The organism is Streptomyces sp. NPDC107538 (assembly GCF_055657445.1).
Genome location: NZ_JBVKAY010000015.1, coordinates 112,605 through 205,257, shown reverse-complemented (window position 1 = coordinate 205,257; position 92,653 = coordinate 112,605). Strand labels below are relative to the sequence as shown.

General features: G+C 71.9%; 76 protein-coding genes, 2 pseudogenes and 1 riboswitch (1 of these 79 running past the window's edge). Of the genes and pseudogenes, 33 read left to right on the top strand and 45 right to left on the bottom strand.

What is annotated here, in order from left to right:
• Positions 1 to 529: 529 nt before the first annotated feature.
• Positions 530 to 979 carry a PTS sugar transporter subunit IIA gene (locus ACZ7MG_RS36475; RefSeq protein ID WP_471396243.1) on the top strand — a complete coding sequence of 150 codons (450 nt, stop codon included), beginning with the start codon at positions 530 to 532 and terminating at the stop codon, positions 977 to 979.
• A 76-nt stretch (positions 980 to 1,055) separates the two neighbouring features.
• A complete protein-coding gene (gene ptsP, locus ACZ7MG_RS36470) occupies positions 1,056 to 2,726 on the top strand; it encodes a phosphoenolpyruvate--protein phosphotransferase (RefSeq protein WP_471396245.1) in 1,671 nt (556 codons plus the stop codon).
• 77 nt (positions 2,727 to 2,803) lie between these two features.
• On the opposite strand, the gene ACZ7MG_RS36465 is transcribed toward ptsP, so the two are convergent.
• The gene (locus tag ACZ7MG_RS36465) at positions 2,804 to 3,712 is read right to left on the bottom strand and encodes a hypothetical protein (protein ID WP_471396246.1); all 909 of its coding nucleotides are present in this window, start codon (positions 3,710 to 3,712) and stop codon (positions 2,804 to 2,806) included.
• A gap of 81 nt (positions 3,713 to 3,793) precedes the next feature.
• Positions 3,794 to 5,761, bottom strand: coding sequence for an acetoacetate--CoA ligase (locus ACZ7MG_RS36460; protein WP_471396249.1), 1,968 nt, complete (start codon positions 5,759 to 5,761; stop codon positions 3,794 to 3,796).
• 214 nt (positions 5,762 to 5,975) lie between these two features.
• On the opposite strand from ACZ7MG_RS36460, the gene ACZ7MG_RS36455 reads away from it, so the two are divergent.
• Positions 5,976 to 8,342 (top strand): glycoside hydrolase family 31 protein, encoded by a 2,367-nt coding sequence (locus ACZ7MG_RS36455; protein WP_471396252.1) that lies wholly within the window; start codon positions 5,976 to 5,978, stop codon positions 8,340 to 8,342.
• A gap of 28 nt (positions 8,343 to 8,370) precedes the next feature.
• Here ACZ7MG_RS36455 and ACZ7MG_RS36450 read toward each other — a convergent pair whose 3' ends face one another.
• Entirely contained in the window at positions 8,371 to 8,907 is a 537-nt protein-coding gene (locus ACZ7MG_RS36450) for an NUDIX domain-containing protein (RefSeq protein ID WP_471396253.1), read from the bottom strand.
• Between the two features lie 270 nt (positions 8,908 to 9,177).
• Here ACZ7MG_RS36450 and ACZ7MG_RS36445 point away from each other — a divergent pair, with 270 nt between their 5' ends.
• The 5 genes from ACZ7MG_RS36445 (at position 9,178) to glpK (ending at position 15,502) form a co-directional block, all read left to right on the top strand.
• Positions 9,178 to 9,603: a Zn-ribbon domain-containing OB-fold protein gene (locus ACZ7MG_RS36445; protein ID WP_471396315.1), complete on the top strand. Its 426-nt coding sequence runs from the start codon at positions 9,178 to 9,180 to the stop codon at positions 9,601 to 9,603.
• Positions 9,600 to 10,790, top strand: a complete 1,191-nt coding sequence (locus ACZ7MG_RS36440) for a lipid-transfer protein (RefSeq protein ID WP_471396255.1) — start codon at positions 9,600 to 9,602, stop codon at positions 10,788 to 10,790. Before ACZ7MG_RS36445 ends, ACZ7MG_RS36440 begins: the two co-directional genes overlap by 4 nt.
• A 203-nt stretch (positions 10,791 to 10,993) precedes the next feature.
• The gene (locus ACZ7MG_RS36435) at positions 10,994 to 12,610 is read left to right on the top strand and encodes an EAL domain-containing protein (RefSeq protein ID WP_471396257.1); all 1,617 of its coding nucleotides are present in this window, start codon (positions 10,994 to 10,996) and stop codon (positions 12,608 to 12,610) included.
• A gap of 477 nt (positions 12,611 to 13,087) precedes the next feature.
• Positions 13,088 to 13,894: an MIP/aquaporin family protein gene (locus ACZ7MG_RS36430; protein ID WP_471396258.1), complete on the top strand. Its 807-nt coding sequence runs from the start codon at positions 13,088 to 13,090 to the stop codon at positions 13,892 to 13,894.
• Positions 13,895 to 13,975: 81 nt separating this feature from the next.
• Complete coding sequence (glpK, locus tag ACZ7MG_RS36425) at positions 13,976 to 15,502, top strand: glycerol kinase GlpK (RefSeq protein WP_471396260.1); 1,527 nt, start codon at positions 13,976 to 13,978, stop codon at positions 15,500 to 15,502.
• A gap of 47 nt (positions 15,503 to 15,549) precedes the next feature.
• Here the strand turns inward: glpK and ACZ7MG_RS36420 are convergent, their stop codons facing one another.
• The 4 genes from ACZ7MG_RS36420 to ACZ7MG_RS36405 all read right to left on the bottom strand — a co-directional run bounded on the left by ACZ7MG_RS36420 (position 15,550) and on the right by ACZ7MG_RS36405 (position 19,932).
• Positions 15,550 to 16,155 (bottom strand): GTP-binding protein, encoded by a 606-nt coding sequence (locus ACZ7MG_RS36420; protein WP_471396261.1) that lies wholly within the window; start codon positions 16,153 to 16,155, stop codon positions 15,550 to 15,552.
• 67 nt (positions 16,156 to 16,222) lie between these two features.
• A complete protein-coding gene (locus ACZ7MG_RS36415; protein WP_471396262.1) occupies positions 16,223 to 16,618 on the bottom strand; it encodes a DUF742 domain-containing protein in 396 nt (131 codons plus the stop codon).
• Between the two features lie 9 nt (positions 16,619 to 16,627).
• Positions 16,628 to 17,065 carry a roadblock/LC7 domain-containing protein gene (locus ACZ7MG_RS36410; protein WP_471396264.1) on the bottom strand — a complete coding sequence of 146 codons (438 nt, stop codon included), beginning with the start codon at positions 17,063 to 17,065 and terminating at the stop codon, positions 16,628 to 16,630.
• Positions 17,062 to 19,932, bottom strand: a complete 2,871-nt coding sequence (locus ACZ7MG_RS36405; protein ID WP_471396265.1) for a nitrate- and nitrite sensing domain-containing protein — start codon at positions 19,930 to 19,932, stop codon at positions 17,062 to 17,064. Before ACZ7MG_RS36405 ends, ACZ7MG_RS36410 begins: the two co-directional genes overlap by 4 nt.
• Before the next feature lie 419 nt (positions 19,933 to 20,351).
• On the opposite strand from ACZ7MG_RS36405, the gene ACZ7MG_RS36400 reads away from it, so the two are divergent.
• The 4 genes from ACZ7MG_RS36400 to ACZ7MG_RS36385 all read left to right on the top strand — a co-directional run bounded on the left by ACZ7MG_RS36400 (position 20,352) and on the right by ACZ7MG_RS36385 (position 26,043).
• Positions 20,352 to 20,903 (top strand): hypothetical protein, encoded by a 552-nt coding sequence (locus ACZ7MG_RS36400; protein WP_471396267.1) that lies wholly within the window; start codon positions 20,352 to 20,354, stop codon positions 20,901 to 20,903.
• A gap of 272 nt (positions 20,904 to 21,175) precedes the next feature.
• Complete coding sequence (locus ACZ7MG_RS36395) at positions 21,176 to 22,642, top strand: aldehyde dehydrogenase family protein (protein WP_471396269.1); 1,467 nt, start codon at positions 21,176 to 21,178, stop codon at positions 22,640 to 22,642.
• A 170-nt stretch (positions 22,643 to 22,812) separates the two neighbouring features.
• Complete coding sequence (locus ACZ7MG_RS36390; RefSeq protein WP_471396270.1) at positions 22,813 to 24,405, top strand: APC family permease; 1,593 nt, start codon at positions 22,813 to 22,815, stop codon at positions 24,403 to 24,405.
• 87 nt (positions 24,406 to 24,492) lie between these two features.
• Positions 24,493 to 26,043: a GMC family oxidoreductase gene (locus ACZ7MG_RS36385; RefSeq protein WP_471396272.1), complete on the top strand. Its 1,551-nt coding sequence runs from the start codon at positions 24,493 to 24,495 to the stop codon at positions 26,041 to 26,043.
• A 116-nt stretch (positions 26,044 to 26,159) separates the two neighbouring features.
• On the opposite strand, the gene ACZ7MG_RS36380 is transcribed toward ACZ7MG_RS36385, so the two are convergent.
• From ACZ7MG_RS36380 to ACZ7MG_RS36365, 4 genes are all read right to left on the bottom strand, one after another.
• Positions 26,160 to 31,022, bottom strand: coding sequence for a hypothetical protein (locus ACZ7MG_RS36380; protein ID WP_471396274.1), 4,863 nt, complete (start codon positions 31,020 to 31,022; stop codon positions 26,160 to 26,162).
• Positions 31,023 to 31,175: 153 nt separating this feature from the next.
• Positions 31,176 to 32,054 (bottom strand): hypothetical protein, encoded by an 879-nt coding sequence (locus ACZ7MG_RS36375; RefSeq protein ID WP_471396276.1) that lies wholly within the window; start codon positions 32,052 to 32,054, stop codon positions 31,176 to 31,178.
• A 136-nt stretch (positions 32,055 to 32,190) separates the two neighbouring features.
• The gene (locus ACZ7MG_RS36370; RefSeq protein WP_471396278.1) at positions 32,191 to 33,714 is read right to left on the bottom strand and encodes a hypothetical protein; all 1,524 of its coding nucleotides are present in this window, start codon (positions 33,712 to 33,714) and stop codon (positions 32,191 to 32,193) included.
• Positions 33,715 to 33,825: 111 nt separating this feature from the next.
• Positions 33,826 to 34,521 (bottom strand): GntR family transcriptional regulator, encoded by a 696-nt coding sequence (locus ACZ7MG_RS36365; protein WP_471396280.1) that lies wholly within the window; start codon positions 34,519 to 34,521, stop codon positions 33,826 to 33,828.
• A 130-nt stretch (positions 34,522 to 34,651) separates the two neighbouring features.
• Between ACZ7MG_RS36365 and ACZ7MG_RS36360 the strand changes: the two genes are divergently transcribed.
• The 5 genes from ACZ7MG_RS36360 (at position 34,652) to ACZ7MG_RS36340 (ending at position 39,167) form a co-directional block, all read left to right on the top strand.
• Positions 34,652 to 35,971 carry an MFS transporter gene (locus tag ACZ7MG_RS36360; RefSeq protein WP_471396282.1) on the top strand — a complete coding sequence of 440 codons (1,320 nt, stop codon included), beginning with the start codon at positions 34,652 to 34,654 and terminating at the stop codon, positions 35,969 to 35,971.
• A gap of 95 nt (positions 35,972 to 36,066) precedes the next feature.
• The gene (locus ACZ7MG_RS36355) at positions 36,067 to 36,864 is read left to right on the top strand and encodes a putative hydro-lyase (protein WP_471396318.1); all 798 of its coding nucleotides are present in this window, start codon (positions 36,067 to 36,069) and stop codon (positions 36,862 to 36,864) included.
• Between the two features lie 67 nt (positions 36,865 to 36,931).
• A complete protein-coding gene (locus ACZ7MG_RS36350) occupies positions 36,932 to 37,690 on the top strand; it encodes a LamB/YcsF family protein (protein ID WP_471396284.1) in 759 nt (252 codons plus the stop codon).
• Positions 37,687 to 38,298 carry a 5-oxoprolinase subunit B family protein gene (locus tag ACZ7MG_RS36345; protein WP_471396287.1) on the top strand — a complete coding sequence of 204 codons (612 nt, stop codon included), beginning with the start codon at positions 37,687 to 37,689 and terminating at the stop codon, positions 38,296 to 38,298. Before ACZ7MG_RS36350 ends, ACZ7MG_RS36345 begins: the two co-directional genes overlap by 4 nt.
• Entirely contained in the window at positions 38,295 to 39,167 is an 873-nt protein-coding gene (locus tag ACZ7MG_RS36340; RefSeq protein WP_471396289.1) for a 5-oxoprolinase subunit C family protein, read from the top strand. The genes ACZ7MG_RS36345 and ACZ7MG_RS36340 overlap by 4 nt, the downstream gene beginning before the upstream one ends.
• A 22-nt stretch (positions 39,168 to 39,189) precedes the next feature.
• Here ACZ7MG_RS36340 and ACZ7MG_RS36335 read toward each other — a convergent pair whose 3' ends face one another.
• The 5 genes from ACZ7MG_RS36335 to ACZ7MG_RS36315 form a co-directional block, all read right to left on the bottom strand.
• The gene (locus tag ACZ7MG_RS36335) at positions 39,190 to 40,062 is read right to left on the bottom strand and encodes an SGNH/GDSL hydrolase family protein (RefSeq protein ID WP_471396292.1); all 873 of its coding nucleotides are present in this window, start codon (positions 40,060 to 40,062) and stop codon (positions 39,190 to 39,192) included.
• Positions 40,059 to 41,219 (bottom strand): glycosyltransferase, encoded by a 1,161-nt coding sequence (locus ACZ7MG_RS36330; RefSeq protein ID WP_471396294.1) that lies wholly within the window; start codon positions 41,217 to 41,219, stop codon positions 40,059 to 40,061. The genes ACZ7MG_RS36335 and ACZ7MG_RS36330 overlap by 4 nt, the downstream gene beginning before the upstream one ends.
• Positions 41,216 to 42,346 carry a glycosyltransferase family 4 protein gene (locus ACZ7MG_RS36325; protein ID WP_471396296.1) on the bottom strand — a complete coding sequence of 377 codons (1,131 nt, stop codon included), beginning with the start codon at positions 42,344 to 42,346 and terminating at the stop codon, positions 41,216 to 41,218. Before ACZ7MG_RS36325 ends, ACZ7MG_RS36330 begins: the two co-directional genes overlap by 4 nt.
• A gap of 139 nt (positions 42,347 to 42,485) precedes the next feature.
• Complete coding sequence (locus tag ACZ7MG_RS36320; RefSeq protein WP_471396299.1) at positions 42,486 to 43,904, bottom strand: HEAT repeat domain-containing protein; 1,419 nt, start codon at positions 43,902 to 43,904, stop codon at positions 42,486 to 42,488.
• Between the two features lie 302 nt (positions 43,905 to 44,206).
• Positions 44,207 to 44,599, bottom strand: coding sequence for an ankyrin repeat domain-containing protein (locus ACZ7MG_RS36315; RefSeq protein WP_471396300.1), 393 nt, complete (start codon positions 44,597 to 44,599; stop codon positions 44,207 to 44,209).
• Positions 44,600 to 44,870: 271 nt separating this feature from the next.
• Here ACZ7MG_RS36315 and ACZ7MG_RS36310 point away from each other — a divergent pair, with 271 nt between their 5' ends.
• Together ACZ7MG_RS36310 and ACZ7MG_RS36305 are read left to right on the top strand one after the other, a co-directional pair.
• Entirely contained in the window at positions 44,871 to 45,065 is a 195-nt protein-coding gene (locus ACZ7MG_RS36310) for a hypothetical protein (protein ID WP_005485586.1), read from the top strand.
• A gap of 37 nt (positions 45,066 to 45,102) precedes the next feature.
• Positions 45,103 to 46,653, top strand: coding sequence for a hypothetical protein (locus ACZ7MG_RS36305; RefSeq protein WP_471396303.1), 1,551 nt, complete (start codon positions 45,103 to 45,105; stop codon positions 46,651 to 46,653).
• A gap of 96 nt (positions 46,654 to 46,749) precedes the next feature.
• On the opposite strand, the gene ACZ7MG_RS36300 is transcribed toward ACZ7MG_RS36305, so the two are convergent.
• On the bottom strand, positions 46,750 to 48,249 hold the full coding sequence (locus ACZ7MG_RS36300) for an SCO1417 family PLP biosynthesis transcription factor (protein WP_471396305.1): 1,500 nt from the start codon (positions 48,247 to 48,249) through the stop codon (positions 46,750 to 46,752).
• A gap of 98 nt (positions 48,250 to 48,347) precedes the next feature.
• Between ACZ7MG_RS36300 and yczE the strand changes: the two genes are divergently transcribed.
• The 4 genes from yczE to ACZ7MG_RS36280 all read left to right on the top strand — a co-directional run bounded on the left by yczE (position 48,348) and on the right by ACZ7MG_RS36280 (position 51,836).
• Positions 48,348 to 49,022: a membrane protein YczE gene (gene yczE, locus ACZ7MG_RS36295; RefSeq protein ID WP_471396307.1), complete on the top strand. Its 675-nt coding sequence runs from the start codon at positions 48,348 to 48,350 to the stop codon at positions 49,020 to 49,022.
• Positions 49,019 to 49,786, top strand: coding sequence for a glycerophosphodiester phosphodiesterase (locus ACZ7MG_RS36290; RefSeq protein ID WP_471396310.1), 768 nt, complete (start codon positions 49,019 to 49,021; stop codon positions 49,784 to 49,786). Before yczE ends, ACZ7MG_RS36290 begins: the two co-directional genes overlap by 4 nt.
• A gap of 41 nt (positions 49,787 to 49,827) precedes the next feature.
• On the top strand, positions 49,828 to 51,195 hold the full coding sequence (locus ACZ7MG_RS36285; RefSeq protein ID WP_471396313.1) for an MFS transporter: 1,368 nt from the start codon (positions 49,828 to 49,830) through the stop codon (positions 51,193 to 51,195).
• A gap of 266 nt (positions 51,196 to 51,461) precedes the next feature.
• Positions 51,462 to 51,836: an RNA polymerase-binding protein RbpA gene (locus ACZ7MG_RS36280; RefSeq protein ID WP_003977404.1), complete on the top strand. Its 375-nt coding sequence runs from the start codon at positions 51,462 to 51,464 to the stop codon at positions 51,834 to 51,836.
• Positions 51,837 to 52,197: 361 nt separating this feature from the next.
• Here the strand turns inward: ACZ7MG_RS36280 and fxsA are convergent, their stop codons facing one another.
• The 4 genes from fxsA to ACZ7MG_RS36260 form a co-directional block, all read right to left on the bottom strand.
• Positions 52,198 to 52,776: an FxsA family membrane protein gene (gene fxsA / locus ACZ7MG_RS36275; protein WP_471389976.1), complete on the bottom strand. Its 579-nt coding sequence runs from the start codon at positions 52,774 to 52,776 to the stop codon at positions 52,198 to 52,200.
• Positions 52,777 to 52,828: 52 nt separating this feature from the next.
• Positions 52,829 to 53,626, bottom strand: coding sequence for a polyprenol monophosphomannose synthase (locus ACZ7MG_RS36270; RefSeq protein ID WP_471389973.1), 798 nt, complete (start codon positions 53,624 to 53,626; stop codon positions 52,829 to 52,831).
• A gap of 602 nt (positions 53,627 to 54,228) precedes the next feature.
• A complete protein-coding gene (locus ACZ7MG_RS36265) occupies positions 54,229 to 55,833 on the bottom strand; it encodes an amidohydrolase (protein ID WP_471389970.1) in 1,605 nt (534 codons plus the stop codon).
• Between the two features lie 107 nt (positions 55,834 to 55,940).
• A complete protein-coding gene (locus tag ACZ7MG_RS36260; RefSeq protein ID WP_033532524.1) occupies positions 55,941 to 56,381 on the bottom strand; it encodes an Lrp/AsnC family transcriptional regulator in 441 nt (146 codons plus the stop codon).
• A 267-nt stretch (positions 56,382 to 56,648) separates the two neighbouring features.
• On the opposite strand from ACZ7MG_RS36260, the gene ACZ7MG_RS36255 reads away from it, so the two are divergent.
• Positions 56,649 to 57,092, top strand: a complete 444-nt coding sequence (locus tag ACZ7MG_RS36255; protein WP_471389967.1) for a hypothetical protein — start codon at positions 56,649 to 56,651, stop codon at positions 57,090 to 57,092.
• Positions 57,093 to 57,496: 404 nt separating this feature from the next.
• Here ACZ7MG_RS36255 and ACZ7MG_RS36250 read toward each other — a convergent pair whose 3' ends face one another.
• Complete coding sequence (locus ACZ7MG_RS36250) at positions 57,497 to 58,675, bottom strand: acyl-CoA dehydrogenase family protein (protein ID WP_471390005.1); 1,179 nt, start codon at positions 58,673 to 58,675, stop codon at positions 57,497 to 57,499.
• Between the two features lie 380 nt (positions 58,676 to 59,055).
• Here ACZ7MG_RS36250 and ACZ7MG_RS36245 point away from each other — a divergent pair, with 380 nt between their 5' ends.
• Entirely contained in the window at positions 59,056 to 60,303 is a 1,248-nt protein-coding gene (locus ACZ7MG_RS36245) for a glycoside hydrolase family 18 protein (protein ID WP_471389965.1), read from the top strand.
• A 52-nt stretch (positions 60,304 to 60,355) separates the two neighbouring features.
• Here the strand turns inward: ACZ7MG_RS36245 and ACZ7MG_RS36240 are convergent, their stop codons facing one another.
• The 3 genes from ACZ7MG_RS36240 to ACZ7MG_RS36230 all read right to left on the bottom strand — a co-directional run bounded on the left by ACZ7MG_RS36240 (position 60,356) and on the right by ACZ7MG_RS36230 (position 62,737).
• A complete protein-coding gene (locus tag ACZ7MG_RS36240; protein WP_471389962.1) occupies positions 60,356 to 61,015 on the bottom strand; it encodes a TetR/AcrR family transcriptional regulator in 660 nt (219 codons plus the stop codon).
• Positions 61,016 to 61,118: 103 nt separating this feature from the next.
• The gene (locus ACZ7MG_RS36235) at positions 61,119 to 61,265 is read right to left on the bottom strand and encodes an SCO1431 family membrane protein (RefSeq protein ID WP_471389959.1); all 147 of its coding nucleotides are present in this window, start codon (positions 61,263 to 61,265) and stop codon (positions 61,119 to 61,121) included.
• 89 nt (positions 61,266 to 61,354) lie between these two features.
• Entirely contained in the window at positions 61,355 to 62,737 is a 1,383-nt protein-coding gene (locus ACZ7MG_RS36230; protein WP_471389957.1) for a peptidase C39 family protein, read from the bottom strand.
• A 173-nt stretch (positions 62,738 to 62,910) separates the two neighbouring features.
• On the opposite strand from ACZ7MG_RS36230, the gene ACZ7MG_RS36225 reads away from it, so the two are divergent.
• Together ACZ7MG_RS36225 and ACZ7MG_RS36220 are read left to right on the top strand one after the other, a co-directional pair.
• The gene (locus ACZ7MG_RS36225; RefSeq protein WP_471389954.1) at positions 62,911 to 63,564 is read left to right on the top strand and encodes a uridine kinase family protein; all 654 of its coding nucleotides are present in this window, start codon (positions 62,911 to 62,913) and stop codon (positions 63,562 to 63,564) included.
• 434 nt (positions 63,565 to 63,998) lie between these two features.
• Positions 63,999 to 65,873, top strand: coding sequence for an AAA family ATPase (locus ACZ7MG_RS36220; RefSeq protein ID WP_471389952.1), 1,875 nt, complete (start codon positions 63,999 to 64,001; stop codon positions 65,871 to 65,873).
• Between the two features lie 200 nt (positions 65,874 to 66,073).
• Here the strand turns inward: ACZ7MG_RS36220 and ACZ7MG_RS36215 are convergent, their stop codons facing one another.
• The 9 genes from ACZ7MG_RS36215 to ACZ7MG_RS36175 all read right to left on the bottom strand — a co-directional run bounded on the left by ACZ7MG_RS36215 (position 66,074) and on the right by ACZ7MG_RS36175 (position 73,522).
• Positions 66,074 to 67,162 carry a hemolysin family protein gene (locus ACZ7MG_RS36215; RefSeq protein WP_471389949.1) on the bottom strand — a complete coding sequence of 363 codons (1,089 nt, stop codon included), beginning with the start codon at positions 67,160 to 67,162 and terminating at the stop codon, positions 66,074 to 66,076.
• Positions 67,159 to 68,490, bottom strand: a complete 1,332-nt coding sequence (locus ACZ7MG_RS36210) for a hemolysin family protein (RefSeq protein WP_471389946.1) — start codon at positions 68,488 to 68,490, stop codon at positions 67,159 to 67,161. Before ACZ7MG_RS36210 ends, ACZ7MG_RS36215 begins: the two co-directional genes overlap by 4 nt.
• A 227-nt stretch (positions 68,491 to 68,717) precedes the next feature.
• A complete protein-coding gene (locus tag ACZ7MG_RS36205; RefSeq protein WP_471389943.1) occupies positions 68,718 to 69,200 on the bottom strand; it encodes a PH domain-containing protein in 483 nt (160 codons plus the stop codon).
• A gap of 20 nt (positions 69,201 to 69,220) precedes the next feature.
• On the bottom strand, positions 69,221 to 70,078 hold the full coding sequence (gene hisG, locus ACZ7MG_RS36200; protein ID WP_471389940.1) for an ATP phosphoribosyltransferase: 858 nt from the start codon (positions 70,076 to 70,078) through the stop codon (positions 69,221 to 69,223).
• 48 nt (positions 70,079 to 70,126) lie between these two features.
• The gene (locus ACZ7MG_RS36195; RefSeq protein ID WP_086760055.1) at positions 70,127 to 70,399 is read right to left on the bottom strand and encodes a phosphoribosyl-ATP diphosphatase; all 273 of its coding nucleotides are present in this window, start codon (positions 70,397 to 70,399) and stop codon (positions 70,127 to 70,129) included.
• A gap of 34 nt (positions 70,400 to 70,433) precedes the next feature.
• Entirely contained in the window at positions 70,434 to 70,919 is a 486-nt protein-coding gene (gene ribH / locus ACZ7MG_RS36190) for a 6,7-dimethyl-8-ribityllumazine synthase (RefSeq protein ID WP_471389936.1), read from the bottom strand.
• A gap of 67 nt (positions 70,920 to 70,986) precedes the next feature.
• The gene (locus ACZ7MG_RS36185) at positions 70,987 to 72,276 is read right to left on the bottom strand and encodes a bifunctional 3,4-dihydroxy-2-butanone-4-phosphate synthase/GTP cyclohydrolase II (protein ID WP_471389933.1); all 1,290 of its coding nucleotides are present in this window, start codon (positions 72,274 to 72,276) and stop codon (positions 70,987 to 70,989) included.
• The gene (locus ACZ7MG_RS36180; RefSeq protein WP_471389930.1) at positions 72,273 to 72,905 is read right to left on the bottom strand and encodes a nicotinamide mononucleotide transporter family protein; all 633 of its coding nucleotides are present in this window, start codon (positions 72,903 to 72,905) and stop codon (positions 72,273 to 72,275) included. The genes ACZ7MG_RS36185 and ACZ7MG_RS36180 overlap by 4 nt, the downstream gene beginning before the upstream one ends.
• The gene (locus ACZ7MG_RS36175; RefSeq protein WP_471389928.1) at positions 72,902 to 73,522 is read right to left on the bottom strand and encodes a riboflavin synthase; all 621 of its coding nucleotides are present in this window, start codon (positions 73,520 to 73,522) and stop codon (positions 72,902 to 72,904) included. The genes ACZ7MG_RS36180 and ACZ7MG_RS36175 overlap by 4 nt, the downstream gene beginning before the upstream one ends.
• Positions 73,523 to 73,677: 155 nt before the next feature.
• Positions 73,678 to 73,808, bottom strand: a riboswitch (FMN riboswitch).
• A gap of 340 nt (positions 73,809 to 74,148) precedes the next feature.
• Between ACZ7MG_RS36175 and ACZ7MG_RS36170 the strand changes: the two genes are divergently transcribed.
• Both ACZ7MG_RS36170 and ACZ7MG_RS36165 read left to right on the top strand, forming a co-directional pair.
• Positions 74,149 to 75,036: an RNA polymerase sigma-70 factor gene (locus ACZ7MG_RS36170; protein ID WP_471389925.1), complete on the top strand. Its 888-nt coding sequence runs from the start codon at positions 74,149 to 74,151 to the stop codon at positions 75,034 to 75,036.
• Between the two features lie 146 nt (positions 75,037 to 75,182).
• Entirely contained in the window at positions 75,183 to 75,944 is a 762-nt protein-coding gene (locus tag ACZ7MG_RS36165) for an SDR family oxidoreductase (RefSeq protein WP_471389922.1), read from the top strand.
• Positions 75,945 to 76,097: 153 nt separating this feature from the next.
• Here the strand turns inward: ACZ7MG_RS36165 and ACZ7MG_RS36160 are convergent, their stop codons facing one another.
• Positions 76,098 to 77,444 carry an ROK family transcriptional regulator gene (locus tag ACZ7MG_RS36160; RefSeq protein WP_471389919.1) on the bottom strand — a complete coding sequence of 449 codons (1,347 nt, stop codon included), beginning with the start codon at positions 77,442 to 77,444 and terminating at the stop codon, positions 76,098 to 76,100.
• Between the two features lie 195 nt (positions 77,445 to 77,639).
• Between ACZ7MG_RS36160 and ACZ7MG_RS36155 the strand changes: the two genes are divergently transcribed.
• Positions 77,640 to 78,851, top strand: a complete 1,212-nt coding sequence (locus ACZ7MG_RS36155; RefSeq protein ID WP_471389915.1) for an MFS transporter — start codon at positions 77,640 to 77,642, stop codon at positions 78,849 to 78,851.
• 133 nt (positions 78,852 to 78,984) lie between these two features.
• On the opposite strand, the pseudogene ACZ7MG_RS36150 reads toward ACZ7MG_RS36155, so the two are convergent.
• Positions 78,985 to 80,150: pseudogene (locus tag ACZ7MG_RS36150) on the bottom strand (glycoside hydrolase family 6 protein).
• A gap of 208 nt (positions 80,151 to 80,358) precedes the next feature.
• Between ACZ7MG_RS36150 and ACZ7MG_RS36145 the strand changes: the two are divergent.
• On the top strand, positions 80,359 to 81,054 hold the full coding sequence (locus tag ACZ7MG_RS36145; protein WP_471389912.1) for a DUF5995 family protein: 696 nt from the start codon (positions 80,359 to 80,361) through the stop codon (positions 81,052 to 81,054).
• 138 nt (positions 81,055 to 81,192) lie between these two features.
• Positions 81,193 to 81,816, top strand: a pseudogene (locus ACZ7MG_RS36140) (LLM class flavin-dependent oxidoreductase); the annotation flags it as partial.
• Between the two features lie 43 nt (positions 81,817 to 81,859).
• Here the strand turns inward: ACZ7MG_RS36140 and ACZ7MG_RS36135 are convergent.
• The 9 genes from ACZ7MG_RS36135 to rpe form a co-directional block, all read right to left on the bottom strand.
• Positions 81,860 to 83,557, bottom strand: coding sequence for a flavin monoamine oxidase family protein (locus ACZ7MG_RS36135; protein ID WP_471389909.1), 1,698 nt, complete (start codon positions 83,555 to 83,557; stop codon positions 81,860 to 81,862).
• 48 nt (positions 83,558 to 83,605) lie between these two features.
• The gene (locus tag ACZ7MG_RS36130) at positions 83,606 to 84,394 is read right to left on the bottom strand and encodes a carbon-nitrogen hydrolase family protein (RefSeq protein WP_471389907.1); all 789 of its coding nucleotides are present in this window, start codon (positions 84,392 to 84,394) and stop codon (positions 83,606 to 83,608) included.
• 245 nt (positions 84,395 to 84,639) lie between these two features.
• Complete coding sequence (locus ACZ7MG_RS36125; protein ID WP_471389904.1) at positions 84,640 to 85,845, bottom strand: MFS transporter; 1,206 nt, start codon at positions 85,843 to 85,845, stop codon at positions 84,640 to 84,642.
• Positions 85,846 to 86,089: 244 nt separating this feature from the next.
• Positions 86,090 to 86,542, bottom strand: a complete 453-nt coding sequence (locus tag ACZ7MG_RS36120; protein ID WP_045557267.1) for an Lrp/AsnC family transcriptional regulator — start codon at positions 86,540 to 86,542, stop codon at positions 86,090 to 86,092.
• Positions 86,543 to 86,552: 10 nt separating this feature from the next.
• A complete protein-coding gene (locus ACZ7MG_RS36115) occupies positions 86,553 to 88,019 on the bottom strand; it encodes an amino acid permease (protein WP_471389901.1) in 1,467 nt (488 codons plus the stop codon).
• A gap of 380 nt (positions 88,020 to 88,399) precedes the next feature.
• Positions 88,400 to 89,842: a GuaB1 family IMP dehydrogenase-related protein gene (locus ACZ7MG_RS36110; RefSeq protein ID WP_471389898.1), complete on the bottom strand. Its 1,443-nt coding sequence runs from the start codon at positions 89,840 to 89,842 to the stop codon at positions 88,400 to 88,402.
• A gap of 131 nt (positions 89,843 to 89,973) precedes the next feature.
• The gene (locus tag ACZ7MG_RS36105; protein WP_471389895.1) at positions 89,974 to 90,327 is read right to left on the bottom strand and encodes a barstar family protein; all 354 of its coding nucleotides are present in this window, start codon (positions 90,325 to 90,327) and stop codon (positions 89,974 to 89,976) included.
• Between the two features lie 92 nt (positions 90,328 to 90,419).
• On the bottom strand, positions 90,420 to 91,463 hold the full coding sequence (locus ACZ7MG_RS36100) for a sugar-binding transcriptional regulator (protein ID WP_471389892.1): 1,044 nt from the start codon (positions 91,461 to 91,463) through the stop codon (positions 90,420 to 90,422).
• Between the two features lie 137 nt (positions 91,464 to 91,600).
• Positions 91,601 to 92,287, bottom strand: coding sequence for a ribulose-phosphate 3-epimerase (gene rpe / locus ACZ7MG_RS36095; RefSeq protein WP_471389890.1), 687 nt, complete (start codon positions 92,285 to 92,287; stop codon positions 91,601 to 91,603).
• A gap of 161 nt (positions 92,288 to 92,448) precedes the next feature.
• Here rpe and ACZ7MG_RS36090 point away from each other — a divergent pair, with 161 nt between their 5' ends.
• On the top strand, positions 92,449 to 92,653 hold the 5' end (the start) of the coding sequence (locus ACZ7MG_RS36090) for an MMPL family transporter (RefSeq protein WP_471389887.1). The gene runs 1,943 nt beyond the window's last position; 205 of the gene's 2,148 nt are visible here — the first part of the coding sequence; its start codon is at positions 92,449 to 92,451; its stop codon lies beyond the right edge, outside the window.

Sequence of the window (92,653 nt, the reverse complement as noted above, 5' to 3'; positions counted from 1 at the left end):
TCGGCCAGTAAATTAATACAGCCGGTGCACACACACGAGAGCGGAACAGTCAGGCGGAATAAGCCCGACCGTTCACAGCGTCCTCGCTGTGTTTTTTCAAAGGAACCTCGCCCCAACCGTTGACCGGCCGGGAACGGGGTATCAACATATCTGGCGTTGATTTTTGGCACGCTGTTGAGTTCTCAAGGAACGGACGCTTCCTTTGTACTCACCCGAATTTCTTTCGGGCTTTCCTCTGGGCGCTTCCCTTCGGTGTTCCAAACTCTATCAGTGTTTTTCCGGCCCCCTGACCACCCCCCTGCAGGCATGCAGAAGGAGACCCCGGGATAGGATCTGAACGAGTTTGGTGCTGCCGGGCACAGACACAAGGTGTCGTTCGCCCCCAGGCAGGTCTACGACTGTACATGGGGCCGCAGAGCGCGTGCAAATCACTTAGCGGGGTGGTCTAGACCTCTAATCCGGAGCTATCGTGCGGAACAGGTACTTCACCCGACCTACCCTGCTCACATCCCCATCCGGGAGGCTTCCCATGACCACCGTGACGTCCCCTCTTGCAGGTCGTGCCATCGGACTGGCCGCCGTACCGGACCCCGTCTTCTCGGGAGCGATGGTCGGCCCCGGCACGGCGATCGACCCCGTGCGTGAGGCGGGAGAGGCTGTCGCCCCCGTCGACGGAGTCGTCGTCTCCCTGCACCCGCACGCGTTCGTCGTGGTCGACAGCGAGGGACACGGGGTGCTGACGCACCTCGGTATCGACACCGTGCAGCTGAACGGTGAGGGCTTCGAGGTGCTCGTCAACAAGGGGGACACCGTGCAGCGGGGGCAGGCCGTGGTGCGCTGGAACCCCGCCGCCGTCGAGGCCGCGGGCAAGTCCCCGGTCTGCCCCGTCGTGGCACTGGAGGCCACGGCCGACTCCCTCTCCGAACTTCGTGAGGACGGCGAAGTGAAGGCCGGCGACACGCTCTTCGGCTGGCAGTGACGTCGGGGCCGTAGCGCCCCCAAGTTCCACAACCACCGCGGCGGCGGGACCCGCCGCACTATCGGAGACAGGTGAGATGGAGACAACACTGCGAGGCGTCGGTGTGAGCCACGGTGTGGCGATCGGCGAGGTTCGGCATATGGGGACGGCGGTGCTGGAGCCGCCCGCCAAGCAGATCCCGGCGGAGGACGCGGAGCGTGAGCAGGGACGCGCCCGTAAGGCGGTGGACGCGGTGGCCGCCGATCTGATCGCGCGCGGCAATCTGGCCGGGGGCGAGGCGCAGGCCGTGCTGGAGGCCCAGGCCCTGATGGCCCAGGACCCCGAGCTGATGGCGGATGTGGAGCGTCGGGTCGCCGTGGGGAGCACGGCGGAGCGGGCTGTCTACGACGCCTTCGCCGCGTACCGTGCGCTGCTGGCCGGAGCCGGTGAGTACCTCGCGGGTCGCGTGGCCGACCTCGACGATGTGCGGAATCGTATCGTCGCCCGGCTGCTCGGGGTTCCGATGCCGGGTGTGCCGGACAGCGACGAGCCGTACGTGCTCATCGCGCGTGACCTGGCGCCCGCGGATACGGCACTGCTCGATCCGACGCTCGTGCTCGGTTTCGTCACCGAGGAGGGTGGGCCCACCAGTCACAGCGCGATTCTGGCGCGGGCACTCGGGGTGCCGGCCGTGGTGGCGCTGCCGGGAGCCGGGGAGCTGGCCGAGGGCACGGTGATCGCCGTGGACGGCAGTACCGGTGAGATCTTCGTGGACCCGAGTGCGGAGAAGAAGGCCGAGCTGGAGGCCGCGGCGGCGGCGCGGAAGGCCGCGCTGGCCGCGTCCAGCGGGCCGGGGACGACCTCGGACGGTCACCGGGTTCCGCTGCTGGCCAATGTGGGCGGTCCCGCCGATGTGCCGGCGGCCGTGGAGGCCGGGGCCGAGGGTGTCGGGCTGTTCCGTACCGAGTTTCTGTTCCTCGACGACAGCAAGACGGCGCCGTCCGAGGAGAAGCAGGTCGAGGCGTACCGACAGGTGCTGGAGGCCTTCCCCGAGGGGCGTGTGGTCGTACGGGTGCTCGACGCCGGTGCCGACAAGCCGCTGGAGTTCCTGACGCCGGCCGACGAGCCGAACCCGGCGCTCGGTGTGCGCGGGCTGCGGACGCTGCTCGACCACCCCGAGGTGCTGCGGACGCAGCTGACCGCGCTGGCGAAGGCCGCCGAGGGGCTGCCGGTCCACCTTGAGGTCATGGCGCCGATGGTCGCGGACCGCACGGACGCCAAGGCGTTCGCCGACGCCTGTCGAGAGGCGGGGCTGCGGGCCAAGTTCGGTGCCATGGTGGAGATTCCGTCGGCGGCGCTGCGGGCGCGGTCGATCCTGCAGGAGGTCGAGTTCCTGTCGCTGGGGACGAATGACCTCGCGCAGTACACGTTCGCGGCCGACCGGCAGGTGGGTGCGGTGTCGCGGTTGCAGGATCCGTGGCAGCCCGCGCTGCTCGACCTGGTCGCGCTGTCCGCGGACGCGGCGAAGGCCGAGGGCAAGAGCTGTGGGGTGTGCGGTGAGGCGGCGTCGGACCCGCTGCTCGCGTGTGTGCTGACCGGTCTGGGGGTCACCTCCTTGTCCATGGGTGCGGCGTCGATTCCGTATGTGCGGGGGACGTTGGCGAAGTACACGCTGGCGCAGTGCGAGCGGGCCGCGGCCGCGGCGCGTGCGGCGGACACGGCCGAGGAGGCACGCGGTGCCGCGCAGGCGGTGCTGTCGGGCGAGTAGGTCGTGATGGGCGGGCGCTTGACGTCCAGTCGGTGTCGAGGGGCGCTCCACCTGTGGGTGGGGCGCCCCTCGCCCGTTCAGTGGGTGTGTCCGTCCGTGGCCGGGCCTCCCCCGGCGAGGTCGTCCCCGAGGTCGGGTGGGGTGCTGTAGTCGACGCCGGACTCCGGGGAGACGAGGTCGCCGGAATCCATGTCGGTGCAGTAGGCGTCGAAGACCTCTCCGGCGGTGAGGGGGGCGAGGCCGTCGCCGCGCAGGCGCCAGCCGTAGACGCGGTCGGTGTGGTCCGGGGCGGTGGTGCGCATGACGAGTCCGCCGGGGCTGCGGGTGGCGATGCCTACGGCCAGGACGGTGGCGAACTCCAGGGCCTCGGCTTCGTCGAGGCGGGTGGCGCCTTCGTCGTCCTGGTCGGCGTGGAGGGCGGCGGCCAGTGCCTGGGGCCTGGCCGAGACGCTGCAGACGAGGTGGCGTTCGCCGGGGCCCGCGGTGTCGAGGACGCGCTTGAGCAGGTGCATGGCGCGGGAGAAGGCGGCGCGGCCGATGTCCTCGCCGCAGGAGGCGCACTCGCCGATCTGGGCGAGGAGTGTGGTGGCGTACTCCCAGGTGGCGAGGCGGACGGCTTCGTCGATCAGGTCGGGGACGAGTTCGGCGAGGGGCTGGCCCTCGTAGGGGACGGCGGCGCCGGTCGCGGCCAGTTCGGCGGTGAAGCGGGTGCGGCTTGAGGGGGTGTCGGGTTCGAGGCCGGTGTCGGCGCAGAACTCGGCGTACTCGTCGGGGTCGAAGAGGGCGACCGTGGTGTGGTTGCCCTGCGCGGCGAGGGTCCGGAGCAGGGCTTCCACTTGGCGGAGGTAGGTCGGGTGGTCGTCGAAGGTGAAGCTGCGGTAGCGCCGCATGGCGGTGAAGTCGTGTTCGTCGGCCAGCAGGCCGATGGTGCCGGCGATCTCGCGGCGCAGGACGCGTCGCATGGTCTGGTGGCGGGTGTCAGGCATGGCTTCCCCCTGTGCGAGCGGTCGATCAATGCTCACTCACAGTAATCGGCGCCACTGACAATGCCCGTCGGCCGAGGGTGATCAGGCGCGTTTGCGGGCCAGGTCCTCATAGAAGCGCAGGAGGTCGAGGTTGTCGATGGAGCCGGGGTTGACCGCCTTTTCCAGGGGGGTGCCCTGGAGGAGTCGTTTGACGGGGACCTCGATGCGTTTGCCGGTGAGGGTGTGCGGGACTCCGGGGACTTCGATGACCTCGTCGGGGACGTGTCGGGGGGAGAGGTTCTCGCGGATGGTGCGTTTGATGCGGTCGAGGAGGGTGTCGTCGAGGGTGGCGCCCGGGGCGAGTTGGACGAAGAGGGGCATCCAGTAGCCGCCGTCGGGTTGTTCGATGCCGATGACGAGGGATTCCTTGATCTCGGGGAGGCGTTCGACGGCTTCGTAGATGTCGGCCGACCCCATGCGGACGCCCTGGCGGTTGAGGGTGGAGTCGGAGCGGCCGTGGATCACGACGGAGCCGCGGGAGGTGAGGGTGATCCAGTCGCCGTGGCGCCAGACTCCGGGATAGGTGTCGAAGTAGCTGTCGTGGTAGCGGGTGCCGTCGGGGTCGTTCCAGAAGTGGATCGGCATGGACGGCATGGGGTTGGTGACGACGAGTTCGCCGACCTCGTCGACGAGGGGCTTGCCGCTGGGGTCCCAGGACTGGAGGTCGGTGCCGAGGCTGGGTGCCTGGAGTTCGCCGATGTGGACGGGGAGGGTGGGGACGGCACCGGCGAAGCAGGAGCAGACGTCGGTGCCGCCGCTGACGGAGGCGATCCAGAGGTCCTCGCGGACCTCGTCGTGGAGCCAGCGGAAGCCGTCGGGCGGGAGCGGGGAGCCGGTGGTGCCGACGCACTGGACGCGGGAGAGGTCGTAGTCGCGTCCCGGGTGGACGTCGGCCTTCCGGCAGGCCATGACGTAGGCGGCGGAGGTGCCGAAGAGGGTGGCGCCGGTGCGTTCGGCGACGCTCCACTGGGCGCCGGTGTCGGGGTACCCGGGGCTGCCGTCGTACAGGACGACGGTGGTGCCGGTGAGGAGGCCGGAGACGAGGAAGTTCCACATCATCCAGCCGGTGGAGGTGTACCAGAAGAAGCGGTCCTCGGGGCCGAGGTCGCAGTGCAGGCCGAGCTGTTTGAGGTGTTCGACCAGGATGCCGCCCTGGGACTGGACGATGGCCTTGGGGAGGCCGGTGGTGCCGGAGGAGTAGAGCACCCACAACGGGTGGGCGAAGGGGACCTGTTCGAAAGTGGGGGTGACGTCCGCCGAGGTCAGGGACGACCATTCCAGGGCGCCTTCGGGGGCTTCGGTGCCGAGGACGGGGATGTGGACGACGGCGCGCAGGGTGGGCAGTTCGCGGCGGAGTTCGGCGACGGTGTCGCGGCGGTCGTGTTCCTTGCCGCCGTAGCGGTAGCCGTCGACGGTGAACAGGACGACGGGTTCGACCTGTTGGAAGCGGTCGAGGACGCTGCGGGCGCCGAAGTCCGGGGCGCAGGAGGTCCAGACGGCGCCGACTGCGGCCGTGGCGAGGAGGGCGACGACGGCCTCGGGGATGTTGGGGAGGTAGCCGCTGACGCGGTCGCCGGGGCGTACGCCGAGGGCGCGCAGTTCGGCGGCGAGGGAGCCGACCTGGCGGCGCAGCTGGGACCAGGTCACCGGGCGGGGTTCGTGGGTCTCGTCGACGTGCAGCAGGGCCGGTTCGTCGGCGCGGGCGTCGGCCGCGCGGAGGGCGTGTTCGGCGTAGTTGAGGGTGGCGCCGGGGAACCATTGGGCGCCGGGCATGGCGCGATCGCCGAGCACGCGCGCGTAGGGGGTGGCGAACCGTACGTCGAACCACTCGGTGACGGCCTTCCAGAACGTCTCGAGTTCGTCGACGGACCAGCGGTGCAGGGCCGGGTAGCCGCCCTCGGAAGGGGCTCCGTGGTGTGCGGCGGCCCAGGACTGGAACGCGGTGATCCGGGCTCGGGCGACGCGTTCGGCGTCGGGCTGCCAGAGCGGCGAGGGGTTCGCTGAGGTCATGGGGCGGCTCCCGGGACGGTGCGCGTGGTGTGCGTCGGGCGCGCACGGGCAGGGGTGTGCGCGTGACGCGGCTGTCACGGACGATGCCATGTGATCGACTTCCGCACCAGGGTGAGCCGTAGGTGAACGGCCAGATGAAGATGTGCCACCACCACGGGTGAACGGAAGTTGAACGGCTCACACGATTAGCCGGGTCAGTGGCAGGGTGAACGGCATGGACGGTCGTGACCTGGTGCGTTCGGTGAAATTGATCGGTTCGGCGGGGGCGGCCCAGGGGCTGCGCACGGTGCGGGCCGCGTGGCGCAGGAGGCGGGCCGACGCCGTCGGGTTGCCGGCGCGGGGCGCGGAACGGGCCCGGGTGCCGGGGCCGGTGGTGGACGTGGAGCCGGGTCCTGGCGGTGGGGTCGTGCGGTTCGGACGGTCGGCGCTGCGGGTCACCGTCGATGTGAACGGCGCAGTCTTCTGGGGCTGGGACGGGGCTGAGCCGGAGCCGTCGTACGCGCTCGCGGGGCGGTGTCCCGAGCCGGATCCGCGGGCCGTTCTGGAGCCGGACAAGGACGGCGGCTGGCGGGTCGTGGCCGAGCGGGTGACGGTCATGGTGTCGCGGCACGGGGCCGTGGAGGTGCGTACGCCCGGTGGGGTGACGCTGCGGCGTGATCTGCCGCCCCGGTGGTGGGAGCCGGTCGGCGGGGGCCAGGCGCGGTGGGTGCAGCGCTCGGAGGTGGCGGCCGACGCGCGGTTCTTCGGTCTGGGCGGGCGTGCGGCCGGGCCCCGGCTGCGTGGCGGAACGTATCGGCTGTGGAACACCGACCCCGGACACACGTTCGCACCCGGTGACGATCCGCTGTACATCACGATGCCGGTGCAACTGGTGGTGGCCGACGCGGCGACGCATCTGGTGTTCCACGACAGCACGTGGGACGGGACGGTGACGCTGCGCGAGGGCGAGGAGGGGGCCGGGTCGGGGCACGACCGGGCGGGGACGTCCGAGGTGCGGATGGACGGCGGGCCGCTGCGCTGCTGGGTGATCGTGGGCACCCCCGCGCGCGTGCTGCACGCCTGGGCGGCTCTGACGGGTGCTCCGGCGCTGCCGCCCGCGTGGGCGCTGGGGCACCATCACGCGCGGTGGGGCTTCGGGAGCGAGCAGGAGGTGCGGCGGATCGTCGCGGGCTACCAGGAGCACGGTCTGCCGCTGGACGCGGTCCATCTGGACATCGACCACTACGACGCGCACCGGGTGTTCACGGTGGACACGGAGAACTTCCCGAAACTGCCGGATCTCGCCGACGAGTTGCGGCGGGACGGGATCCGGCTGGTGTCGATCGTCGACGCGGCGGTCAAGGCGGAGCCGGGCGACGCGGTGTTCGACGGCGGGACGGCCGAGGACGCGTTCGTGCGGGACGCGGCCGGCGAGGTCGTGGAGGGCCTGGTGTGGCCCGGGGAGTCGGTCTACCCGGACTTCACGCGTGCGCGTACGCGTGCGTGGTGGGGTGGTCTCTACGAGGAGCGGCTGGCGCAGGGGTTCGCCGGGTTCTGGCACGACATGAACGAGCCGACGTCGTTCACGGCGTTCGGCGAGAACACGTTGCCGCGGTCGGTGCGGCACGATCTGGAGGGCCGGGGCGGCGACCATCGCGAGGCCCACAACGTGTACGCGCTCTGCATGGCCCGCGCCGGGTACGAGGGGCTGCGCGAGCTGGTGCCCGGGGAGCGGCCGTTCGTGTTCTCGCGGTCCGGGTGGGCCGGTATGCAGCGCTACGGGGGCACGTGGTCGGGGGACGTGGCGACGGGCTGGCCGGGGCTGCGGGCGTCGCTCTCGCTGGTGCTGGGGCTGGGGTTGTGCGGGGTGCCGTACTCGGGGCCGGATGTGGGCGGGTTCGACGGGAGCCCTTCGCCGGAGCTGTATCTGCGGTGGTTCCAGCTGGGCGCGTATCTGCCGCTGTTCCGTACGCACGCGAGTCTGCGGGCGGGGCGCCGGGAGCCGTGGGAGTTCGGGGAGGAGACGCTCGGGCACGCGCGCGTGGCGCTCGTGGAGCGGCGGCGGCTGCTGCCGTACTTCATGACGCTGGCTCATCTGGCGCGCCGTACGGGGGCGCCCTATGCGCGTCCGTTGTGGTGGGGGGCGCCCGAGGACCGGACGTTGCGGGACTGTGAGGACGCGTTCCTGCTGGGTGACTGTCTGCTGGTGGCGCCGGTGCTGGATCCGGGTGCGGACCGGCGTGCGGTGCAGCTGCCGCGGGGGCGCTGGTACGACACGGTGACCGGGCAGGCGTACGAGGGGCCGGGGCAGGTGCTGCTGGACGCGCCGCTGTCGCGGATCCCGGTACTCGCGCGCGCGGGTGCCGTGCTGCCGGTCCGGGGCGCCGACGGCGGCCTGGAGCTGGAGGTGTGGGCACCCGCGCGCGGGCGGACGGGGGGCGGGCTCGTGGTGCCGGACGCGGGCGACGGCTGGGACGAGCCGGAGGTCGAGCGGTACACGGCGCGCTGGGAGGGGCCGCGGGTGGTCGTGGAGCGGGACGGGGACGAGGGTCCGGTCGAGCCTTCGTATCCCGTGCGGGTACGCGGGCTCGACCGGGAGTGAGCCGGGTCGGCTCTGCGGTGGGTTCGGCTCAGATGTAGCGGCCGTCGAAGAAGGCCCGGACGGCCAGGGTGTGCAGGGGGAAGGCGAGTTCGGTGGGTCTGCGCAGCAGGTGCCAGCCCTCCGTCTCGTCCGTGGGGACGGGCGACGGCAGCGTGGCGGCCGGGCGCTCCGGGAGGAGCCCGAACAGCAGCAGATGACCGTCGGGTGAGCTCATGGCGTCGGCGAGGCGCACGTCGCGGTCGGCCGCGCAGATGCCCGTCTCCTCCTTGAGTTCACGGACGACGGCGTGCCGCCAGTCCTCCCGGTGGTCGATGAAGCCGCCGGGCAGGGCGGTGCCCCCGCGCGCGGGGGCGATGGTCCGTGTGATCACGACGAGGGCTGTGCCCTTGGTGTCGTACACGGGCTGGAGGGCCACCGCAACGGGGAGCGGATTGCGGTAGGCCACGGTGTGGCAGGCCTCGCAGGTGCGGGGCCAGCCGGAAACGCCCTCTCCGTAGGGCGCTCCGCAGCTCGAACAGTGCGAGTCGCGTGCGGAGTTGGCGGGTGGGTGTTGATTCGCGGACACGCGGCGGACTGTATCCGATCATCTGCTGGTCGTCTTACCGGGGCGGCGCAATGCGCCATGCCGGAGAGTCCGCGGACAGGGGTGAGGGCCGGCCGGAACCACCCCCGTGGGCCCCGGCCGGCCCTCCCGATACTCCGACGCCGCCCGGGGCCCGTTGGTTCTCCGGGGGCCTGCCCAATTCGGGATGCGCGTGCCAGACTCCTGATGAATTCTGACGGCCCATCAGATCCGCTCGCACGGGGAGGGATTTTGTCGCGAAGTCGTACACCGGTGGTCGCCGGCTGGTTCACCGGGGAGGGCGAGGCGTTCCGGTTGCTCGGTACGCGCTGTTCGGCGTGTGCCTCGGTGTTCTTCCCGCGTGAGGACGTCCTGTGCCGCAATCCGGGCTGTCCGGGCGGTGAGCTGCGCCAGGTGCCGTTGTCGCGCCGGGGGCGCGTGTGGTCGTACACCGACGGCCGGTACCGGCCTCCGTCACCCTACGTGTCCGATCCGGAACTTCCGTGGGAGCCGTACGCGTTGATCGCTGTGGAGCTGGCCGAAGAACGTCTCGTGGTGCTGGGACAGGCGGTTCCCGGGGTCACCGTCGCCGATCTGGCGGTGGGCATGGAGGTGGAGGTCGTCCCCGGTGTGCTGAACGAGGACGCGGAGACGACCTGGACGACCTGGCACTGGCGGCCGACGGGGGTGGGGGCGTGACGGGTGAGGTGGCGGTGCTGGGTGCGGGCATGCACGCGTGGGGCAAGTGGGGAAGGAGTTTCGTCGAGTACGGGACGGCGGCGGCGCGTGCGGCGCTGAGCGACGCGGGGGTCGACTGGCGGGACGTCGGCTCGGTCGTCGGGGCGGACACGGTGCGTGGCGGTTATCCGGGCTATGTGGCGGGGGCGACCTTCGCCAAGGCGCTGGGCTGGCAGGGGGCCCGGGTGACGAGCGTGTACGCGGCCTGTGCGTCCGGGGCACAGGCGGTGGGCACCGCGCGGGCCCAGATCCTGGCGGGCCTCGCGGACGTGGTGCTCGTCGTGGGCGCGGACTCGGCCCCGAAGGGGTTCTTCCGGCCCGCCGGAGGGGACCGGGCGGACGATCCGGACTGGCTGCGGTTCCGGGTGCTCGGGGCCACCAATCCGACGTACTTCGGGCTGTACGCGCGACGGCGGATGGCGGTGCACGGGGACACACAGGAGGACTTCGCGCGGGTCAAGGTGAAGAACTCCGCGCCGGGGGCGCTCAATCCGTACGCGCGCTATCGCAAGCGGGTCACCGTCGAGGAGGTCGCGGCCTCTCCCGTGGTCGCCGATCCGCTGCGGCTGCTGGACATCTGCGCGACCTCGGACGGGGGTGCGGCACTGGTGCTGTCCAGCATGGAGTTCGCGCGGCGGCACGGGGTGGCCGAGCCGGTGCGGATACGGGCGGTGTCCACGGTGACGCCCCGCTATCCCCACACGGTGCTGGATCTGCCGGACATCGCCACGGACTCGGCGGTCGCGGTGGCGCCGCCGGACGAGACGTTCCGGGCGTCGATCGCGCGGGCGGCGTACGAGGAGGCGGGCGTCGGGCCCGAGGATCTGTCGTGCGCCGAGGTGTACGACCTGTCTACGGCGCTGGAGTTGCAGTGGTACGAGGATCTCGGGCTGTGCGGCGAGGGTGGGGCCGCGAAGCTGCTGCGGGACGGTGTGACGGCGCTGGGCGGGCGCATACCGGTGAACGCCAGCGGCGGGCTGGCCTCCTTCGGCGAGGCGGTTCCGGCGCAGGCGATCGCCCAGGTGTGCGAGTTGGTCTGGCAGCTGCGGGGACAGGCGACCGATCGGCAGGTCGAGGGGGCGCGGGTGGGGATCAGCGCCAATCAGGGGTTGTTCGGGCATGGGTCGGCGGTGGTGGCCGTTCGGTGACGGTGACTTGGTGCGGGTGCTTGGGAGCGGGTGTCTGGGGCGGGTGATGGGGCAGGTGGGTGTCTCGGCGCGGGTGATGGGGAGGGGACGGGTCATCGGCTGTCTCAGACAGGTGTGCGCATGTGCTGTGACGGGCCGGGAAAGCCGCGTGAACAGCGCATGAACCGCGTCCCGGGCGGCGGTGGTGGCGTCATCATGCTCCCGTGCACTCCTGGTCGGACACGCTTCGCTTCGCCTTCCAGCCGGTCGTCAACCTGGCGACCGGAGGCGTCGCCGCGCTGGAGATACTCGCGCGTCCGGAGGCCGGTGACGTCCTCGCCGAGGCCCGCCGGAACCCGGAACTCGACGGCAGGCTGGCCGCGTCGGCGATCCGGGCGGCGGCACGCCGGGAGACCCTGCTGCCGCTGCATGTGAACGTCTTCGCCGCGACCCTGGCCGACCTGGGCGGACTGGCCGCGCTGCGGGACGCCGTACGGGAGGCCGGGCGGCTGCCGTGGGAGGTGACCGTCGACGTCGTGCCGCCGTACACGCATGTGCCGCGGCCGGCGCTGCTGGAGGCGGTCGCCGTGCTGCGGGGCGAGGGCTTCCGGATCTGTGCGGACGGGGTCGGCGACGGTGACGTACCGCTGCGGTTGCTCGTGGATGTGGAGCCCGACCTGGTCAAGCTGGACGCGTCGCTGCTGACGCGGCCGGCGGCCGTACGGGCGATGCGGACGCTGTGCGACCAGGTGGGCGCGCTGCTGTCGGTCGAGGGGGTCGAGACGGAGGCGCAGTGCGCGGTCGCGGTGGCGGCGGGCGCGCAGTGGGCGCAGGGCGAGTTGTTCGCGCCGCCCGCGCGCCTGCCCGCCGCCGAGGTGTACGTCCCGGCGCTCTCTCCCGGGATGTCCGCGCCGGTCTCGGAGCCTTCGGTGCGGCAGTTCCTGCGGCCGGCCGCGCTGCTGCCCGCGACGGCTTCGGCGGGCGAGGTCCGGGCCCTGCTCACCGGCGCGCCCGAGGTGTCCGGGGTGCTGCTCGTGGACGGTGCCGGGAGGCCGGTGCGGTCGGTGCACCGGTCGCGGTTCCTGCTGTCGCTGTCGGCCCGGTACGGGCACGCGCTGTACGCCGACCGGCCGGCGGCCCGGCTGGGTGATGCGCCGCGGACGGTCGAGGTGGACGCAACGGCGTGGGAGGTGCTCGACGTGGCGGCGGTCGGGGACCGGGACCGTACGTCCGACGATGTCGCGGTGGTGGACCGGTGCGGACGGTGTGTGGGCGTCGTACGGCTGGCGGATCTGCTGCGGGCGCTCGCGGAGAGCCGGGTCGAGGAGGCGGCGGGGCTCAATCCGCTGACGCGGCTGCCCGGTTCGGACGCGGTCACGGGTGAGGTGGACCGGTGGATCGCGGACGGGCGGGCGTTCGCGTTGAGCTGGCTGGACGTCGACCACTTCAAGCAGGTCAACGACGGGGCGGGGTTCGCGGCCGGGGACGAGTTGATCCGTTCGGTGGGGCGGACGTTGCAGCGGGCCGCGTCGGGGGCGGTCCGGGTGGGGCACATCGGGGGTGACGACTTCTTGTTCCTCGCCGAACCGGACGGGCTCGATCCGCTCGCCGAGGCGATGCTCGACACGCCCTGGTCCGCCGCCGGACACGCCGTGACGCTGTCGCTGGCCACGGTCGTGTGCGCGCCGGGCAGCGTCGCCGACCACCGCCAGGCCGCCGCGTGCCTGGCCCCGCTGAAGAAGGCGGCCAAGGCGCTGGGCGGGGCCAGTTGGGTACTGGGGCGGGCCGGGATGCCGGGACACGAGGTTCGGCGGGGGGCCGAGGTGGTGGCGACGGGCTAGGGCGGGGGCTTGGGGGCCGGGGCTGGGGGGAAGGGGAGGAGCTGGGCGACTGGGGGCGTTGCAGGGTACGAGCGGGCCGAGGGGTGTGGTCGGGGCGGGGAAGCCGCGAGGGCGCCGGGCGGCTGGGGCGGGAGAGGGCGGCAGAGCCACGCGGGCGCGGACGGGCGAGGCGTCGGCGCGCCGATATGCGCGCCCCGTAGCCGCCTTCAACCGTTGCTGTTCCTGTTCTTGACGCCCCCTGGGTGCCGGTGAACACTTCCGGTGTCGGTCGGCATCGCCGGATTCGGGCCTCTTTGTGCACCGCGCCGCTCGGGCAACGGGCCGTGGACCACGGGCGATTCGACCGCGACGGCACGCTCGTCACGGACGCCGGGCGGGGCGCGGGATCCTCCCTGCCCACGGCTGAGGTGGCCATGGGAACGCACCCTGCACGGAAGGTCCGGGGTCGATCACTCCGGGCCGGGCCAAGGAGCCGCCATGAGCAACGGAGACATATTCGTCGGTGAGGTCATCGGTACGGCGATCCTGATTCTCTTCGGCGCCGGTGTGTGCGCCGCCGTCACCCTCAGGTTCTCGAAGGCGAGGGCGTCGGGCTGGATCGTCATCGCGTTCGGCTGGGGCTTCGCCGTACTGGCGGGCGCCTACACCGCCGCTCCCCTGTCGGGCGGCCACCTCAACCCGGCGGTGACGATAGGGATCGCGGTCGACACGGAGACCTGGGACAAGGTCTGGGTGTATCTGCTCGGGCAGCTGGTCGGCGCGATGCTCGGGGCGGTGCTTGCCTACCTCGTCTATCTCGCGCATTTCCAGGCGAACGTCCGCAAGGAGAGCACCACGGGCACCACGGCGGGCACCACCGAAGGTACCGCGGACGAACCGACGCCGACCCTAGGGATCTTCTCCACCATCCCGGAGATCCGGAACCCCGCCGCCAACCTGATCACGGAGATCGTCGCGACGATCGCCCTGGTCCTGCCGATCCTCGCCTTCGGCCGGAACACGGGTATCGGCATCGGCCAGATCCCCGGCGAGGAGGCCGGGATCTACGGCTCCGGCATCTCGGTGCTGCTGGTGTCGTTCCTCGTCGTCGGCATCGGTCTCTCCCTCGGCGGGCCCACCGGCTACGCCATCAACCCGGCCCGTGACCTCGGACCGCGCATCGTGCACACCTTCCTGCCGATCCCGAACAAGGGCACCTCGGACTGGGGTTACGCCTGGATCCCGGTCGTCGGGCCCCTGGTCGGCGGTGCGCTCGCGGGTCTCCTCTACAACGCAGCCTTCTGATACGACCCAGCGTTCCGACGCAACCGACGCAGGACGTGAACGCACAAGTCACACGTCACACGTCACACGTGAGGGGATGTCATGCCGGACAACGCCAACGCCCAGAAGTACGTCGCCGCCATCGATCAGGGCACCACGTCGAGCCGCTGCATCGTCTTCGACCACGGCGGTGCCATCGTCGCCGTCGACCAGCGCGAGCACCGTCAGATCTTCCCCAAGCCGGGATGGGTGGAGCACGACGCCACCGAGATCTGGTCGAAGGTGCAGGCGGTGGTCGCCGGGGCCCTCGCGAAGGCGGGCCTGCGCGCGGACCAGGTCAGTGCACTCGGCATCACCAACCAGCGCGAGACGACGGTCCTGTGGGACCGGCGGACGGGCAAGCCCGTGCACAACGCGATCGTCTGGCAGGACACCCGTACCTCGGCGCTCTGCAACGAACTCGGCGGCACGGACGGACAGGATCGCTTCCGTGAGCGGACCGGGCTCCCGCTGGCCAGCTACTTCTCCGGCCCGAAGGCCGCCTGGCTGCTCGACAACGTGCCGGGGCTGAGGGCCCGTGCCGAGCGCGGCGAGATCGCGTTCGGCACCGTCGACTCCTGGCTGATCTGGAACCTGACCGGCGGCACCGACGGCGGCCGGCACGTCACCGACGTCACCAACGCCGGGCGGACCATGCTGATGAACCTGGAGACCCTCCAGTGGGACGCCTCGATCCTCTCCGCGATGAACGTCCCGGAGGCGATCCTCCCGGAGATCAGGTCCTCCGCCGAGGTGTACGGCACCGCCGTGGGCCCCCTGGCCGGCGTACCCGTCGCGTCGGCGCTCGGCGACCAGCAGGCCGCGGTGTTCGGGCAGGCCTGCTACGACGTGGGCACGGCGAAGAACACGTACGGCACCGGGAGCTTCCTGCTGCTCAACACAGGGAACCGGCCCGTGCCGTCGAAGAACGGGCTGCTCACGACCATGGGGTACAAGATCGGCGGGGAGGCGCCGGTGTACTGCCTGGAGGGGTCGATCGCGATCACGGGGGCCCTGGTGCAGTGGTTCCGCGACCAGCTCGGCATCATCCGTACCGCCGACGAGATCGAGTCCCTGGCGGCGAGCGTCGACGACAACGGCGGGGCGTACATCGTGCCCGCGTTCTCCGGTCTGTTCGCGCCCTACTGGCGGTCGGACGCGCGCGGGGTCGTGACCGGGCTGACGAGGTACGTCACGAAGGCCCATCTCGCGCGCGCGGTGCTGGAGGCGACGAGCTGGCAGACGCGGGAGGTCGTGGACGCCATGTTCCAGGACTCCGGGGTGCACATCACGACCCTCAAGGTCGACGGGGGCATGACCAAGAACAATCTGCTGATGCAGCATCAGGCGGACGTCCTGGGCGTGCCGGTGATCCGGCCCCGGGTCTCGGAGACGACCTGTCTGGGTGCCGCGTACGCGGCCGGGCTGGCGACCGGGGTGTGGAACGACCTGGACGAGCTGAAGTCGCACTGGCGCAAGGACGTCGAGTGGACGCCGGGCATGGAGGCGTCCGTCCGTGACCGCGAGTACCACAACTGGCGCAAGGCGGTCGAGAAGAGCCTCGGCTGGCACGAGGACGAGGCCGGCTGAGAGAAGCCGCGGCCCGTACCCCTGTCGGCGGGGGTACGGGTCGTGCCTCAGGTGGCGGCGGGCTGGCGGTGCTCGGTGGCGAACGTCATCGCGTGCCGGACGACGGAGACCAGGACGTCCTTGACCGAGTCCCGGCTGCGGGCGTCGCACAGCACGATCGGCACCTCGGGGTCGAGGTCGAGGGCCTGGCGGACGGTCTCGGCCGGGTAGCGCGCGGCGTCGTCGAAGCAGTTGACGCCGATCACGAAGGGGATGGAGCGGCGCTCGAAGTAGTCGACGGCGGCGAAGCAGTCCTCCAGCCGGCGGGTGTCGACGAGCACGACCGCGCCGAGCGCGCCGAGGGCGAGTTCGTCCCAGAGGAACCAGAAGCGGTCCTGGCCGGGGGTGCCGAACAGGTACAGGACCAGGTCCTCGCGGAGCGTGATGCGCCCGAAGTCCATGGCGACGGTGGTGGTGGTCTTGTTCTCCACACCGCTGGTGTCGTCGACCGGGCGGCCGGCCTCGGTGAGCACCTCCTCGGTGCGCAGTGGCTTGATCTCGCTGACCGCGCCGACGCAGGTCGTCTTGCCCACGCCGAAGCCGCCGGCCACGAGGATCTTGAGCGTGACGGGCTCGACCGGAGGTGTGCCGCGCTCAGAGCGCCCGAGGATCATCGGTCTTTCTCCTGCTGGATGGTTGTCTGTCACGGATCCGCCCCGCCCCGCTCCGATTCCGTGCTGGTCAGAGCGCCCTCAGGCCGTTGATGACATCGCGCAGGATGCTCTCGTCGACCAGCTCGGCGGGTGGGACGGGACGGGTCACATGGACGAGTTCCTCGTCCACGAGGTCTCCGACGAGGACGCGGACGACTCCGACGGGCAGGTCCAGGTCGGCGGCCAGTTCGGCCACCGACTGGGGGGTGTCACGGCAGAGTTCGACGATGCGGACGTGCTCAGGGGAGAGGGAGTGGTCCTCCTCCGGGTCGCCGACGTGCGGTTCCGTGACGACCACGGCGATCAGGTCGAGGCGGTGCTGGATCGCGTGATTGGTCCGGCCGCGTGTCATCGCGTACGGACGCACCACTGGTCCGGCCTCGTCGTCGAACCAGTGGCTTCTTCCCTGACCGTCTCGGCTCATGCCGTCCCACTACCCGCCGAGGGGGCCGTCGGCGCGCGGGGCGGAGCCCAGATGTACGCCGACCCGCTTGACGAGGAGGGTCATCTCGTAGGCGACCTGGCCGATGTCCGCCTCGGCGTCGGCGAGGACGGCGAGGCAGCTGCCGTCACCGGCGGCCGTGACGAAGAGGAAGGCCTCGTCGAGTTCGACGACGGTCTGCCGGACGCTGCCCGCCTCGAAGTGGTGGCCGACGCCCTTGGCGAGGCTGTGGAAGCCGGAGGAGACGGCGGCCAGATGCTCGCTGTCCTCTCTGGTGAGGTCCGCGGAGACGCCCGTGGGCAGTCCGTCGCTGGAGAGCACGAGCGCCTTGCGGATGCTGGCGACGCGCTGCACCAGATCGTCCAGGAGCCAGTTCAGCTCGCCGGACATGCCGGTCGCGGTGTGCCCTTCGGCCTTCGGTGCGGTCATCGACCGTCCCCCTTAGTCGTTCCTCGTGGTGCTGAGACGTCCTGGGCGTCGTCGCCCTCGGCGTTCTCCTCGCGGCCGCGCCGCCAGCCTCGTTGGAGCGAGGCCATACGGCTGCGTACCTCGTCGGCGTCCCGTTCGGTCGGCTCCGGGCGCCGCTCCGGGCGGGACCTCTCGCGCTCGGCACGCCGGTCGGGCCCGTCCTTCAACTGCGGTGCCAGACTGGCCTGTCGGACGCGTCGGGGCAACAGGCCCGGAGTTGATTCTGCCTGGTCGGTCGGTGTGTCCGCGCGCGGGGTGGGCTCGCCCGGGCCGTACGGCGCCGTGGTCGGGGCCGCGCCGCCCGCAGGAGTCGTACGGCGGCGCTGGGGCAGGGCCGGGCCCTCGTGTCCGCCGGGGGGCAGGGCGCCGGCGCGGTGCGACCCGGGCAGGGCGCCGGGTGCGGTGCGGTCGGCTCCGGGGGCGCCCGGCGGCTGGGGCCGGTCGCCGCGCAGGGCGCTGAGCGGCCGGGTGTCGGCGATCCCCTCGGGGCCGGCCGTACGGCCCTGTCCGGGCTCGTCCTCCGGCTGCCGTGCCCTGGCCCCGGTCACCGAACGGCCGTGCGAGCTGACGAGATGGGGGGTGCGCCGCTGCGGCAGCGGTACGGGGCCGAGCGTCGGGTCGGGGTCGGTGAGGGGGGCCCGGTGTTCGCCCTCACGCACCGGCTGCTGGTGCTCGTCGGCGACGCCGGTGAGGGAGCGGCGGGGTCCGAACAGCCCACCGCGCTCGGTGTCCTCCTCGCCGAGGGCGCCCGGGTAGCCGAGGGGCTCCGGGTCGACCGGGGCCTCCAGTTCCACGGGGCCGTCGAGGATGGCGGCGGAGAGCCCCGGGAGGCGGACCGGGACCTGGGAGAGCGCGGCGTTGCGCTCGTCCTCCAGCTCGGCCTCCCGGGTGGGGTGGGCGCGGTCGAGGCGGAAGCCGATGCCGTTGGTGTCGGGGACGTCGTCGGTGAGGAGGGCGTCGGGGATGAACAGCACGGCCGTGGTGCCGCCGTACGGGGACGGCTGGAGGGAGACGCGGACCTTCTGGCGCTGGGCGAGACGGCTGACCACGAAGAGTCCGAGCCGGTCGGTGTCGGAGAGTTCGAAGTCGGGGGTCTCGGCCAGCTTGAGGTTGGCGTCGAGGAGGGCCTCGGCGGACATGCCGAGGCCGCGGTCGTGGATCTCCAGGGTGAAGCCGTTGGCGACGCGCTCGCCGAGCACCTGTACGGCGGTGTGCGGCGGCGAGAACACCGTGGCATTCTCCAGGAGTTCGGCCACGAGGTGGGTGATGTCGGCGACCGCGGGGCCGGTCACGGCGACCCGGGGCAGCCGGCGGACCTCGATCCGCTCGTAGTCCTCGACCTCGGCGACCGCCGCGCGGACCACGTCCATGAGCTGGATGGGCTTGCGCCACTGCCGGGAGGGGGCGGCGCCGGAGAGGATGACGAGGCCCTCGGCGTGCCGGCGCATACGGGTCGTCAGGTGGTCCAGGCGGAACAGGTCGGCGAGTTCGTCGGTGTCCTCGGTCCGGCGTTCCATGGTGTCGAGCAGGGTGAGCTGCTTGTGCAGCAGGACCTGGCTGCGGCGGGCGAGGTTGACGAAGACCTCGGAGATGCCGCTGCGGAGTTCGGACTGCTTGACGGCGGCCTCGACGGCCGCCCGCTGCAGGGTGTTGAGGGCCTGGCTGACCTCGCCGATCTCGTTCCTGTCGTACTCCAGGCGCGGTACCTCGGTCTCCACGTCGACCTGTTCGCCCGCGGCGAGGCGGCGCATCACGCTGGGCAGTCGCACCCCGGCGGTCTCGTGGGCCTCCTGGCGGAGCCTGCGCAGGTCGCGGATGAGGACACGGCCGATGCGGACGGACATGAAGAGCGAGACGAGCAGGGCGATGAGGCCGAGGACGCCGGCGACGGCGGCCTTGAGGATGACGGTGGTGGCCAGCGGGCTGACGCGGTCCTGATAGCGGTCGCCCGCCTCGACGCTGAGGTTGCGGAGGTCGGCGAGGACAGGCTCGACGGAGGTGTCCCAGCGCTTCGCGGTGACGCCGGCGGGCCGGCCCGGGTCGGAGGCGATGACGGCCTGCTCGACCGAGCGCAGGGGGGCGGAACTGGCGTTCTTCCAGTAGCCCTCGAAGCGCTCGCGCTCGGCGTCGGGCAGCTGCGGCAGGCTGATCTCGTACAGCAGGGTGCGCTGGGCGACGAGGTCGGAGAAGTCGCGGATCTCCTCCTGGGTGATCCGGCCCGCGACGAGCACGGAGCTGAGCAGCGCGTCCTCGCGGGAGAGGAGTTCGCGGGCGCGGCCGACGTTGACCAGGGCGCGGCCCTGCTTGTCCATCTCCACGTTGTCGAGCGCGGGGAGGTTGGACAGCAGGGTGAAGCAGGGGTCGACGAGTTCGTTGTAGTGGCCGAGGGCCTGGGGGACGGTGACGGTGCCGCTCTCGACGGTGGTCCGCAGCGAGGGCAGGGTGTCGAGGGCGTCCAGGATCGTCGTCAGCCGGAGCGAGGTGGCCTCGCCCATCTCGTCCCGCAGTTCGCCGTCACGGGCGTGCTCCCGGAACTCCTCGACGGCTTTGTCCGTGGCGGCCCGGCTGCGGTCGAGTGCCGTGACCGCCTCGGCGGAGCGGGGGTCGGCGAGGTAGACGAGGGTCTGGCGGCGCTCCTGCTGGAGCACCCGGACGGTGTCCTCGGTGGGGAAGCCGACTTCCTCGACGATGTCCGCGACCCTGAAGAGATCGCTCGCCTCACGGCCCGTCAGCACCGTGGCGAACGTCCAGACACCGGTCAGTGCCACGAGGGGCACGAGCAGCAGCGCCACGATCTTCCGGCGGATCGATTTCCCGCGAAAGCGCATGGCCTCCCCCAGCTTGACCCCCGCCAGGCCCGGGGGCACACATGTGCGTCAACAAACGGCGTGAGCCTACTACCGACTCACACGTATCTCGAAGAGCAGGAAGGACGCACTCCGGACCCGAGGCGAACCGGACATGGGGAGTTGGCGGCCCTTTGGGAGAGATTGCCTCCCTCCGTCAGGCACTTGAACCCGTGGCATCTCGTCGGGAAAGTCCACCAGTTGGCCGGATTTTTTCGTTCCGCGGGAATCTTCCGTGCACGTCGATCGTCTTTCTGTACGGGAATTGGGGGCGGAATCGGCCACAGGTCCCGCAAGCCGCTTCCAGGCGGCGTGAACCGGAGGAAGTCGGGCACCAGTGGGGGGCCGGGTCTCGGGACCCGGTGACTGTTGGTCCACCGGCGGTGGGGAGTGACAAGTTGATGGGCACGGCGGAGCGGCGCGTAGCGCCCGGTGACGGAGCGGTGACGCCCGAGAGGGCGGAGCGAGGCGCTCAGGAACCGGATCGCGGCCTCCTGACGGGGGAAAGCGTCGCGGTGGAAGAACGAAGGATCCTGCCCCGGGGCGACGAAGAACGGGTGCATTACCGGCCGTTGTGGATCGAGGAGCCGGCGCGCAGGCGACGGCTGCCCGACCCGGTGCGGACGGCGGCGGTGCGCGCGGTCCTCATCATCGCGGTGACACTGCTTCAGGCGATGGTGGCGTTCCTGTCCACCCTCGCGGGTTCGTGGCTGGCGTTCCCGATGGTCCTGAGCAGCGTGGCGAGCACCATCGCGGCGACCTGGGGCGTCCTGGACGTCTGGGTGACCCGCCAGGTGTGGAACCAGCGCAACGGCGTGGTCTCGGCCCCCAGCAGCACGGCGCGCTCGTTGCGTCGTGAGCGGCGCCGGGTCCGCCGCGAGACACGGGCGGCGGAGCGCACGCAGGAGCGGATACGCCGGCGCGGTGGCGCCGGGCAGCTGTCGCACCCGTAGAACACCTGGGGCGGGCCCTCGTGACACAGGGCCCGCCCCCTCGCGGGTGCGCGCGAAGAGTGGTGTGCTGGTGTCCACCGGCCACCACATCGGAGCCCGCGCGAGTGGCTGCCGCAGCAGGTGAGAGGCGGTTCCCTCGGGTGTCCAGGCCTCCGACCAGGCGTGTCGACCGTCACATTTGACCCCCTCTTGGGCATAGAACGCGGCCGTCCGGTTAGGCGCCAGCCGCGAGGGCGCCGGCCGTACGGCGCTGACCAGGAGGAACGAGAGACATGCCCGAACTTTTCATCGGCGGAGCATGGCGATCCGCGCTCGACAACCGGACGCGCGAGATCCGCTGCCCCGCCGACGGCAGCCTGGTCGCGGTCGTCGACGAGGCCGGCGGCAAGGACACCGTGGAGGCGATCACGGCCGCCCGCCGCGCCTTCGACGAGGGCCCCTGGCCCACCACCTCGCCCGCCGACCGCGGTGACCTGCTGCTTCGGGTGGCCGACCTCCTCGTACGCGACAAGGACGCGCTCGCCCGCGCCGAGTCCCTCGACACCGGCAAACGGCTGGTGGAGAGCGAGTACGACATCGACGACATCGCGAACTGCTTCCGCTACTTCGGGCGGGCGGCCACCGCCGAGACGGGCCGGGTCGTCGACACCGGTCAGCCGAGTGTGGACAGCCGGGTCGTGTACGAGCCGGTCGGGGTGTGCGCGCTGATCACCCCCTGGAACTACCCCCTCCTCCAGACGGCCTGGAAGGTCGCCCCGGCGCTCGCGGCCGGCAACACATTCGTGCTGAAGCCGAGCGAGCTGACCCCGCACACCGCGATCCATCTGATGCGGCTGCTGGAGGAGGCCGGGCTGCCCGAGGGGGTGGCCAATCTGGTCCTCGGCGCAGGACCCGAGGCGGGCGCCCCGCTCTCCGACCACCCGGACGTGGACCTGGTCTCCTTCACCGGTGGCCTGCAGACCGGGCGGCGGCTCATGGCCAACGCCGCCGCGAGCGTCAAGAAGGTCGCCCTGGAGCTCGGCGGCAAGAACCCGAACATCGTCTTCGCCGACGCCGACTTCGACACGGCCGTCGACATGGCCCTGACCGCGGTCTTCCTGCATTCGGGCCAGGTCTGCTCGGCCGGCGCCCGGCTGCTGGTGGAGGACTCCCTGCACGACCGCTTCGTCGACGAGGTCGTCCGCCGGGCACGGGAGATCCGGCTCGGCGGCCCGTTCGACGAGCACGCGCAGACCGGCCCGCTGATCTCGGCCGCGCATCGCGCGAAGGTCGAGGAGTACGTGGCCCGGGGCCTCGCCGAGGGCGCGGTGCTGCGCTGCGGCGGCGAGCGGCCGAGCGGCGACGCGTACGAGCGGGGCTTCTACTATCTGCCGACCGTCCTGGACGAGTGCGCGAGCACGATGTCCGTGGTCCAGGACGAGTCCTTCGGGCCGGTACTGACGGTGGAACGGTTCAGCACCGAGGACGAGGCGGTGCGGCTGGCCAACGACACGATCTACGGTCTGGCCGGCGCCGTATGGACGACGGACGAGGCCAGGGCGCAGCGGGTCGCGGCCCGGCTGCGGATCGGCACGGTGTGGATCAACGACTACCACCCGTATGTGCCGCAGGCCGAGTGGGGCGGGGTCAAGCAGTCCGGCTTCGGCCGCGAACTCGGACCCGCGGGACTGGCCGAGTACCGCGAGGCGAAGCACATCTGGCGGAACACGGACCCCTCGCCGCAGGGTTGGTTCGACTAAGTCCCTTGTGACGCGGGCCACTTGAGGCGTAGTCCTATCGCCCTCACCGTTCTCGGCACCGCGTTCCGCGCGCGCCCCGGCACCCGCAGCCCGGCACCCGTATCCCGGTGTCCCGGCGCACCCGCAAGAGCCGCTCCCCCTCCTCCCCCAGGCCCACCAGGAGTCCGCTCATGACGACCATCGAGCAACCACCCACCGGACCGAAGCACACCTCCGACGACACCGAACTCACCGAGTTCGGCTACAAGCCCGAACTCAAGCGCACCCTGGGCAACTTCCACACCTTCGCCGCCGGGATCAGCTACATCTCGATCCTGACCGGCACCTTCCAGCTGTTCTACTTCGGTTTCGCCAGCGGCGGCCCCGCCTACTGGTGGTCGTGGCCGATGGTGTTCGTCGGCCAGTTCATGGTCGCGCTCTGTTTCGCCGAGCTGGCGGCCCGCTACCCGGTCGCGGGCTCGGTCTACAACTGGTCGAAGAAGATAGGCAATCCGCATCTGGGCTGGCTCGCCGGCTGGATGATGCTGATCGCCTCCATCGTGTCGATCGCGGCGGTCGCGCTGGCGTACCAGCTGACGCTCCCCCAGATCTCCGACGTGTTCCAGATCGTCGGGGACGGCACCGGCAAGTACGACGTGGCGACCAACGCGGTCGTCCTGGCCGCGGTGTTGATCCTGTTCACCACCGTGGTGAACGCGTTCGGCGTCAAGCTGATGGCCCGGATCAACACGGCGGGCGTGTTCATCGAGCTGATCGCCACCGTCGTCCTGATCGTGCTGTTCGCCGTCCACATCACCCGTGGCCCCCAGGTGGTCATGGACACGAACGGCACCGGCGACGCCTACGGCAACGGATACCTGGGCGCCTTCCTCGTGGCCTCGCTGGCGTCCGCGTACGTCATGTACGGCTTCGACACGGCCGCCTCGCTCGGTGAGGAGTCGCTGGACCCGACCCGGAACGCCCCGCGCGCCATCATCCGGGCGATCATCGCCTCCTTCGTTCTCGGCGGTCTGATCCTGCTGCTGGCGCTGATGAGCGTCTCCAGCCTGAAGGGTGAGCAGCTGTCCACGGACGGTCTGCAGTACGTGGTGCTCAACGTGCTCGGTCCGACGGCCGGCAAGGCGATGCTGTGGTGCGTGCTGATCGCGGTCACCGTGTGCGCCCTGGCCGTGCACACCGCCGCCGTCCGGCTGACCTTCGCCATGGCCCGGGACAACAACCTGCCCGCCTCCTCGAAGCTCGCCAAGATCCACCCGCGCTTCCAGACGCCGGTGCTGCCGACCGTGATCATCGGTGTGCTGGCGCTGGGCATCCTCGTGGTCAACATCCGTCAGCCGCAGATCTTCACCGTGGTGACCAGCATCGGCATCATCATGATCTACCTGGCCTACCTGGGCGTCACCGTGCCGATGCTGGTGGCACGGCTGCGCGGCACGTGGCAGCCCGCCGGGGACGGCCGGTTCTCGCTGGGCCGCTGGGGCCTGCCCGTGAACATCCTCGCCGTGCTCTGGGGCGGGGGCATGACCCTCAACCTGATCTGGCCGCGGGCCGCGGTCTACAACGCCGCCGCCCCCTTCCACTGGTATCTGCAGTGGGGCGCCGTCCTCTTCGTCGGGATCATCGCCGGCGGCGGCTTCGCCTACTACTGGTTCATCCAGCGGCACAGGACGGGCGTGCTCGCCGAGCACCGCGTGGCCGTCGAGGACGGGGCCGTACCGCCCGCGCCGCCCGCCGCTCCCCTCGTCTCCCCGGCGGCCGACTGAGAGCCGGCTCCCCGCAATCCCCCACAGCACCGCAGCACAGTGGCTCGGCAGCACAGCCGCCACAGCACAACAGGAGGTCAACTCCCCATGCAGATAGATGAGTTCGACTATGTCGTGGTCGGCGGCGGCACCGCGGGAAACGTGGTCGCGGCCAGACTCTCCGAGGACCCGTCGGTCACGGTGTGCGTTCTGGAGGCGGGCCCCAGCGACGTCGGCGACGACGACGTGCTGAAGCTGGAGCGCTGGATGGGTCTGCTGGAGTCCGGCTACGACTGGGACTACCCGGTCGAACCGCAGGAGAGCGGCAACAGCTTCATGCGGCACGCGCGGGCGAAGGTCCTCGGCGGCTGTTCGTCCCACAACTCCTGCATCGCCTTCTGGGCACCGGCGGAGGACCTCGACGACTGGGCGGCCGCGGGCTGTACGGGCTGGTCCGCGGCCGACCTCTTCCCGCTCTACCAACGCCTGGAGACCAACGACGCGCCCGGCGACCACCACGGCCGGACCGGCCCGGTGAAGCTGCGCACCATCAAGAGCGAGGACCCGTGCGGCCACGCCCTGCTGGAGGCGTGCGTCCAGGCGGGCATCCCGACGACGCCGTTCAACACGGGCACGACGGTGGTGCGGGGCGCCAACTGGTTCCAGATCAACTCCGACGAGAACAACATCCGGCAGTCCTCCTCGGTGGCGTATCTCCACCCGATCATGGGCCGGCGGCCCAACCTGGAGGTACGCACCGGGGTCCGCGCCAAGAAGCTGGTGCTGGAGGGGCGGCGCTGTGTCGGCGCCGAGTATCTGGACCCCGACCTCATCCACACCCGGACGGTGCGCGCCCGGCGTGAGGTCGTCGTCTCCTGCGGTGCCATCGACACACCGAAGCTCCTGATGCTCTCCGGCATCGGCCCCGCCGAACAGCTGCGCGAGGTCGGCGTGGACGTGGTCGTGGATTCGGCGGGCGTCGGCGAGAACCTCCAGGACCACCCCGAGGGCGTCATCATGTGGGAGGCCGCCCAGCCGATGCCCACCGCCTCCAACCAGTGGTGGGAGGCGGGCATCTTCTACGACACCGAGCCGGGCCTCGACCGGCCGGACCTGATGTTCCACTACGGGTCCGTGCCGTTCGACATGAACACGGCCCGGCACGGCTACCCCACCTCCGAGAACGCGTTCTGTCTCACGCCGAACGTCACGCGCGCGAAGTCCCGGGGGACCGTGCGGCTGCGCACCCGTGACTACCGGGACAAGCCGAAGGTCGACCCGCGCTACTTCACGCACGAGCACGACGTACGCGTGATGACGTACGGCTTGCGGCTGGCCCGGCAGATCGCGGCGCAGCCGGCGCTCAGCGGCTGGGTGGGGGCCGAGCTGGCGCCCGGGCCGGACGTGCACACCAACGAGGAGCTGCTCGACTACATCCAGAAGACCCACAACACCGTCTACCACCCGGCCTGCACGGTGAAGATGGGTGCGGACGACGACGCCTCCGCTCCGCTGGACGCGCGGCTCCGGGTGAAGGGGATCGAGGGGTTGCGGGTGGCGGACGGGTCGGTGATGCCGGAGCTGGTGACCGTGAATCCGTGCATCACGACGATGATGATCGGCGAGAAGTGTGCGGATCTCTTGAAAGCCGACGCCTAAGGGGTGGGGTGGCTTGGGGCGTGGGGCGGCTGCGGGTCCGTTGTGGCTGGTCGCGCCCACGCGGCGGAGCCGCAGATTGACACAGCCCCGCGCCCCTTTCAGGGGCGGAGCCCCTCCTACGAGGCGCTGTTGGTCGTCGGCCTCCGGTACATCCTCGTCGCCGTGATCTCCGTGTGTGCCGTCTCTCCCGGCTGGGGCTGCTGGGGCAGGCCCGGGCGGAGGTGTTCCTCCACGCTGATGTATTTGAGGCCGGCGCGTAGGTCGGCGTCGTTGCGGAGGCGGATGACGAGGGGGAACTCCGCCAGTGCGGTGGTGTCGAACAGGCCGGTGGTGTAGAGGAGTTGGACGCCGAGGGCGTCCGACACCGCGCGCTGGAGCTCCAGCAGGTAGGTCGCGTTGGCGCGGCCGATGGGGTTGTCGAGGAACAGGGTGCCGGCGTGACGGTGCCTGTCCCGGCCCCGGTCGTTGCTGCGGAGCGCGGCCATCGTGCAGTAGAGGGCGATGGCCGCGGTGAGCAGCTGGCCGCCGGAGAAGACGTCGCCCATCTGTCCGACGGGGACCCGCTCGGCCCTGAGCACCGCGTCCGGCTTGAGGATCTCCACGGCGACGCCCTTGGGCTGGAGCGCGGCGCCGACGCCCCTGAGCAGCAGGGACATTCCGTCGCGGCGCATGTCGGAGTTCTTCTTCACCGCGGCGCGGGTCGCCTCGTCCACGACCTCGCCGAGCCGCTCGACGAGGGTGGCCTGGTCGGGCTCCTCGAAGCGGATGCGCAGGAACTCCTGGCCGGACCACTCCCCGAGGCCCTCGGGGAGCCGGGAGAGCCGCTGGGCGGAGCGGAGGGTGGCCAGGGCGGATTCCACCAGGCCCCGCAGCCGGTCGACGATCGAGTCCCGGTTGCGTTCCAGCTGGGCCAGTTCGTCGGTGAGGACCCGGAGGCGGGGCGCGAACGCGTCGGCCCACTTCTGGGCGTGCTCGGGCAGCGAGGCCGCGGGCAGCTCGCGGATCTGCTGCCGGGCGGGCGTGCGGACCTGCTCGTAGCGGGTGGAGTTGGCGTGGCGTACGAGGACGTCACTGGCCTCGCGTACGGCGGCCTCGGCCGTGGAGAGGTCGGCGGCGCAGCCGCGCAGGGAGCGGCGGGCCTCGGCGGCGGCTCTGCGGGCCTCGTCGAGGTCGCCGGGGTAGGGCTCGGGCGCTTCCTGCTCGTCGTCCGTGGAGTGGTCCCGCAGGAGGTCGCGGAGCAGGGCGGCGGTCTCGTCGAAGCCGCCGGCCGCGTCCTCGGCGGCGCGGTGGGACTCCAGCAGCTCGGCGTGGGCCTCGCGGGCCTGGGTCAACGCCTCGGCGCGGGAGGCGAGTTCGGCGGTGGCCGTGCGCAGCAGGGCCTGGGCGTGCTCGGCGTCGCGCGGCAGCATTTCCTCGGGCAGCTCGGTGTGCGTCTCGCCGTCCTCGGGCGCGTGCCGCTCGGCCTCGCCGCGCAGCCGGCCCAGCTGCTCGCTCGCGGTGGACATCCGGGTTTCGAGGAGCTGGACGAGTTCCTCGGCACGGGCCGCCGCGGCCTGCCGGGAGGGCCCGTCGGAGCCGTCGGGCGACTGGAGGAGCTGCTCGGCGCGATTGCGGACCTTGTTGGTCAACCGGTCCAGCTCGGCGATCGCGGCGCTCTCGTCGCTCTCGGCCCGCGCCTGCTCGGCCCGCAGATCGGCGCCGACACCGACCTTCTCGTACACCTGGGAGGCAGCTCGGTAGGCCTCCCGGAGGGCCGCGAGGGGCTGCTTGGGCGCGTCGGAGTCCGTGTCGGGTACGTCGTCGGGGGCGCCCGCGATCTCCGCGCGCTCGGCGCGCAGCGCACGCGCCGTGCGGCGGGCGTCGTCGGCGCCGCGCTGGGTGGCGCGGCGGTCCTCGTCTGCGGCACGGGCCCGCTCCAGGCAGGACTGGGCGCGGGCCTCCGACTCGGCCGCCTCGTCGGCGAGTTCGCGGAGCTTGACCTGCCAGCCGGCGCGTTCCCGCAGCCGGAAGGCGAGTCCGGCGAGGGCGTCGGCGGCGCGGCGGGCCTTCTGCGCGGCCTCCTGCCGCTCGTCCCGCACCTGGGCCGCCTCGGCCGCCGCCTCCTCGGCCTCGGCCCGTACGGCCCGCGCCTCCGCCAGCTCCGCCTCGGACTCCTCGGCGAACGCGCGCGCCTCCCGCGCGGTGTCGGCCAGCTCGGTGAGCCTGCCCGTCGGGCAGCCCGTGCGCCACGAGGAGAGCCGGGCGGCCAGCTCGCGGTCCTTGCCGAGCCGGGCGGCCAGCTGCCGGATCTCCTCGTCCCGCTCGGTGGCCCGCGCGCGCAGTGCCTGCCGTTCCTCGTCGGCGGCGTGCTCGTCGTGCATGGCCGGGTTCGGCGGTACGAGGAACACGTCGCCGTCACCGGAGTCCGCGGGCGGTGTCGGTGCCAGCAGGGCGGCGGCCGTGCCGACGGCCACGGCGGAGCGGGGCAGCAGGGCGGCCTCGCTCAGCGCCTCGCGGGCCCGGGCGTGCGAGGCCGGGTCGGTGATGATCACACCGTCGACCAGTTCGGGGCGTGCGGCCAGTACGCGCGCGTGGTCGGTGGGGTCGACGGCCTGGGCGAGGTAGCGCCAGCCGGGGAGGGCCGGGATGCCGTGCTCGCCGAGGAACTCGACGGTCGCCAGGACGTCCGGACCGGGCGGCAGCAGCCCGCCGTCGCCGAGGGCGCCCAGGATGCGGGAGTCGTCGGCCGCGGCGGTCCGCAGCTCGAAGAGATGCCGCTCGGCGGACGACACGTTCTCGTCGAGCAGCTCGCGCAGCTCGTCGGCGAAGCGGTCGAGTTCTTCGGGGGTGAGGGGGCCGTCGGCGGGGTCGAGCGAGGAGTCGTCGGCTCCGGCGCCCCGGGCACGGGCGAGGTCGTGAGCGCCTCGCCTGCCGCCACCGGTCGCGGAGCCGCCCGGGCCGACGGCCACGGAGTCACCCGCTCGGCCCGGGCCACCCGCACCGCCCGAGGCACCGGTTCCGCCTGCTCCACCGGCTCCGCCCGGTCCGCCGCCGTGATCGGAAGCCCCTCGCGAGTCGTCCCCGGACCCGCTTCCGCCATCGGCCCCGCCCCGACGCGGCCCCGGCACTCCGCCCGGCGTCACCTTGCCGGAGGCACCCGGCAGGCTCAGCAGCTCCGCGAGCCGCTCCTCCCCCGCCAGGCCCTCCGCCGTACGGCGTTCGCCGTCGTGGGCGCGCTCGGCGGCGAGCGCCGCGTCCGCCGCGCGGGCGGCCGTCAGCTCCGCCCGGGACTCGGCGGAGGCCGCCTCCCGGGCGTGCTCGGAGGCGCGGCGCGAGGCCTCGCGCGCGGTGTCCCAGGCGGCGACGGCCGTCTTCTCGGCGTCGCTGGCGGCGAGGGCGGCCCGGGCCGGGTCGGCGTCGGGCGCGCTGTCGTCGAGCCATCCCGCGCGGACCGCCTCGGCGGTCTCCTGCTCGACCTCGCCGAGCCGCTGCTTCAGGTGCCCGACCTCGCTGCGGGCCCGCTGCGCCTCGGTGGCGGCGGCCGTCGCGTCCCGGTGGGCGGTCTCGCCGACCTCCTGCAGCGCGGCCGACTTCTCCTCGCCTTCGTTCGCCAGCTCCTCGGCGCTCCCGGCGGCGGCGGCCAGGGCGCGTACGAGGTCGACGGCGGCCTTGGCGCGGGCGGCGAGCGCCGGGGCGGCGTCCCGCTCGGCCTCCTGGATGGCGGCGGCCACGCGGGCGACCCGGTCGGCGGCGGCCCGGTGCCGGAGCACGGCCTCGGCGGCCTGCCAGGCGGAGTGCAGGGTGCGCGCGTCGGCCAGCTCCCGCTTCTGCGCGGCGGCCGACTTCTCGGCGGCGGCCAGCGCCAGCGAGGCGTGCCGATAAGCCAGTTCGGCCGCGATCAGCGCGCTGCGGTCGCGGGCGGCCTCGGAGTGCGTGACCGCGTACGCGGCGGCGGTGACCCGCTGGGCGAGATCGGTGCCCCGCAGCCGCTCCCGCGCGGCCCGCGCCGTCAGCCGCCGGGCGAGGGTGCGGGTGCGCCGCTCGGCGCCCGTGTGGATGTCCCGGGCGCGCGACCTGCTCTCGGCGGCCTCGACGATCCGGCCCAGCAGGTCCACGGAGCCGGCCGTGAAGTCCCGCTCGGCGATCAGCTCGGCGCGCCGCCCGAGCTTGTTCCCGAACCCGCCGACCAGGTCGGCCAGCCCGTCCGTGTCACGGGTGTCGGTGACGGCCCGCAGCAGCAGGTCGGTGAAGTCGGAGTCCTTCTTCACCGCGAACAGGCCGGCGGCCTCGCCCTCGTCGGCGTTCATCTCCCGCTGGTAGCGGAAGAGTTCCGGGTCGAGGCCGAGGTCCGTCAGATGCTCGTTCCACCGGTCGTGGATCTCCTCCCAGTGCACTTCGAGGTGCGGATACGCCTTGCCCGCCTCGGTGAGGGCGTCCCGGAAGCCCTTCATGGTCCGGCGGCGCCCCTGCGCCCCGGACGCGCCCTCGACGGGCGGCCGTACGGCGGTGGCCTCGGCGACGGGCAGGTTGTCCAGGCTCAGTCCCGGGCCGGGCCGGAAGGAGTACCAGGCCTCGGCGAACTTCCGCGGGTCGTTGGAGACCTGCCGTCCCCGCCACTCGCTCACCTTGCCCACGACGACGCACTCGCCGGTCAGCGTGTGCTGCCACTCCAGCGCGACATGCCCGCAGTCGTCGGCCAGCAGGAACTTCCGCAGCACACCCGAACTGGCGCCGCCCAGGGTGTTCCGGTGGCCCGGCAGCATCACCGAGAAGATCAGCTTGAGCAGCACGGACTTGCCGCCGCCGTTCTCCAGGAACAGCACACCCGCCGGGGCCGGCCGGCGCGGCGGCCCGGTCGGCTCCTCCTCGAAGAACTCCGCCTGCTGCGGCGCGGGATCGGGCACGTACGCGCCCACACCCCTGAGGTCCAGCACGGTGTCGGCGTAGCGCGCACCGGCCGGCCCGATGGAGTAGAGGCGGACCCGGGACAGCTCGTACATGGCGGGGGACTTTCGCGGTCGTGAGCGTGCGGTGCGGTGGTGAGCGTGCTTCGTGCGGTGCGGTGCGGTGGTGAGCGTGGTGCGTGCGGTGCGGTCGTGACGGCGGGGCGTCGGATGCGGTCGTAGGGGCGGGCGTACGCAGGGTCGTGGCGGTCAGGAGTGGAACGGCAGGCCCGCGTCGGCCACCAGCTCCAGGTCGTCGGTGTCCTCGGCGGGCAGCAGCGAGGCCGAGCCGTCGGTGACCGGCACGATGCCCAGCTCCAGCAGCTCGGCCATCGCGGCGCTGCCCGCCATGTCCCGCACCTGGAGCTGATAACGCGCGGTCGTGCGATACGTACCGCCGTTGTCGTCCCCGGTGCGCTGGAGGAAGCCCGAGTCGGTCAGGAAGCCCACCGCCTTGCCGATGATGCCGGTGGTGGACCCGGCCAGCCGGCGCGCGTCCTTGGTGGCCCCGGTGGAGCTGCGTCTCGCCCAGATCCGCCAGGCGGACTCCAGGCCCGGCGCGTCGGTCGCGGGGTCGGTGTTCTCCCCCTGCTCCTCGGCCCGCTCCTCCAGCCGCCGGCAGGCCTGCCGTACGAAGGCGTCGACGCCGTTGACCGAGACCCGGCCGATGTACCCGTCGTCCGCGAGGTCCTCGGGTCGCGGGAACGCCATCGCGGCCACCGCGAGATGCGCCAGCCCGTGCAGGAACCGGTCCACCGAGTCCGCCGCCGTCCGCCGCGCGTAGTCCCCCATCCGCACCGCGAACACCGAGTCCTCGGCCGCCGTCACCGCCATCCCGGCCCGCGGCGACACCTCCAGCACGACCAGCCCCAGCCCCGCGGCCACGGCATCGGCGAGCCGCGCGAACCCCGGGTCCTCCCGGTACCGCCGCAACAACTCCCCGTACTCCTGATCCCGGGCAGGCTGAAGCTTCGGCTGCAACCCGAACGCGACAAGCCGAGCGGCATCGGCGGCGTCGGCGGGGGTGAGGACAGCGGCAGTCGGCGCGGCGACACCTTCCGGCTCACTCCACTCGACGGTCTCGCTCACGACGAACACTCCTCGATCTCATGACAAAGGGGGAACCGCAGCGCCCCTCCAGGGGCGCGGGGAACTGCGCGACCAGCCACGACCCACCCGCACCCGACACACAACCGACGGTTTCTCGGCTCTCCCAGCGGAGCGTTCACGCCGCCCCCCTGTCCGCGGACATCCCCGCCGAGTCCAACAGAGCCATCCCCACGATCAGATCGGCCCCACCGAACTCGGGATCATCCAGCTCCACCCCGTCGTCCACGGCGAACAGCAGCTTCTCCTCCCCCTGCCGATACGCCGTACCGACCGGCGGACTCGCCGCGTGCACGGCCAACAGGGCGACCAGATAAGGCAGTTCGGGATCCTGCACCCGCGCCTCGGCCAACAGCCCGGACAACCGCCGGGGCGCGTCCGCCGGCAGATCCAGCAGCACCTTCGCCGCCGCCAGCTGCTCCTCGCTGAACCGGCTGTCGTCGGGCGTGGCGATCAGATCCGGCTCCGGCATCTCGGCCCCGAGATGCTCCCGCTCCACCGGCGGTGTGAAGAGCAGCTCGACGAGGTCCCCGACCCGCACGGACCCGGGCGTACGCAGCCCCGTCCCCCGCGCGAAGAACGCGTCGGTCACCCGCCGGGCCTGCTCCACGGGCAGCGGCAGCAGAGGGGCGACGAGATGCCCGTAGAGGTCTGTCCCGGAGGTCGTCATCGGCGTCGCGAAGGCCTGCCGGTCCTGCTCGGCGCGGAACAGCGGCCCGGCCTCCAGCAGCCGGGACTGCAGCTGTGTGTGCCGCCGGATGCAGTCCTTGACGATGTCGACCAGCTCGGCGGCGCGCCGCTTGTGCTCGGGCTCCTCGGACTCGTCCCGGGCCTTGCGGATGTTGGTGAGGATCGCGTTCTCGTGGCGGTAGCGGTCGGCGACGTGGTCGAGGGCCTCGGCGATCATGTCGGGCACGGCTTGGAGCCAGTCGACCGCGCGGACGTTGCGCCGGGTCGCGTCCAGGGCCTTCCGCAACGTCTCGGAGTACTGCACGGTCCGGTACCGCGCCTGTTCGGCGGCGAGCTGAGCGTCGGCGAGCCTGCCCCGGCTGATCAGGACCTCCAGCTTGACCTCGGCGGCGATCTGGGCGCTGGTGACATCGGTGTCGAGGGCGCCCACGAGGACGTTGACGGCCTCGTCGGTCGTGCGGAGGTAGACCCCGCCGCCGTAGCCGGGGACCTCCTCGATCAGCTTGAAGTCGTAGTCGCGGCGGACATAGGTGCCGTCGGGGGCGAAGGTCCCGTACACGGCCCGGAAGCCGCGGTCGACGCTGCCGACGTTGATCAGGTTCTCCAGGACCCAGCGGGCCACCCGCTCGTGCTCCTCGACGGGCCGCCGTGGGGCCTGGGCGGCGATGCGCGGGATGAGGCGGGCGACGATCTGGTCGTGGTCGGCGCCCGTGTCGAAGTCCATGTTCAGCGTGACCAGGTCGATGGCGGCGAGGGCGACCTCGGCCATGCCGTACACCGAGTACTCACCCGCGAGGTTCGCCTTGCGCGCGTCCAGGTCGTGCAGCGGCGCGGTGCAGGCGAGCGCGCGCAGCCGCCGCGCCAGTCCCTCGTCGGCGGCCGGGCCCAACGCGGGGCGCGGCCCCGCGCTGAACTGGGGCGGAACGCTGTCCGTCGATGCGGGTGAAGTCACGGTGCACAGACTAGGTCCTGGGTCTGACAACGACCCAAATCGCTCCGCCGGGCGGGGCCGGGTACGGCGCCCCCGGTACCCCTCCGACGCACCGCACCACCACCGCCGCGCTCAGACGACGTCGGCGACCCTGCGCCCGTAGACCTCCACCAGGTTCCTCAACGAGTCGTCGAGATACTCCGCCAGCATCCGCTCGGCCTCGTCGCGCTCCCCCCGCTGCAGCGTCCGCAGGATGAGGAGATTTCGCGCCAGATACGGCTCGTACAACTTGCGCGGATTGTCCACCACGTGGAAGGCGAGCCGGAGTTCGGCGAAGACGCTGCGCATCAGCTCGTCGGTGCGGGCGCTGCCGGCGAGGGCGACCAGTTCGCGGTGGAAGTGGATGTTGGCGGTGGACACTCCTTTCCAGTCACCTTCCCCGGCCTCCCGCTGCCCCTCCGCGACGGCCTCGGCGAGCCCGTCGAGGCCGTACGGCGGGGCCCCGAGCCCGCGGACGACGGCGCACTCGACGAGGCGGCGGGTGCGGTAGATGTCCTCGACGTCCTCGACGGTCAGCACCCGTACGAAGACACCGCGGTTGAGTTCGTGGACGAGCAGCCGTTCGTGGGTGAGCAGGCGGAACGCCTCGCGGAGGGTGTTGCGGGAGACGCCGAGGGCGCCGCCGATGCTGTCCTCGGACAGCCGTGTCCCCGGTGGGAAGAAGCCCTCGGCGATCCGGCTCCGGAGGATGTCCGAAACCCGCTCGGCGGTGCTGGTGCGCCCCAGGAGCGCGCGGTCGTCGGCAAGTCCGGTCAGTTCGGCGGCCATGCCGGAATTCAATCGCAGACACAAGAACGAAACAACATGGGTATTGAAGGATCGTTCAACGATCCTCTACCTTGCTGAACACGGCACGGCTCAGTCCTCACGCACCCTCCCCCCTCACCGCGAGGTGCCCATGAGTACGAATCCTCCCTCCCCGGCCTCGATCTCCATGACCAAGCCCGCCCCGGGCGGACCCGCCCCCGACGACGGCCCGTTCGGCTGGCTGCGCGCCCTCGGTCCGCGCGGCCGACGCGCCTTCGGCGGCGCGTTCGGCGGCTACGCCCTCGACTCGTACGACTACTTCACCCTGCCGCTGAGCATGGTCGCGCTCACGGCCTACTTCGGCCTGGACAACGGCCAGACCGGGCTGTTCACCACGGTCACCCTGGTCGTCTCGGCGATCGGCGGCGCCGCCGCGGGTGTGCTCGCGGACCGGATCGGCCGGGTGAAGGCGCTGATGATCACCGTGATCACCTACGCGGTGTTCACCGTGGCCTGCGGCTTCGCGCCCAACTACGAGACCCTGCTGGTCTTCCGCGCCCTCCAGGGGCTCGGCTTCGGCGGCGAGTGGGCGGTCGGCGCGATCCTGGTCGCCGAGTACGCGAGCGCCAAGCACCGGGGGCGTACGCTCGGCGCGATCCAGAGTTCCTGGGCCGTGGGCTGGGGACTGGCCGTGATCGTCTACACGATGGTCTTCTCCTTCCTCGACGACGATCTGGCCTGGCGCGTGATGTTCTGGACCGGTGCGCTGCCCGCGCTGCTCGTGATCTGGGTACGCCGCTCCGTCGAGGACGCCCCGCAGGCCGCCGCCGCGCGCGAGAAGAGCGCCGAGAAGGGCTCGTTCGCCGCGATCTTCCGGCCGGGTACGGCCACCGCGCCGGGCCTGCTGCGCACCACGGGCTTCGCGGTGCTGCTCTCCACCGGTGTCCAGGGCGGCTACTACACGCTGGCGACCTGGGTGCCCACGTACCTCAAGACCGAGCGCGGGCTGTCGGTCGTCGGCACCGGCGGCTACCTCACGTTCCTGATCTCCGGCGCCTTCGCCGGCTATCTGACCGGCGGCTATCTCACCGACCGGCTGGGCCGCCGACGGAACATCTGGCTCTTCGCCGTGCTCTCGGCGCTGTGCATCCTGGCGTACGCGAACATCCCGAGCGGCGCCGGCACCCTGCTCCTCGTGCTGGGCTTCCCGCTCGGGTTCTGCATGTCGGCGATCTTCAGCGGCTTCGGCTCGTTCCTGAGCGAGCTGTACCCGTCGGCGATCCGGGGCACCGGCCAGGGCTTCACGTACAACACCGGGCGCGCGGTGGGCGCCGTCTTCCCCACCACGGTGGGCTTTTTGGCCGACAGCTGGGGTGTGGGCGGCGCGCTGGTCTTCGGCGCGCTCGGCTACGGCCTGGCGGCGGTGGCCCTGCTCGGCCTCCCGGAGACGCGCGGAAAGGAACTCGTGTGAACCACGTGACCACCCGGAACCGGCCCTCGGCCCCCACCGACCCCGACCGCGGCCGCCCGGCTGCCACCCGGGCCGCCGCCCCGTCCGACCGCCCGGTGACCCTCGTCGACCCGCACGCGCGCGCGTGGACCCCCGGCAAGGCCCGCGCCCGGTTCCGTTCGGGCCTCGTGGGACCCACCGCCGGGGTCGCGGCCGGGCACACCCAGGCGAACCTGATCGCGGTGCCCGCCGACTGGGCCTACGACATGCTGCTGTTCTGCCAGCGCAACCCCAAGCCGTGTCCGGTGCTGGACGTCACGGACGCCGGCGTGTGGACGACCCCGCTCGCGGAGGGTGCGGACCTGCGCACCGATCTGCCGCGCTACCGGGTCTGGGAGCACGGGGAGTTGACGTCCGAGCCGACGGACGTGGTCGACGTCTGGCGGGACGATCTGGTGTCGTTCCTGATCGGGTGCAGCTTCACCTTCGAGTGGGCGCTGACCGAGGCAGGCGTCCCGATGCGCCACATCGAGCAGGGCCGCAACGTCTCCATGTACGTCACCGCCCGCCAGTGCCGGCCCGCCGGGCGGATGCGCGGCCCGATGGTGGTGTCGATGCGTCCGGTGCCGCCCGAGCATCTGGCCGCCGCGATCCGGGAGAGCAGCCTGCTCCCGGCCGTGCACGGCGGCCCGGTGCACTGCGGCGAGGCGGCGGGCCTCGGCATCGCGGACCTGTCCCGCCCCGACTTCGGCGATCCGGTGGCCGCCGAGCCGGACGACATCCCGGTGTTCTGGGCCTGCGGGGTGACACCCCAGGCCGCGGTGACGGCCTCCAGCCCGCCGTTCGCGATCACCCACGCACCGGGGCAGATGTTCCTGACCGACGCCCGCGACGAGCAATACCGCGTGCTCTGACGCACACACGCGCGCGGGCGATACGGGCAGTGCGGGCAGTGACGAAACAAGCAGGAGAATGGGATTCATGAGCTCCATCGATCTCAACGCCGACCTCGGCGAGGGCTTCGGCCGCTGGACGCTGACCGACGACGAGCGGCTGCTGTCCGTCGTCACCAGCGCGAACGTGGCCTGTGGCTTCCACGCCGGGGACCCGGCCACCATGCGGCGCGTCTGCGCGCTGGCGGCCGAGCGCGGGGTGCGGATCGGGGCCCAGGTCTCCTATCGCGACCTGGCGGGCTTCGGGCGGCGCGCGATGGACGTGCCACCCGCCGAACTGGCGGCCGAGGTGGCCTACCAGATCGGTGCCCTGGAGGTCTTCGCCCGCGCCGCGGGCACGCGCGTGTCGTACGTGAAGCCGCACGGCGCGCTCTACAACCGGGTCGTGCACGACGAGGAACAGGCGGCGGCGGTGGTCGAGGGGGTGCTCCTCGCGGACGCCACGCTGCCCGTCCTCGGCCTGCCCGGCTCGCGGTTCCTGAAGACGGCCGAGGGCGCCGGACTGCCCGCCGTCACCGAGGCGTTCGCGGACCGGGCCTACACGGACGGGGGCACCCTGGTGCCGCGCGGTCAGGAGGGCGCCGTGATCACGGACGCCGACGCGGTGGTGGCCCGCTCGGTGGGCCTCGCGGGCGACGGCGCGGTCACGTCCCACTCCGGGGCGCGCATTCCCGTCCGGGCCCGCTCCCTCTGTCTGCACGGCGACACCCCGGGCGCGGTGGAGCTGGCCCGGCGGGTGCGGGACGGGCTGACGGCGGCGGGCGTACGCGTGGAGGCGTTCTCATGAGGGCGCTGCCGGTCGGCGACCGCGCCCTGCTGATCGAGGTGGGCACGGGCGAGGAGGCCGAGGCCCTGCACGCCGAACTGCTGCGCCGCCGGACCACGGGCGAGCTGGCGGCGGCCGAGATCGTCCCCGCCGCCCGTACGGTCCTGCTGGACGGCCTCGACGCCCCGTCCCGCCTCGCCGAGCGCCTCGCCCACTGGGACATCCCGCCCGTCCCCCCGCGCGCGGAGGACGTCGTCGAGATCGCCGTACGGTACGACGGCCCCGACCTCCCGGACGTCGCCGCCCACTGGGGTGTCGACGAGGCGGAGGTGGCCCGGATCCACGCGGCGGCCGAGTACCGCGTGGCCTTCTGCGGCTTCGCCCCCGGCTTCGGCTACCTCACCGGACTGCCCCGCGAGGTCCCGCGCCGGGCGACCCCGCGTACGGCCGTCCCGGCGGGTTCGGTCGCCCTGGCCGGCCCCTACACCGGGGTGTATCCCCGCTCCTCCCCGGGCGGCTGGCAGCTGATCGGTACGACCGACGCCGTCCTGTGGGACCACGCGCGCGTGCCGGCCGCTCTACTGGCGCCGGGCACCCGGGTCCGCTTCAAGCCCCTGGAGACCCCGTGACGGACCGTGCCCTCGTGGTGGTGCGCGCCGGAGCCCTGACCACCGTCCAGGACCGGGGCCGCCCCGGCCACGCCCACCTGGGTGTGCCGCGCTCGGGGGCGCTGGACCTGCCGGCGGCGGATTTGACCAATCGTTTGGTAGGCAACCCCCCGCAGGCCGCCGTCCTGGAGACCACCCTCGACGGTTGCTCGGTCCGGCCCCGTTCGACGGTCACCGTGGCGGTCGGGGGCGCCCCTTGCCCGGTCACCGTGGACGGCCGTCCGGCGGCCTGGGGCGCGCCGGTGAGGGTGCCCGGCGGGGCCCTCCTGGACGTGGGCGCGGCCCGCTCCGGCGTACGCGGCTATGTGGCCTTCTCCGGCGGGGTGGCCGTGGAACCGGTGCTCGGCAGCCGCTCCACCGACCTGCTGTCGGGCCTGGGCCCGCCACCGCTGACGAACGGCACGGTGCTCCCGCTCGGCCGCCCCGGTGTGCTCCCCGCGCGCGTGGACGTCGTCCCGCACCCGGCGCCGCCCTCGGAGCTGGTGCTGCGCGTCACCCTGGGCCCGCGCGACGACTGGTTCACGGACGCGGCGCTGCGCACCCTCACCCGGCACCCCTATGCCGTCTCCTCGGCGAGCAACCGCATCGGGCTGCGTACGGAGGGGCCCGCCCTGGAGCGGTCCCGGGCGGGCGAACTCCCCAGCGAGGGCATGGTGCTGGGTGCCGTCCAGGTGCCTCCGGACGGCCGCCCGGTCGTCTTCCTCTCCGACCATCCCACCACCGGCGGCTACCCGGTGATCGCGGTGGTCCACCCGGTGGACCTGCCCGGCGCCGCCCAGGCGGTACCGGGCACACCGGTGCGGTTCGTGGCCGTACGGCACCGCCGCTGACAGGCGCCCCGGTCCCGGCGCCTCACGCCACCTCCGGCCGCTGCTCGGGGACGGACAGGGCCGCCAGGGCCGCCGCCACCGCGTGGGAGGCGGACAGGTCGAGGCGGGCGCTGGTGCCGCGCGCCTTGTGGCGGACCTCGGCGGCGGCGAGGGTGAGGAGCTGCGGCAGCAGATCGGTGCAGCGCCGGGCCACCCAGCCCGTCCCCGCGGTGGCCAGCCACCAGACGCCGGCGCCGCGCGTGGGCGCCGCGAACCCGGGCTCGGCGGACGGCGCGGGGCCCGTGGCGATCCCGGCCTCCGTGAGCAGGGCGTGGAAGCGGAGGGCGAGCTGCCGGTGCCCCCGCTCGCCGGGGTGCAGCCGGTCCGCGCTCCACATCGCGCGGTCCGTGAGCCAGGCGCCCTCCGAGGCGTGCAGATGCACCGCCCCATGGCGTTCGGACAGGGCGTGCACGACGGTGTTGACGGCCCGCTGCCGCCGGGCGAGGGGCCGGGCGAGCGCCCCGGGCAGACCGAGCATCGCCCCGGGGTCGGGCAGGCACGCGGTGAGCAGGACCACGCCGCGCTCCCGGAAGGCGCCGTAGATCGTGTCGAGGCGGGCGGCGACGGCGTGGATGTCGAAGGTGCAGCGCAGGGTGTCGTTGACGCCGATGACGACGGAGGCGATGTCCGGGCCGAGCGCGAGCGCGGCGGACAGCTGCCGGTCCAGCACGTCGCGCGTCTGGGAGCCACTGACGGCCAGGTTGGTGAACTCCACGCCCAGCCCCACACCCGACCCCACGTCCGGTCCGAGCCCCTCGGCGAGCAGCGCGGCCCAGCCCCGCCAACCGCCTTCGACGGGGTCGCCCACGCCCTCGGTCAGGGAGTCGCCGAGGGCCACGAACCGTGCGGCTCTCATCCCACGCCCTCCCGCACCGTGCGCCCGACGGTCGCGTCGTGCGCGGCGAGGAACGCGTCCACCGCGGTCTGCCAGCCGAAGCACTCGGCACGCGCGCGTGCCGCGTCCCGGCGGTCGTCCCCGGGCAGGTCCAGCAGCAGTTCGACGGCGTCCGCGAAGGCCTCCCCGTTGTCGGCCGCCGTGGCCCCGGCCGACCCGATGACCTCCGGCAGCGCGGACGAGGAGCTGGCCACCACGGGGGTACCGCAGGCCATGGCCTCCAGCGCGGCCAGCCCGAACGTTTCAGCAGGTCCGGGGGCGAGGGCCACATCGGCGGAGGCCTGCAGGGCGCCCAGCATGTCGCGGTCGCCGACATGCCCGAGGAAGGCGACCGGCAGCCCCTCGGCCCGCTGTTCGAGCCTGCCGCGCAGCGGCCCGTCGCCGGCGACGACCAAGCGGACCCGCCGCCCGCGCCGTACCAGGGCCTCCAGCGCGTCGACGGCCGTGCCGGGCCGCTTCTCGACCGACAGCCGGGAGCACATCACCAGCAGGACTTCGTCCTCGCGCGCGTACCGCTCGCGCAGCGCCTTGTCCCGCAGCTCCGGGTGGCGTCCCACGAGGTCGACGCCCAGCGGTGCCCGGACGACGTTCCGGGCACCGATCCGCACGAACTCCCGTTCGGCGAACTCGGTGGTGCACACCACCTTCGAATAGGTGTGGGCCGTGCGGACGTTGAGGGCGTCGGAGGTCCGCCGGGCCATCGACTCGGAGAGGCCCCAGGTCCGCAGGACGCCGTCGGCGGTCTCGTGCGAGACCATCACGGCGCGCACCCGGGCCCGCCGGGCCCATTTGCCCGTCCAGCGCAGCGTGGTCCGGTCGGAGACCTCCAGCCGGTCGGGCGCCAGCGATTCCAGCAGGCCGGCCACCCGCCGCTTGTCGACGAGGACCCGGTAGCCGCCGGTCCCCGGCAGCAGCGGTCCGGGGAGGGTGATGACCCGCCCCTGTTCGGTGGCGCTGTCGGTGTACCGCTCGCCGGGGACGACGAGCACGGCCTCGTGCCCGGCCGCCTCGAACCCCTTGCCCAGCTCCCGCAGCGCGGTCCGCAGACCGCCCGAGGAGGGCGCGACGAAGTTGGCGAGCCGCACGATCCGCAGTTTCTGGGAGCCGGTCCCGCTCATGCGGCCACCACCGTCCGCGCCGTCAGCACATCGGCGTAGTGCCCGATGAGCTGATCGCCGACGGCCGTCCAGGTGCGCCCCTCGACCATGGCGCGTCCGGCCGCCCCGTACGCGGCCCGCAGCGCCGGATCGGCGACCAGCGCCCCCACGGCGGCGCGTACGGCGGTCGCGTCGCGCGGCGGGACCAGGAGCCCCGTGCGCCCGTGGACGACGAGGTCCAGCGGGCCTCCGGCGGCGGGCGCCACGACGGGCACCCCGCTGGCCATGGCCTCCTGCACGGTCTGGCAGAAGGTCTCGAAGGGCCCGGTGTGGGCGAAGACGTCGAACGAGGCGAAGATCCGGGCGAGTTCGTCACCGGTGCGGCGGCCGAGGAAGACGGCGCCGGGCAGGGTCTCGCGCAGTCCGGGCTCGCTGGGCCCGTCGCCCACGACGACGACCTTCACGCCGTCCAGGCCGCAGACCCCGGCGAGCAGTTCGATCTGTTTCTCGGGGGCGAGGCGGCCGACGTAGCCGACGATCACCTCGCCGTTCGGCGCCAGTTCGCGGCGCAGTGCCTGGTCGCGCAGTTCGGGGCGGAACCGGACGGTGTCGACGCCGCGCGGCCACAGGCTGACCCGGGGCACTCCGTGTGCCTCCAGGTCGCGCAGGGCCGCGCTGGACGGGGCGAGGGTGCGGTCGGCGGCGGCGTGCACGGAGCGGATGCGCCGCCAGGCCGCCGCCTCACCGGCGTGGACGTAGGTACGGGCGTACCCGGCGAGGTCGGTCTGGTAGATGGCGACGGCGGGGACACCGAGGCGGGCGGCGGCGGCCATGCCGCGCACACCGAGGACGAAGGGGCTGGCCAGGTGGACGATGTCGGCCCGGTGCTCGACGATCGCCGCGGCGACCCGGCGGCTGGGCAGGGCGACCCGGACCTGGGGGTAGCCGGGGAGCGGTAGGGAGGGGACGCGGACGACGGGGCACGGCGCCTGGAGATCGGCTCCGGCTCCGGTTCCCTGGGCGGTGGCCGGGGCCACGACGAGCGGGGCGTGCCCCCGCGCGACAAGGTGGCGCGCGGTCTGCAGGGCGCAGTGGGCCACGCCGTTCACATCGGGGGGAAAGGACTCGGTCACTATGACGACACGCATACCCGTGTTGTCGTCGGGCTGGACGTGGCCGCGTCAACGTGGATCTTTCCGGTCGGGAAACGTCCCATGAGCGTTGCGCTGCACACATGTCCAGGTCAGACCACGTCCATGCCCTTCTGACTTCCGAGTCACCCGATGTTCACACTGCGGGCATGTCAGGACCGATTCGGCTGCGTACGGCTGTCTGGACCTCGGCCTCCTCGGCCGGGTCGGCGGCCAGCCGGCGGAGTTGGTCGACCACGCGCGTGTCACCGGTCTCGGCGTGCCGGGCGGCGATCTCCCGGGTGGTCTCCTCGCAGTCCCAGAGGCACTCGACGGCGAAGCCCGCCGGGAAGGAGGGGTCGGTGGCGGCGAGTGCGCGGGCGGCCCGGCCCCGGAGATGGGACGAGGCGGTCTCGCGGTAGATATGGCGCAGGACGGGGGCGGCGCAGACGATGCCGAGGCGGCCGGTGCCGTCGACGAGCGTCCACAGGGTCGGCGCGTCGGGCCCTTCGCCCCGTACGGCCTCGCGCAGCGCGCCCAGCACCAGGTCGCTGTCCTTGGTTCCGCCGAGACAGGCGAGCATGCGTCCGGCGGCGGCGCCCAGGGGGTCGGGCCGGTGGACCCAGCCTCGGGCCCGGTCGACGGCGGCCATACTGCGCATCCGTTCGAAGGCGTCGACGGCGGCCTCCACGACCATGGTCGTCCCGTCGGTCACGGCGCCCTCGATCAGTTCGAGGGCGTCGGGATCGTTGCCGTCGGCGAGGTAGCGCAGAGCGGTGCAGCGGGCGCCGTCGTCCCCGGACCGGGCGGCGGCGAGGATCTCGGGCCGGTCCTCGGGTCCGGCGACCGCGGTGAGGCACCGGGCGGCCGGCACATGGAGGACGGCTCCGCGTTCGATGCCCTGCTGGGCCCACTCGAACACGGCCTGGACGCTCCACCCCGGGCGGGGCCCGCTGGGTCGCATCTGCCGCTGCCAGCGGTCGAAGCAGCCGGTCTCCTGCGCGGCACGCACGCGGGTGGCGACGGCTTCGCGGGGATCGTCGGCCCACAGCCGCCAGGGCCGGGGCTCGAAGGCGTCACGGACGGCGGCGGCCAGCTCGGCCTCGCCCTCCGGATCGGTGGTGAAACGGGCCAGGACGGGTTCGGCGAGGGCGCGCAGCCCCTCGTCGTCGTCCCGGAGGGCCAGCTCGTCCAGGGCCCAGGCCCAGCTGGTGCCCACGGCGGCGTACCTGCGCAGCAGGTCGAGCGCGTCCCGCCTGCCGTACGAGGCGAGGTGCCCGAGGACCGCGAGGGCGAGTCCGGTGCGTGACTCGCAGGTGTCGAGCACGTCCTCGGCGTCGAAGAGGTGCCGCTCGATCTCGTCGAGCTCGCCGCTCAGGTCGAGGTAGAGACGGGCGTAGTACAGGGAGCGGTTCTCCACCTGCCAGTCGTGGCGGGGGTCGCTCAGCACACAGTGGTTGAGTGCCGCGAGCGCCTCGGCCCGCGGGGCGGTGAGCGCGTGCAGGGTGCCGTCGCCGCGGCCCCGCTGCAGCAGGCCGAGCAGCGTACCGCTGGGCGCTATGACCGGTTCGAACATGGGAAACAGCCTCACATCAAGCGTCGACGCGACCGGGGATCTTGCTTCACCAGGCCGCGTGACAACACGTCGGGGCGCCCGCCGTCTCTTGCTTGCTGTAGACCATCTTCCTCTGCCTCTCGTCGGTGGCCCATGCGGACCGCGTCACGGCCCACGCGGTGCGGCAACACCTGCCCAGCCATCATGTCCGTGAATCACGACGTCATGATGACCCGGCGGTTCTTCCTGCCGCGACCGAAATTTCCGGCGGCCCCGTACCGCCTCCCCCGTCTTTCGTGTTTTGCCTGGTCAGAACATGTGGATCAGTGTGTTGCGAACAGTTCGAGCAGTTCTGTCTTACCGAACATCCGTGCGGTGTCGATCGCGTTCGGAGTGCCCGCGACCGGGTCGGCCCCGCCCTCCAGGAGGACGCGGACGACACCCTCCTCACCCTTGAAAACCGCCCCGGCGAGGGGAGTCTGACCCCGGTCGTTGACGCGGTCCGCCTCACCGCCACGGGCCAAGAGGGCCCGTACGGCGTCGGTGTGACCGTGGTACGCGGCGAGCATCACGAGCGAGTCGCCGCGGTCATTGGTGAGGTTGGCCGGAACCCCCGCGTCCACGTACGCGACGAGCGCCTCGGTCTCGCCCTTGCGGGCCAGATCGAAGATCTTGGTCGCCAGCTCCACGACCTCGGGATCGAGGGCTTCGCTCATCGCCGGGACCACCTCTCACATACGCACTTCGAGCCGAACGGGTGAATCGCCAGAGTACTGGCTCGACGCACACATCAGCGGACAGAGCCGAGGCAAAGATCACACCGAGTCCCGTCGCGCGCAACAGCCCAGCCCGGACGGCCCAACGTCGATGCGACCACTCAGGTGAAATCTTCAGAATTTCACCCATTCGCACCTTTTATCGTATGGATACATGCTGTGACCTTGGAAGAACTCATGGTGACTGTCCCCATCAACCAGGAGAGCCCAAATGATCCTGAACATCTCAGGCGTCGTCCTGCTCGGCGTCATCGTCTTCCTGTTCTTCCGCAAGGACGGGCTGAAGGCCTCGCACTGCATCGTCGTCACGCTGTTCGGCTTCTACCTCGCCAGCACGGGCATCGCCCCGAGCATCACAGCGGGCGGCGAGAGCCTCGCGAGCCTCCTCGGTGGGATCAAGTTCTGACCCCGTCCCCATCCGTACGCACCCCCAGGAGACAGCCGTGGCCCGGGTCCCCCTCCCCCGCATTCTGAGCACCGGTGGCGCGCACCTCGCCAGGAGCCGGGAGCTGGCCCGGACGGCGGCCGACGGCGCCACCGACGTCCTCCACCCGTTGATCACGATCACGCGTGGACTGCGCCGGCTGGTCGCCGCCGGGCGCCGCAGATGGGCCGAGACCCCGAAGGACCGTCGCGGGTCCCTGCTCTTCCTGGCGGCCTCGGTCGTCCTGGTCGTGACCCTGGTGCCGTACGGCCCGCTGCTCGCCGTCATCGCCCTGATGGCGGCGGCAGCCTGGGCGGGCCGGGCCGGGGCCGTCGCGGAGCCCACCGGCCCCGACGAGTCCCAGACCCAGCGTCTGCGGTCCCTCTACGAGGCTCTGGTCCCCTACTTCTCGGCCGCCGAGGACCCCGAACCGCTCTACGCGCACGGCGGCGCCTGGGACAAGGCATTCCCCACCTACGCCTTCGACGGCACCGGCCGCGTCAGTCATCTGCTGATCCGCTACCCCGCGTACTTCACCGACGGGGAGGCGGAGGCCCGCGCCCGCATCGAGCAACTGCTGCACACCAAGGCGGGCCGCGGCCGCGAGTACCGCTTCACCTGGGACGAGGAGGGCAACGAACTGACCGTCGCCGTCCTCCCCCCGCTCGCCACCGACATCGCCGCCCAGCGCTTCGTGACGGCACCGGGCGAGACGGTCCTCGGCTTCACCGACGCGACCGACGTCCAGCGCACCCTCCCCGTCTCCTGCGGGGAGGAGCAGCGCGACGTACCGCCGGTCGTCTGGCGCACCGGCGCCCGCTCCACCGAACCGCACCTGCTGGCCGTGGGCGAACCGGGCAGCGGTACGACGACCCTGCTCCGCTCGATCGCCCTCCAGGCCCTCCAGCACGGCGACGTGGTCGTCGTCGAGGGCGGCGGCAGCGGTGAACACGCGTGCCTGACCGGCCGTGACGGGGTCCTCGCCGTGGAGAGCGGGCTCACCGGGGCCCTGGCGAGCCTGGAGTGGGCGTCCCAGGAGACCGAGCGCCGGCTGATCGCCACGAACCTCGCCCGCCAGGCGGGCCGTCCCGCGCCGGACGACATCAGCCGCCCCCTCTGGCTCCTCCTCGACCGCCCGAGCGTCCTGACCCACCTCGCCGCGGCCGACGGCCGGCGCGACCCCCAGTCCCTCCTCCAGGTCCCCCTGCGGCACGGCCGGGCGGTCAACGTCACCGTCGTGATCACCGAACAGTTCGACCACATGGACGCCCTCACGGACGCGGTACGGCAGCACACCCGCGCGCGCGTGGTGCTGGGCCCCGCCTCGCCCGCCCAGGTCGAAGCCGTCCTGGGCGCCGCGCCGCCCACCACCCCCACCCCGGACGTCTCCCCGGGCCGCGGCTACGCCCGCCTCGGCCCCGCCCCCACCCTCCGCCTCCAGGTCCCCACCACCCCGGACCCCTACGACGACTCCGCCCCCGACCCCCACCGCGAGGCGGTCCTCGCCCTGCTCCCTCCGCACACGACCCCGCCGGACACCCTCACCAAGGCAGCGGTGGCGGACGCCTGACGCCTACCGCGCCCGCCCGGCAAGCACCGGTGAGCGAAACCCGCCCCCAAGCTCAGCCAAGGCCGCCGCGTACCGGCGCACCAGGCCACCAACCCCTCACGCCACGAACGTCCGCGGCCCCTCGCCCCCACCCGACGCCCCGTCCCGCACCAGCCGCGCCGCCGCCGCCAACCGCACGGCCGCCTCCTCGGCGACCGCACCCCCCACGGTGAACGGCAGCCGCACATACCCCTCGAACGCCCCGTCCACCCCGAACCGAGGCCCGGACGGCACCCGAACGCCCACCCGCTCCCCCACCTCCGCAAGCCGGGACCCCGACAGCCCCCCGGTACGCACCCACAGCGTCAGCCCACCCCGGGGTTCCGAGAACTCCCAGTCCGGCAGCTCCCGCCGCAGCGCCGCCACCAACGCGTCCCGGTTCCCCCGCGCCTGCTCCCGCCGAATGTCCACGGCCTGCGCCCAACCCCCCGTGCTCATCAGCCAGTTCACGGCCAACTGCTCCAGCACCGGCGTCCCCAGATCCGCGTACGCCCGCGCCGCGACGAGACTCCGGATCACCTCGGGCGCGGCCCGCACCCACCCGATCCGCATCCCCGCCCAGAACGCCTTGCTGGCCGACCCGACCGTGATCACCGTGGACCCCGCCGGATCGAACGCGCAGACGGGCCGCGGCATCTGCACATCGTCGTCGAGCCACAGCTCGGTCATCGTCTCGTCGGCGACGAGCACCGTCCCGGCCCCCCGTGCCGCGTCGACGAGCCCTCGCCGCCGGTCCTCGTCCGCGAGCGCCCCGGTCGGATTGTGGAAGTCGGCGACGACGTACGCGAGCCGGGGCGCCGCGTCCCGCAGCACCTGGCGCCACCGGTCCATGTCCCACCCGGCCAGGCCGTCGGCCATCGCGACCGGCACCAGCCGCGCCCCCGCCTCCCGCATCAGCTGCAGGATGTTGGCGTACGACGGCGACTCCACCGCGATCCGCTCCCCGCGCCCGGCGAAGAGGTGACAGATGGCATCCATGGCTCCCATGGCCCCCGTGGTCACCATGATCTGCTCGGGCATCGTCGGGATCCCGCGCGCGGTGTACCGGTCGGCCAACATCGAGCGCAACGCGGGCAGCCCGGCCGGGTAGTCGCCGTGCGTGTGGGCGTAGGGCGGCAGTTCCTCCAGCGCGCCCTGCACGGCCCGGGTGAGCCAGGGCTCGGGCGCGGGCAGGGCCGCACAGCCCAGGTCGATCATCGAGCCGAGCGCCTCGGGCGGCAGGGGTTCCAGTCCCCGCGCCGGCAACGGCTTCCCGGCCGGGACGGCCGTCCAACTGCCCGCTCCCCGCCGGGACTCCAGGAACCCCTCCGCGCGCAACGCCTCGTAGGCCGCCGCGACGGTCGTACGGCTGACGGAGAGGGACAGGGCCAACTCGCGCTCGGCGGGCAGCCGGGCGGCCACCGGCACCCGGCCCTCCAGGACCAGCAGCCGGATCCCGTCGGCGAGCGCGCGGTAGGCGGGCGGGCGGCGGGTGCCGGGGCCGGCGGGGCGCTCCTGCTGCGAGGTGAGCAGCCGCGCGAGCTGAGCCGCGCCGACCGCCGAAGTCCACTGCGCCATGATTTCAGTCCACCTTCCCCGGATTGGCCATGGATGGCTTCACTTTCCAAGCCACAGAGTGACATGCGACAGGCCACCCGCACCACCAGGGGGACACCTTGAGCAGACACGACCTACCGCAGGGAGTGCCGCCGCGCCGTCTGGGCCGACGGCTGACCCAGCTCTACACCGGCCTCGCGCTGTACGGCGCCAGCTCCGCGCTGCTCGTGGAGGCGGGCCTCGGCCTGGAGCCGTGGAACGTGCTGCACCAGGGCCTGGCGGAGCTGACCGGCCTGACCATCGGCGTGGTGTCGATCGTCGTCGGCGCGGTGGTACTGCTCCTGTGGATCCCGCTCCGCCAGCGCCCGGGCCTCGGCACCGTCTCCAACGTCTTCGTCGTCGGCATCGCCATGGACGCCACCCTGGCCCTGCTGCCCGAGGCCCACACCATGGCCGTACGGGTCCCCCTCCTCGTCGCCGGGATCGTGCTCAACGGCGTGGCGACGGGCCTTTACATCGCCGCCCGGTTCGGCCCGGGCCCGCGCGACGGTCTGATGACGGGGCTGCACCGGCGTACCGGCCGCTCGGTCCGGCTGATGCGGACGGCCGTGGAGGTCGCGGTGCTGGCGACCGGCTTCGCCCTCGGCGGCACGGTCGGTGTGGGCACCCTCCTCTACGCGCTCTCCATCGGCCCGCTCGCCCAGTTCTTCCTGCGCCTGTTCGCCGTCCCCTCGGAATCCGGCAGCACCGTCGTTGCCGCCGGTCCACCGGAGCGAGCCATACTGCCCGGGTGACCGCCCTCATACGCCACCCCTACCTCGACCACCCGGGCCCGATCGCCTTCGCCCACCGGGGCGGGGCGGCGGACGGCCTGGAGAACACCATGGCCCAGTTCGCGCGGGCGGTGGAGTCGGGCTACCGCTACATCGAGACCGACGTCCATGCCACGCTCGACGGCAAGCTCGTCGCGTTCCACGACTCGACCCTGGACCGGATGACCGACGGCGCGGGCCGGATAGCGGACCTGCCGTGGAAGGACATCCGGCACGCGCGCGTGGCGGGCGTCGAACCGGTCCCCCTCTTCGAGGACCTCCTCGAAGCCTTCCCCGACGTCCGCTGGAACGTCGACCTCAAGGCGGAGCCGGCCCTCCACCCCCTCCTCAACCTGATCGCCCGCACCGAGTCCTGGGACCGGGTCTGCGTCGGTTCGTTCTCCGAGTCCCGCGTCGCCCGCGCCCAGCGCCTCGCCGGCCCGCGCCTGGCCACCTCGTACGGCACGAGCGGCGTCCTGGGGCTGCGGCTGCGATCGTGGGGCATCCCCGCCACGGTGCGACGCTCGGCGGTCGCCGCCCAGGTGCCGGAGTCCCAGTCGGGGGTGCCCGTGGTGGACCACCGGTTCGTGCGCGCCGCCCACGCGCGCGGGCTGCAGGTCCACGTCTGGACCGTGAACGAACCGCAACGTATGCACCGGCTCCTGGACCTCGGCGTCGATGGCATCATGACCGATCACATCGACACGCTGCGCAAGGTGCTTGAGGACCGGGGGACCTGGGTCTGACGCCCTCGCGCGGCCCGTTCACGGGGAAGCGAGGGGCACGGGTGGGCACCGACACCGTGCGGACGGACGAGGCCGACGAGGCCGCGGGCAGGCGGCGCGAACAGCGCGGCTGGTACTTCTACGACTGGGCCTGCTCCGTCTACTCGACCAGTGTGCTGACCGTGTTCCTCGGCCCCTATCTGACCGAGGTCGCCAAATCCGCCGCCGACACGGACGGTTACGTCCATCCCTTGGGCATACCGGTCCGCGCGGGCTCGTTCTTCGCCTACTCGGTGTCCCTGTCGGTGATCCTCGCCGTCGTGATCATGCCCCTGGTGGGCGCGGCGGCCGACCGCACGGGCCGCAAGAAGCCGCTCCTGGGAGCCGCCGCCTATGTCGGGGCCGCCGCGACCGCGGGCATGTTCTTCCTGGACGGGGACCGCTATCTGCTCGGCGGCCTCCTGCTGGTCGTGGCGAACGCCGCACAGTCCGTGGCGATGATGCTCTACAACTCCTACCTCCCCCAGATCGCGCCGCCCGAGGAACGCGACGCCGTCTCCTCCCGGGGCTGGGCCTTCGGCTACGCGGCGGGTTCCCTCGTCCTGGTAGCGAACCTGATCCTGTTCACCGCCCACGACTCCTTCGGTGTCTCCGAGGGCATGGCCGTCCGCATCTGCCTGGCCTCGGCGGGCCTGTGGTGGGGAGCCTTCACCCTGATCCCGCTGAGCCGCCTGCGCGACCGCGGCGCTCCGAAGGGACAGGCCAAAGGGTCCGGGGAAGGAACGACGGCCCCGGGTCTGCGACAGCTCGCCGCGACCGTCCGCGACATGCGCCGCCACCCGCTGACCCTCGCCTTCCTCCTCGCCTACCTCGTCTACAACGACGGCATCCAGACGGTGATCTCCCAGGCCTCGGTGTACGGCTCCGAGGAACTCGACCTGGAGCAGTCCACCCTCATCGTGGCCGTGCTGCTGGTGCAGATCCTGGCGGTGGGCGGCGCCCTCGGCATGGGCCGGCTCTCCCGCCGCTACGGCGCCAAGCGCACGATCCTCGGCTCCCTGGTCGCCTGGACCCTGATCCTCGCCGCCGGCTACGTCCTCCCGGCCGGGGCGCCCGTCTTCTTCTTCGTCCTCGCCTCGGGCATCGGCCTCGTCCTCGGCGGCAGTCAGGCCCTGTCCCGCTCCCTCTTCTCCCATCTCGTCCCGCCCGGCAAGGAGGCCGAGTACTTCTCCGCGTACGAGATGAGCGACCGCGGGATGAGCTGGCTGGGCCCCCTACTGTTCGGTGTGACCTACCAGCTGACCGGAAGTTATCGGGACGCGATCATCTCCCTGGTGGCCTTCTTCGTCCTGGGATTCGCCCTGCTCGCGAGGGTTCCGGTGCGCCGGGCGATCAGCGACGCGGGCAATCCCGTACCGGACAGGATTTAGCACCGGGAGCGAAAGGGCTGTAGTGTACGCGTTTGGCCTGCCAGGCGTACCGTTACTGCGCGTCAAAGATGCCGAAACGCTGGGTGACATCTGCTGTCAGATGTGACAAACCGGGCGCCGGTGGGTACAACAAGGGCGGCTACGACGGCGACGCATGACCCGGAACGGGACACGGAACGGGAATCTTTACCGCCGACCGGACGTTGACCGGATGACGACGACAGCGACACCTGTCCTGTGGGCGACAAGCCCGGGAGGCACGATTCATGAGTGAGCGAGCTCTTCGCGGCACGCGCCTCGTGGTGACCAGCTACGAGACGGACCGCGGTATCGACTTGGCTCCGCGCCAGGCCGTGGAGTACGCATGCGAGAAGGGGCACCGCTTCGAGATGCCCTTCTCGGTCGAGGCGGAGATTCCGCCGGAGTGGGAGTGCAAGGTCTGCGGGGCCCAGGCACTCCTCGTGGACGGCGACGGCCCTGAGGAAAAGAAGGCCAAGCCCGCGCGTACACATTGGGACATGCTGATGGAGCGGCGCACCCGCGAGGAACTCGAAGAGGTCCTCGAAGAGCGCCTCGCGGTTCTCCGCTCCGGCGCGATGAACATCGCGGTACATCCGCGAGACAGCCGCAAGTCCGCGTAGCCCCTCCGGGGGTCGGGCGGACCAACAGCGCAACCGATGACCGAGGGCGCCGTACGAACGTGTACGGCGCCCTCGGTCTTTTTTGGTTTCGTTGTCGAGTGCGGGTCCGGTGGGGGCCTTCTCGCGCAGTTCCCCGCGCCCCTGAAAAAGCGGGGCTGCGCCCCTGCTTTTTCACCCCGAAAGGGCCGCAGCCCGTCAGGGCCTGCGGCCCTTTCAGGGGCGCGGGGAACTGCGCGACCAGCCCCCACCGAACCCGCACCTACCCACCCACCCCCGCGCGGAGCGCGAAAAGGGGGGTCGAAGGGGCGCAGCCCCTTGAGGATGGGACGGGTAGGGGCGGCGGGGGCGAGGAAAAAACGACTCAGCGGGTCAGCGGTGAACGCGGCGGCACATCCCCATAACCGGGACCCTCGTCGTCCCGGATGACCTCCCCCTGCACGACCTTCCCGTCGGGCCGACGCATCCGCGCCTGCTGAAACGCATCCCCCAGGGACCCGGACCCAGCTTCCCGAATCTTCCGCTCGAAGGTCCGCTCCGCATACCGCCCCAACGCCTTCTGCACCGGCGGCACCAACAACACCAGCCCCACGGCATCGGACACCAGCCCCGGCAGCATCAGCAATAGACCCCCCAGCATCAGGAACCCATTGCCCTCACTCTTGCCAGCCTCGGCCGCACCCCCACCGCCCTGCTGCTGTTGCAGCGTCTCGGACAGCGCCCGAAACGCCCGCCGCCCGGCCAGCTTCACCACCGCCGACCCCGCGAGGAACCCGGCGACGAGCAGCAGAAAGACCGTGAACCCACTGGCCGCACCCGCGACCACCGTGAGCAGCCAGATCTCCAGCACCAACCAGGCGGCGACACCCAAGGGCAGAAACGTGCGCAGCCGGGAACGCCGGGGCCGGGCAGGGTACGTCGAGGACGGAACGCCAGTCGTCATGCTCCCAGTGTGCCTGGCCCCGGCTCAGCACGGGATAAGGGGCTGACCAGGCTCAGGCCCGCTTGTCGTCCCGCCCGAGCACCTTGCCGACCCGCTCCCTCACACCCCACGCCGTGACCCGCCACAGCGCCTCGACGAGGATGTCCCGGCTCATCTTGGAGTCGCCCAGCTCGCGTTCGACGAAGGTGATGGGCACCTCGACGACGTGATAGCCCGCCTTGATGGCGCGGCGGGCGAGGTCGACCTGGAAGCAGTAGCCCTGGGAGGCGACCTCGTCGAGGCCGAGCCCTTCGAGGGTCTCGCGGCGGAACGCCCGGTAGCCGCCGGTGACGTCACGGACGGGGACGTCGAGCAGGACCCGGGAGTAGAGGCTGCCGCCGCGGGAGATGAACTCGCGGGACTTGGGCCAGTTCACCACGCGCCCGCCGGGCACCCAGCGGGAGCCGAGGACGAGGTCGGCGCCCTTGAGCGCGGTCAGCAGCCGGGGCAGTTCCTCGGGCTGGTGCGAGCCGTCCGCGTCCATCTCGATGAGGACGCCGTAGCCGTTGTCCATGCCCCAGTGGAAGCCCGCGAGATAGGCGGCGCCAAGCCCTTCCTTGCCCTTGCGGTGCAGCACCTGGACGTGATCGTCCTCGGCGGCCAGTTCGTCGGCGAGCTTGCCGGTGCCGTCGGGGCTGTTGTCGTCGGCCACCAGGACGTGCGCCTCGGGGACGGCCTTCCGCACCCGGCCGACGATCGCCTTGATGTTCTCCGCCTCGTTGTAGGTCGGGATGATCACCAAGGCCGTGCCGAGCGGGCCGAACCGCCTCTCCTGGCCTTCCGCCGCGAGGGTCCCGTCGCCGTCGTTCACTGCTGCCCCTTCAAGTCCTCCGTGCGCAGGGGACCACCATAGTGGCCGCGGCCTGCCCGGGAGTGTCGGCCGGTGTCCAGAGGGGTGTCGATTCAACAGGGGGTGTGCGGGAGCGCGCTCCGCGTAGCCTGTGCGCCGCCACAGAACCAATCTGCCGCGAACGCGGGGCGGAGTACAGATGTCGTCCGCCGTCGACCGCTGCGGATGGGGGCCCGACGCCCTTCGGGCCGACCTGGGGCCCGCTGGCTGCGGGTCGACCGAAAGCCGTTGTCTACTGAACGTCCGGGCCCCACCCGGGTCGCACCTACCCGACCGAGCCGGAACGTTCCCTCGCCGGAGCGCGGACCCTGGGCCTGGCTGCCAGCGGCGGTGCGCCGGTGCGGCACACCACCCCTGACCCAGCGGCGCTCCGACGGCCGTGCGGAAGTTCCCCGGTCGGACGTCCGGTGGTGGACCCGGCAGAACCTACCCGCCCTCTGCGTCCCACTGTCAACCACCCTTTGACCTGCGCAATCTCCCTCAACGCCCTGGTCGGAGGGGCGGAGCCGCAGGTCGCGCGGCGCGCCGCCGGGTGCCGGCCGGCCGCGTGCCGTCCCGGGAGATCACTCGCCCGGTCGTACGAAAACCGTGCGCCCGGCCACCACGGTCCGCAGACAGACGGGCAGGTCGGCGCCGGGGCTCAGGTCGGGCAGACCGGGGGTGCCGGAACGGGGGTCGGTGGACCAGCGGGCGACCCGGTCGTCGGGGGCCTGGACGACGAGTTCGCCGGTGCGCCACACCGCGTAGTCCGCGGGCGCGCCGGGTACGAGGACGCCCGCGTCGTCCCGTCCGACCGCCCGCCAGCCGCCCCGCGTATGCGCCGTGAACGCGGCGCGCACGGACACCCGGTGCTCCGGCGTGCGGTGGAAGGCCGCCGCGCGGACGGTGCCCCAGGGGTCGAGGGGGGTGACCGGGCTGTCGGAGCCGAAGGCGAGGGGCACGCCGGCGCGCAGCAGGGCCGCGAACGGGTTGAGGGTGCGGGCGCGCTCCGTGCCCAGCCGCTGGGCGTACATGCCCTCCTCGCCGCCCCACAGCGCGTCGAAGGCGGGCTGGACGGAGGCGGTGAGGCCGAGTTCGGCGAAGGCGGCGACGGTCTCGGGGGTGAGCATCTCGGCGTGCTCCACGCGATGCCGGGCGGCCCGCACCCGGGCCAGGCCGACCTTCTCGGCAGCCCCGCGCACTCCCTCGACGACCGAGCCCACCGCGGCGTCCCCGATCGCGTGGAAGCCCGCCTGGAGGCCCGCCTCGGTGCAGGCGACCACATGGGCGGCGACGGCAGCCCCGTCCAGGTAGGCGGTGCCGGTGTGGGCGGCGTCGGCGTACGGCTCGTGCAGGCACGCGGTGTGCGAGCCGAGGGCGCCGTCGACGAAGAGGTCGCCCGCGGCTCCGACCGCCCCGAGGGCGCGTGCCTTCTCGACGTCCCGTTCCGCCCAGTACCCGACCACGCGCGGGCCGGGCTCCTCGGCGGCGAGCCGCAGCAGTCCCGTGAAGTCGTCCTCGGAGGAGATCTCGGGGCCCGCGCACTCGTGGACCGAGCCGATGCCGAGCGAGCCGGCGTGCGCCAGGGCGGCGCGCTGGGCCTCGGTGCGCTGGGCGGGGGTGATGGCGCCGAGGGCGGTGGCGCGTACGGCGTGGTGGGCGTCGCGGGTGAGCGGGCCGTCGGCGAAGGCGTCGGCGCCCGGGACCAGGTCGAGCAGGGCGGTGGTGGCGACCGCCGAGTGGACGTCGATCCGGCTCAGGTAGAGCGGGCGTCCGCCGGTGGCCTCGTCGAGTTCGGCGCGGGTCGGGGGGCGTCCGCCGGGCCAGCGGGCGGCGTCCCAGCCGTGGCCGAGGAGGACGCGGTCGGCCGGGCGGGCGGCCGCGAATTCCCGTACGAGAACGAGGGCGGCGTCCAGGGACGGGGCGGTGGAGAGGTCGAGGCCGGTGAGGGCGAGGCCGGTGGCGGTGGTGTGCACGTGGGCGTCGGTGAACGCCGGGGTGACCAGGGCGCCTTCGAGGTCGATCACCTCGTCCACGCCGGTCGCGAAGGCGTCGGCGGCGCCCTCGGAGCCGACCCAGGCGATCTGGCCGTGCTCCACGACCATCGCGGTGGCGAACGGGTCGGCGGGGCTGTGAACTTCTCCGCGGCGGAGCAGCACGGTCTTCGACGGGGCGGTGCGATCACTCATGGGGACAGTTTCGCGTGTGGGGGCTGCCGCGATGCACTTGGGCCGCTGTTTCGAGGCACCCGCCGCTGTCGGCTGTGCCCACAGGGGTGAACGGCCGAAGGCGACCGTCAGATCCTCGGGGGCCGCGCCTCGTACGGTGTCGACAGCACCACCGTCGTCCGTGTCGACACCCCCGCCAGGGACCGCAGCCTGGCCAGCAGTTCCTCCAGTTCGTGCGGGGTCGCGACGCGGACCTTGAGGATGTAGTTCTCGTCGCCGGCGACGCTGTGGCAGGCCTCGATCTCCGGGACGCCGGCGAGGCGTTCGGCGATGTCGTCGGGGGCGCTGGGATCGAAGGGTTTGACAGAGATGAAGGCGGTCATCGGCAGCCCGACGGCCTCCGGGTCGACGACCGCGGCGTAGCCCCGGATGACGCCACGCTGCTCGAGTCGGCGCACGCGCTGATGCACCGCCGACGTGGACAGGCCCGTGGCCTTGCCCAGGTCGGTGTAGCTCATCCGCCCGTCCGCGACGAGCAGCTGCACGATCTGTCGGTCCAGCTCCTCCATGGCGCAAGAACCTACAGGGCGCCTGATCTCCTCCGGTACCTGAGCGGTGCAGGTCATGCCCGGTTCGTGATGTGGCTGAGAGTTGCTTGTGAGCCATTCGGGTGACATCGTCACCGTACTGGGCATCTGCGAGCGGCATGTGACGAAGACCACATCACCCGAACAGGCTTCGTGATGACCTCGTGATTACCGCCAGGACCGGGCGGGAAGTGCTTGCTGTGGTCGAGGCCGCAGTGCCTTACGGCCCAGCCCGAGGGGGAGAATCCCATGCAGAGTCTTAAGCGTCCTGGTCGTACCGCACCCAAGCGGCTCCAGGCAGTCGTAGAGCCCGAGCCGGAGGGCGTCGAACCGGACGACGAGTTCGACGCGTACGACACCTTCGAGATGTACCGGGTGATGTGCCCGGACTGCGCCCAGCCCATCGCGCTGCTGTCCGACGAGGACAGCCTGCCCGAGCACGCGCTGGTCGTGTCGCCGTGGAACCCGTTCGGGCTCACGGTCTGCGCCGGTACGGGCCGTTCGGCCGGTGACGCCCGGCCCGCGGACGAGTCCGTGGAGCCGCAGGAGCAGGAGACCGCCCTTCTGTTGACGCTCCCTCAGGGCCTCGACTGGCGGACCCAGCCCTTCTCGCACGTCGGCGGCCCGGGCTCGCGCCCGATTCGGGTGCCGGTGATGCGCCGTCAGCAGCCCGATCAGCGCCGAGCGGCCTGATTCCAGGGCCGGTTCGGCCCTCGTTCGTCTCACCACGCGCCCCGGCGGGCAGGTCTCGTCCTGCCCCGTTCGGTTCCGGCGCGAACTCAGACACGATTCCCGGGAGCGGTGACCGGTTCGCCCGCGTATGCGTTGGACCGGTATGACCCCAACTTTTTCGGTGACCGGGAGTCGGCGTCACATCTTCGTGCCGGCTTCGGCAGAATCGCTTCCGCAAGGGTCGGTCCAGCATCAGGACCCGCCCATCTACCGGGCCCTGATGCGGACTTGGGCCGACCGGGGCCGCACCCTGCCGGGGCGTCACGATCCCGAGTGGGTGCGGCTGGTGACGCCGCCGAGCGGTCTCGACCAGTTCGGCGGCACCCTCGACCCGCTCGGCGCGTCCGACTTCTTCCGTGGCTCCTTCAGCGTGACTCGGGCCCCGCGAGGTGACGGGCGATGACCATCCGCTGGATCTGATTGGTGCCCTCGACGATCTGGAGCACCTTCGCCTCGCGCATGTACCGCTCGGTGGGGAAGTCCGCCGTGTAGCCGTACCCGCCGAGGATCTGCACGGCGTCCGTGGTGACCCGCATCGCGGCGTCGGTGCACAGCAGCTTCGCCATGGCCGCCTGCTTGGAGAACGGCCGGCCCGCGTCGCGCAGCCGGGCGGCGGAGAGGTAGAGCGCGCGGCCGGCCTCTATCTGGGTCGCCATGTCCGCGAGCATGAAGCGCAGCCCCTGGAAGTCGGCGATCGGCCGCCCGAACTGCTGGCGTCCGGTGGCGTAGGCGACCGCCTCGTCCAGTGCCGCCTGGGCCACGCCGATCGCGCAGGCCGCGATGCCGAGGCGTCCGGAGTCGAGTGCGGACAGGGCGATCGCGAAGCCCTGGCCCTCGTCACCGATGCGCCGGGTGTCGGCGACGCGCACCCCGTCGAAGTGGAGCTGCGCGGTGGGCGAGCCCTTCATGCCCATCTTCTTCTCGGGCGCGGCGGCGCTCAGCCCCTCCGCGTCACCGGGCACCAGGAAGGCCGTGATGCCCCGGGAACCGGAGCCCTCGCCGCCGGTGCGGGCCATGACCGTGTAGAAGTCGGCGACACCGCCGTGGGTGATCCAGGCCTTGGTGCCGGTGATCACCCAGTCCTCGCCGTCCCGCACGGCCTTGGTCCGCAGGGAGGCGGCGTCCGAGCCGGAGGAGGGCTCGGAGAGGCAGTACGCGCCGAGCAGCCCCCCGCCGAGCATCGCCGGCAGATGCTCGACCTGCTGCTCCTTGGTGCCGTAGTTGGCGAGGGCGTGGCAGGCGAGGGTGTGGACGCTGACGCCGAGGCCGACGGTGAGGCGGGCCATGGCCAGCTCTTCCAAGGCCTGGAGATAGACCTCGTACGGCTGGTCGCCACCGCCGTGTTCCGAGTCGTAGGGGAGGCCGAGCAGTCCCGACTCCGAGAGCAGGCCGAAGAGTTCGCGGGGGAAGCGGCCGGTGTCCTCCTCCTCGGCCGCCCGCGGGGCGATCTCCCGCTGCGCGATCTCGCGGACGAGCGAGATCAGATCCCGGGCCTCTTCCGTGGGCAGTTGACGGTCCACCGGCTGCGCGGCGCGGTCGGGCATGGCGACGCTCTCCTCCCTGTCGGGCACTGCGGCGGACACGCACCGGGGATGAGGCGATGCCGCCGGGTCTCACGTGCCACAGCCGATGGTCCTCCTCCGGATCACGGAAGCCGCTGATCAGCGGCGGTGGCGCTTGGAGTATGCCCGATCCGGAGCAGCGAGTCACCAGTTAACGAGCGTTCATTGGGACACATTCGGCGACCCGCCGACGCCCGGCCGGAATTGGTCCGAACCATTGACCCCAGTGGTCTAGTCCTCTACGTTCTCCCTCAACAACGCGCCACCGCGTTCATGCCCATCGCGCCACCGCGTCCTGCCCATTCGGCACCGCAGGTCCAGGCAGCACCTTCCCCGTCACGCTCCCCTCCCCCGGAGTCACGATGCTCAGACCGCACAGCCCCCGCGTCCCCGTCAGAACGCTTGTCGCCGCCACGTGTTGCGCCGCGCTCGGCGCCGGACTCCTCGCCTCGGCGGGCACCGCGACGGCCACGCCGGCGAAGCCCGGCCCCAAGCCGCACACGCCCCGCGCGACCGACTCGAAGGTCGTCGGCTACTTCATCGACTGGGGCATCTACGACCGCAAGTACTACGTCAAGAACATCGAGACCTCGGGCTCGGCGAAGAAGCTCACGCACATCAACTACGCCTTCGGCAACGTCGTGGACGGCAAGTGCACGCTCGGCGACGCCTGGGCGGACACCGACAAGCCGTTCACCGCCGAGGAGTCCGTGGACGGGGTCGCCGACACCGCGGAGCAGCCGCTGAGCGGCAACTTCAACCAGCTGCGCAAGCTGAAGAAGCTGCACCCGAAGCTCAAGATCGTCTGGTCGTTCGGCGGCTGGACCTGGTCCGGCGGCTTCGGCGAGGCGGCCAAGGACCCGGTGGCCTTCGCGAACTCCTGCTACGACCTGGTCGAGAACTCCAAGTGGAAGGACGTCTTCGACGGGATCGACATCGACTGGGAGTACCCCAACGCCTGCGGCCTCACCTGCGACACCAGCGGCAGCGAGTCCTTCGAGGACCTGATGGCGGCCCTGCGCAAACGATTCGGCAAGAACGAGCTGGTCACCGCGGCGATCACGGCCGACGCCAAGCCGGGCGGCAGGATCGACGCGGCGGACTACGCGGGCGCCGCGAAGTACGTCGACTGGTACAACCCGATGACCTACGACTACTTCGGCTCGTGGGACGCGACGACCGCCCCGCACTCGCCGCTGTACCCGTACCCGGGCATCGCCGACAAGCACTTCAACTCCGCCGCGACCATCAAGAAGCTGAGGGGCCTCGGCATCCCGGCCTCCAAGCTGCTGCTCGGCATCGGCTTCTACGGGCGCGGCTGGACCGGCGTCACCCGGTCGGCACCGGGCGGCACCGCGACCGGCCCGGCGGCGGGGACGTACGAGGCGGGTTACGAGGACTACAAGGTGCTCAAGAAGACCTGCCCGGCCAACGGCATCGTCGGCGGCACCGCGTACGCCAAGTGCGGTGACGACTGGTGGAGTTACGACACCCCGGCAACCATCAAGGGGAAGATGGCCTACAAGGACGCGCAGGGCCTCGGCGGCACCTTCTTCTGGGAGCTGAGCGGTGACACGGCGAACGGCGAGCTGATCAAGGCGATCAAGTAGTCGTCCCGAAAGGGTAGTTGGGGTGGGGGTCGGAAGCGGGCCCCCACCCCGTTCAGGTGTCCCGGCGGGCGGGCCCCGGTGCGAGGTAGGCCGGGGCCAGTTCCTCGATGGCGCGCAGGGAGCCGCCCAGCATCTTGACGAGCAGATCGCGCATGGTGTCGCGGGGCAGCTCCGGGCGGTCGATCCAGTCGAGGGTGGCTCCCTCGACCGCGCAGACCCAGCCGAACAGGCCCATGCGGACCACCGGTTCGACGTCGCTCCTGCCGTAGGCGCCCTCGGCGATGGTGGCGACGATCGCCTCGCGGACGCCGTCCCGGATGGCGTGCACCTGGGCGTCGAAGCCGACACCGCCGCTGACGATCGTGCGGTAGGCGGCCTGGTTGTCCTCCGCGTACCGCAGATAGCACTCTATGGTCCGGTGCACCCGCTCCACGGACGGCAGTTGGAGGCCGCTCGCGGCAAAGGTGATCAGGTCGGCCACCGAGTCCTCGACGATCGCGAGGTAGTAGCCGCGCTTGGACTTGAAGTAGTAGTAGATCAGCCCCTTGGCCACACGCGCCTGCCGCGCGATGTCGTCCATCGACAACGTGTCGTACGAGGTGTCGGCGAACAACTTGCGCCCGATGGAGATGAGTTCGGCGCGGCGCGCCAACGATCGGTCGGTGCCGCGCGCCCGCGGCGGTTCGACTCCACGCTGTTGACTACTATTCAATTTCGGTCCTGGTCTCCAACTGCCAGCGGGACAACCGCAGTATGGCAGACCCTCACCACCAGCTTGTTCGACTCTGATCGACAGAATCGACCGGCGGTTCAGGTCACAGCAGACCCAGCTGGGTCACCAGCATCGCGACGACCACGACCAGGACCCAGCCCGCCAGATACTCGACGATCTTCGGGCCGTCGTCCTCGGGGCCGCCCGTGCCGGTGCGGACGCGGGCGGTGGGGGCGGAGGTCGCGGTCATGGCAGCTCGCTGGTGTGATCGGTGTGGGGTGGACTCCCCCGTTCCGTCCACCTTGCCACCGTGCGGGCGATTCACGGCCGAGAGCTTGGTCACACGATGCCCACCGCCGCGAGCGCCGCGCGCTGGCGGGGCGTGGGCCGTGCCGGGAAGTACAGGTAGCAGACGCCGCCGGTGCCGGAGACGACCTTGCCCGCGGCGTTGTACCGCTTGGTCCGCAGCCAGATGTTCTCCCACTCGCGCCGCCGGTAGACCCGGCGCACCGCCTCGTTGGTCGGGGAGTTCGGGTCGTTGGCGATGACGTCGCCGTCGGCGGTGAAGCCGATCACCGTCATCAGATGGCCGGCCGTGCCGTAGCCGGCACCCGTGAGTTCCTCCGCCAGGAACGACTGGGAAGTGATCGCCGGGATGCCCGCCGCGATCAGGGTCTCCAGGTCGGTGAGCGAGTTCAGCCGGGTCACCACACCTTGGATGTCCTGGTAGGTGGCGGCGTACGCGGCGTTGAACGGCCAGTTGCCGCAGCCCTCGTACTGGTAGTCGAAGGTGAACCGGGCCGCGTGGCACACCTGCGGGTCCGCGTACGCCGGGTTCACCCAGGCCAGGTCCGCGGCGCTGGGCTTCCGGCCCCAGAACTCTATGATCATCTGCGAGGAGGTCGGGCTGCACCAGGCCTCGCCCCCGTTGTCGTACTCGGGGTACTGGCCCTTGTGGGTCTCCTGGGAGTAGCGGGGGACGTTCAGCTCCCGTGCGAGGCCCGGCGTCGAGGCCGGGACGGTGAAGCGGTCGGGCACGTCGGAGCCCATCGCACCGAGCCGCCACACCGTGGGGGTGAGCCGGGTGCCGGGTGTGCGGTGAAGGGTCAGCCGCAGACGGTACGAGGCGAGGCGCAGGCCCGTGGCCGGGTCATCGATCGCGAAGGTGTCCGTCCAGACGCTGCTCTTGCCGTCCTCCTGGCCGTCGAGGGACGTCCGTCTGATGTCCTGGTCGCCGGCCGCCCACCGGCCCAGCACGTACCAGGGCGTGTCCGTGCCGTCGGAGTACGTGCCCTTCAGCTCGACGGCGATCCAGGTGCCGCCCGGGGTGCGTGCGTTCCAGGACGCGATGACCTCGACGGCGGGCACGGTGAGCGCGTGGACCGGCGAGGTCCATGTCGCGTACTCCCAGGTGGCCGTCCGCCCGGTGTGCGGGTCGGTGTAGTCGGTGGTGCCGAGCGGGGCGTCGATCACCAGCCCCGGCCGCTCCCCCGCCACGGCGCAGGTGCCCTGGGCGCTGCCGGAGCGCCAGTCGGAGTACGAGGTCCAGAAGCGGTTGTCCACGAGGCGGGCCGGCGCCCGCACGGCCCCGGCGGGGGCGTCGGTCCGGAGGCTCATGGTGTCGGCGGCGGCCTGACCCGTCGAACCTCCGGCCGCCGCGGCGGCGGTGGCGACGGCTGCGGTCAGGACGGTCCTGCGGGACGGCTCGGAAAGGCTCGTCATCTGTGGGAGACCCCCAGTGATCCGGAAGAAACGGTTCAGACGCACGGCTGTTCGCCCACTATGGACGCCGGGGAAGGACTTCTGCCAGCATCTCGCGCCCCGGCGCGCCCACCGATATTGGTTGACACCACTGGCGTGCGCCGGGGGCGCCCGGCACGGTGTTCAATCCACGTATGCACGCCTCCCCCGCCCCCGTGGACCCCGCCGTCGAGGACCTCGCCTCCCGGCTCCGCCGGCTGCCGCCCTCCTGCGGGCCGGTCCGGCTGCTGGGGGTCGACGGGCACGCCGGTTCCGGGAAGAGCACCTTCGCCGGGCGCCTGGCCGGTGCGCTCGGCGGGGCCCCGGTGCTGCACCTGGACGACATCGCCACGCACGAGGAACTGTTCGCGTGGACCGAGCGCCTGCTGGACCAGGTGATCGAGCCGCTGCGGCACGGGCGGAGCGCACGCTATGCCCCGTACGACTGGAGTGAGCGCGGTTTCGGCCCCGCGCGCGGGTTGCCGGCGGCGCCCGTGATCGTCGTCGAGGGGGTGGGCGCGGGCCGGCGTGCGCTCCGGCCGTATCTGGCGCGGCTGGTGTGGATGGAGGTACCGGAGGAGCGTGCCTGGGCGCGGGGGCAGGCGCGGGACGGGGAGGAACAGAGGGATTTCTGGGCCGGATGGGTCCAGGCGGAACGGCGGCATTTCGCCGAGGATCCTTCTCGGCCGTTCGCCGATCTGCTGATTCGGCCGGGAAGCACGGGGTACGAGGTGCTGGCGGGACCTGCGACGACTCCCGGATCGGGGCCTTACCTCACTCAGGGTGACGGACCATCCGCAATGTGCTGAACTTGTGAAGACGACTGTCGGAGAAGTTCCGTGAGAGCCCCAACTCGGCTTGACCGGGGGGCCGTACAGGTCTTACGTTCTGAATGAGCGGTCGTTCGTCACCGCCCAGAGACGCGAAGCCCCCGGTTGTTCCCCCGTGATCGGGGGCTTCGTTCTGCCCTCCTCCGGCTTTTCCGGACCTCCTGGGGCACGTTTTCTTCACCCTCGGTCACCGTCCGCAATACGCCCCGTCTGCTCCCACCTCGTAAGACGAGGGCTGCGGCACCCTTCGAAGGGCGAGCGACCCGCAGGTACGATGCCCAAGGTGCGACCTTCGGACGGCAGCGGCAACGCACCGGCGCAACTCCCGTCCGCGGCACAGCGGTTCGACGAAGGCTGCCGACGGGCACCGGCCCGTTCGGTTTCCAACGGGGGCACGGTTTGTGGGGGACGGGATGGACTTCGGCTCGCGGGGCCCCGAGGCCCCGGCCGACCTCGCCTGGCTGCGAGGCGTGGACGCCTACACGATGGGCGCCTATCCGCAGGCGGAGGAGGAGTTCCGTGCCGCGGTGCGGATGGACCCGGGGATGGCCGACGGCTGGCTCGGGCTGCACGCGCTGCGCGTGGACACGACGACCGCGCTGCTGAGGATGTTCCGGCACCGGGAGCGCCTCGGGGAGCAGCGCTCGCGGCACCGCCGCACGCTCAACTCCTGGTACTGGCTGGGCTGGTGGGTGCAGCCCGTGCTGGAGAGCCCGCGTGATCTGCTGCTCGCGCACGCCTCGCACTGGCTGGACGGGCGCCATGTGCCCGAGCTGGACCGGGCGCTCGCGGGGCTGCCGCCGGTCGACGCGGACCACCAGGTGCGGTTTCTGCACGCCTGCCGCGCCTATCTGGTCAAGGACTGGGAGCAGTTGGTCCGGCACACCGATCCACTGATCGACGATCCGCTGCTGGGCATCGAGGCGGGCCTGTTCGGCGGGATGGCCCGGGTCCGGCTGGAGACGTACGGGCAGGCCGAGCCGCTGCTGTCCGCCGCGCTGATGCGCTGCCGCAGCGAGCAGCCGCAGCGCAAGGAGCTGCGGTACTGGCTGGCCCGCGCCCACGAGGGCACCGGGCGCAGTGCCGCCGCGCTGCCGCTGTACCGGGCCGTGCACCGGGTCGACCCCGCCTTCATGGACACCTCCGCGCGGCTCGCGGCGATCGCCGAGGGGGACGGGTACGACGACGACGCGAGCGACTTCGCGGCGATCGCGCTCGCCGGGATCGGGCAGGACGTGCTCGACGGCGACGGACTGGAACCGTTCTACGACCCCGAGGGCCGGGACGTGAAACTGTCCGATCCCGGGCCGCCGCCGCCGGGCGGGCTGCCGCCCGAGGCCGGCGACACCTTCGTCCGGGAGAAGTCCGTGGTGCCGGTGGAGCCGTTGTCGCTTCCCGCCGGGCCGACGGATCCGGAGCTGCTGGAGGAGGCGCTCGCGGAGCTGGAGCGGATGGTCGGGCTGGAGCCGGTGAAGCGGCAGGTCAAAGCGCTGTCCGCACAGTTGAACATGGCGCGGTTGCGGGCCGGGCAGGGGTTGCCGGTGCAGCCGCCCAAGCGGCACTTCGTGTTCTCCGGGCCGTCCGGGACCGGGAAGACGACCGTGGCGCGAATACTGGGCCGGGTCTTCTACGCGCTCGGGCTGCTGGGCGGCGACCATCTCGTCGAGGCGCAGCGGGCGGATCTCGTGGGCGAGTACCTCGGGCAGACCGCGGTGAAGGCCAACGAGCTGATCGACTCGGCGATCGGTGGGGTGCTGTTCGTGGACGAGGCGTACTCGCTGTCGAACACCGGGTACGGCAAAGGGGACGCGTACGGGGACGAGGCGCTTCAGGTGCTGCTGAAGCGGGCCGAGGACAACCGGGATCATCTGGTCGTGATCCTCGCGGGGTATCCGGAGGGGATGGACCGGCTGCTGGCCGCGAATCCCGGGCTGTCGTCGCGCTTCACGACGCGGGTGGATTTTCCGTCCTACCGGCCGTTGGAGCTGACCTCGATCGGGGAGGTGCTCGCGGCGGAGAACGGGGATGTGTGGGACGAGGAGGCGCTCGACGAGTTGCGGTCGATCTCCGGGCATGTCGTCGAGCAGGGGTGGATCGACGAGTTGGGGAACGGGCGGTTCTTGCGGACCCTGTACGAGAAGAGTTGTGCGTATCGGGATCTGCGGTTGTCGGGGTATCCGTCGATTCCCACGCGGGACGATCTGTCGACGTTGCGGCTGCCGGATCTGATGCAGGCGTATGGGGAGGTGCTGTCGGGGCGGGGGCCGGGGGAGCCATCGGGGATGTGATCCGCCCCCGCCGCCCCTACCCGTCCCATCCCCAGGGGCTGCGCCCCTTCGACCCCCACAGCGCGGGTCCGGTGGGGCTTCTCGCGCAGTTCCCCGCGCCCCTTTCAGGGGCGCGGGGAACTGCGCGAACGGGGTCCGGGGCGGAGCCCCGAAGTCTGTGACCTGGAGGATGGGACGGGTAGGGGCGGCGGGGGCGGAAATCAGCCGGCCAGGGCCTGCTCCGGGGTTTCGCTGGCTCGTGGTTCTGTCACCCGGGTCGGCTGGGGCTCGCGGTGGGCCGGGTCGCGGACCTCTCCGACCAGAAGTTCGAGGACGTCTTCCAGGGTGGCCAGGCCCAGGACCTTGCCGGAGGCGTCCGCGACCTGGGCGAGGTGGGTGGCGGCGCGGCGCATGACGGTGAGCGCGTCGTCCAGGGGGAGTTCCGCTCGGAGCGTGGTCATGGGGCGCCAGATCTGCTGGGGGACGGCACGGTCGGAGTCCTCCAGGTCGAGGACGTCCTTGACATGGAGGTAGCGGCCCATGAAGGCGCCGTTCTCCGCGACCACCGGGAAGCGGGAGTAGCCCGTGCGCGCCGTGAGGGCCACCACCTGGGCGGGGGTCACCGACGGGACCACCGTGACCAGGGAGTCGCGCTTGAGCAGGACGTCCGTCACCGGGCGGGAACCCAGCTCCAGCGCGTCCTCCAGCCGTTCCTGCTCCTCGGGGTCGAGCAGCCCGGCCTGACCGGAGTCCTCGACCAGCCGGCCCAGCTGGACGCTGGTGAAGACGGCCTCGACCTCGTCCTTGGGCTCGACGTGGAAGAGCTTCAGGACGAGCCGGGCGCAGGCGCCGAGGCCCACGGTGACCGGCTTGCAGAGGCGGGCGAAGGCCACCAGCGCGGGGCTCAGCCACAGCGCCGTCTTCTCGGGCGCCGCCATCGCCAGGTTCTTCGGCAGCATCTCGCCGATGACGAGGTGCAGGAAGACGACCACGGCCAGGGCGATGACGTATCCCAGGGGGTGGATCATCCCGTGCGGAAGGTGGATCGCCTCGAACACCGGTTCAAGGAGCTTGGCCACCGTCGGCTCGGCCACCGCGCCCAGCGTCAGCGAGCAGACGGTGATGCCGAACTGGGCCGCCGCCATCATCTGCGGCAGGTTCTCCAGGCCGTAGAGGACCTGGCGGGCCCGTGCGGTCCCGAGCGGTTCGATCTGGCTGCGGCGGACGGAGACCAGGGCGAACTCGGCGCCGACGAAGAAGCCGTTGGCGAGCACGAGGAGCAGGGCGAACAGGAGTTGGAGCACGCTCATCGGGCCGCCTCCACCACAGGGGCGGGAGAGGTGCGGACGAGGCGTACGCGCTCCGCCCGGTAGTGCCCGACCTGCCGGACCGCCAGTCGCCAGCCGGGCAGCTCCGCCTTGTCGCCGGGTGCGGGGATACGGCCGAGGAGGTCGGCGACAAGGCCGGCGACCGTCTCGTAGGGGCCCTCCGGTACGTCGAGGCCGATGCGCTGGAGGAGGTCGACGCGGCAGCTGCCGTCGACGTCCCAGGCGGGGCGGCCGTCCTCGGGCGGGGCGGCGGCGAGTTCGGGCAGGTCGTGCCCGTCGTGCTCGTCGCGGACCTCGCCGACCAGTTCCTCGACGATGTCCTCCAGGGTGACGACCCCGGCCGTGCCGCCGTACTCGTCGACGACGACGGCGATGGGCTGTTCGCTGCGCAGCCGGGCCAGCAGCGGCTGCACGGGAAGTGTCTCGGGGACGAGGAGCGGGGACTTGGCGATGCGGCCGACCGGGGTGTGCAGCCGGTCGTGGGCCGGGATCGCGAGGGCGTCCTTGAGGTGGACCATGCCGACGATCTCGTCGATCCGCTCCCGGTAGACGGGGAAGCGGGAGAGGCCGGTGGCCCGGGTCAGGTTCACCACGTCCTCGGCGGTGGCCGAGGACTGCAGGGCGCTGACCTTGACGCGGGGCGTCATCACGTTCTCCGCGGTCAGGTCGCCCAGGGAGAGGGTGCGGACGAAGAGGTCGGCGGTGTCCTGCTCCAGGGCGCCGGCCTGGGCCGAGTGCCGGGCGAGGGAGACCAGTTCGCCGGGGGTGCGGGCGGAGGCCAGCTCGTCGGTGGGCTCGACGCCGAAGGCGCGGACCAGCCGGTTGGCGACCGCGTTGAGGGCGGCGATGACCGGGCGGAAGAGGCGGGAGAAGACGTGCTGGGGGCCCGCGACGAAACGGGCGACCTGCATGGGCTTCGACACCGCCCAGTTCTTGGGCACCAGTTCACCGATCACCATCTGCACGGCGGAGGCCAGCAGCATGCCGACGACGACGGAGACTCCGGAGACGGCTCCTTCGGGTATGCCGATGGCGGTGAAGGGGCCGTTCAGTATCTCCGCGAGCGCCGGTTCGGCGAGCATGCCGACGACGAGGGAGGTGATGGTGATGCCGAGCTGGGTGCCGGAGAGCTGGAACGACAGCTCCTTGAGCGCGCCCACCACTTTGTCGGCCCGGCGGTCGCCCTCGGCGGCCGCCTTCTCGGCCTCGGGCCGCTCGACCGTGACGAGGCCGAACTCGGCCGCCACGAAGAAGCCGTTGGCGAGGATCAGCAGGAACGCGGCTCCGAGGAGCAGCAGGGGGATGGTCATGCCGCCGCCTCGATGAGCCGGGAGGGGGCGGCGCAGGTACTACAGGACGATCCGTCCATCGCTGGAGGGAGTCACTCCTCGAATAGCAGGGAGCCCCCGCCTTACCGGTGGTGCGGCGGAAGCGGAGGCGGAGGCGCAACGAAAACGCCTCCGCCAACAGATTAATCAAGACATGGGCCGGTACGGCAGGGGCGAAGGCCCTGAGTCGTCCCCGATCTTGTTCGGGGTCAGCCCTGACGCTGCTCGGGCTCGTCGACCGACCGGGCCTCCACCAGCGCGCGGAGGGCCCGGGCGTCCGCGATGGCGCGCTGCTTGGCGATGCCCGGCTGGATGCCGAGCGCGGGCAGGCTGGTGCCGTCGGTGAGGTCGAGGAAGACCCAGGGGTCGCCGACCCGCAGGTTCACCTGCACGATCTCCGCCCAGCCCAGCTGCCGCCTGGCGGTGATGTTGACCACGGTCACGCCGGATTCGTCGGCGATCACCTTGGGCCGGGACAGCATCCACAGCACACCGGCGAGCAGGGCCGCCGTGAAGACGAAGCTGAGGCGCTCGCCGGGACCGAGCGTCGGCAGCAGCAGCGCGACCACCGTGATGACCACGAAGATCGCGCCCGCCGCGGTGAGCAGCACGGCCCGGGTGCGGCCCGGCCGAAAAGTGACCGGCAGGGCGGGCAGGGAGGACTGGGCGGGAGGGGAAGACTGGTCCGGCATGGCGTACGGCTCCCCGGCCCTCAGAGACGGCAGGCGTGGATGGCGGTGGTCAGGATGGCCCGCGCGCCGATGTCGTACAGATCGTCCATGATCCGCTGGGCCTCCTTGGCCGGGACCATGGCGCGTACGGCGACCCAGCCCTCGTTGTGCAACGGGGAGACGGTCGGGGACTCCAGGCCGGGCGTGAGGGCGACGGCCTTCTCCAGCTGCTCGACGCGGCAGTCGTAGTCCATCATCACGTAGGTCCGGGCCACCAGGACGCCCTGGAGACGGCGCAGGAACTGCTGCACCTTGGGTTCGTTCTCCGAGGAGGTGTCGGCGCCGACGCGGCGGATGACGATGGCCTCGGACTTCATGATCGGGTCGCCGAAGACCTCCAGGCCCGCGTTCCGCAGGGATGTGCCGGTCTCGACGACGTCGGCGATGACCTCGGCGACGCCCAGCTCGATCGCGGTCTCGACTGCGCCGTCGAGGTGGACGACGGAGGCGTCGACGCCGTGGTCGGCGAGGTGCCCCGCGACGATGCCCTCGTAGGAGGTGGCGACCGTCTTGCCCTTGAGGTCCGCGACGCCGTTCGCCGCGCCGGGCTTGGAGGCGAAGCGGAACGTGGAGCGGGCGAAGCCGAGGGGGAGGATCTCCTCGGCGTTGGCGCCGGAGTCGATCAGCAGATCGCGGCCGGTGATCCCGATGTCGAGGCGGCCGGAGGAGACGTAGATCGCGATGTCGCGGGGGCGGAGGTAGAAGAACTCCACCTCGTTGACCGGGTCGACGATCCGCAGCTCCTTGGACTCCCGGCGCTGCTGGTAGCCGGCCTCATGCAGCATCTCCCCCGCAGGTCCGGACAGGGAACCCTTGTTGGGGACGGCGATGCGCAGCATGAGGTCGGCTTCCTTTGCGTGGGAGGGGAGGGAGTGGAGCGGGCTGGCTCACAGGTGGGCGTACACGTCGTCGAGGGAGATGCCGCGGGCGACCATCATCACCTGGACGTGGTAGAGCAGCTGCGAGATCTCCTCGGCGGCGGCTTCCTTGCCCTCGTACTCGGCGGCCATCCAGACCTCGGCGGCCTCTTCGACGACCTTCTTGCCGATGGCATGGACGCCCTTCCCGACCAGTTCGGCGGTGCGGGAGGTGGCGGGGTCGCCGGTGGCGGCCTTCTGCTGGAGCTCGGTGAAGAGCTCCTCGAACGTCTTCTTGGACATGGTGACGCTCAGCCTATGCCACACCCGCGTTTCGTCAGCGCCACGGTTCAGATACTGAGCGGAGGGTGGCCGCCGTCGCCACCGCCGCCGTCACCGCCTCGTGGCCCTTGTCCTCGTTCGAGCCCTCGATACCGGCCCGGTCCAGGGCCTGCTCCTCGGTGTCGCAGGTCAGCACGCCGAAGCCGATGGGGACGCCGGTCTCCACGGAGACCTGGGCGAGGCCCTGGGTGACGCCCTGGCACACGTACTCGAAGTGGGGGGTGCCGCCGCGGATGACGACTCCGAGGGCGACGATGGCGTCGTAGCCCCGTCCGGCCAGCACCTTGGCGACGACCGGGAGTTCCCAGCTGCCGGGGACCCTCAGCAGGGTCGGCTCGTCGATGCCCAGGTCGCCGAGGGCGCGCAGGGCGCCGTTCACCAGACCGTCCATCACCTTCTCGTGCCACTGCGCCGCGATGACGGCGACCCGCAGGTCACCGACGTTGCGTACGGACAGGTCGGGTGCGCCCTTGCCGCTCACGTTCTCTTGTCTCCTCGAAGTGCGATGACGCGAAGTGCGATTACTAGGTTGCCGCTACTGGTTGCCGCTACTGGTTGCCGCAGGTGGACGCGGTGGTCGTGTCCAGCCACGGCAGGTCGTGGCCCATCCGGTCCCGCTTGGTGCGCAGGTAGCGGAGGTTGTGCTCGCCCGCGCGGACGGGCATCGGCTCGCGGTCGGTGACGTCGAGGCCGTGCCGGACGAGGGCGTCGGTCTTCTCGGGGTTGTTGGTCATCAGCCGGAGGCTGCGGACGCCGAGGTCCTTCAGGATCTGCGCGCCGGCGCCGTAGTCCCGGGCGTCGGCGGGCAGGCCCAGCTCCAGGTTGGCGTCGAGGGTGTCGCGGCCGAGCTCCTGGAGTTCGTAGGCGCGCAGCTTGGAGAGCAGTCCGATGCCGCGGCCCTCGTGGCCGCGCAGATAGACGACGACGCCCCTGCCCTCGGCGGCGATGCGTGCGAGGGAGGTCCCCAGCTGGGGGCCGCAGTCGCAGCGCAGCGAGTGGAAGATGTCGCCGGTGAGGCATTCGGAGTGGACGCGGACGAGGACGTCCTCGCCGTCGCCGATCTCCCCGTGGACGAGGGCGACGTGCTCGACGCCGTCGACCGTGGAGCGGTAGCCGTACGCGGTGAAGTCGCCGTACTCGGTGGGGAGTTGGGTCTTCGCCTCGCGCTGGACGGTGGGTTCGGCGGAGCGGCGGTAGGCGATCAGGTCCTCGATGGAGATGATCGTCAGGCCGTGCTTGCGGGCGAACGGGATCAGCTCGGGCAGGCGCAGCATACGGCCGTCCTCGCCGGCGATCTCGACGATCGCACCGGCCGGGCGCAGGCCCGCGAGCCGGGCGAGGTCGACGGCGGCCTCGGTGTGGCCGTCGCGTACGAGGACCCCGCCGGTGCGGGCGCGCAGCGGGAAGATGTGGCCGGGGCGGACGAAGTCGCCGGGCTCGGCGGTGCCGCTCGCCAGGAGCTGGAGGGTGGTGGCGCGGTCGGAGGCGGAGATGCCGGTGGTGACGCCGTGCCGCGGGGCCGCGTCGACGGTGACGGTGAAGGCGGTGCGCATGGACTCGGTGTTCTGCTGCACCATCTGCGGCAGTTCGAGCCGGTCGAGCTCGTCCGCCTCCATGGGGGCGCAGATCATGCCCCGGCACTCGCTCATCATGAAGGCGATGATCTCGGGGGTGGCCTTCTCGGCGGCGATGACGAGGTCGCCCTCGTTCTCGCGGTTCTCGTCGTCGACGACCACGACGGGGCGGCCGGCCGCGATGTCGGCGATGGCCTGCTCGACGGGGTCGAGCCGGAAGTGCTCGATGTCGCTGGTGCTGTAGAGGATCGGCGCCGTGGTCATGCCGGGGCTCCTTCCAGGGCGGGCTTGCGGGAGCGCAGCCACCAGTCGCGCATGCCCCACAGGACGAGCGCGCCGTAGATGATGTAGACGAATCCGGAGAACGCGTAGCCGTTGGCGAAGTTGAGGGGGACGCCGACCAGGTCGACCAGCAGCCAGGCGAACCAGAACTCGACCATGCCGCGGGCCTGGGCGTACATGGCGACGACGGTGCCGGTGAAGATGTAGGCGTCCGGCCAGGGGTCCCACGACAGGGTGGGGAACGCGGTGAAGAGGCCGCCGACGGCGAGGGTGCCGACCACGGCACCGGCGATCAGGTAGCCGCGCTCGCGCCAGGTGGCGAAGCGCGGGGCGATGGCGCCGTCCGCCGTCTGCCCCTTCGTACGGTTCCACTGCCACCAGCCGTACGCGGCGACGACCATGACGATGACCTGCTTGCCGGCGCTGCCGGCGAGGTGACCGGCGAAGGCGCCGAAGAGGATCAGGCCGGAGAGGAACTGGACGGGCCAGTTCCACAGGGAGCGGATCGCGCCGAGGGCGAGGGCGGTCAGACCGAAGATGTTGCCGACCATGTCCGACCAGAGGATCTGCTGGCCGAAGGCGGTGAAGGCGACGGTGTTCAGGGAGTTCACCGTCCCGCTCCCGGGATCTCTGTCGTCCCCTGGTTGCCCAGCAGGCGCTCGACGTACTTGGCGATGACGTCGACCTCCAGGTTGACCGGGTCGCCGGGCTGCTTGCGGCCGAGCGTGGTCAGGTCGAGCGTGGTCGGGATGAGGCTGACCGTGAAGTGGTCGGGTCCGGCGTCGACGACGGTGAGGCTGATGCCGTCGACGGTGATGGAGCCCTTCTCGACGACGTACCGGGTGAGGTCCGCGGGGAGGGAGATCTTGACGATCTCCCAGTTCTCGGACGGCTTGCGCTCGATGACCTCGCCCGTGCCGTCGACATGGCCCTGCACGATGTGGCCGCCGAGGCGGTCGCCGACCGCCATGGGGCGTTCGAGGTTGACGCGGGAGCCGACGCCGAGGGCGCCGAGGCTGGAGCGTTCGAGGCTCTCCGCCATGACGTCGGCGGTGAACCAGTCGTCCTCGTGCTCCACGACCGTGAGACAGACACCGTTGACGGCGATGGAGTCGCCGTGCTTCGCGCCCTGCGTGACGACGGGGCCACGCAGACGGAAACGGGAGGAGTCGCCGAGCTTCTCGACGGCGGTGACCTCACCCAGCTCTTCGACGATTCCGGTGAACACTTCCCGGGTCCTCCTGCCTCATAGGGCACGGACTCCGGGGCTGTCGAAGACGACAGGCAGGAACGGACAGCGGCACAGGGGGCGACGCCGTGTGTGGACCCACCTCTGTCGAGGTAGGCCGAAAACAGACGGCGGCACGCACGAATGCCCGCCCGCCGCGCACTGCCTCCCATCCGGACTTTAACCGTCGGTCCAGGAATTCCACCTGGTCAACCGGCCGCTGGAAGCGACCGGGTCGCGGACTATAACCGCCGGTTCGGACTTTCACCGACCCCGGAGTGCGCTGCTTCTGGTACATGGCCAGTGTGCCACGCCCGGTCGGCACCCATGCGGGTGAGCACTGTGGGGTGGCTCACAGGGCGTGTCGCTGGACTTCCCCAGCGGGCGCCGCGGGGCTTCGGCTATTACTGACCAAGGGTCAACTTCCGCGACACGGAACCCACTCGAACGAGTAAGGACCCATTGACCTGCTTGGTCTAGTCCTTTTAAAGTCTGCGGTCGCGGTACCCGCCTCGAACGGCCCGGCGGCGGTGACGACGGCCCTTGCCCCGTCGCCGGGTCCCACCGCCGTGCTTCCCGGTGACCTCCGGGAGTGCGCGGGCGTGCGCTCTGGGAGGGTGGGAGGCGTGACGACCACCACCGCCGACGAGTTCGAAGCGCACCGCCCCCGTCTGTTCGGTCTGGCCTACCGCTTGCTGGGCTCCGCCGCCGACGCCGAGGACGCCGTGCAGGACGTGTATCTACGCTTCAGCGGCGCGGACCGTACGGTCATCGAGCAACCCGCGGCCTGGCTCGCCAAGGCCGTCACCAATCTCTGTCTGACCCGGCTGACCTCCGCGCGGGCCCGCCGTGAGCGGTACACGGGAACCTGGCTGCCGGAGCCGGTGCTCACGTCCGGCGGCGCGCTCGGCCCGCTGGAGTCGGCCGAGCAGCGCGACGCGGTCTCCCTGGCGCTGCTGGTGCTGCTGGAGCGGCTCACCCCGACCGAGCGGGCCGTGTACGTACTGCGGGAGGCCTTCGCCTACAGCTACCGGGAGATCTCGGGTGTGCTGGACCTGACCGAGGCCAACTGCCGCCAGCTGCACCGGCGGGCGACGGCGCGGCTGGAGGTGCCGGAGGCCCGGTTCGAGCCGACGCCGGAGCGGCGCTCGGGGCTGGTGGAGTCCTTCCTCGCGGCGGCCCAGGAGGGGGACATGGCCGGGCTGGAGAAGATCCTCGCCGAGGACGTGATCTGGTGGTCCGACGGCGGCGGCAAGGTCAGCGCGGCGCTGCGGCCGGTCGAGGGGCGCGAGAAGGTGCTGCGGCTGCTGGTCGGGGGCTGGGAGAAGTGGGCGGCCGGGCTGGACTTCTCCCTGGCCGAGGTCAATGGCTCCCCCGCGCTGCTCGCCCGCTCCGGGGACACGCTCGCGTTCACCGTCTCCTTCGCGTTCCGGGACGGCGTCGTCACGGACGTGCGGGCCGTACTGAATCCGGACAAGCTGGAGTTCGCGGGACGACAGCTGAGCGGGGTGTGAGCGGGCGGGAGCGCCGGCGGGTGACCGCACGGGCGGGCCGGGCGTGGCCATGGGAGCCGGGATCTGCGCGTGACGCGCGAAGGGTTCCGCCTCGGATGTAGGGCGTCTCCGGTCGGGAGCGTCCGGTGTACGAAGGGTTGGACAGCATGACCACGATCCTGGTGACCGGCGGTACCGGTGTCCTCGGCCGGCCCCTCACCGCGCGACTGCGGGCGGACGGGCACGAGGTGCGGGTGCTGAGCCGGCGGACACAGCCGTACGCCGTCGATCTCGTCGCGGGCGGGGGCGGGCTGGACGCGGCCGTGGCGGGGGTCGACACGATCGTGCACTGTGCGACGTCGCAGCGGCGGGGCGACGACGAGCGGGCGGCGGAGCACCTGATCGCGGCGGCGCGGCGGGCCGGGGTGCGGCATCTGGTCTACATCTCGATCGTCGGGGTCGACCGGGTGCCGTTCGGCTACTACCGGTCCAAGCTGGCCGTCGAGCGGCTGGTCGAGGAGTCGGGGCTGGGGTGGACGATTCTGCGCGCGACCCAGTTCCACGACCTGCTGGTGATGGTCTTCCAGACCCTCGCCAAGCCGCCGGTCATGATGCTTCCCGCCGGGGTGCGCGACCAGCCGGTCGCCGTCACCGAGGTCGCGGAGCGGCTCGCGGAGCTGGCCGGGGGCGCCCCCGCCGGCCGCGTCGACGACCTCGGCGGCCCCGAGATCCTCACCCTCCCCCAACTGGCCCACACCTACCTGGCCGCCACCGGCCGCCGCCGCCCCCTGCTGAACGTCCCCCTCTTCGGCAAGGCGTACCGGGCCTTCCAGTCCGGGCACCACCTCACACCGGGGCGGGCCGTGGGGAAGGGGACGTTCGGGGAGTACGTGGCGGAGCGGTTCGGGGAGGGGCGGGGGAAAGGGTGACGGGGGGAGCGGTCGGGTGAGGAGTGAGGCCGCTCGGCCGATCGCGGTGGCAGGGGCGTGAGCTGTGGCGGGTGGGTGGAACTGGGGCCGGCGCGGATGCTGCGGCTCCGCAGTGAGCGGGGGTCGCCCCGGCGGGCCGCGTCCGCGAGGCGGCTAGCGGGCGGGTGGTGCGAACAGCTCGTCCTGAGCCGCCTCCCTGGCCATGAGCAGCGCGCCGCGCAGTACGGCGGCCCCGCCGAGGCCGCCGGCCCGGACCTCGGTCGGCAGGGGTGACATGGCCGCCAGCCGCTCCCCCACCCGGCCGGCGAGCACCTCCCCACCGGCCTGCCCCACCTCCCCCCCGAGCACCACACACCCGGGGTCGAGCACGGCCACGACCGAGGCGACGCCTACGGCGACCCGATCGGCGAGGGCGCCGAGGAAGCGGGCGCGGGCCTCGGCGTCGGCGTTCACATCGGCGGCCACGTCCACGTCAGCATCGGCGTCCACAACCGTGGTCACGTCAACGTCAACGTCGGCGTCAGCTTCGGCGGAGAGGCCGTAGGTCATCGGGGCTGCCGTGCAGCCGGGGGCGGTCGGCGAGGCGGCCGTGGTGTTCGTCGGCAGCCCGGACACCGCCGCTCGCACCAGCGTCGCCGCGTGCGGCTCGTTCGGTTTCGCCTCGGCCACTACGCCGTACTCGGCGGCCAGGGCCGTGACCGCGGCCGCGCCGGCGAGGGAGTGGAAGCCGCCCTCGCAGTCGGTGGCCGAGGGGACCGCGGGCGTGCCCGGGACGGGGAGGAAGCCGATCTCGCCGGTGCCGCCGGAGGCCCCCCGGCGGAGGTGGCCGTCGAGGACGACGGCCGCGCCCGTGCCGAGGCCGAGCCAGAGGAGGACGAAGGTGTCGCGGTCACGGGCGGCGCCGTCCCGCTGCTCGGCGAGGGCGGCGAGGTTGGTCTCGTTCTCGACGAGGACCCGGGCCGGGAGCCGCTCGCCGAGCGCGGCAACGAGGCGGCGGTGCCATTCCGGGAGGCCGCTGGAGTTCCGGAGTTCGCCCGTGGCCGGGTCGATCAGCCCCGGCGCGCCGATCGCCACCGTGTGCAACCGGTCGGCCCCCGCCTCCTTCGCGGCCCGCTCCACCAGGGTGACCGCCTGCTCCACCGCGGGCCCCGTGCCGGTGTCGTCCGCGATCGGGACGTACGCCCGCGCCAGCTCCGTACCCACCAGGTCGGCGACCACCACCGTGACGCCCTCGGTGCGCACATCGAGCGCGGCGAGGTGCGCCCGGTCCGCGACGATGCCGTACAGCCGGGCGTTGGGCCCGCGCCGCTGCTCCCCGGACTCCCCCACGACCTCGATCAGCCCGGCGGCCGTGAGGCGCTCCACGAGATCGGCGACCGTGGGCCGGGACAGCCCGGTGAGCTGCTTCAACTGCCCTGCTGTCAGGCGCCCTTCCTGCTGCAGCAGCCGCAGGGCGAGCCGGTCGTTGATGGCTCGGGCGGTGCTGGGTGATGCGGGCATGCCGGGATCCTCCCAGATCGGCGCCGCCGTACGGCCGTTGGCCCTCGGGCGCAGGCTCCCTATCTATCAGGCAGGGTTCCTGATAGTTTACGGCAGCGCGACGGAGGTGGGGTGGGCCGAGGCACTCGGGGGAAACCGGGAAAGCCGGGGACGTCCGGCCGAGAAGCTCGCGAAGGAAGTTCAGGGAGGCGGAGAATGAGCGCGGTGGTCTACGAGCAGCGCGAGGTGAGGCGGGCGCGGTACGCCGTGGCGGCCGTGTTCGCGGTGCACGGCGCCGTCACCGGCTCGTTCGCGACCCGCGTGCCGTGGATCTCGGACCACGCCGGGGTCAGCGCGGGCCAGCTGGGCCTCGCTCTCGCGTTCCCGGCGATCGGCGCGTCCCTGGCGATGCCGCTCGCGGGCCGGATCAGCCACCACTTCGGGGCGCGCACCGCGCTGCGCGGACTGCTCTCCCTGTGGACGCTCGCCCTGATCCTGCCGTCCCTCGCGCCGAACCTCTGGACGCTCTGCTTCGCGCTGTTCGTGTACGGCGCCTCGGCGGGCATGGCGGACGTCGCCATGAACGCGCTCGGCGTCGAGGTGGAGAGCCGCCTCGGCAAGTCGATCATGTCGGGCCTGCACGGCATGTGGAGCGCGGGCGCCCTCGTCGGCTCGGCGGCCGGCACGCTCGCCGCCCATCTGGGCTCGGACGCCCGGCTGCACCACGCGCTCGCGGCGGTCGTGCTCACCGCCCTCGGCCTGGTCGCCTGCCAGTGGGTGCTGGATCTCCGGCCCACCGAGGACGAGGAGCCGCCGCCCCGGTTCGCACTGCCGCCGAAGTCGGCGCTGCTGATCGGCGCGGTCGGGTTCTGCGCGGTGTTCGCGGAGGGGGCGGCGCTGGACTGGTCGGCGGTCTATCTGCGGGACCAGTTGGAGACCTCGGCCGGGCTGGCGGCGGCGTGCACCACCGGGTTCATGCTGACCATGGCGGTGGCCCGGCTCGCGGGTGACGCGGTGGTCAACCGCTTCGGCTCGGTCCGTACCGTCCGGGCGAGCGGGGTCCTGGCCGTGCTCGGCGGCGTACTGATCGTCGTCGCCGACCAGCCGGCGGTCGCGATGACCGGGTTCGCGCTGATGGGCCTCGGTATCGCGGTCGTCGTACCGCTCTGCTTCGCCGCCGCCGGCCGCAGTGGGCCGAACCCCAGCCAGGCCATCGCGGGCGTCGCGACCATCACGTACACCTCCGGGCTGATCGCGCCGAGCGCGATCGGCGGGCTGGCGCAACTGACCAGCCTGGTCGTGTCGTTCGGCCTGGTGACCGTGCTGGCGTGCGGGCTGGTCGCCTTCGCGGGCGTGCTGCGCACCAGCGACCGGGACCGCCCGCGGGTGACCCGGACGGACCTGCCCGTTCCGGATCCGAAGGCCTGACGCGCCGCAGCTCGCACCCACGCGCGCCGCAGCCTCGCACCGGCGCGAGCCGTCCCTCCCCTCACACCGGCGCGCGCCGCGGCCCGCACACCGGCGTGTGCCGCGCCCGCACCCCGGCATCCGGGCCCTCCCCTCACCCCCGCGCCAGCTCGTACGCGTACCCCGGCGAGAAGGCTCCCGCACTCCCCCGGCACCCGTCGGACTCGCCCGGCAGCTTCACCCACAGGTAGGCGTCGATGCGGGACTCGCCGGTTCCGAGGGTCGGTGGCCGGCCGAGGCCCCGGCCGGCGGGGTCGCACCACTCGCCGTCGGCCGGGGCGCCGTTGCCGTTGCGGCTGGTGTCGATGACGGCGCCGAGGCCCGCGGGGCCGCCGAGCGCGTCGAGGACCCGGCGGTCGTAGGCGGCCTCAGCCTCCGTGCTGTTGAAGTTGGAGACATTGCTGAAGACGCCGTCGGAGCCGTCCGGCGAGGCGGCGCCCGCCCGGCGCAGGAGTGCGGCCTGCTTGGCGGGCGTGTCCATTCCGAGTGCCCGGCGTCGTAGTAGACGCGGGCGTTGGGGTTGGCGGTCTTGATGACGCGGCCCGCGCGGGCGAGCGAGGCGAAGCGGTCGGCGCGGGCGCCGGCGGAGAGACAGTCCGACTGGGCGATCGCGTCCGGCTCCAGGATCACGAGGGCGTCGTCCGAGCCGAGACCGGCGGCGAACGCGTCGATCCAGGTGTCGTACGCGTCCAGGCTCGGCGCCCCGCCCTGCGAGGCCCCTCCGCAGTCGCGGTCGGGGATGGCGTAGGCGACGAGGACCGGCACCTGGTCCCGCGCGGCGCCCCCGGAGGCGACCGCCGCGACCCGGGAGGTGACGGTGGCCGGGGCGGGGTCGGTGAACCAGACGGCGGCCGGACGGTCCGCGATGCCGGTCTCGATGGCGGTGCTGCGCGGGTCGTCCGGGTTGTCCCGGACCCAGTCGAGGACCTGGGAGTCGGGGTGGCGGTACAACTCGCCGGGCCCGAGCCCGAGCCCGGTCCCCGGTTCCGTCCGCTGTTCGGTGCGGTCCGCCGAGGGCCGCACCCCGGCCGTCCCGGAGGGTTCGGACTCCTCCGGGGCCGGGGGCGAGAGGGCCGACGAAGTGGACTGCCCCGGTGTCGACCCGGTCGACCCGGCTGTCTCGACCAGGTCGGACGGGAGTCCCGCCGAGCGGCTCGTCAGCGGCCGGGCCTCGTCCGCGGCGCCTCTCTCGCCGCCCATCGCGGCCACCATCCCGGTGACGGTCCCGACGACGGCCACGACCGACGCCGCCGCCACCATGGCGCCACGCCGAGCCGTCCGCCTGCGCTCGGCCCGGCGTGCCGCCAGCCGCTGGGCGCGTAAGCCTGACACGTGGTGCTCCCCCCTGCTCCCCGGGCCGCGCTCCGTCGGCTCCCGGTACTTCCCGCCGGCCCCGCGTTACCCCGTTCCGGGGATGCGTCGGGCACGGCGGCACCGCTGTCAGCGTAGGGCTGGGACCCTGCCCCCTATGGCGCAGTTGGAACATTTCACCAATTCCGTGGACTCGTCCACCACGTCGGTGGACACCGTCGTCTCCCGTATGCGTGCCGTCGGCGCGCTCCTGCCGGAGGGGGACGGGGTCGCCGTCTTCAACCGCGTCTATCTGACCGTCACGGAGGTCATCGACCGGCGCCTGGACGCCGGTCACTTCCCGGACGCCGAGGCCGCGATCACCCTGGACGTGCTCTTCGCCGAGCGGTATCTGCGGGTCGCCGAGGGCGGTGGTGCGCCCGCCTGCTGGCGGCCTCTGCTGCAGTTCCGGCGCCATCCCGGCGTACGGCCGCTGCAGTTCGCCCTCTGCGGCATCAATGCGCATATCGGGCACGATCTCGCGCTGGCCGTCGTGGACACCTGTCGTACGCTCGGCTGCGAACCGGCCGATCTGGAGGACGAGTTCGAGCATGTGGGCGATGTCCTCGTGTCGCTGGAGGAACGTATCCGCGAGGAGTTGATGCCGGGTCCCGATCTCCTCCAGATCGCCGATCCGCTGACGCATCTGCTCAGCGCGTGGAGTCTGGAGCGCGCCCGTGAGGCCACCTGGTCGTCCGCCCGCGCGCTGTGGGCGCTGCGCGGACTGCCCGCTCTCGCCGAGGAGTTCGCCCGCCATCTGGACGCGGCGGTGGGCCTGACGGGCCGCATGCTGCTGACGCCCCTGCCCGGCTGAGCGGCCAGCCCGGCTGAGCGGTTTGCCGGGCTGAGCCGCCTGCCGTACTCCCGTGTGAACGTAATACGTTCGACTTGAGAAGATCCCTCGCAGAGGAGCACACGGCATGGCGTCACGGCTCGGGCTCGCCCTTCCCCAGATGCGGCACTGTTCCCGGAGCCGCCGTCGCAGGGCCTGTACGGCCTGGAGTGCCTGCCCTGGCCGGACCACTACCGGCAGGTGGCCGAGCCGCTCGTCACGCTCACCCTGGCCGCGGCGGTCACCGAGCGGGCCCGGCTCGGCACCAGTCTGATCGCCCCGCTGCACATACCGTTCCAACTCGCCAAGTCCCTGGCCTCGTTGGACGCGGCGAGCGGCGGCCGGGTGGTCGCGGGCCTCGGCACGGGCTGGCCCCTCGACGAGTACGCGGCGGCGGCCGTACGGCCCTTCGAGGAGCGCGACCAGGTGCTAGTCGGGCTGGGCGTCGACGAACTGGCCACGCAGTGGCGGCAGTTGCGGGCCCTGGCCGCAGAGCGCCGCCGCATCAGACCGCTCCGCTCGGTGCTGCGGATCAACGTCCAGTACCAGACCAAGGCCTACGAGGGCACCGACCGCCACCCCTTCCAGGGCAACGCCGAGCAGCTCGCCGAGGACCTCGCCGCCCATGCCGCGATCGGCCTCGACGAGATCTTCCTCGACCTGCAGTACGGCCTGCGGGACGCCGAGGAACTCAAGGACGTGGCCGCCGAGGTGTACGCCTCGGCACGGGCGGCCGGGGTCTAAAGGCCGGATCCGTACAGTCCCTTCGCGTGCGCCCGAACCCGCCCTAGTCCTCCGGGAGTTCGACGGGTGCGATCTCGTCGTAGACGTCGCCGGGCCCGGGGTTGGTCGTGTCGGTGGTCCCGCCGAAGTGGTGCATGACGCCCCAGACCGCGTTGAGCGCGGTCTGGATCGCGCCCTCGGCCCAGCCGGCGGTCCAGGAGATGTCGTCGCCGGCGAGGAAGATGCCCCGCTTGTCCTCGGGCAGCCGGTCCTGCATGAAGTGGGTGAACAGGCGCCGCTGGTAGCGGTAGTGACCGGGCAGGTTGGCCTTGAACGCACCCATGAAGTAGGGCTCGTTCTCCCAGGAGACGGTCACGGGGTTGCCAATGATGTGCCCGCGGATGTCGACGTTCGGGTAGATCTCGCCGAGCGACTTCAGCATGACCTCCATCCGCTCGTTCGCGGACAGCGGCAGCCACTTCAGGCTGTCGTCGCACCAGGTGTAGGAGAGGCAGATGACGGCGGGCTTGTCCGGCCCGTCGTCGAGGAGGTAGGTCCCGCGCGTCATACGGTCGGTGAGGGTCATGGACATCACGTCACGGCCCGTCACCTCGTCCTTGTCCAGCCAGAAGGGCCGGTCAACCGGCACGAAGAGCTTGCTGGACTCCATGTAGTGGGTGCGCTCGATGGCGGTCCAGTGGTCGATCGGGAAGAGCGAGTCGTCGCAGGCGATCTTCGACAGCAGCATCCAGGACTGGGCGGTGAAGATCGCCGCCTGGTACGTACGGATGTCACCCTTGGCGTCCGTCACGGTGATCCGGTTGCCGGCGGTCCGGTCCAGCCGGGTCACGGCGGGCCGCGGCTCGCCCTCGGTGTGCAGGGACTTCAGGGACGTCCCGTACGGCCAGTGCACGATCTTCTCCGGCTCGCGCTCCCAGAGCCGCAGCGGGAGCTGCTGGCTGCCGCCGACGATGCCGCGGTGGTGGTCGTCGGCCTCGGTGTAGACGACGCGCAGGATCTCCAGGATGGAGTTGGGGAAGTCGGTGTCCCAGCCGCCCGTGCCGAAGCCGACCTGGCCGAAGATCTCGCGGTGCCGGAAGGACCTGAAGGCCTCGGAGTCGCAGAGGAAGCCGTAGAAGGTCTGGTTGTCGAGCCGCTCGACGAGCTTGGACCAGATCTCCCGGATGCGCGGCACGTCCCGCTCGCGCAGCGCACGGTTCATGTCGGAGAAGTCGGCGCCCTCTTCGAGGCAGGCGTTCCAGGCGGCGGCGACGTCCCGGTACACCTGCGGCAGGTCGTCGATCGTCTCGGCGTAGTGGGACTCGCCCTTGAGGTCGACGACGGTCGAGGGCGTGGTCTCGGCGAGGGGGTTGGGGAAGGGCCGGGTCTCCAGGCCCGCCAGGTCGATGTAGTGCTGGAGCGCGGTGGAGGACGGCGGGAACCGCATCGCCCCCATCTCGGCGGTGAGCGCCGGGTCGCACCCGTCGAACCCGACGGTCCGCAGCCGCCCGCCGATCCGGTCGGCCTCGTACACGACCGGCTTGAGCCCCATCTTCATCAGCTCGTACGCCGCCACGATGCCGGACAGCCCGCCGCCGATGACCGCGACCTCGGTGCCGTGCTCGGTGGCCGGGATCTGGCCGAGCCCCGCCGGGTGGGCCAGGAAGTCGTCGTACGCGTACGGGAAGTCCGGGCCGAACATGGTGATCGGCGGCTGCTGCTCGTCTGCGTGCTCGATGGCATTGGGCACGGTGGACGTCATGGGGTACGGACTCCTTGCGAAAGCTGAGGGGAAAGAGCGAGAGGGGGCTTAGACGAGGGCGCCGTAGAGGCCGGGGCGCCGGTCCTGAAGGTACGGGTTCGTCTTGCGCGAGGCGGCGAGGAGGGCGGGGTCGACCTCGGCGAGGACGAGTTCCTCGTCTCGTCCGGCGCGGGTGCGGGCGACTCCGTCGGGCCCGGCCAGCGTGGACAGCCCGACGAACTCGAACTCCTCTTCGTGGCCGACCCGGTTGACGTAGGCGACGTACAGCTGGTTCTCGAAGGCCCGCACCGGGATCATCGACTCGGCGACGAACTGGAACGGGTGCATCTGGGCCGTGGGCACGAGGAGCAGATCGGTGCCGGCGAGGGCGTGGGCGCGGACGTTTTCCGGGAACTCCACGTCGTAGCAGATCAGGATGCCGACGCGGAGCCCGCCCAACTCGGCCTGGACGACGGACCGTTCACCGGGGGTGAAGTGGTCGCGTTCGAAGCAGCCGAAGAGATGGGTCTTGCGGTAGTTCGCCAGCCGGACGCCCTCGGCGGAGACGAGCTGCGCCGAGTTGAAGACCGCGTCACCGGCGCGCTCCGGGTACCCGTACGCGATCGCGACCCCGTGCCGCCCGGCGATCTCGGCGACCGCGTCGGCCGAGTCCCCGTCGGCCGCCTCGGCGAGCCGCGCGATGTCGTCCCCGATCGCGTACCCGGTCAGGAACATCTCCGGGGCCACCACCAGCCCGGCCCCGGCCTCCGCCGCCCGCCCCACGGCCTCGTCGAGCACCTTCAGATTCCCACCGACCGAACCGGGCCGACCGGAGCTCTGGAGCAGGGCGGTACGCATGCGTGATCCTCACCGGGACGAAGGGGGTTCGGGGGCCAGATAGACGGTACGACCGCCGCGCCGCCCCGAACAAGCGGCGGCCATTGCGCACCGCTGAACGATTCATTGCGCGTGACCGGGCCCGCACGGCGATTCGTTGCGCACCTGAGAAAGGCCACCACCCGCGCCCCTCAAGGGGCGCGGGGAACTGCGCGACAAGCCACGACCAAACCCGCAGCCGCCCACGCACCCCACGCCCCACCCCCCTAGGCGCCCCTCCGCACCACCAGCACCCCAGCCGTCACGAGATACGGCACCGCGAACACGGCGAACGCAACCCCATGCGCGAACCCAACACCACCGACCGCGGCGTACGCGGCGAAGACGGCGACCGTGGCCGTCTCGGTCCCCATGCTCGCCACGGACGTGAGCGTCGCCCGCCGCGCCCCCTCGATCCGGTCCTGCAACCGCGCGTCGGCCAGCACATTGACCAGCTGGAACCCACCGAAGGCGACGGCGACGAGCCCGATCCCGGCCGGCGTCCCCATCAGCGCCCCCACGGCCAGCGCGACCGCCGCCCCCGCCAGCACCACGCCCAGCCCGGCGGCCCGCAACCGCTCCCCCACCCCGGTCAGCAGGCTGCCGATCGCCGGCCCGACCCAGATCACCAGCAGCAGATACGGCACCGTCTGCTCGGCCACGCCGGTGTCGCGGACCAGCAACGGCGTGTACTCGTCGAGCGCACCCCACACGGCGCCCACGGCCGGGACGAGCAGCATCGCGCCCCGGATCGAACGGTCCCGGCGCACCTCGGTGAGCCCGGCCCGCAGGGTGGCGAGGGTGGAGGCCGCCGTGCCCTTCCCCGGCGCCACGGGCTCGCGGTGCTCGGGGAAGCGGACGGCCACCAGCGAGGTCAGCACACAGACGAGCACGCTGGCCGCGCCCACGGCCGGATAGCCACCGAGGTCGAGGACCGGCCCCGCCAGCCCCATCGCCGCCATCACGGCCACCATGCCGACCGCCTGGGCCCGGCCGTTGATCCGTGCGTACCGGTCGGCCGCGCCGAGCCGGTCCAGTTCGTCGTAGACCAGCGCCTCCAGCGCCCCGGAGCCGAGTGCGCCGCGTACGCCCCAGAGCACGAAGCCGAGGGCGAAGGCCCAGTACGACGGGACGATCACCCACAGGGCGAAGCCGGCGGCGGTGAGCAGCGGCCCCACCCACAGCAGCAACCGCCGCGACACGGCATCGGCCCAGGCGCCGGACGGCACCTCCAGCACGATCCCGGTGATCGACCACAGGGCGAACAGGGAGGAGATCTGCCAGATCGACAGCCCGGTGTCGCTGAACAGCAGCGCGTACACCGGGTAGAGCAGCACGAAGTCGTCGAGGAACGCGTAACCGTACAGCGTGGCCGTCAGCCGCCGGACACCACTGGTCCGGACACCGGGCACGCGCGCGGGTGAGAGAGTCATGAGGCCTTCCCGAGGAAGCGGATCGGACGTCGGAGACACGACGTCCGAGGCGGTCCTCGGGCGGCACGGCTGGTGGATCAATGTCGCCAGGTCATGGCACCGATGCTAGTCGCGCCACCCCGCCCGGCCCAGTGGAATACGGGGATCCGCGAGGCACCGGTGCAGGACACTCAAGGGGCGCGGGGAACTGCGCGACAAGCCACGACGAACCCGCACCCGCCGACAAACCGACGGCCCCGAGCCCTCAGGCGGGCGATCCTGACGAGAACCTGCGCAACAAGGGCGACAGCACCAGCACGGACTTCGTCCGCTCGACGAACGGCTCCCCGGCAATCCGCTCCAACACCCGCTCGAAGTGCCGCATATCAGAGGCGAACACCTGCACCACCGCATCGGCCTCCCCGGTGACGGTCGACGCGGCCACCACCTCCTGATACCGCTCCAGCCCCCGCTGGATCGTCTCCGGCGACGTGTTCCGCCGGCAGTAGATCTCGACGAACCCCTCGGTCTCCCACCCGAGCGCGGCGGGGTCCACCCGAACCGTGAACCCGGTGATCGCCCCGGTCGCCCGGAGCCGGTCCACCCGGCGTTTGACCGCGGGCGCGGACAGCCCGACGAGCTGGCCGATGTCGGAGTAGGAGCGGCGGGCGTCCTCGGCGAGGGCGTGCACGATGCGTTCGTCGAGATCGTTCAGCACTGCGGGTGGATCACTTCTCCGAAGTCGCGAGACGGGACCGGCGATAGCCGTAACTGAAGTAGAACACGAGCCCGGCGGCCATCCAGACTCCGAAGACGACCCAGGTGACGGTGTCGAGGCTGCCCATCATCCAGACGCAGAACGCGAATCCCAGCGCGGGCAGCACCGGCGACAACGGCACCCGGAACGTCCGCGGCATGTCCGGCCGGGTCCGCCGCAGCACCACGACGGCCACGTTGACCAGCGCGAACGCGAACAACGTACCGATGCTTGTGGCGTCCGCGAGCTGCCCCAGCGGAATCGCGGCGGCGAGCACACCGCAGAACAGCGAGACGATCACGGTGTTCACGCGCGGTGTGCCGGTCTTCGGGTGGACGCGCGAGAACACCTTGGGCACGAGCCCGTCCCGGGACATGGCGAACAGGATGCGGGTCTGCCCGTACAGCACGGTCAGCACCACGCTCGCGATGGCGATGACGGCCCCGGCCGCCAGCAGCGTCCCCCAGAACGCGTCCCCGGTGACGTCCTTCATGATCCCGGCGAGCGCGGCCTCGGACTCGCCGAACCCCTCCCAGGGCCGCGCCCCGATCGCGACGGCGGCGACCAGCACGTACAGCGCGGTGACGATGACCAGCGACAGCATGATGGCGCGCGGCAGGTCCCGCTGGGCGCTCTTCGCCTCCTCACCGGCGGTGGAGGCGGCGTCGAACCCGATGTACGAGAAGAAGAGCGTGGCCCCGGCCGCGCTGACGCCCGCCATGCCGAGCGGCATGAAGTTCTCGTAGTTGCCGGACCTGAAGCCCTGGAGGCCGATGAGGCAGAACAGCAGCAGGGCGGCGATCTTCACGACGACCATGACCGTGTTGGCCCGCGCGGACTCCCGGGCGCCGCCCAGCAGGAACGCCATCGCGAGCAGAACGACGATCAGCGCGGGCAGGTTGAAGATGCCCCCGTCGCCGGGCGGCGCGGACAGCGCGGCCGGAATGGTCACGCCGAACGTCCCGTCCAGCAGCTCGTTGAGGTACTCGCCCCAGCCGACCGCGACGGCCGACACCGACACCCCGTACTCCAGCACCAGGCACCAGCCGCACACCCAGGCCACCAGCTCGCCCATCGTTGCGTACGCGTACGAGTACGAGGAGCCGGAGACCGGGATGGTGCCGGCCAGCTCCGCGTACGACAGGGCCGAGAACAGCGCGGTGAGACCGGCGATCACGAAGGAGAGGGTGACGGCGGGCCCGGCCTTGGGGACGGCCTCGCCGAGGACGACGAAGATGCCGGTGCCGAGCGTGGCGCCGATGCTGATCATCGTCAGCTGCCACAGCCCGAGGGTCCGCCGCAGCGACCCGCCTTCGCCCTGCCCACCCTCGGCGACCAGGCGTTCCACGGGCTTACGGCGCATCAGCCGCGCCCCGACGCCTCCGGAGGGCGGGGCCGGCCGATTCTCTTGCTGCGGGGGTGCGCCTTGGTCGAGCACGCGTGGCTCCTTCATCGCTGCCGGTCAGGGCGGGGTGAGGACCGACAGCACCGAACAACCCGGGGGCCACCGAGCAGGAGGTCCCCGCCACGCCACGTACAGCGCCTGACCCTATGAGCCAGAGCTTCACGAGCGTAATGCGGCAACCTTGCGCACCGACGCAAGATCATTGCGTTCCTCACGGGTGCGCGAAGCTTCGTTGCGCGACCCGTTCAGACCGTTGCGCGCACTGTGGGGAAAGGGGAAACGGCAGCATGGTCAGGGGCGCGGGGCTGCATTCGATATGCGGCTCCGCCGCGTGGGCGCGAACAACCACGACGAACCCGCACCCGCCGACCCACAGCTCCCCCCGAGCTCCGAGCTGCCAGGCGCCCGAACCCCTAACTCCAGCTGGCGTGCAACGGCTTGCCCTCCGCATACCCGGCCGCACTCTGCACCCCGACGACCGCCCGCTCCGCGAACTCCTCCAACGACCCGGCCCCCGCATACGTACAAGAGGACCGCACCCCCGCGATCACCGAGTCGATCAGGTCCTCGACCCCCGGCCGCGCCGGATCCAGGAACATCCGCGATGTCGAGATGCCCTCCTCGAACAGCGCCTTCCGCGCCCGGTCGTACGCCGACTCCTCGCTGGTCCGGTTACGAACGGCCCGCGCCGACGCCATCCCGAACGACTCCTTGTACAGCCGCCCGCTCGCGTCCTGCTGCAGGTCCCCCGGCGACTCGTACGTCCCCGCGAACCAGGACCCGATCATCACGTTGGACGCGCCCGCAGCCAGCGCCATGGCGACATCGCGGGGGTGGCGCACACCCCCGTCGGCCCACACGTGCTTCCCGTACTTCTTGGCCTCGGCCGCGCACTCCAGCACCGCCGAGAACTGCGGCCGCCCGACCCCGGTCATCATCCGGGTCGTGCACATGGCACCGGGCCCGACGCCGACCTTGACGATGTCCGCGCCGGCCTCGATCAGGTCCCGCACACCCTCGGCGGCGACGATGTTGCCGGCCACGATCGGCACCCGGGGGTCCAGATCACGGACCAGCTTGATCGCGGTGATCATCGACTCCTGGTGGCCGTGCGCGGTGTCGATGACGAGCGTGTCGACGCCCGCGTCGAGGAGCTGCTGGGCCTTGCCCACGAAGTCGCCGTTGACGCCGACGGCGGCGGCAACCCTGAGCTTGCCGTTCCCGTCGACGGCGGGGCTGTACAGCGTGGCGCGGAGCGCGCCCTTGCGGGTGAGGATGCCCGCGAGACGGCCGTCCTTGTCGACGGCGGGCGCGTACCGGCGGTTGGCGGCGTCGAGGCGGTTGAAGGCCTCGCGCGGGTCGATGTCGGCGTCCAGGAGCAACAGGTCGCGGGACATGACGACTTCGAGCTGGGTGAACCGGTCGACGCCGGTCAGATCCGCGTCGGTGACGACACCGACGGGCCGCAGCGCCTCGTCGACGACGACGCCCGCGTTGTGCGCGCGCTTGGGCAGCAGAGCCAGCGCGTCGGCGACCGTCTGGTGCGGGTTCAGCACGATCGGGGTGTCGAGCACGAGGTGACGGCTCTTCACCCAGGAGATGACGTCGGTGACGACCTCGATCGGGATATCCTGCGGGACGACCACCAGGCCACCGCGGCGGGCGACCGTCTCGGCCATCCGGCGGCCGGCGATGGCGGTCATGTTGGCGACGACGAGCGGGATGGTGGTGCCCGTGCCGTCCGGGGAGGCCAGGTCCACGCCCTGCCGCGATCCGACGGCGCTACGGCTCGGGACCATGAAGACGTCGTCGTACGTCAGGTCGTACGCGGGCTGGATGTCATTGAGGAAACGCACGTGCCGCACATCCCAGTGGTTCAGAGGTGACCCCCTGACAGGACCGCCAGGGGGAAGAGCACGTACTTCATTGTCCCATGTCGGCGGTTATGAGCGTCCCCGACAGATCGTCCAGAGGGACGGCGGGCACCCTAGGAGGATCCTCCGAGCCCGAGCACGATCCGCAGCTCGGTGCCGGTGAGGGCGCTGTGGCCGGAGGCGTCGGCGAACACCTCCCGCGCGATGCTCCAGTCGTTCGGCTCGGCCCCCGCGTACTCCTGCCACCCGGTGACCTCCACCAGCCTCCCCAGAACCGGCGGCGCCCACGACAGATCGGTCAGGCAGTCGGCGAGGGCGTCCCAGTTCCGCCCGAAGTACCCGGGCAGGTCGAAGGCCCGAGCACACCGATCCATGAACCCGGGCTTGTCGGTGACCCCCGCCAGGTCCAGCTCGACATACGCCCAGCCACCGCCCGCCAGCACCTCGGCGAGTGCACCACCGCTCATCTCCACACCGTCCCGTACGCGTCTGAGGCGGGGCCGCGGCCCCGCCTCCACACCCCAGCCAGGCGGACGCCTCCGCGCCCGCCGAGCCACCGTCACGGACCGTCCGGATCCGCCCGATTCAGAGCCGGCCGAGGCATCTGCCCGGCCATCAACAGATAGTCCGCCGCGGACGTGTCCGTGACGAGGCTGGTCACCAGCCCCGACCGCAGCACGGCGTCGATCGCGGCAGCCTTCCGCTGCCCGCCCGCGATCGCGACGACCTCGGGGATACGGCGGAGCTGGTCGGCCTTGACCGTGATGCACCGCTCGCCCAGGTCCCGCCCGACCCGGCGGCCGTCGGCGTCGAAGAGATGCGCGGACATCTCGGCGGCGACACCCAGGGACGCGTAGTGGCCGCGCTCCTCGTCGCTGAGCATGTCGTGCACCGTGGAGATGCCCGCCTCCCAGGAGCCGATGGAGACACAGGCAACGGTGACCTTGTCGAAGTACTCGAAGGCCCGTGCGATCCCGGTCTGGTGGCGCAGCGCTGCCGCGGTGGCCGCGTCCGGCAGCAGCATCGGCGCGTAGATGGGGTGGGCGTCGCCGCCCGACACCTGCGCGGCCCGCCGTACCGCCTCGACCGAGCCGCGCTCGGCGGTCCCGGCGTCGTACACGCCCGTCAGCTGCACCACCGTGCAGGGCGGCAGCCGGTCGAGGGCCGCCGCCATGTGGATGGTGGAGCGGCCCCAGGCGAGGCCGAGGATGTCGCCCTCGGTGACCAGTTCGCCGAGCAGGTCCGCCGCGACCTCGCCGAGGTTCTCCGGGTCGGGCGACTCCTCGGCGTCGGCCGGGGACTCCACGACCACGGCGTGCCGGAGCCCGTACCGGGCGCGCAGCGCGTCGGAGCGCTCGGCGTCCAGTTCCGCGGGGACACGGATCTCGATGCGTACGAGATCCCGTTCGAGGGCGGTCTCCAGGACCCGGGCCACCTTGAAGCGGCTCACGCCGAACTCCTCGGCGATCTGGATCTTGGACTTGCCCTCTAGGTAGAAACGGCGTGCCATGGCCGCCGCCTGAACCAGCTCAGCGGGTCCCATCCGCATGGCTGACCGGCCCGCCGACATACCCGACACGGTCATCTCCTCACTGCTCTTCACACATGGATACGCCGTTCATCCTTGCAGATCCGACGTTTTCGATCAGCCGGAAGGAAAGTCGTTCACGTTCCCTTGGCTCTCTGGACGCACGACGTGCCCCGCTCGCCTCGGCGTTCGCACAGTCGTACCCCTGTCTGTCAGTGGCCGCAGGCCCAGCCGGCGGTTGCCGTCGCGGCGTCCGCCTGGGCCCGCAGCGCGCGTACCGCCTCGGCCGGGTCGTCCGCCCCGTACACCGCGGAACCGGCGACGAAGACGTCCGCGCCCGCCTCGGCGCAGCGCTCGATGGTGGAGGCCGCTACGCCGCCATCGACCTGGAGCCACAGGTCGAGGCCGTGCTTGCTGATCAACTCGCGGGTCCGGCGGATCTTGGGGAGCATGATGTCGAGAAAGGCCTGGCCCCCGAAGCCCGGTTCGACGGTCATGATCAGCACCATGTCGAGTTCGGGCAGCAGATCCTCGTACGGCTCGATCGGCGTCGCGGGCCGGAGCGCCATGGAGGCCCTGGCGCCCTTGGCCCGGATCTCACGGGCCAGCCGCACGGGCGCGGCGGCCGCCTCGACATGGAAGGTGACGGAACCGGCACCCGCTTCCACGTACTGGGGCGCCCACCGATCGGGGGCCTCGATCATCAGATGGCAGTCCAGCGGCGTCTCCGTCGCACGGGCCAGGGACTCTACGACCGGCACACCGAGCGTGAGGTTCGGGACGAAATGGTTGTCCATCACGTCTACATGGAGCCAGTCGGCGCCTTCGACCGCCTTCGCCTCGTCGGCGAGACGGGCGAAGTCGGCGGACAGGATGCTTGGGTTGATCTGCGCGGCCATGGGCCAAGCCTGCCATGCCCTCCGGGGGTTGCGGGCATCGGTCCGTCTTGGGGACCGTTGTTCTCCGGCTGCGGGTCGTCTTCGGCTGAGCGCGCCCGCGCGGCGGAGCCGCATATGTCGCTGCCCCGCGCCCCTTACAGGGCGCGGTTCTGGAGGTCGGTATGACAGGGAACCGGGGCATCGGGCACCTCGTCTGCGGGCGGCGGGCCAAGTGGGTCGTGCTGGGACTGTGGCTGGTGGTGCTGTTCGTGGTGGCGCCGTTCGCCACGAAGCTCACCGACGCGCAGGACAACGACGCGGCCTCGTGGCTGCCGGGTTCCGCGGAGTCGACCCAGGTCCTGGAGATCTCCGAGGACTTCCGGCCGG

What these genes read in the sequence shown, in the direction of transcription:
- ACZ7MG_RS36345 (WP_471396287.1), top strand. Translation starts at nt 37,687, where the DNA reads ATGAGGGCGCTGCCGGTCGGCGACCGCGCCCTGCTGATCGAGGTGGGC.
- ACZ7MG_RS36310 (WP_005485586.1), top strand. Translation starts at nt 44,871, where the DNA reads ATGATCCTGAACATCTCAGGCGTCGTCCTGCTCGGCGTCATCGTCTTC.
- ACZ7MG_RS36125 (WP_471389904.1), bottom strand. Translation starts at nt 85,845, where the DNA reads ATGACTCTCTCACCCGCGCGCGTGCCCGGTGTCCGGACCAGTGGTGTC.
- ACZ7MG_RS36420 (WP_471396261.1), bottom strand. Translation starts at nt 16,155, where the DNA reads ATGATCCTCGGGCGCTCTGAGCGCGGCACACCTCCGGTCGAGCCCGTC.
- ACZ7MG_RS36160 (WP_471389919.1), bottom strand. Translation starts at nt 77,444, where the DNA reads ATGCCCGCATCACCCAGCACCGCCCGAGCCATCAACGACCGGCTCGCC.
- ACZ7MG_RS36205 (WP_471389943.1), bottom strand. Translation starts at nt 69,200, where the DNA reads ATGCCGGACCAGTCTTCCCCTCCCGCCCAGTCCTCCCTGCCCGCCCTG.
- ACZ7MG_RS36325 (WP_471396296.1), bottom strand. Translation starts at nt 42,346, where the DNA reads ATGCGTGTCGTCATAGTGACCGAGTCCTTTCCCCCCGATGTGAACGGC.
- ACZ7MG_RS36230 (WP_471389957.1), bottom strand. Translation starts at nt 62,737, where the DNA reads ATGACGAGCCTTTCCGAGCCGTCCCGCAGGACCGTCCTGACCGCAGCC.
- ACZ7MG_RS36215 (WP_471389949.1), bottom strand. Translation starts at nt 67,162, where the DNA reads ATGAGCGTGCTCCAACTCCTGTTCGCCCTGCTCCTCGTGCTCGCCAAC.
- glpK (WP_471396260.1), top strand. Translation starts at nt 13,976, where the DNA reads ATGCCGGACAACGCCAACGCCCAGAAGTACGTCGCCGCCATCGATCAG.
- ACZ7MG_RS36430 (WP_471396258.1), top strand. Translation starts at nt 13,088, where the DNA reads ATGAGCAACGGAGACATATTCGTCGGTGAGGTCATCGGTACGGCGATC.
- ACZ7MG_RS36300 (WP_471396305.1), bottom strand. Translation starts at nt 48,249, where the DNA reads ATGGCGCAGTGGACTTCGGCGGTCGGCGCGGCTCAGCTCGCGCGGCTG.
- ACZ7MG_RS36335 (WP_471396292.1), bottom strand. Translation starts at nt 40,062, where the DNA reads ATGAGAGCCGCACGGTTCGTGGCCCTCGGCGACTCCCTGACCGAGGGC.
- ACZ7MG_RS36280 (WP_003977404.1), top strand. Translation starts at nt 51,462, where the DNA reads ATGAGTGAGCGAGCTCTTCGCGGCACGCGCCTCGTGGTGACCAGCTAC.
- ACZ7MG_RS36245 (WP_471389965.1), top strand. Translation starts at nt 59,056, where the DNA reads ATGCTCAGACCGCACAGCCCCCGCGTCCCCGTCAGAACGCTTGTCGCC.
- ACZ7MG_RS36155 (WP_471389915.1), top strand. Translation starts at nt 77,640, where the DNA reads ATGAGCGCGGTGGTCTACGAGCAGCGCGAGGTGAGGCGGGCGCGGTAC.
- ACZ7MG_RS36395 (WP_471396269.1), top strand. Translation starts at nt 21,176, where the DNA reads ATGCCCGAACTTTTCATCGGCGGAGCATGGCGATCCGCGCTCGACAAC.
- hisG (WP_471389940.1), bottom strand. Translation starts at nt 70,078, where the DNA reads ATGCTGCGCATCGCCGTCCCCAACAAGGGTTCCCTGTCCGGACCTGCG.
- ACZ7MG_RS36385 (WP_471396272.1), top strand. Translation starts at nt 24,493, where the DNA reads ATGCAGATAGATGAGTTCGACTATGTCGTGGTCGGCGGCGGCACCGCG.
- ACZ7MG_RS36400 (WP_471396267.1), top strand. Translation starts at nt 20,352, where the DNA reads ATGGGCACGGCGGAGCGGCGCGTAGCGCCCGGTGACGGAGCGGTGACG.
- ptsP (WP_471396245.1), top strand. Translation starts at nt 1,056, where the DNA reads ATGGAGACAACACTGCGAGGCGTCGGTGTGAGCCACGGTGTGGCGATC.
- ACZ7MG_RS36260 (WP_033532524.1), bottom strand. Translation starts at nt 56,381, where the DNA reads ATGGAGGAGCTGGACCGACAGATCGTGCAGCTGCTCGTCGCGGACGGG.
- ACZ7MG_RS36185 (WP_471389933.1), bottom strand. Translation starts at nt 72,276, where the DNA reads ATGACCACGGCGCCGATCCTCTACAGCACCAGCGACATCGAGCACTTC.
- ACZ7MG_RS36405 (WP_471396265.1), bottom strand. Translation starts at nt 19,932, where the DNA reads ATGCGCTTTCGCGGGAAATCGATCCGCCGGAAGATCGTGGCGCTGCTG.
- ACZ7MG_RS36220 (WP_471389952.1), top strand. Translation starts at nt 63,999, where the DNA reads ATGGACTTCGGCTCGCGGGGCCCCGAGGCCCCGGCCGACCTCGCCTGG.
- fxsA (WP_471389976.1), bottom strand. Translation starts at nt 52,776, where the DNA reads ATGACGACTGGCGTTCCGTCCTCGACGTACCCTGCCCGGCCCCGGCGT.
- ACZ7MG_RS36105 (WP_471389895.1), bottom strand. Translation starts at nt 90,327, where the DNA reads ATGAGCGGTGGTGCACTCGCCGAGGTGCTGGCGGGCGGTGGCTGGGCG.
- ACZ7MG_RS36475 (WP_471396243.1), top strand. Translation starts at nt 530, where the DNA reads ATGACCACCGTGACGTCCCCTCTTGCAGGTCGTGCCATCGGACTGGCC.
- ACZ7MG_RS36250 (WP_471390005.1), bottom strand. Translation starts at nt 58,675, where the DNA reads ATGCCCGACCGCGCCGCGCAGCCGGTGGACCGTCAACTGCCCACGGAA.
- ACZ7MG_RS36195 (WP_086760055.1), bottom strand. Translation starts at nt 70,399, where the DNA reads ATGTCCAAGAAGACGTTCGAGGAGCTCTTCACCGAGCTCCAGCAGAAG.
- ACZ7MG_RS36135 (WP_471389909.1), bottom strand. Translation starts at nt 83,557, where the DNA reads ATGACGTCCACCGTGCCCAATGCCATCGAGCACGCAGACGAGCAGCAG.
- ACZ7MG_RS36315 (WP_471396300.1), bottom strand. Translation starts at nt 44,599, where the DNA reads ATGAGCGAAGCCCTCGATCCCGAGGTCGTGGAGCTGGCGACCAAGATC.
- ACZ7MG_RS36235 (WP_471389959.1), bottom strand. Translation starts at nt 61,265, where the DNA reads ATGACCGCGACCTCCGCCCCCACCGCCCGCGTCCGCACCGGCACGGGC.
- ACZ7MG_RS36255 (WP_471389967.1), top strand. Translation starts at nt 56,649, where the DNA reads ATGCAGAGTCTTAAGCGTCCTGGTCGTACCGCACCCAAGCGGCTCCAG.
- ACZ7MG_RS36465 (WP_471396246.1), bottom strand. Translation starts at nt 3,712, where the DNA reads ATGCCTGACACCCGCCACCAGACCATGCGACGCGTCCTGCGCCGCGAG.
- ACZ7MG_RS36145 (WP_471389912.1), top strand. Translation starts at nt 80,359, where the DNA reads ATGGCGCAGTTGGAACATTTCACCAATTCCGTGGACTCGTCCACCACG.
- ACZ7MG_RS36390 (WP_471396270.1), top strand. Translation starts at nt 22,813, where the DNA reads ATGACGACCATCGAGCAACCACCCACCGGACCGAAGCACACCTCCGAC.
- ACZ7MG_RS36365 (WP_471396280.1), bottom strand. Translation starts at nt 34,521, where the DNA reads ATGGCCGCCGAACTGACCGGACTTGCCGACGACCGCGCGCTCCTGGGG.
- ACZ7MG_RS36415 (WP_471396262.1), bottom strand. Translation starts at nt 16,618, where the DNA reads ATGAGCCGAGACGGTCAGGGAAGAAGCCACTGGTTCGACGACGAGGCC.
- ACZ7MG_RS36225 (WP_471389954.1), top strand. Translation starts at nt 62,911, where the DNA reads ATGCACGCCTCCCCCGCCCCCGTGGACCCCGCCGTCGAGGACCTCGCC.
- ACZ7MG_RS36410 (WP_471396264.1), bottom strand. Translation starts at nt 17,065, where the DNA reads ATGACCGCACCGAAGGCCGAAGGGCACACCGCGACCGGCATGTCCGGC.
- ACZ7MG_RS36130 (WP_471389907.1), bottom strand. Translation starts at nt 84,394, where the DNA reads ATGCGTACCGCCCTGCTCCAGAGCTCCGGTCGGCCCGGTTCGGTCGGT.
- ACZ7MG_RS36350 (WP_471396284.1), top strand. Translation starts at nt 36,932, where the DNA reads ATGAGCTCCATCGATCTCAACGCCGACCTCGGCGAGGGCTTCGGCCGC.
- rpe (WP_471389890.1), bottom strand. Translation starts at nt 92,287, where the DNA reads ATGGCCGCGCAGATCAACCCAAGCATCCTGTCCGCCGACTTCGCCCGT.
- ACZ7MG_RS36460 (WP_471396249.1), bottom strand. Translation starts at nt 5,761, where the DNA reads ATGACCTCAGCGAACCCCTCGCCGCTCTGGCAGCCCGACGCCGAACGC.
- ACZ7MG_RS36380 (WP_471396274.1), bottom strand. Translation starts at nt 31,022, where the DNA reads ATGTACGAGCTGTCCCGGGTCCGCCTCTACTCCATCGGGCCGGCCGGT.
- ACZ7MG_RS36320 (WP_471396299.1), bottom strand. Translation starts at nt 43,904, where the DNA reads ATGTTCGAACCGGTCATAGCGCCCAGCGGTACGCTGCTCGGCCTGCTG.
- ACZ7MG_RS36210 (WP_471389946.1), bottom strand. Translation starts at nt 68,490, where the DNA reads ATGACCATCCCCCTGCTGCTCCTCGGAGCCGCGTTCCTGCTGATCCTC.
- ACZ7MG_RS36360 (WP_471396282.1), top strand. Translation starts at nt 34,652, where the DNA reads ATGAGTACGAATCCTCCCTCCCCGGCCTCGATCTCCATGACCAAGCCC.
- ACZ7MG_RS36165 (WP_471389922.1), top strand. Translation starts at nt 75,183, where the DNA reads ATGACCACGATCCTGGTGACCGGCGGTACCGGTGTCCTCGGCCGGCCC.
- ACZ7MG_RS36265 (WP_471389970.1), bottom strand. Translation starts at nt 55,833, where the DNA reads ATGAGTGATCGCACCGCCCCGTCGAAGACCGTGCTGCTCCGCCGCGGA.
- ACZ7MG_RS36330 (WP_471396294.1), bottom strand. Translation starts at nt 41,219, where the DNA reads ATGAGCGGGACCGGCTCCCAGAAACTGCGGATCGTGCGGCTCGCCAAC.
- ACZ7MG_RS36455 (WP_471396252.1), top strand. Translation starts at nt 5,976, where the DNA reads ATGGACGGTCGTGACCTGGTGCGTTCGGTGAAATTGATCGGTTCGGCG.